Below are 115,343 nucleotides of genomic sequence, written 5' to 3'. Positions count from 1 at the left end.
CAGCGTCGCCCAGGTGGCGGGCCATCTTTTCGATACTGACCAGCGGGTCGGGCGAATTGAGCGGCACCTCGATCAGGCGGAAGCCCGCCTCGACCAGCGCCTCGCCCGCAGCTTCGACCTCATCGGGGCGAATGCCGCGTAGGATGGCGATCAGGGGTAATGCCGCGAGGGCGGAAGCGAAATCGGTCATGGGAGGAGGTTCCTGATACGAGTGATACCGGCAACGAACGAGGCCTTGCTGTCAACGACAACGGCCTGCCCCCCGGCGATGGTGATGGCGGCGGAATAGAGATCGGCGAGCAGTCCGTCGGCAAGCAGATGAACCTGCTGCCCCGGCTGCGTAATCCGTGCGCGGCAATCGCTGCCGATAAGCAGGCCGCTGACATAAGCCGCCGCCGCGCCGGGCGCCCGGTGGCCAAGGACCGAGGCGGCGCGCACCCCGAACAGCGCGGCGAGCAGGTCGGCATCGGCGCAGGCTTCGACGCCCTGCCGGAAATCGTCCCCGGCATCGACTTCGCCGGCCATCTCGCTACCGATCAGGGCATGGGCTTTGAGCAGCGCGAACATCTCGCCGGTCATGGCGGTGGTGAAGTCGGCGATGGCGCCGTGCTTCATCACGGCCCACTTGTTATGCGTGCCCGGCTGGCACAGCAGCGCATCGGCAGGCGCAAGCCCCGCCGCGACCGCGCCCAGAAGCTGCACTTCCTCACCGCGCATCACATCTGCGCGGCTTTTGGTATCGACGCAGACGCCCGGCACGATGGAGACGCCCTCTTCCGGCGTGACGACGCCAGCCGCCAGCGCCTCGATCGTGGCGGGGCAGGCGATGTAGCCGGCATCGTGCCAGCCCCGGTTCGAACCGACCATGCCCGCCATGACAACCGGCAGTCCGTCGAACCGGGCGCGAAGTTCGGCGACCAGCGCGGGGAAGCCACCGGCGGGAACGGCAAGGATACCCCGGTCGTCACGTTCGGTCGCAACGACTTCGCCGTTCTCGATCCGGTAGGCCCGCCGGTTGGTCGTGCCCCAGTCGACAGCGATGAAGGGGGCGGCGCTCACCAGAACACCGCGTAGAGGACACATAGGACGAGAAACACGGCAATCGCTCCTGCATTGAAGCCGGTCGACGTCGCATACTTCACGTCGCCGGTCGAGATGGTGTGCTTGTCAGGCCGCGCCGGGGTGAGCAGCGAGACCGCCACCGCCAGCACAAGCGCCGCAAGGAAGACGATCCCCATGCGGTCCATGAACGGGACGCCCGGCGCCCAGACCTTCAACCCCCAGGACAGCAGCACCGAAGCCACCGCCGCACTGATCGCGCCCGGCTCATTGGCCCGGCGCCAGAAAAGGCCGAGCAGGAAGATCACGGTGATGCCCGGCGTGAAGAAGCCGGTGAATTCCTGGATGAACTGGAAGGCCTGTTCGCTGGATCCCACCAGCGGACGCGCGGTAAGAATGGCGATGATGATGGCGACGACCGCCACGATCCGCCCCACCCGCACCAGCTTCCGGTCGGCTGCGACGGCATCATCATCGGCCGGAACACCCCGGAATTTCGCCCAGACGTCGAGGGTGAAAATAGTGGCGATGGAATTGATCTTCGATGCGGTGGAAGCGATGATCGCCGCCACCAGAGCGGCAAAGACCAGCCCCAGCAGGCCCGGCGGCAACAGGCGCATCATCGTCGGATAAGCCTCGTCCGCCTTGGTGAGGTCCGGCGCGAGAATGACGGCGGCGATGCCCGGCAGCACGATGATGATCGGCATGATAAGCTTGATGAACGCCGCGAACAGCATGCCGCGCTGCGCCTCGTCGATGGACTTGGCAGCCAGCGCGCGCTGAATGATGTACTGGTTGAAGCCCCAGTAGGACAGGTTCGCGATCCACATGCCGCCGATCAGGACCGAAAGGCCCGGCAGGTCCATGTAATGCGGATTATCGGGGTGCAGGATCATCTGGAAGTGATCCGGCGCAACTTCGAGAAGGCGCGAGAAACCGCCGATAACGCCTTCAGCGCCGCCGATTTTTCCCAGCGTCAGATAGGCGATGATGAGGCCGCCCATCACCAGCAGGGTAACCTGCACGATGTCGGTCAGCGCCACAGCCTTCAGTCCTCCGCGCAGCTGGTAGAGCAGCGCGAAGACGCCCAGCACTACCAGCGCCACATCCTGATTGACCCCCGCCACCTGCGTCACCGCGATGGAGCCCAGCCAGATGATGCTGGTCAGGTTCACGAAGACGTAGAGGACCAGCCAGAATACCGCCATCAGCGTGCGGATGCCGGGGCCGTACCGCCGCTCGAGGAACTGCGGCATCGTGTAGATTTCATTGCGCAGGAAGATCGGCAGGAAGAACTTGCCGACGATCAGCAGGGTCGCCGCCGCCATCCACTCGTAGGAGGCGATGGCAAGGCCGATCGCATAGCCCGAACCGGACATGCCGACGATCTGCTCCGCCGAGATGTTCGCCGCGATCAGCGAGGCGCCGATGGCCCACCAGGGCAGGTTCTTGGAGGCAAGGAAGTAGTCGGCGGAACCCTTCGGCCCTGCTCCCGGCTTGTCGCGGCTGACCCACTGGGCCAGCCCGAATATGCCGATCGCGTAGATCACCACTACGGTGATATCGATCGTTGCCAGTCCCATCTCGTCTCCCCGGATTATCTTGCTTCGCAATGATAGGTCTTCCGGCCATCGACCCGCCGCGCTCGGTGGGAACCCAGCGAGCATGTCGAATCAGCCGGTCAAGCCAGAACACCTTCCATAACGACTAAAACCGTATTTATAAGATGAATCTTGACAATGCACGATGGAGGCGGCTTTTTGACGCCACGAACAAACATGGGAGAGACAATTTGGAACGGGGCAATCCGCGCATAGCCACGCGTCTGAGCCTGACGGCGGGCCTGGCGGCGATCACCATCCTGACGGTCCAGACGCCTCTGGCCGCGCAAAGTGCGATGCCGGCGACCACCGAAGTGAAGCCTTCCGCCGAAGTCATTCCCGGCGCGCCCGAGACGCCTTACGTCAACCCGGACAAGGCCTATCTTTTCGCGCATATGACCAAGGAGCGCTACGGCGTGCTCTATTACACGGTCAGCCGCGATGGCCTGCACTGGCAGCAGATCAATGGCGGCAAGCCGGTTTCCGAAGATTATCACGGCCACCCATCCATCGCGCGCGGCGCCGACGGACGCTATTTCCTTGTCGGCAACAAGAGCGACGAGGACCCCTATATCCGCTTTTGGGTTTCCGACGATCTCGTTAGCTGGAAGCCCTATGGCACCTACAAGCCTGATGTGAAGAACGTGCCCGGCCTGCCCCACGCGCTGCAGCGGATCGGGGCGCCCAAGCTGTTCTTCGACAAGGCATCCAGCCAGTTCCTGCTGACCTGGCACACCGCCACCGTCCCCGGCGTGCCCGAGGACCCGGAGCGCTATTGGGCCAGCCAGCGCACGCTCTACGTCCAGTCACCCGATCTCAAAAAGTTCGCCAAAGCCCCCAGGCGCCTGTTCGACTGGGACATGGCCACGATCGACACCTTCATCCAGCCCGAGGCAGACGGCAGCGGGTACTGCGCGGTCATCAAGGATGAGCGGTATCCGAGCTACAACTGGACGACCGGCAAGACGGTGCGCATCTCCTGCGCCAAGGAATTGCTCGGCCCCTACCCGCAGCCGGGCGCGCCGGTCAGCCCCAACTTCCGCGAGGCGCCCACGCTGATCCGCGCCCCCGGCGGCGAGGACTGGCTGATGTATTACGAACAGTATGCCGGAACCAGCTACGGCCTGTCCAAGGCGCCGCGCCTGTCAGGCCCGTGGTTTCAGGTATCGGGCAATTCCGGCGTGCCTGAATGGAACCGCTTCGAAATGCCCGCTGGTCTGCGCCATGGCTCGATGATCGAGATCAGCAAAATGCAATACGACGCCCTCGTCAGGGCTTTCCCCGTAGCCAAGTGACGGCGAGGCTGTTTGCAGAACCGATGAGCCGCAGAGCAGGAGCGTGGCCGGCCCTAAGAAGCCGCCGCGCTCCGGTCTACGGCCGTCAAGGGATAGCGCGCGGTCAGGGCCTCTAGACGGCAACGGATGTCTTCGGGCAGCGGGAAATCATCCTTATGGTAGTCCCGGTGCCCGGCCGATGCCTGTTCGACCAGCTCGTCGTGCAGGCTGCCCATCAGCCCGTTTATCGCGCTGAGAAAGCGCGACATCCGGTAAACCTGATCGTCAGGCTCCAGCGTGCGCATGGTGTCGTAGAACGAGACCTGCCGGCTGATGACCTTGCGCATCGCGTGGAAACGGTGGCCGGTCAATGCCTTGCCCAGAACCCATGACTTCAGGCGGGCAAATTCCGCCCGGCGAAAGGCAAGGAACCCCGCCGCGTTGTCCAGACGCACGGCATCCACCTCCCGCTGAACAGCAGCCCAGACCGGCCAGATCAGCAATCCCCTCAGCAGCAGGGCATAGCCCAGCACCGCCGCGCGCTGTCTATTGCGGAATGCATCCTGAAGGTGGCCCATCACCGCAACGGTCGAACGAAACAGCAGCGGTGCCTTATGCGGCTTGCCGTAGAGCACCAGCGCAAAGCGCAAGTGCTTGTAGCGAGCGCGAATGTGCTTGTAGCGTATGCGGGCATCCGGCGGCAGGTCGCCGGTGTGCAGCAGCGTTGTCGCTAACTTTCGCAAGTCGGCGCGAATGGCGCCGGCGCGCCAGAACTGTATGCACAGATCGAGGCAGCGGCGCATCTCCTCCTGCGTACAGGCGACCGGGATCGAGGCCGGCAGGCTGACCACGGGATCGACGACATCGTCCATCTCCACCGCCTCGAACATCGCATCGAGAACGGCTGCCGGATATGTGCTGCGGGTGGTCATGCGCGCGCTCCCTGCGTCATGACGTGCGAAAGACTGCTCCGGTCACGATAGGCCCAAAGTGTGGGCAGCAGCATGAACACCGCCTTCAGGCACACCCCCGCGACATAGGCCAGCCCTGCTCCTTCGATGCCGAACACATGGATCAGCATGAAGATCAGGCCCGCATAGCCCAGCGCCGCCGCGCCTTCGGCGACCAGCGCCGCCCGCTGCCGCCCGGCCATGTAGAGCAGGGATTCGAGCGGGAAGCTTGCCATCGTCACGATCAGCGATGCGGTCATGAGTTGCAGCAGATCGTAAGCCTCGACGTAGCGTTTGCCGAAGACCATGCCAATGACCGGCTCGCCGCCCAGCATCACCAGAAGCAGGATCACGAAGCCGATAGCGCCGGAGATCAACGCGCTGCGGATCGCCAGTTGCCATGGGTGCCGGCTGGTGGGGTCTAGCCGCATGATCTCGGGATAGAAACTGCGCGACAGCAGATCGGCGGGCTTGCTGGCGGAATCGAAGAAAGTCGACGCGATCTTGAACAGGCCCGCGCTGGTCGGGCCCAGCAGGGCGCCGACGATCAGGTTGCTGATCGGACCCCAGGCGGCCCAGATCGAATGGGCGATGTTGGTGGTCCACACGAAGTCCCAGGCATTCTCCAGTCGCCGCCCCGGACCCAAAAGACCGGGCCGCAGCGCGCCGTCGATGCCTTTGCGGCGCAGTTCGATGGCGGCCATGATCCACAGGCACAAGTCACCGGCAAGGTCGGCTACGAACCAGGTAACGACGAAACCGGTGAAGCCGAAGTTGCCGAAATACGAAACCGCCCCGCCGACCGCGCGCAGCAGCGGGGTGACGAGCTGCTGCACGGCAAGCTGGTCAAACCGGTCCAGCACGCGCAGGATGCCGGTAGGGGTTGCAGCGGTCATGGTGGGGATCAGGGTGCAATAGAGCATCGCGATGCTGACGTCCTGCGCTGCGATGCCGAACCTTTCGGCCAGGAACGGCAGCAATATCAGCCCCCCGGCCAGCCCGACCAGTCCGCTGGCAAGGTCGAGTCCGAAGGCGAAGCCGGTCACGTCGCGCAGTTCGTCAAGGTCTCCGCGCCCCAGTGCCGGCGCGCCGTAGCGCACGATGAACTGCCAGGTCTGGAACTTGACCACTGCCCCCACGCCATTGGCATAGGAATGGATGAGCACGAGCGTGCCGAACAGCGCCGGCGTCATCCCGCGCCCGGCGCAGGCGAGCGCAATCAGGCCCAGCAGGGCGCCAAGGAGCTTGCTTGAACCCAGATACGAGGCATTGCGCAGGATCGTGCGGAATACCCCGTCGGCAAACCAGTGCTTTACGTTCAGAGCCTTCACCGCGCGGCACTCCGCGGACGGGCGGCTGCAAACAGCGCCACGCGCTCGTCAATGGCGGCCCTTGCCTGCGCCAGCACCTGTTCGAGCGGCTGCTCCGCGTCGATCTCGACGATCGGGGCGCCTCCGAAGGTCAAACGCGGCACGTCCGCGATCTTGCGGGCGAGCGAGGACAAGCGGTGATCCGGCTTCCGGGCCACGGCAACATCCAGCGAAACATTAAGCCTCAGCACGAGGTCCGGGGCATTAGCCACCATGCCCTCGTACTGCCGCCGCTCCGCCCGCGCGAGCAGGCCGACCATGCCGGAACGGCGCGCCTGAGCCAGTCCCAAGCCGTCCATCGGGCCAGGCGCACCAAGCTGCGGGAAACGGTCGGCTATAATGGCGTTGCCGCCGCGGCGCAGGCGCATCATCCGGCGAAACCGGCGCACCCGCCGCATCGAGAATACGAATATGACCAGCGCTGCGAGCAGGCCAGGCCCCTTGTCGGCTTGCGCGCGCTGGGCCTTGGCATGGATCGACTTGTCCAGCCTGCCGCCCAGCAGTGGCAACCGCGCGATCCAGCGGCCGATATTGCCCGATTGCTTGCCCAGATGGCAGATTTTCGTCGGTACACGCGCATCCATCCATTGCTGGAGCGCCTCGGTGACGGTCGATTTACCGGACCCGTCGCAGCCGATGACCGCGATCAGGGGAGGAAGAGAAGCAGTGTTCATCGTGGTGGCAGAAGCAGTTCAGTAAATTGAGGGGAACACATCAGGCGTTCAGACCATGGCGGCGCAGCACGGCAAGCACGGTTTCGAGCACTTCGCGGTAGGGCCGGGTCGCGTCGACATCGACGATATAGGCGCCTGCGAAATCAAGCGTCGGCACCACCGCGATCTTCTTTTCGAGCATGTCGCGCTGGTGGTCGGACTTGCGGGCCAAAGCCGTGTCGACATCCACGTTAAGGCGGATCACCACGGTCGGCCGCCAGGCCGACATCCCGGCGTAAAGCGCACGCTCGCGCGAGGCGAGCCGTTCGACCAGCGCCGAACCCTTTCGGGTCCACGAGAGGCCCGGTCCGTCGAAACTGCCCGACACTTCTGCCTGCGGATAGCGGTCGGTAATCACCTGAACGCCGTGGCGGCGGTAATCGAGGACCTTGCGGAAGCGGCGTAGGCGCGCGAGCGACAAGCCGTACATCGCCAGCGCCGTGACCAGCCCAGGCAGGCGCTTTGCCGGCCCGTCATGCGCCTTGCGCGCCTTGCCCGAAAGATAGCGTTCGGCGAGCGCCCCAATCAGCGGCAGTTCGCCGATGCGTCGCCCGAGGTCTCCCGTGCCGAGGCCCAAATACATCGACTTTGTTGGCGCCTGCCGGTCAAGCAGGCTAACAAGATCGCGCGCCAGGGTGGATTTGCCCGACCCATCGCAGCCGACCAGCGCCACGCAAGGGGCCAGCCCGGGCCGCGAACGCGCCGGGGCGGAAAGGAATGGGGAAGCGCCGCGGAATGAAGAGAAAAGCTCTCCCGGCGGGTTGTGAATCGTCATGTTTCGTTAGCCATTTTTTCAAATCCCTTCACAGCGGCCATGCTGCCGAAGGGAGCCTGGGTTCAGGTCCGAATGCAGGCTCTAGACCGCGAAGCTGATGCGAAGCTGATGGACGAGAAACATTTTCGCGCGGTTTGACGGCCGCCCATAAGGTGGCGTACTCCCGCGACTTACGTGGCCCTTCAACCACGCCTGGAGCCATGCCTTGCCCCGCCTGCTGGTTGCGGAAGACGACGCCGACCTTGGCCCCGCGATGAAGCGGGCGCTTGAACTGGACGGTTACGTCGCCGACCTTTTCACTCGCGGCGACGACGTGCTCGCCGCTGCCCGCGTCGCCAGCTACGACGTGATTCTGCTCGACCTTGGCTTGCCCCATATGTCCGGCCTCGAAGTGCTGCGCGAACTGCGCTCCGCAAAGGACGCGACGCCAGTGATCATCATCACTGCGTTCGACCGCACGCCCCACCGCGTGGCCGGGCTCGATGCCGGCGCAGACGATTATGTCGTCAAGCCGGTGGACCTGGAGGAGCTGGCCGCACGCATCCGTTCGCAGCTACGCCGCAAGGACCGCCGCCAGGACGACAGCGTGAGCGTGGGCGGCGTAACGCTGGATTTCACCGGCCACATCGCGGCGCTGGACGGCGAACCCGTTGCGCTGACCGCCAAGGAGTTTCGCGTGCTGGCATTGCTTATGCGGCGCAGCCGACGGTTCGTTTCCAAGGCGGATCTCGAAGGCGAACTTTACGATCAGGACCATTGGGTGGAATCCAACACCGTTGAAGTCGCCATCTCGGCTTTGCGGCGCAAGTTCGGGCGTGACTTCATCCGCACCGCGCGCGGTCTGGGCTATATGGTGGGATGCCAGGAGGTATGAGACGGTCCTCGCTTTCGACGCGGCTCTATCGGCGGCTGCTGATCCTGCTGGCGCTGACCGGACTGGCCATGGGCGCCATTCTCTACACGGTCGCCAGCCGGGAGATCGGGCGCGCCTCCGATGCACAGCTCGTCAATGCTTCGCGCCTGCTTTACATGATGATGCAGGACGAACTGACGCCCACGGTGCTGAAATCGCGGGGCGTGGGCCTTGGCAGCGCCGACGATCCCCTGCTCACCGCCGAGGAAAAGAAGGCGTTCCACGCATCCTACGACTGGTGCATGTTCGCGGTATTCTGGGAAGGCCAGCCCGTCGCCCAGTCGGGATGGGGCGCACCGGTAAGCCTTGTCCCCCGCCAGCCCGGACTGCACGATTTCACCGCCGTAAGCGACCGCTGGCGGAGTTACGGCCTGCCGGGCCGCGACCCCCGCCTGCTGATCGTGGTGGCCGAGCGGGATGCGATGCGCGAATTCACGATCCTGCCCGTCCTGCGCAAGCTGGCGCTGCCGATGCTGCTCCTGCTTGCGGCCGGAATGGCGGTGCTGTGGCTGACGCTGCGCACCAGCCTGTCGGAAGTCGAACGGCTGGCATCCACGCTCAACGCCCGCTCGCTGGCCGATCTCACGCATCTGGAGCCGGGCGAATGGTCCCGTGATCTGGGCCCGCTGATCGTCGCCCTGAACAAACTGTTCGCGCGTCTGGGGCAAGCTTACGAGCTGGAACAGGCCTTCACCGACGATGTCGCGCACGAACTGCGCACCCCCCTCGCCGCTATACGCACGCAGGCGCAATTGCTGCGCAAGACCGGCCCTTCACAAATTTCCGACGATGTGAACAGGCTGATCGGTATGGTCGACCGGGCCAACGGGTTGATCGACGGCATGCTCACCCTCGCCCGGCTCAATGCCACGCCAGTATCCAACCGCTCTGCCGACATCCATGCGTTGGTAGGCGATGTGGTGGCACAGGCAGCGGGGCAGCTTGCTGCGGACGCGATGGAGTTCACCGTCACCCCCGATCATGTTGTGCGCTGGCGGTGCGACCCCTCTGCGCTGCAGATCGCGCTGTCGGCGGTGATCGAAAATGCCACGCGCCATGCCCTTTCCGGCGGACGGATCGACATCGCGATCGTGCGCAGTTCCGCCCATCTCGCAATCTCCATCGGCGACCGGGGAGCCGGCGTGGAGATGACTGACCGCGAGCGACTGCTGCGCCGTTTCGAGCGCGGCCCGTCAAAGGCATCGGGCAGCGGCCTGGGCCTGTCGATCGCCACGAAGGCCATGACGCTGTCCGGCGGCACGATCCGGCTTGAGAACAGGCAGGATGGCCCCGGCCTGCTCGTTGTCCTCACGCTTCCGGCAACCACCGAATAGCGCGGCTGGCGCAAAAACAGGGGCACGCATCAATAGTGTTGTCTTGTTTCTCTTATGGTGTGACAATCCTCCTAATATAGCCGCACAATAGATCTTTCCGGCAACTGTCCGGCGAGTCGATTCAAACGGCGCATGGACCGGGAGGGCACTATGACAGGGACCGTCGTTTCGCAGTGGCTCAAGATGTCGCAGGCAGATCTGGATGCGCTGTTCTCGTCCCATGAGGCAGGACCGATCCCCGATGGAGAAGCCAAGGGCACCGCGATCATCGCCCCGGGAACCAGCTTTTCCGACGAGATCGCAGCGATCATCAACTTCTTCGCCTGGCAGGGCAAAGTATTCGACGCCAGGCACGGCTTCCTGCGCAACCATATCCTGCCGCTGGGACTGAAGGCCATAGTCGCCAAGGTCTACAAGGGGGAAAGCTGGCTGGACACCAAGGAGTGCATCGTCCTCGACTATTCGGACACCTCACTCCTGGCCTCGCGGGTGCGCGATGAAATTCGCATGATCGAACCCGGGATCTACCTCGGCAAGGTGTACTGGGGCGAAAGGCGGCTGATAGATTTCGCCCTGGAGTTCGGCAGCCAGCAGTGATGGGGCAGGGTCAGCTGTTCGTGGCCGGTGTGCTGCGACACGGCGTCATGCCCGAACTTTCCGCGCTGCTTGCAACCATGAACGCCGCGCCGGGTCAGGCTGACCCCGTCAATCCGCTGGTCCCGTTCGGCCGGATCGCCTCGCTGCACGTAGCGCGTTTCATCGTGCTGGAGGACCCGTCGCTACCCGACCGGCTGATCGCCCCCACCCTTCCCGTCCACGAGCCGACAAGGCTGGCTTTCATCGCCGACTTCGACGGTACGCCGGATGGCTTGATCGCCGATCTCGTGGCAATCGCGGCGCCCGGACTGCGGCGGATTTTCGGCCATTGCGCTGATTTCCGCGATGACACCGACCTGCTGCGATGGTTGCACGCCCATCGCATCCGCTCCGCCGCCACTTACGTCAACTGGCGGGGCAGAAGCGCGGCGCAGGTGCGCGAGGAGGCCGCGCTCCACGACGTGCTACGCACGGCAAGGCTGGCCCATCCCCGCGCCTCGCCAGAACAATTGATGCCCATCCTGCGCGCGGCGGGCGCGGCCGTGACGCTCAACCCGGTTGCTGCGCCGCCGGTAGCCTGGCGCATCGGCGAGACCGCTCACTTCCTGCTGCTCCCCGTCGCAGCGATTGCTCTTGCTCCCCTGCTGCTGCCGTCACTTCCGTTTCTGGCGATCCTCCTGCGCTGGCGCGAAACCCGCGATCCGGTGATTGCGCCCACGCCGTCAAGGGAGCGCAACCGCACTCTATCGGCGCTGGAAGACCACGACATCACCAACCAGTACAGCGCCATCGGATCGCTCAAACCGGGCCTGTTCCGGCGCTGGCTGACCATCGCCATTCTATGGGTCATCGACTGGGGCGCGCGGCACATCTTCGGCAAGGGGCGCCTGGCGCGCGTGAACACGATCCATTTCGCCTCGTGGACTTTCCTCGACGAAGGACGACGGGTGCTCTTCGCCAGCAACTACGACGGCAGCCGCGAGGCCTATAACGACGATTTCATCAATAAGGTCGCTTTCGGGCTGAACCTTTCGTTCTCCAACGGGCTTGGCTATCCGCGCACGCGCTGGCTGATCCTGGACGGCGCCCGGCATGAGCAGGATTTCAAGCGCTACTTGTTCCACCACCAGATACCCACGCAGGTCTGGTACAAGGCGATGCCCGGCCTCAGTACATACGACATGGCGCGCAACACCCGCATCAGACGCGGTTTCGAAAACCCGCCTTCCGGGGCAGCCCTGCGCCGCTGGATCGCCGAGATATGAGCGCCGCCGCCGCCGAAAGCGGCGACATCCAGGCCATCGTCGATCGCGGCTTCGGTTCGCTGCGGGCGGCACGTTACCTGCTGCTGCGCGTAATCAACCCCGCCGCTGCGCGCGCATGGCTGCGGGGCCTGACCGTGACATCTCTGGCAAATGCAAGATCGCACCGGGTTTCGCGTGTCGATCAGATCGCATTCACCGCAGCGGGTCTGCGCACGCTGGGCTTCGCACCGGACTCCGTCCCCGGTTTCGCCCCGGAATTTCTGGACGGCATGGCCGGAGACGAACGCCGCTCGCACCGTCTGGGTGACGCAGGAGAAAACGCGCCGCAGTACTGGGACTGGGGCGCGGGTGAAAAAGAGCCCCACGTCCTGCTGATCCTGCTATCCACCGAAGAGGCGATCGAGGCACTGGAAACGCAGATCGTAAGCGCCCTACCCGCTGCCGGCTGCACTTTGCTCGCCCTCAATCGCAGCAATACCCGTGTCGGCCACGAGCCTTTCGGTTTCGCCGATGGGGTATCGCAGCCCGCACTGGACTGGGAGGGCACGCTGCACCCCGGAGGGGTGCGTGACAGGATCTACCGCAATCGCCTTGCCATGGGGGAGGTATTGCTCGGCTATCCCAACGAATATGGTTTTGTCGCCGACCACACCGCAAAGGGGATAGGCCGCAACGGCAGCTACCTCGTCTATCGCCAACTCGAACAGGACGTTCGCGGGTTCTGGCAGTGGCTGGCACAGGCCGCCGGCCCTGACGGGGCGGGCGTTCTGGCGGAGCGCATGGTCGGGCGCACGATGGATGGCGCGCCGCTGGACGGCCTGCCTGAAACGCCGGTCGAAGGAACGCAGGACCGCGACAACAGCTTCACCTTCGCCGCAGATCCCGACGGCATCGCCTGCCCCATCGGCGCGCACGTCCGCCGCGCGAACCCACGCAGCAGCGACGATCCTCAGGGCCGGCGCGGCTTCTTTCGCGATCTGCTGTCGTCGGCCGGCCTCAAGGGAACCGCGATCCACGATGCCGTCGCCGCCGCTCGCTTTCACCGCATCGTGCGGCGGGGGCGGTCCTACGGCCCCGCAATGTCGCCCGGCGAGGCTATGGCGGCAGGTGAAGATGCACCCCTGGAACCAAGCGGCATCCACTTCATCTGTCTCAACGCCAACCTCGCGCGGCAATTCGAATTCGTGCAGGGCGCATGGATTTCCAGCCACAATTTCGCGGGGTTGAGCGGGGAATCCGACCCCCTGCTCGGCCACCGAAAACCGGTCAACGGTGGCATGGCGACAGATGCTTTCAGCCATGTGGACAGGCAAGGATGCCCGCGCCTGATCGGCGGCTTGCCCCGGTTCGTCACGGTCAAGGGCGGGGCGTATTTCTTCCTTCCGGGGTTGAAGGGGCTTGCCGCCATACTTGCAGACTAAGGAGCGAAAGCGGCTAGAACCTCTCCGCCCCGGTCGGCTCTACGTGGGTTTCGCCGTTCCTGGCGTGCCGATAGCGCGACATCTCGTAGTACATGCGTTTGCGGGCGCGGTTCTGGTTTCCCAGCGGGCGATGATCGGCGAGGCAGTGCCACGGGTTGATGGTCAAGCGGCGCGCAAAAGCGAATTGCTCTGGCGACTGGAATTCCTGCTTTGGAATAGTGAGCGTCGCTACGGGAATACGCGGTGAGCGGCGCGGGTCCCACAGCACGCCGTTCTGCTCGATCGGCATCAGGAACGGATCGTTCTGCAGGATGACGCGCATCTCGAAACGGGCTTCGCCAGCACGCAGACTTTCGGCCAGATTGTCGCGAATGTAGTTGTCGGGCGGGCGCAATGGCAGACGGGGGATATGCGTCGACACCGGCGTCAGCGGGTGAAAACTGTACTGCATCGCCTGCCCCGGGCCCAGCAGATAAGGTACACAACTAAAGTATTCGTTCGCCAGCGGATTGGCGAGCGTGCGGTTCCACAGCGCCTGCATCAGGAAATCTCGGATATGCGTGCGCTTCGGGTTCAGGAAATACCAGATGGGGAGGTGCCGCCTGCTCCAGTACTGAAGAAATGCGTTCTCCCGCGATGTCGGCGTGACGAAGGTAATGGTGGTAACGGCGGTAAAATCCTGCGTGTGCCGTTCGTCGTCCATCAGTTTAGGCCCGGGCACGTCCATCAGCTTAATGCCGATGCTGCCGAAACCGACGTCGTCGATGTCAGGCTCGACATGCGGGCCGGGGTTGGAAAAGCGGACCCATGCGGGATAGCTCCGCTCGGCGGCGAAGATACCACAGCGCAAATGTTCGGGCAGGTTCGGGAGCACGGTCAGCTCGCCATGGACGAGGCCGTGCGTCTTGGTATTTCCGGCACGTTCATAATTGCCGGGCGTGAAGTCTATGTCGAGCTGGCGCTGCATTTCCGCCACCATCGTGTCCAGGCTCTGTTCCTCGTCCGGCCAGATGCGCTCCATGGCGAGCGGCGGCACATCGCGGCTGCGGGTGAGGTTGATGGTCCAGTTGAAGAAGCGCGTAAGCGGCCAGCGCAGCACCTTATCCAACGCCGGGCGGACGAACGGATCGATACGCCGCTCGGCATGAAGCCCGGCTTCGAGCAAGCGGTGAAGCGGCGTGAGCATCGTTCAGCCTTTCCTCTGCCCGGCATCCGCAAGGATATCCGCAGCCAGCTTTTCCGCGGCGAGATAGATCGCAGCTACCAGGAACAGCCCCGGTATGCGCGGGAAGATCGAGGCATCGACCACGCGCAGGCAGTTGGTGCCGTGGACCTTTCCGCGCGGGTCCAGCACCGGGCCGATGGCTGCCGTGCCGCAGGCATGATGGCCCCAGGCGCGGGTCCGCACCCATTGCCGAAGGGCCCCGCCTTCGACATGCCGGCCGGGGACCTCCTCCTCGGCGATGGCGCCGCAATCCTCCAGCGGGCGAGTCAATTCGCGCGCCATCTCCAGCCCTTCGACCAGCGCATCTAGGTCGGCATCTCCGTGATCGGCGAAGTTGCGAAACCTGACCAAGGGCGGATCGCGCGGGTCGGCGGAGGCCAGATCGACCGACCCGGCCCGGTTGCCCGTCTGTCCCTTGAGTACCGCCCATGAAAAGCCGTCGCGGCCGGCCCAGGTATCCTGCGCATAGCCGGTGTAATAGCCCCGGAAACGGCCGATAAGACCCATCAGCGCAAGGTCGGGATCATGGCCCCGTGCCCGCGACGAGCGGCGCAGGGCCGTGAGGGCGGCGCCGTTTGAAACGTACATGCCAAGGCGCCAGTACCGCCAGCGCCAGTAGGGCCTGTCGCCGATTGAAAAGTCCGCGCCCCGCATCGACTTCCAGGGACGGGCCAGGCGATTGACGATGGATATCTCGTAGCGATCCTGCAGGTTGCGTCCTACCTCGGGCAAGCTGATCCGGGGGGCAATGCCATGCGCGGCCATCCGCTCGGGGTCGCCGATGCCCGAAAGCATCAGCAGTTGCGGCGTTGCGAACGCCCCCGCCGCAATGATGACCTCACGCGAGGCGTAGGCCGTCATCATCCTGCCTTCCTCCTCGGATGGTTGGGGGCAGGCACGATAAAGATGGCGCCCCTTGGTCCAATCCACACCCAAGGCCCTGCCTTTGTCATCAAGAATGATCCGCGTCGCCAGCGCGTCGGTCTGGATATCGAGACGCTCGGGATGACGCGCGGCAACGCTATGCAGGCGTTCGCGAGCGCCGGTTCGAGCATGGCGGTCGGTCGATAGCGGCAGGTAGCACAGTTGTTCGCTGCCGCCCCGGCGAATGTCGTTGGGATCACCCCAGTTCTGCCAGACAGCGCGCAGTTTGGCCCTCAGCCCCTTCCCCCGGCCCAGTTCGACAAGGGCGGCGAAGAAGATCGCGCGGATCATGCCGGCGTCGACAATCGCCCGCAGCGGCAATGCCTTTTCAACCGGCAGCCAACCGCGCCAGCCGTGCCCGGTCGAGTCGATACCCAGCAGGGCAAGAAGGCGCCACATGGGGCGATGGCGGCATTGTTCGACGCTGCGGCGATGGCCCCGCATCGCGGCGGCGGACCAGCCTTCATCGCCGGTCTGGCGGGCCAGCCAGTCCCAATCTTCATCGGGCGGCGGCAGGAAAATCATCGCGTTGTGCGCGCTGCATCCACCCAGTGCCCCCGCGCGCGGATAAAGGACATTGCCATCCGCATCAGCCTTTTCGTCGAGGCATGCCTCTTGCGGAGCCTCAAAATGCGAGACCTTCTGAGCCCAGGAGAACTGCGGGTCCTCGCTCGCCAGCGGATGGAAGGCGGGGACCTCGTAATTCGCCTCGCCCCCCGGATCGGGTCCCGCCTCCAGGACCAGTACACGCATGCCCGCTTCCGCCAGCCGGGCCGCGACCGTGCCGCCGCCCGCGCCGGACCCAACCACTACATAATCGTAAGTGGCCTCCACCAGGCGCGGCCTAAAGCGATTTCAGATAGGAGATCAAAGCCCGCTTGTCCTCGTCCCTCAAGACCGGCTCAGTGCCGAAAGCGCGCTCGTCGGCGGTAAGGCCCTCCTGGTCGTTGAAGGCTGCCGTGCCGAAATAATGCCCCCGGTTAACGACGAAGTCAGGGCACTTGTTCAGCGCCATCAGACTACCGCGCAGGTTGGAGAAATGAACCCGCAAAGCCGCATCGTCCGCCCCTTTCGGCACAGAAAGGATTGCGGCCTTAAGCTTTGCAAGCAGGATAAGGACCCGCCCGTAGTGCCGGGTGATATCGGCCGGAGACCGGCTTTCCGCCAGCGGCTGGAGCGAGGCAAGCAGGTTCACCGGCATCCCGGCGGGAATCGGCCCCACCTCAATATCGCCGTTGCTGTTCGTCAGTTGCGCCAGTGCCTTTTGCGCCTCGTCGTCGAGCTTGCCCGGCAGCTTGGGCAGGAGGCTGGACGGCACGAACAGATAGCTGCGCGTGGTCGTCCGGTCGATGACACCGCCGGCATTGGGCACCTCCTCGTCCCGCGGCCGCTTCTCTGGCCAGAGCATCGCCTTGATCGACGCATCGAATACAGCCATCCGACCGCTCACCGAAGGATCTCCGTTGAACGGCCCCACCGAATTGTTGAGCAGGAACGGCGCCGTGGACCATAGCGAAACCAGCGACGGCACCCGCGTATAGCCCCGCCCGCCTGCCGGCATCGCATAGGCCAACGCCGCCCCGGTGAAGGGATCGCGGTAGCTGGAGCGGCCAACGGAGGGCAGCGCCTTGTACGAACTCGACGAGAAATTGTCCCAGATGTTGCCAGCCAACGCATTGGTCGCCAACGGACTGCACAAGTTCGTGCGCAGCAACGTGACCGGGATACGCACGTCGGTGCTGAAGTAATTACCGTTCGCAAAGTCGGGCCGCGCCGCCAGCGCCTTCATCTTCTGCTGGAAGTCGGGTCCCTGCGTCCATTTCCACCACGCCTTGAAGCGGCTCATGTAGCCCGGCCCGGCACTATCCGCGAGGCTGACGCCCGCCGGTGCCTGAGGCTGCTTGCTGGAATGGCAGCGCGCGCAGGTAACCGCAAAAACGTCGCGCCCGTGCGCAACCGCCTCTGGCGTGCCAAGATGGGCCGCGCCTCCCGGCGCATCGGCCAGTCGATCCGGCCGCGCCGCCTTCAGGAAAAACAGCGCGGTGTCGAGCGTACCCTTTTCCGTCGCGCGCCAATAGGCGGAGTTCTTACGGGCAACCGCGATGCGGATCGGCGTGATCGGTTTACCGCCGACTACCGGGTTGAAATGAGTCAGCCATTCCTCGCTGTAGAGGCCGATATTGAGATATACGCGGTTCAGCGCCCCCAGCGCCCCCACCGCATCCGAGCCGTCCTTGAGGACGTGCGGTGTCCAGACCTGATCCGGCGCCTCGAAGTAGCGGGTCAGCGCAGCGCTGTTCGTGAACATGTTGAACTGCATGTTATCCCGCTCACCGCTCTTGAGCGCCTCATGGCCGAGTTGGCGAGCGGCAGTCAGCCTGTCTCCCAGACTGTAGACCGCGTTCATCGTCCGGGGGTTGTTGATGTTGTCGGTCGATACCAGCGAAGTATCCATCGCACCGGGGCGATAGGTTTTCACCAGCTGGTACATGTAGTTGCGCTCGTTCGGGTTCCAGAAGAACAGCCGGTCCACCCACATGTACTGCGCGCCGACAGTGGAATTGAGATCGGCGAACGTCGGGTTCTCGGGATCCCTGGGTGGATGCACCGGGCTCGGGCCGACATGGCAGAAGCCGCAGCTCATGCCCACGCGGTATGGCCTGACCAGCTTGGGATCGTTGTAATAGCGCGGATCGGCGTAATAACGCGCAGCGCTCCACCGGGCTTTCGCCTTCTCGTCGAAGTCGGGGTTGGGAAACAGCCGCAGACCAAGAATGCCGCTCGGCTCGCCGTAATAGGAGCCCACCGGCACGGTCTTGCCCCGCGCGCCTATGGCCACACCCGGATAACGCGCGGCATCGGCGAAAGGATCGGGCGGGCAGGCCGGGTCGCGCTCATCGCGCCACAGGCCATAGCTGTCGACTTTCGCCGGGGCCTTGAAGCAGGGTTCGTTCACCAATCCGAGCTGATACCAGCGGTTGCCCCGGCGGTTGGGCGAACGTGGATCGGGCGCCACGATCTTGAGCAGGTCGAAGCCGCCTAGTGTCGGCTTCGTCATCCCGTCCCAGAATCGGTCGTTGCCCCCGCTCCAGACGAGCCACATGTTGCGGCCGCGCGCTTCGGCAGGGGTCAGCCGCACGCCGTTATCCATGTCCCTGAAATAATCCTCACCCGCCTGGACAAAGTGATCGTCAGACAGGCCGGCCTGGACAGCCTCGTCCTTTTTGCCGCTGGCACCATTGCAGCCGCCCAGCGCGAGGAGCGCGAGCCCCGCCAAAATGCCTTTCCCAACCGCCATGACATCCTCCCTCGACCGGCCGGCCCGGTCAGATCCTCGCGGAAACAATCTGTTATGGTTTTGGCGACGCCGCCACGGCCACCGCTATCGCGTGCCGTGGCGGCGATACGAATAGAACGAAATTTCAAACCAAACGTCAAGCAAGATCGAAAATTATTGACATTCAATACCGACAGATGTCTTTGTTCGCCAAAATTAAAGTCAATTTCTTATTTGATGGTTTGTTTACCTTGTCATTAAACAAGGGGGAGAGATCCTATGACTATATTTGTCATGGAATCCATATCGGGCAATTACCAAAGAAATTACAGCTATCGCTTTCTTTTCAAAGCCAGATTCGTGCGAACCCTGGTCAGGTCGAAAGCAGCGACGATATCCGTGCGTGGCGGGTTATTTATCGCCATGGCGCTGCTGCTGGCGGTGCTGTCCGGCTGTGCCCAGGATGCGATATTCACGCCGCAGGCACACATGTGCGGCTTCTTGCGGCATCCGCTGGCGGTGGACCTTCCCGGACCGCGAGAGGATGCGGCGCTCGCTTCCACCATCGCCAATCCGCGGCCCCCCGGCGCGCGCGGCCCTGCAGAGCCTTTGACCAGCACTCTGGCCGCTAGCAGCTTCGGGGCGCAGGTGGACGAGTCGATCAACCGCCTCCCCGGCGGCGGGCGCGGCCCTGCCGGAGAACCACCGGCATTCCTGTTCCTCTCCGGCGGCAGCCTGCACGGAGCCTTTGGGGCGGGCTTCCTAGATGCATGGCGCCAGGCGCGTGAACGCAGCAACAAGGGTTTTCCGCGGTTCACGATGGTGACCGGGATCAGTACCGGCTCCATTCTCGCCACTTTTGCATTTACCGGACAGACCGAGGATGCGGTAGCCGGATACAGCATCGTCGACGAAAGCACCTTGCTGCGGCCTTATCTCAAGCCATCCGCGTCAGGCGGGCTTGGCCTCGACGCGGGCATCGCGCTGGCCAAGCACGGCGCCGTTGCCGATCTTGAGCCGCTTCGGGAGCACCTCGGCAAATACCTGACCTACCGCACCTTGGCTACCGTGGCCGATGGGCGGCGGCAGGGCCGTACATTATGGGTCGGCGCTGTCGACGTCGACACGGGCGATGCCGTCGCCTTCGACATGGTCGATATGGCGAGCCGCTACATTGCCGCCCAGCCTCTGCCGCCCACGCCGCAGCAGCCGGAATCGAAGGACGCGGCCTTCCTGAAGGACTGCTACATTTCCGCGATCCTGGCCTCATCTTCGGCACCGATCGCAGCGGCGCCGGTGTTCCTCGACAACCGCATGTATGTGGATGGCGGGGCGCGCTTCGGCCTGTTCGGTGCTGAAATCGGCGCCGTGATCGACGACCGCCGCAAGCGCTCGGATTTGACCGGCGGCGCCGTCTCGGTGCCTGTCACTTACGCAATCATCAACGGCACGCTGGAGGTATCAAAGCCTGACACCTGCCCGAAAACCGATGACAGCCTGTGCAGCGCCGAGCAACCGACCGGCGGCCTCGAAGGGGCGCACGATCCCTGGACCTTCATAGCACTGGCCCTGCGGTCCGAGGAAATCCTGGCCAATCAGGTCTATCGCTTTTCCGCCCAGCGCATCGGGACGAAAGCGGGCGACTGCGAAGGCTGCTTCAACCTCGTGCGCATCCTCCCCGATGCCCAGACCCACGAATTCACCCTGGACGAGGCGGCCCTGGGCAAGGGCACGATGACCTGCGCCGACTGGCGGCGCGAAGACCAGCGGCTGCTCAACCCGGTGCAGTTCTTCCCGCGCTACATGCGCTGCATCATCGACTACGGGCGGGGCCGCAAGGAAGCGCAGCAATGGGCGGGCGCCGGTCCGTAAACCGCGCGTAGTTCCCAAGAATAAACGGGTCGCACCGAATGAACTGTCCTCCAACCGGCAGGTAGACATGTCAGTGCAACCCTTTGCGATCCAGATGAAATCCCCCCGGTTCGCCATCATCGAACTGTTCGGGGGGGACAACAACCTGTCGAGCTATGTCGACACCGATCTCAACGAAATGCTGGACGGCCTGCCCGGCGACGGTCTGGTAATCGCCCTGACCGACCATTTCGGCAGCGCGGCCAAAGTACTCGAACTCTCGCGAGGGCGGCTGCGCACGCTTGAGGACTGGGGCGAGATCGACACCGGCGACCCCGCCGTCCTCACCGCGTTCCTCACCCGCGCGCTCGCCAGTGTCCCTGCCGAAGTACCGGTGGCGATCGGTTTCTGGGACCACGGCTCTGGTGTCTTCGACGAAGCCGATCCCGCTGCCGATATCGTCGCACGCGGCCGCGCGGTAACGCCGCGCCGCCGCGCCCTGCGTCAGCGTCCCCGGCGCCGCCTGTTCTGGGGGAGCCGCCCTGCCGACCAGCAGATTCGCGCCATGCTGCACGACGATACCAACGGCGGCCTCCTCACCACGCTGGAGGCGGGCAAGGTGCTGACAGGCAGCCTCGCCGCCGCCGGCCGGACCAAAGTGGAGATGGTCTTCTCCGACACCTGCCTCAACGGCATGGTCGAGGTGCTGGCGGAATTCGACACGGTGGCCCGGGTCATCACCGCATCTGAAGACCTGGAGCCGGGTGACGGCTGGGACTATCATCGCTGGCTGGGCGGATTGGCGGCCGGCCCGGTGGACGGGCTGCGACTGGGCCAAAGCGCTGTCGCTGCCTTCGAGCAATCCTATTTTTCGCGGCCCGAACTGTTTCCCTGCACGCTGGGCGCCTTCACCGCCTCGGGCGCGATAGTCTCCGCCTTCAAGTCGCTGGTCGCCGCCGCGCAGCCGTTGAGCGAAGCCGGGTTCATCGCCCTTGATACCGCGCGCCGCCGCAGCCAGTCCTTCGACATCAAGGACAGCTACGACCTCATCGACTTCGCGCAGAACCTGGCTTCCATCGCCCAGGACATGGCCCTGCGCAGCGCGGCAGGTTTGCTGGAACAGGCCACCACCGCCGCACGCGTCGCCCACTGCGCACTGGGGCCAAGCGTCGCCCGGTCGCGGGGGCTGGCCTTCTGGTTTCCCTCGTCGCGGGGCGAATGGTTCAACACCTCAGCGACCTATTCCGCGCTCCACTTCGACCGCACGACCGGCTGGGCCCGCTACTTGCGACAGTTCCTGTGATGTGCGTCGGGGGCTGACACGATGCTGGAGAAGATATCCTCCGCACCCGCGACCCGGACGGCCGCTCTGCTGGTCTCGACCTGCCTCATCGTCGTCCTGCTGTTCGGACTGCTATTCGTGCAGGCCCGCTCCGATCTGACGCTGCGGCGCCAGCAGGCGGATTTCGGCGCGGTGCAGCGGATCGCGCACCAGCTTCACGATCTTGGCGATGTCGTCACCGAAAGAGTTTCGCCAGAAGGCAGGCAGGATATCGGCGAAAGCCGGACCGAGCGGTTCCAGATCGAAGTCGCCAAGCCCACCGATCCCGCCGCCGACTGGTGCGCGGGCGCGATGGCGACAGCATCCCAGCTGCGCCTTGGCGCCGAGGGGACACAGGCGCGCGACCGCAAGCTGCGGATCATCGCCGTAAGCAAAGGCCCGCCGCTTTGCGCCCGCGCCTCCTTCGACACGATCCTTGGAGACAAGTCCCACGACGACGGCCCACGCGATCTGGCCATCGAGGGGCCGGACGGCACGGTCCTGATGGTTCTGCGCGGTGATGGCGACTGGCCAGACAAGCCGCTGGCTTCAGCCCTGGTCACGTCCAGAAGCACTGGTACGAACGACGACGGCGCGGTGAAACTGGCCGATGCGGCCAAGCGGGACGGCGCGATCCCGATCGTGTTCGCGGGCATCGAACGGTTGCTCTACGCATGGCCGCTGGACCTGGGCCGGCCCGTTACCATTACCCGCGAAGGCCAGCCGGATGTCATCTGCCTGCCCCGTCAATGCCGCATCGACGCACTGGGCGAGCCGCCCAGCGTGAATGCGGCGCTAGGCAGTCTCAGCCCCTTCACCAAGGCCGTGTTCGGCTTTGCGGTCGTCCTGTTGCTTTTGCTGGTGCCGCTCATCAAGCTGGCTTCGATCGACCCCAATGGCTCGTTGAGCTGGGTCGACGTCATCGGCATCATGGCTGCCGTGCCGCTCATCGTCGCGACGCTGGTGACCGCCTGCATGGTGGTGCTGGCATGGACCGACCTGCGGCGCGACAGCGACGTGATGGCCCGGACGCTTTCGGCAGCGATGGCCCGCGACCTTAACCGCGAAATAGACGACAGCCTGAAGGCCCTGCAAAGCCATGCCGGAGAACTGGGGGCCGGACACGGTGCCCCATATCCTCCGCCCTCGCCGCTGCTGGATGCCAAAGCCGGCAAGCCTCCAACCACCGGAAAGGAGCAGGCTGCGCTGAGCGACCCCAGCCCGCTTCCGCTACTGGTCGTGCAACTGCGCCGGGCGGAGGACGGGCAAGTCCTCAATGCCGCGGGGGCCAGCAACCATCCTCCCCAGGCCGACATCACCAAACGGCGATATTTCGTCCGGCTGCGTAGCGGCGATACGCTGCCCTGCGACCCCAAGGCTCCAGCACAGTCGACAGCGCCTCCAGCCATAATCAGGAAGCCCCACTGCAATTCGGGCTGGACGTACGTCATTGACCAGGTCCCGGCCGCCAACAACGGCAACTCACGCATGGTCGCGCTGCTGGCGGACCCGCTTTCACGCGGCGGGTTCCTCATGGCAGGCAAGCCTCTTGCCTCAGCGATGGACGTACCGATGCCCGCCGATTTCGGCTTTGCCGTGATCGACCCCGTCAGTCTCGAAGTCCTGCACCACTCCGACCCCACCCGCGAACACAGCGAGAATTTCGACCAGCAACTCGATACCACGACGGAGTTGAAACGTGCCGCGCAGGCATTGCGCGCGCGCTGCGACGCCGCCGCGATGGGGGCACCGTCACCGGCACCGACCCTTGCCTTCACCGGGCTTTATGGCGGCCGAAAAGTGCGGATGACTTTCGGCGCCGCCTGCTCGCCGCGCTGGCTGGTCGCTGTGTGGTACGACAAGACCAGGCTTGAGAACCTCGCCCTGGCACCAGCCTATCTGGCCGGAACGATGATGCTCGCGGTTGGAATACTGCTGGCCATCGCCATGACACTGGCGGCGATGGTGGACCGCGCGGCGCTTGTCCGGCGGCTTTGGCCCGATCCCGATCCCGCGCTTGATGCGGCCCGCAAGCAGTGGCTGGACCGAACCATCGTTCCGCATATCCTCCTTGGCGTGCTCATGCTGGCGGGACTGTTCACGGCGTCGGGCGATGCGATGCTGCTGCACGGTTTGCTCGGCAGCTTCGTGCTGACCATGCTGTTCGCCAAGCCGCAGGCCAATGGACAGTGGCATCGCGGGATGCAGCGTCTGGCCGGTGCGGCTCTGGCTGGGTTCGCTTGCATCGCGCTGTTTGCCGCCGCCTGCATGGTCACGGCAGGGCAACCGCCGTGGCGGATCGTGCTCCACGGTCTGCTGCTGGTCGCCATCGCCTTGCTCGCCACCGATGGCTGGCGCGGGCGCTACACCGTTCAGGCGCTGCTCGAAGCGGTTGTAAACCGGCACGCGGCGCGGCCCCGGCACCGCAAGGGCGACCGGTTGGCATCCGTCGCGCACAGGCTGCGCCGCGTGCTGCGCCTGCAGGCGATCGCACTATACCTTCTGGCGGTGATCCCCCCGATAGCCGCCTACTGCGCTGGTGCCGGAGTGGTGCGCGCCGACCGGGCCCCGCAGAACATGCTGCGTCTGGAGGATGCCAGAGAGGCAGGCAGCAAAGCGATAAGCGCGCTTCAGCGCAGCCTCTACCCATGCGCGCCGCGTGAAAACGCCGCCTCCGCGCCATGTGGCCCGGCCCCTGCGCGCTTCACTCCGCACCTGTTCGTCGAAGCGACGCTGCTGGAACGCTATCGGCATGATCTTGGCGCCCGGTCGCCTTTGGCGGCGCCGGTCCTCTATCTGTGGAGCCCGCGCCAGCAAGACAGCGCGGGTTCAGTCGCAAACCCCGGAGCCGCCGCCGCAGCCTTGCTGAGCAACGTGCGCGACGCCGCGCAGGAGACCGGCGAGGCCTTCCCGCCCGACCTGCCAGGAAAGCTGGCTATCCTTGTCGGCGACATCCTCTTCGTGGTGGCTGCCGCGATTGCGGCGATCTATGCGGTTTACCGGCTGCTGCTCCTGCTCGCCAACAGCCTGTTCGGATTGCAGCATTTCGCCTTTCGCGCCTTGCACCCACCGCATTCGCCCAGCCAGATCCGCGAGATGTGGACGAGCAACAGCGCCACCGAACCGGTCAAGGCGGTCTTCATCGATTACCCCTATCGCCAGTTTACGGACCTTCAGATCGAGCTATCCCATGGCCGGGGGTTCGAACTGTTCGACCTCGCCATCGAACGCGACCGACTGGGAGACAAGACCATGGCCTTGCTCACCGTCAAGTCCTGGGTCGTCACCGGGTTCGAGAGCATCGTCGCCAATCGCCAGCTACGCCTGAAGACGCTGAGCCTGCTGGAACAGCTCACCGCGCGGCCGGAGGCAAACATCTTCTTCTTCGCCCAGACCCTGCCGTTGGTCCGCCTTCGCCAGACCCGCGAACGCGAAAAACGTGAGGCGGATGCCGCAGGGGTGGCAGGCGTGATGAACGAGAGCGAGTCGTATCGCTGGGCAGAACTGTTCTCCGAATTCATCACCTATACCTGGAACGAGAATACGGCCGCCCCGGTGCAAAGCCGGAGCGAAGCCGACAGCAACCTCGACCGCCTGCTCGCGCAGATTGGTTCGGGCGACGTGGCGGCCAACGTAAGAAAGTGGGCCGGCGCCAATCCCGGCGTCGCCCAGGTAATCGCGGACGAGATGATCCGCATCCCGTCCGATCGCATCCAGGACCAGATCAAATCGTTCAGCTTCACCGCAAACCAGACTGCCAGCAGTCTGTCATGCGTCTATGTCGAGCAGATCCATGAATACATGGCGAACTTCCTGGGCGACTATTATCAGGGCCAGTGGGTGCGATGTTCCAAGCAGGAGCACCTGGTGATGTACCACCTGGCCCACGACAAGTTCATCAACACCAGCAACTTCTCCGTCATCAACGGATTGCTCGCCCGCCGTCTGGTGCGGACCGACCCGAACTTCCAGCTCATGAACGAAAGTTTCGGTCACTGGGTTCGCACGCTGGAGCACCCGGACTGGTTCGACCAGTTCCGCCGAGAGGCAGAGACGGGCGGCACGTGGAGCCTGCTGCGCCTGCCGCTGCTGCTGCTGGTCGCAGCGGGGTCGCTGCTGATTACGTACCTCAATCACGACACTTCCGCATCGATCCTCACCCTGATCCCCGGCGCGGCCGCCACCATGCCCCTGCTCTTGTCACGCCTCAACCGGCAGCAGCCGGCTATTGCATAGGAGAATGCCATGTCCATGAAAGCCACCGATGGCGCGAAGTGGATCACCGTGAAGAAGGTCAAAGGCAACATCCCGGCCGCCGAATTCATCGACCTTTATCGCGGGCACAACGCCATATCCCAAGCCGGCCCGGATGCAACTGCAGCAGCGGATGCGGGCCACTCGCTCAGCCATTACCTGCTGACCGCCGATGGTACATTGATCGCCAGCCGGCGCGCGATCACCGGCAAGGAGCCCGTCGAATTGCTGGCGCTGCTGGATGCCGACGCAGCAGAAGAACTGAACTCGGGGCAGCACAAGCTCCTCGGGGATCTCGACAGCTTCCTGGGCGCCTGGAACAAGGACGCCGCCGCCCCGCTGCCCCCCTTTCTGGAAGCGGTGGAAGGCACCCCTAGCCGCTATCGACCCGGCGAGGCCCGCGGCGCCGTGCCGCGGCAGGCCCCGCCGATGCCCCCGGCGCCGTCATGGCCACCCTACCTGGATCCCGGCCCGTTCAGCGGCTCACCCGAGCAACTGCGCGCGCTGGCGCCCCATATGATCAACCTGCGCAAGGGGCGCCTGTCTGATGACGGCATTGCGGCCACATCCCCGGCCGATCTCGACCGCATCGTCGCCGGCATCGCCGAGAAGTGCAAGGCCGGGGGCTACAAGCTGATGCTATATGCCCACGGCGGGCTGACCAACGAGCGCTATGGCCTTGCCATGGCATGGGCTTATCACCGTTGGTGGCTGGCACACGGCATCTATCCACTGTTCTTCGTATGGGAAACGGGCGGGCTGGAAACCTTCTGGCAGATCCTCGACAGCAACCAAAGGCATGACCGGGCGGTCTCGCGCGATATCTGGGATCACACCACCGACCTCGTCGTCGAACGGCTGGGCGCCAAAATCGGCAGCGTGCTGTGGCGCGCGATGAAGGACAGTGCCGCACGGGCAAGCGATGCAAACGGCGGCGCCCATATCTTCGTCGAGAAGCTGGCCGCAAAGTGGACCCAGCCGGGGGAGATATTCGCCATCGGCCACAGCGCCGGCTCGATCTTCCACGCCCATCTCCTTCCGTTGCTTTGCGCGAGCAAATTCCGGGTAAAACAGGTCCATTTCCTTGCCCCGGCGGTGACCAATGCCTTGTTCGACGCTCAGTTGGCGCCGCTGATCGGCAGCAGGATCGAGGAAGCCCTGCTGTTCGGCCTCTCGCGCGAGGCCGAACGCGCCGATAACTGCGCTGGAGCCTACCGCAAGTCGCTGCTCTACCTCGTCTCGCGCGCTTTCGAGGAAAAGCGCGACACGCCGATCCTGGGGATGGAGGATTTCCACCGCGGCGATGCAAAACTGGAGAAAGCATTCGGCAGGAATATATTCCTTTCCCCTACGGAGCCCTCTACGCCGCTCGACAGCGCTTCCACATCGCGCACGCACGGCGGCTTCGACAACGACGCGCCGACCATGGAAAGCGTACTCAGGCGGATGCTTGGGATACCAGCGACCATACAGGTGGCCCCGCCGTTTCCTGCCGGCGAGCCGCGTCTCGCCCGGGCGATCTCCGAACCCAACTACTATGGTGTACCGCAGGAGCTTTTCCGCGCAGGCTTCGCCGCGCCCCTGCCTGTGGCCGATCCCGTGACCGGCGGGGACGCCGCGCCCACACCAATCCCTCAGGCCAACCCCGGCTCAGTCCGCGTCGGGGCGCAGAAAATCGCGCTGTGCATTGGTAATAACGCCTTCCCCGACGGCATGGCACTGTTCGGCTGCATCAACGATGCGAACACCTGGGCGCAAACCTTCAGGGGCCAGGGTTTCGAATCGAAAGTCCTCGTCGATCTCCATGCCGGGGAAATCCGCGATGCGATCAGGAGCACCCTCCTGCGCAGCCGGGCTGGGGACACCGTATTCATCCACATATCCTCGCACGGATCGCAAGTGCTGGACGTCGACGGCGACGAACTCGCCGACAACCAGTTCACCGATACGCTGGACGAAGCGCTGGTCGCCATCGACTGGCGCGACGGCGGGTTAATCGTCGACGATGAATGGCCTGCCCTGCTCGCCGTTCCGCAAGGCGTGAAGCTCGTGCGGTTCCATGATTTCTGCCACTCCGGTCGGTCCAGCCGCATGGCGCTGGCCGACACATCCCGCCGGCGCAAGCGCAGCGTCTCGCTGCCGGACGAGATCGCCCGCAAGGCCTATGCCGCAGCGCCCAAGCGCGCGAAGGGCAGTGCGCGGGTAGCGGCCTACGGCGCGGAACTGCCCTACCTGACTTTCTGCGCCTGCCTCCCGCACGAATCCGCGATCGAGGAAAATGGCTCAGGCCTGTTCACCCGCGCCGCCGCCCGCGTCCTTCAGGGGCAGGGTGCATCCTTGAGCGCGCAGGCCGCATTCGAAGCCATCGCCCGCGAGATGCGGGGCGATCCCCAGAAACCGCTGCTGGAAGGCTCCGATGTCCTTGCCGCCTCGGCGCTGTTCGGCGGCCTCTCATGAACACCCCGGCCGGGCAAGTGGGGGGCAAGGTCACGGTATCGGCGCGGGTGCTGCACGAAGTACGAAGCCCGCGTCCGGCCTGCTCGTCGAGCCAAGCGCCAGCGCGCCCCAGCGCAGACCCGCGCGACTATCCAATCATGCGCGCGGTGCGGGTGTATGCCGCTGATACCTCGATACGCAGCCAGCGCGGCGGCATCGTCACTATCGCGCTCCCTTTCGAGCCGCTGACCGTGACGGCGGCCCCCGCCGCTGCCGTGCGCGGCGAGCGTTTCGCTATCGTCCTCCCCCACGGCGATGCCTGGATCAAGCTGCAGGGCATGTTCGACATGAAGCCGGACAGCGCCGCCATCCTTGCCGATAGCGGCTATGCGCCGTCGTTGTCGGACCCACGCTTCATCGTCCAGATGGTCTATGCCGTCGCCTCCGATCTTTACATCACCTTCCGGCGCGCGCTTGGCCGGGAGATCGCGCTCGGGCTGCGCCCTGTCGACACGAGCGAAGACGGCACCGAACTGTGGGAGCGCAGCGGCTGCTTCGAACTCCATCCCTGGGCCATGGAAGAAGCACAGGCCTGGTACGACCGCAAGGAAGCCCGGATATCCTTCGGGTACTACAAGGCCAAGCAGGACGCGGTAGGCTATGCACCGGGCAGCCGGGTGTTCACCGCATTGTCCCACGACGTGATCGTGCACGAGATGACCCACGCCCTTCTGGATGCGGTAAAGCCCCATTTCGTCACCCCTACCAACCGCGACGTGCTGGCCTTTCACGAGGCGTTCGCCGACCTGATCGCGATCTTCCAGCGCTTTCGCTACGCAGACCTCGTCGCCGAGCAGATCAGGAACGCTCGCGCCAATATCGATGCATTGGACATCCTCAATTCGCTGGCCCGCACCTTCGCCAAGACATCCGGGCTGGGCAATACCCTGCGCCCGCTCTCAGGCGACCTGATGTACGATACCGTCGGCGAGGAACCGCACGATCTTGGCAACGTGCTGGTTCAGGCCGTGTATCAGGCGTTCCGGGTGGTCGCCAACCGGCGCATCGACCGCCTTGTGGACATTGCGACGAACGGCACCGGGATACTCCCGCCCGGCGCGCTGTCTCCTTCGCTGGCGGACGAGATCGCGCACCGAGTGAGCAAGACCGCCCGCATATTCCAGACCATGCTGATCCGCGCGCTCGACTACTGCCCCCCCTTCGACATCAGCTTCTTCACCTTCCTGCGCGCGGTGATCTCAGCCGACATCCGGCTGGTCCCCGTCGACGGGGACGGCATCCGCGATGCCTGGATGGAGGCGTTTCGCTATCACCGCATCTTCCCCACCGACGGCCTCCACTATGCCGAGGAACAGATCGCCTGGGACCGCATCGCGGAAGACATGAAGCTGCGGATACCCGCGCTCAGTTTTTCGCAGATCGCCTTCGCCGGCAACCCGGGTGACCTGCTCCCCATGGAAACCGCCGTGACCCAGGCAAGCGAAGTCGCGGCGACGATCAACCAGTCCCCGCAATGGCGGGCTCATCTCGGCCTGGAGACGGCGCCGGATAGTGGTACGCATATCACGACCGAAATCCTCGGTATCCGAAGTTTCGCGCGCCCCGGCCCCAACGGCATGACCGAATTCGGTACCGTGGTGGAGATCGTCAGCCGCACGTTTGGAGGGCGCGACCGCAGCGGGTTCATGTCGAGCCAGGGCGCCTGCCTGATCTTCGAAAGCGAAGGCAAGCTCTCGTCCTGCGCACCACTGAGCCCGAACCGGGAAGCCCGCCGACAGGATATCGAACAATATTCCGTAAGCGCCCAAGGCGCACGCAGCTGGTCGCGCGACAGCGGCAACGTGTGGAAACTGGGAAGCGACATCTTTGCGGGCCTTTGCATCCGGTAAGTGCGCCAGAAGCCTCACCATTTCACGGCGGTCGGAATGCGCCCTTGAACGGGCGTTCAGCTATTGATGGCGAGCGCTACGCTCCCCATCAACGTAGCGCAGCATGTCCGCGCGGCCTTCTTTCCGGGCCACGGCGCATTCGCCGAAAGGTTCACATGAAGAAGATCGGTTTCCTCTCGTTCGGGCACTGGTCCGATAGCCCGCAGTCGGCCACACGCAGCGCGGGCGACGTTCTGCTGCAATCGATCGACCTCGCTGTGGCGGCAGAGGAACTGGGCGCGGACGGCGCCTATTTCCGCGTCCATCACTTCGCGCAGCAACTTGGCTCGCCGTTCCCGCTTTTGGCCGCCGTGGGCGCGAAGACCAGCCGTATCGAGATCGGCACCGGCGTGATCGACATGCGCTACGAAAACCCGCTCTACATGGTGGAGGATGCAGGGGCCGCCGATCTCATCGGCGGCGGCCGCCTGCAACTGGGCATCAGCCGCGGTTCGCCCGAGCAGGTGATCGACGGATGGCGCCACTTCGGTTACGCCCCCACCGAAGGACAGAGTGATGCCGACATGGGCCGCCACCATGCCGAAGTCTTCCTGCGCCTGCTCAAGGGCGAAGGCTTTGCCCGCCCCAGTCCCCAACCAATGTTCCCCAACCCGCCGGGCCTGCTGCGGCTTGAACCGCATTCGCCGGGCCTGCGCGACCGTATCTGGTGGGGTTCCGGCGCCAACGCCACCGCCGTATGGGCAGCGCAGATGGGCATGAACCTGCAAAGCTCTACCCTCAAGGCAGACGAAAGCGGCGAGCCGTTCCATGTCCAGCAGGCCCGCCAGATCCGCGCCTACCGCGCGGCATGGAAGGAGGCAGGGCATCCCCGCGAGCCGCGCGTATCCGTTTCCCGTTCGATCTTCGCGCTGATGGACGACCGCGACCGTGCCTATTTCGGACGCGGCGAGGGCAGCGATCAGGTCGGCATCATCGACAACATGCGCGCGGTTTTCGGCCGTTCCTACGCTGCCGAACCGGACCGCCTGATCGAGCAGCTGCGCGCGGACGAAGGCATCGCCGAGGCCGACACCCTCCTTCTGACCGTGCCCAACCAGTTGGGCGTCGACTACAATGTCCACGTTCTCGAAGCGATTCTAACGCACGTGGCTCCGGCGCTGGGCTGGCGCTGATGCGCCCGCTGGCGGCCTGCGATTGACCGGACTGGCTCCTTTTCCTAGACCCCCTCGGCCAATTTCAGCGGCAACACCGGGCGCCAGATCCAGCCCCAGCGCAGCATCCCGCCTCCAACGAAGGACCAGCCCCCATGAGCTTCTGCGACACGATCTGGGAAGAGGTTGCCCCGCTGCGCCAGTCTATCCTGGCTCACCCCTTTCTTGCCGAACTGGCAGATGGCACCCTGAGCCCGGAGGCTTTCCGGCACTACATCGTGCAGGATAGCCTTTATCTGGCCGAATACGCCCGCGTTCTGGCCATAGCCGCCGCCCGCGCGCCGACGGCGGCAGGCCGGATGGAGTTCTCGGACGGCGCCAAGGTCGCAGTGCAGGTCGAAGAGGTCCTGCACCAGGCTTTCTTCGCGCAGTTCGGCGTCACGGCCGACATGGCGCGCACCGCCGAAGCCACGCCCGAGTGTCTGGGCTACACCAGCTACCTCGCCAGCCTCGCCGCAACGCGCAGCTACGAGGAACTGATCGCCGGCATTCTCCCCTGCTTCTGGGTCTATTGGGAAGTGGGCTGCGCCATCAAGCCGCGCGCCTCATCGCCCAACCCTTATGGCGCATGGATCGATACATATGCCGACCCCTCGTTCGGCGCGGCAACCGACCGCGTGCGCGCCCTGGTCGACGAAGCGGCCGCCAATGGAACTCCCGCCACCCGCGCCGCGATGAAGACCGCCTTTTGCAACGCCACGCGCTACGAATGGATGTTCTGGGATTCCGCCCACCGCTGCGCGGGTTGGCCGATCTGAGACCGCGATCATTTGGGAGCGGTCAATGGAATTGGAGATTTTACGCATTTCTGTCATGGTTCAGTAACAAGCGGCCCTGATAGCGCCGCCACCATGTCCTTGTCCGACCTCCCGCCCCCGCCCCTCGTTTTCCAATTCTCGCGCCGTACCGTGATCGGCGGTGCCGCCGCCGCAGGGGCGCTGATCTCGATCGGGGCGCGCGGGGCAACGCCGTTGCCGGCAGGTCTTTTCTCGCTGGGCGTGGCGTCAGGCGATCCCGATGCGGACAGCGTGATCTTGTGGACCCGGCTTGCCCCCGAGCCGCTGGCGGGAGACGGCGGGATGCCGCCCGTCGCCGTTCCCGTGCGCTGGGAAGTGGCGGAAGACGAGCGCTTCGCCCGCATTGTGCGCACCGGAACTGCCCGCGCGGAACCGCACTGGGGCCACGCCGTCCATGTCGAGGCCAAGGGCCTGAGGCCCGGCCGCTGGTACTTCTACCGCTTCATCGCGGCGGGCGAATCCAGCCCGGTCGGCCGCACCAGAACCGCTCCCGCAGTCGGCGCCTCCGTGGACCGCCTGCGCCTGTGCTTCGCATCCTGCCAGAAGTACGAAGCCGGCTTCTACGCGGCTTGGCGCCATGTCGTAGCCGAAGACCCCGACCTCGTGCTCTTCCTGGGCGACTACATCTACGAAGGCGCGCCCAGCCACAAAGATGCGGTCCGCCAGCACCGCAACCCCGAACCGATGGACCTTGCCGGTTACCGGGTGCGCTATGCGACCTACAAGCTGGACCCACTGCTGCAAAGTGCGCACCATGCCGCGCCCTGGGCGCTGACCTGGGACGATCACGAAGTCGCCAACGATTATGCCGGTGCGCTCGACCAGGGCAACGGCGATCCGGTCGCCTTCCTGCGCCGCCGCGCCGCCGCCTATCAGGCCTATTACGAACATCAGCCCCTGCGCGTGCGCCCCCCGCGCGGCGCCGACATGCGCATCTACCGGACGCTGGACTGGGGCTCTCTCGCCCAGTTGCAGATCGTCGACGACCGCCAGTATCGCGGCCCCCACGCCTGCCAGCCCCCCGGCCTCGTCGAAGCCCACAAGCCTTACCGCAGTGTCATCGGTGACTGCGCTGATCTCAACGACCCCGGCCGCTCGATGCTGGGCGCAAAGCAGGAGCGTTGGCTGGACCAACGATTGGCCAGCAGCCCGGCGCAGTGGAATGTCCTCGCCCAGCAGACACTGATGCGCCAGGCTGTCGTCGTCGATCCCAAGGACCCCTCGGGCGGCCCGCATTACTCGGCTGACAACTGGTCTGGCTATCCGGCGGCGCGCGATCACATCTTCCGCCGCTGGGTTCAGGCCGGGACCAGCAATCCGCTGGCGCTGGGCGGTGACATCCACGCCTTCGCCGCCGCCGACATCCGTGACCCGGACCGCCCGGACGCTGCGCCGATTGCCGCCGAATTCGTCGGCGGGTCGATCACCTCACTGCGCCCCGACCCGGACTTCAAAAGGCTGGCCGCTACCAACGGCCTCGCCTTCGCCGAGAGCTACGTGCGCGGTTATGGCCGGCTGGATATCGACGCCAAGGGCGGCAGCGTGACCTATCGCGGCCTTGCCGATGCCCTGCGGGAAGATTCGGGGATCGCGGACATCGCCCGCTTCTCGCTCGAAGCAGGGCGCCCGGGCCTTCACGTCGAAACGGTCTGAACACCCGGCGCCGGTTCTGCGGGAGCGGCGCTGTCCAGCAGCAGGAATTCGCTGCGTGCCATCGTTTGCCCGTTGACCAGCAATTCCAAAGCATGAACACCGGGATAGTGTCGGCGGGTGCTGAAATCCCGGATCGTCTGCCGGATGCCAAGGCTGACTACCTCGCCAGCGGCCAGTTCGAAGGTCTTCAGCTTGAACACCTTGGCAGCGGTCTTGCCGCCCGTTCTGGCATAGTGAATGCGGTAATCGACCACCAGCTTTTGCGCCTGCGCGGACCTTGACGCCACTTGCGCCCCGATCGTGACCTCCCCGCCAAGCGCCACGCTGGCAGGCGTTACCGCGAACAGGCGCACGTCCACGTCGGCGCCGTGGGCCACTCCGATCAAGGCAAGCGCGCCGGGATCGCCCTTTTTGATGAGCGTGCGCAAGGCATGGCGCACGATCCACTTCGTGTTGGCATCGTCCTGCGGCCAGGTGCCCAACCGGTCCAGGACCCACGCGGGACGGTCCTTGGCGATATCGTTGAGATGATTGGCCACCGATTTGCGGACATAGACGCTGCCATCCGCCCTGAGCGCCTCAAGGATGGACGCAGCAAGGGTTGGCTCGGCCTTGATCGCCGGCACCCGCGCGGCCCAGGGAAGCCGGGGCCGACTGCCTTCGCTGGCAAGACGGCGGACATGTTCGTCCGCGCTCCGGGTCCATTCCTGCATGACGGCCAGCGTCCGCGCCGGGTCGTCCGCCAGAAACGGCCGGATCGCGAACTCCGCAGTCCCAAGCCCGGTAAGCCGGGCCAGCGCCGCCATCGACAAGTCGAAATGGCCCAGCCCCCGGCGTGCGACGAATTCGCTCACCGCCACCGCCTGAAAGCCGTGACTGAGCCGGGGCGCCACCGCGAGGATGATCTCCCGCGCCGCCGGATAGTCTTGCGGCAGCGCGGGCACCAGGGCATCGGCGATATGCCGGACCCGTTCCATGATCGAAAGGCCGTCCAGCCCGTCCAGGGCAGCGTCCAGAAACGCCGCCCGGTCGAAGCGCGGCGAGGCGGCGGCCCCGGCCTTGGCGATCACCGCCACGGCGGCAGGCCCAAGAATATCCTTCAGAAGCGCTGGCCCTGCCGTCTCGTTTGTCATCTGGTTCCGTCTCAGCCCAGCGTGGGGTCGATAAGAAACTTCTCGCCAGTCGCCTTGCGTTCGTAGGTCCGCAGGATGTCCGGCTCCAGCGCCTGCGCAAGACCAATGACCTTCGTGTAGCGGCTGGCGAAAGTCGTGGTGAGTTCATCGACCACGCGCGCCCGCATCCGGGCGACCACGTCCTGCCCGGCCTTGCGCAGGAACGGGAACAACAGCCACCCGCCGGTGCCCCACTGGAACCCGAAGGAAACCCGGTCCAGCACTGTCGGCGCGGTGTCCAGGGCGCCGTATATATACAACTGCTTGAAGGTATCCGATCCATAGCGGCTATATTCGGACATGGTGCGGGTGGCCGCGCGTTCCATCGCCTGAAGAATGTCGTTGCCCAGTGTGCCGCCCCCGACGGCATCGAACGCGATCGTCGCCCCCGTCTGTTCCAGCGCATCGGTCAGCTGCGCGATGAAATCGTGCTCCTTGCTGTTGACGATGTGCGTGGCACCGATTTCGCGCAGAATCTGGGCCTGCTCCTCCGAGCGTACGATGTTTACCAGCGGCACCCCGTCGGCAAGGCAGATCTTCTGCAGCATCTGCCCCAGATTGGATGCGGCAGCGGTATGCACGATCGCCTTGTGTCCCTCGCTGCGCGCGGTTTCCACGAAGCCCAGCGCGGTAAGCGGGTTTACGAACATCGACGCCCCGTCCGCTGCGCTCGCGCCTTCGGGCAGCGGGATCACGTCGCGCGCGGCGATGCGGCGATAGTCGGCATACATTGCGCCGCCGATCATGCCGACTCGCTCACCTTCCAGATGGCTGACGTTTCGCCCTGCGGCGACCACCGTGCCGGCACCCTCGTTGCCGACCGCCATTGACTGGCCCAGCCGCCCTATCGCGCCTGCCAGCCGACCCTGCGGAACAGTGAAGGCAATTCCGCCCCCTGCCCCGCTCGTCAGCGAAGATATGTCCGCCGGACCAAGCAGCAGCCCAAGATCGCTGGGGTTGATGGGCGCGGCCTCGACACGCACGACGACTTCGTCATCGCCCGGATCGCCGACGACCACATTTTCCAGCGAGATCGTGAGGATGCCGTCTTCGGCAAGGGTCGATCGCAGTTCGCGTCCGGTGAGCGTCATATTCGTCTCCTTCATCCGGCAGCCGCCAGCGGCTGCCCTGATCGGGATTGGCTACCCGTCGCCGGACCATATAGTACGTTTTCAGCCAAATGCTTCCGAACGGTAACGCAATGCGCGTCCGCTCCTTTCAGTGCGTCCGGTCAGCGTGATTCGCGTCTCAATCACGGTCGGGAGGCTCAAATCTTCGGGAAAACCGCTCTACAGGCACTGTTTTCAGCCAGTTTGATGCTCAGACGGGCTGGACCAGCCCGGAAAGAGCGTTATGCCTGAGCGCGGAAGTACTTTGGTGAGCGGTAATGGCCTGACAGTGACGGTGCCTGCGCAAGCCGCCAGGGTGATTTCCCATAAACTCAATTCGACAGGAAGAACGATCATGAACAACAGCGATCTCGCCGACGTCATCGCCACCGACACCGGCATCACCAAGACCGACGCCCGCAAGATCGTCGATGCCGTTTTCGACGCAATCGGCAACGCAGCGGCGAAGGGCGAGGAAATCTCGCTCAACGGTTTCGGCAAGTTCAAGATCAAGGACAGCCCGGAGCGTGAAGGCCGCAATCCCGCCACCGGCGAGACCATGACCATCAAGGCTTCGAAGAAGCTGGCGTTCGCGCCCGCCAAGGCGATCAAGGACAAGCTGAACGGCTGATCGTTCAGGTGACCTGGCGCTCCGCAGCCTGCGGGGCGCCAATCACCGTCCCTCGGCTACCGGGCACTGAACGACGATAAGCACTGGCCTATAGCCGCATCATCGGTCATCCTCCCGCCTTTCCCAACCCGGCAGGAGAATATGTGTACCGCCCTATGATGCTCGCGATGAGCGCAATGGTCGCTGTCGCCCCGGCTACCGCGATGGCCGAGACCCCGCGCGAACTTCTGACAGCCGCCGCCTTTCAGGCCCCAAACAAACCGAAGGCTCTGGCCCTGATCGGCCAGGCAATCGCTGCGTCCGAAAAGATATTGGCGGCGCGTCCCGGCGACCGTGAAGCCGCACTCCAGCGCGGCGTTGCCATCGGTTACCGCGCCAAACTCACCCGCAGCCGCTCCGATGCACGTACGTCTCTCGGCATATTCGAACGACTGGCAGCCCAGAACCCTCGCGATCCCGAAGCACAAATGGGCATCGCCGGCTGGCACCTCGACGCCATCGACCAGCTGGGCGCCTTCATGGCCCGCACCGCGCTTGGCGCAAAAGCTCAGGTCGGCGAGGCCGCGTTGGCCCGCGCCGTGGCACTGGGCGGCGAGCGCGCCTTTTACCCCGGCCTTGCCGCCATGATGCGCATCCGCAGGGATGAAACCGACCTAACCCAGGCTCGACGCTGGGCTGAAGCTGCCGCCACCGGACAGACACCCACGCAGCTCGATACATTGATGAAGCGCGCAGGGTTGGCCATTTTGCCTGCGCTGCGGGCCAATGATGGCAAGGCAGCAGCGGCCCTGTCCCGCAAGCTGCTGCCGTTCGGCAAGATCGCGGACTAGCGCCGCGGCTGAGGGGGGGCAACCCACCGAACGAATTCACCAGACTGTTTTGAGCAACAAATTGAACGCTGTGCAATTATATAATTGAACGACGTCTATTTATGTGCGATCTCACGCTTGTCTTCGAATCGAAGGACCGGCGCGAAAGCCGTCACGGCTGAGGCGTTTCCTTGGTGACTGATTTCTAGGTCTTCGCTTAACCATTGCCTGCTAACCGTCGGCGCAATTGGGGAATCTATTCGTGTCTGCACCTGACCTTTCGCTGCTGGGCAAACGCCGTTTCGCGCCGATGTTCGTCGTCCAGTTTCTAGGCGCCTTCAACGACAACCTGCTGAAATTCGCCATGCTGTTCCTCGCGAACTTCGGCATCTTCGCAGCAGAACCGGCCAAGGCGGAGATGTTGGCAGCCCTGGCCACTGGCTTGTTCATCGCGCCATACTTCCTGTTTTCGGCGCTGGCGGGGCAACTGGCGGATCGCATCGACAAGGCAAGGCTGGTACGCTGGATCAAGCTGGCGGAAGTCGGCATCATGGGCATCGGCCTTGCCGGGTTCTGGTTCCAGTCGATCCCGGCGCTGATGACGGCGCTGTTCCTGATGGGCCTGCACTCAACGATCTTCGGCCCGGTCAAGTATTCCATCCTGCCGCAGCATCTTGGCGAACACGAAATCATGGGCGGCACCGGCTTGATCGAGGCCGGCACCTTCCTCGCGATCCTCGGCGGACAGCTTCTGGCAGGGGTGATCCCGGCCTGGGAGGCGGGCCTTGCCGCCATGGGGGTCGCGCTGCTCGGCTATATTGCCGCGCTTGCCATTCCCTCTGCTCCTCCGCTCAAAGGCGGTCACCCGGTGGACTGGAACGTCTGGCGCGGTACGATGAGCATTCTGAAGACCGCGCGCCATGGCCGGGGGGTGTGGCTTTCGATACTGGGCATCAGCTGGTTCTTCGCCGCCGGCGCAGTGCTGGTATCGGAATTCGCGCCGCTCGTCAGCGGTACGCTGGCGGCCCGGCAGGAAGTGGCAACGCTGTTCCTGGTGATCTTCTCGGTGACGATCGCATTCGGCTCGATCGCGGTGAACAAGCTGCTCGGCGGCCAGGTTTCCGCCCGCTACGTGCCTGTTTCCGCACTGGCGCTGGCGCTGGGACTGATCGACCTGTGGCTGTCCACCAGCGGCTTTTCCGTCCGCACAGCAGGCGCTTCGGTGCAACAGTTCATCGCCACACCGGGCGCTATCCGCATCCTGATCGATCTGGCCGTCATTGCCTTTGCCGGCGGCATGTTCATCGTCCCCCTTTATGCCATCCTCCAGATCGAGAGCCTTCCCGAGGAACGTTCCCGCATCATCGCCGCGAACAACATCGTCAACGCCGCCGTAACTGTGGTCGCGGTGCTGACGATCACTGGCCTGCTGGCATCCGGCATGGACGTGCCCGGCCTGATCGGCGCGCTGGGCTTCGCCTCGCTTGTCGTCGCGTTTGTCAGCATCTGGCTGCTGCCCGAAACCCTGTTCAAATGGGTGATCCGCACCATCCTGAAAGCCCTCTACCGCGTCGAGGTGTCGGGCTTCGAAAACTTGCCTCGCCCGGGTGAGAGCGCGGTGGTCGTGGTCAATCACCTCAGCCTGCTCGACGGCGTGCTGCTGGGCGCGTTCCTGCCCGGCAAGCCGACATTCGCAATCAACACCCACATCGCCAAAGCATGGTGGGTGAAACCCTTCCTCGGCCTGTTCGAAGCCTTCCCCGTCGACCCGACCAACCCGATGGCGGCCAAGGCCATGGTCAAGGCCGTGCGCGAGGGGCGGACCCTGGTGATCTTCCCCGAAGGACGCATCACCGTCACCGGCGCGCTGATGAAGGTATTCGACGGCCCCGGCATGGTGGCCGACAAGGCCAACGCCCCGATCATCCCCCTGCGTCTCGACGGACCGCAGCGCACGCCTTTTTCGTATCTCAAGGGCAAAGTGCGCCAGCGCTGGTTCCCGAAGATCACCCTGACTGCGCTGCCGCAGCGCCGCTTTTCCATCGCCGGCGAACACGCCGTTGAGATGAGCGCCCGCCAACGCCGGGCAGTCGCAGGTCGCCGGCTCTACGACGAGATGAGCGCGATGATCTTCGACACCACCGACACGCATCGCACTCTGTTCGAAGCCTTATGCGAGGCACGCGACATCCATGGCGGCAAAGTGGGCATCGTCGAGGACGTGAAACGCCTGCCGCTTACATACAACCGCCTGCTGATCGCTGCGCACCTGCTGGGCGGCAAGCTGTCCCGCACCACTGTGCAAGGCGAAAACGTAGGCGTGCTGCTGCCCAATGTGAACGGGGTGGCCATAGCCTTCTTCGCGCTGCAGGCACAGGGCCGGGTCGCGGCGATGCTGAACTTCACCGCTGGCCTCGCCAACCTGAAATCCGCCTGTGCGACCGCGCAGATCCGCACCGTCGTCACCGCCCGCGCCTTCGTGGAACAGGCGAAGCTGGACGATGTGATCGGTGCGCTGGGCGACGAAGGCCTGAGCATCGTCTATCTTGAAGATGTCGCCGCTACCATCACGCCAGGCGCCAAGCTGCGCACCGCACTGCTGCGAAGCCGGATCGCCGGGCGCCACCGCCGCCTGCGCATTTCTCCCGATGCGCCGGCAGTGATCCTCTTCACCAGCGGCTCGGAGGGCACGCCCAAGGGCGTCGTCCTCACCCACCGCAACCTGCTGTCGAACTGCGCGCAGCTTGCCGCCCGGATCGACTTCAACGCCAGCGATGTAGTGCTCAACGCCTTGCCGGTGTTCCACAGCTTCGGCCTGACCGGGGGCACCCTGCTGCCGCTTCTGAACGGCATCCGCACGGTGCTTTACCCCAGCCCTCTGCATTACCGGATCGTTCCCGCGCTCGCCTACGATGCCAATGCCACGATCATGTTCGGCACCGACACGTTCCTCGCCGGCTATGCGCGGATGGCCCATGGCTACGACTTCTATTCGCTACGCTACATCTTCGCGGGCGCCGAGCGGGTCCGTGACGAAACGCGCAACGTCTATGCCGAAAAGTTCGGCCTGCGCATTCTCGAAGGCTACGGTGCCACCGAAGCGGCGCCGGTGATCGCGGTTAATACGCCGATGCATTTCAAGGCCGGAACCGTGGGCCGCGTGCTGCCGGCAATCGAGGCACGCCTCGATACCGTGCCCGGCATCACCGAAGGCGGGCGCCTGCATATCCGGGGCCCCAACGTCATGGCCGGCTATCTGCTGGCAAGCGATCCTGGGCGCCTCCAGCCTCCCGAAGGCGGCTGGCATGATACGGGGGACATCGTCACCGTGGACGATGACGGTTTCGTCACCATCCGGGGCCGCGCCAAGCGCTTTGCCAAGATCGGCGGCGAAATGGTCTCGCTGCCGGCGGTGGAAGGCTATGCAGCGGCCATATGGCCGGGCGCGGAACATGCCGTCGTCACGCGGCCCGATGCCAGGAAGGGTGAGCAGTTGATCCTTTTCACCACCGCCCCCTCGCCCGATCCGAAGGCCCTCCAGGAATGGGCGCGCAGCAACGGCGTGACCGAACTGATGGTCCCGCGCGACATCCGCAGCATTGAAGCGCTGCCGGTTCTGGGCACGGGCAAGGTCGACTATGTCACGCTGGGGCAATGGGCTCTAACTTGAGGCCAGGGCGCCAGTGATGATGTTGCCCCGCGGGTCGCCGCATGCGACTTCGCCGGGCGATCAGCAATCAAAGTACCGAGGCAGCTAAGCCACACCCCTTCCTGGTGCCGACATGGCGAAGCTCAGCGTGCGGAGGCGAACTGAACCTTTGGAACGCCGGAAGCATCCGCCATACGGGCCTCGATCCGAGCCTTGATATCCGCCTTCACGGCCGTACGGCACTCGCTCGCGCGCTGTTCGAGAGCAAGGTGCACGCTCGACAGACGTTCTCCGCAAACGGCACGGGCAGCCTGGTCCATACGGATGGACAGACGCTGCTGGCCGTCAACGGTAGCGAGGTCGAGTCCCTGAAGCTGGACGACAGCACGGTCTTGGGCGAAAGGATTTTCGTTGGGGGCGGCCACCGCTCCGGTGGCGAAGGCGAACGGCAACAGGGCCACGAGACCAATCTTCATCATCTTCTCCTGAACACATATCGAGGGCCGCTCTAGCGGCGACCGGCCCCTCATAGCGCTAGGCTGAGAAGTTGACAATCAGATGATCGGATGACCGGCATCCGAATATTAAATCGCTTAAGCGGAGAACCTACCGGGTGCCGATGACCAGCGCTGCAAAATCCGTGACATGACCCAACAAACCGATCGGGAGACCGGCCCGACTAACTGTTTCATTACCCGTATCCGGGTTGAGAACCGATACCTGGATCGTCCTCGCGCTGGGCGGGGACCATTCGCGCACCGTTTCTACCGGCAGACTTACCCGCCAGACCTGCGCCCCTTTGACCGAAACCGCATGACCATTGATGCTCACCTGCGATTCTGGATGCTCACGGCGACCGGATACGAGGAGGCAGCTTGCCTTGCCGCACGAAACCAGCTTCGACGCGGCATCCGGGGCAGCCATCGCACCGGGCGCAAAAGCCATGATAAAAGCCGCACCGCTTGCTGGCAACGCCCTCGCAATGAAACGCATCGGCCGCATCAGCGATCACGCCTTTGACGCGACGCACCGCCGATGGCCTGCGCCCGGGCTTCGATGCCCCCAAGAATGGTCCTCAACCCGACGGCGCCGATCACCGCCGCGCCAGTGACGAGGCTTTTCTTGTTGATGGACTGGAAAATCGCTCTCGGGCTCATTTGCGGCCTTCCCCTCGTTCGGCATTTCCGAGACTGGGCAAGGAACGGTCATCAAGGCAGAGGCAAATTCACAATGGCATGCATAGATGAGACCTATGACCTGCGCTGCGCACGAATGCGCCGAAACACTTCGTCTATAAAAAGCTGTGTTGCAGTATCGCGTGCCGGCTCGGATCGAGCGAGGAGGAAAATATCGTAGGAGGGTTCGAAATCCGCGTGAAGCAGCGGCCATAGCGCACCTCTTGCCACTTCGGCCTGCACGGCGGGCACGGGCAGAAAGCCGATGCCGACCCCGCAGACGATCAGACGCCGGGCCTCATTTATATCCTCGGCCAGGCCGGTGACCTGCGCGCCAAGTCCGTAACGGCGACGTAAATGCGTTATAGCCTCGATCTCGTCCCCGCCGGTGAGCACGAAACCTTCGCCTTTCAACTCCTTGGGCTGGCTTATGCGATAGCCGAAAAGAGGATGACTGCGGGCACAGTAAAGTTGCTGACGCTCCATGAACAGTGGCTCATAGGCCAGGCTTCCCCGCACGCCGCTGTCATAGCCGATGCCTATCTCAACTTCGCCATGTTCCAGCGCATCGAGCACCTGCCGCCAGGGCGAAACGCGAATTTCGATATGAATGTTCGGATTGCGCCTGTGGAAGCTAGCCAGCGCCTGGTCGAATTCGTCGGAGACGATGCCCGACACGATCTGAATGCGAACTATCCCCTCGACGCGCCTCGTTGCCTGGGCGACCTGGTGCGGAACCATCCGGGCCGCCTCGAGCATGTCCTCGCAAAGTGCCATAAGCGCCTTGCCGGCGGCCGTCATTTCAACGCCGTTGACAGACCTGTGCAGCAAAGTGGCACCGACATGATCCTCCAACCGCTTGAGCGCGGCACTTATGCTGGGCTGTTGCTTGCTAAGCTGCCTTGCCGCCGCGCCGATACCGCCGGCCCTGACGATATCGACAAAGGTGCGCAGCAGGTTCCAATCGACACGCTTTGCGAATTTCTCGTCGATCAACGGCGTTCGTTCGCTCATGCATGCGTTATCCCAACAAGGCGAATTCCCGCTTTCGTAAAAGCCGGCCGCCAACCTTCGCCGAGAGTAATCCGACCTTACCGTTCAGTCATAGGTCAAATTGATGGAAATGCACAAATCAGCGGTATTTACACTATGCCCGCACATTTCAGGCTTGCCGGGCGCGCGGCAGCCGGCGTTAACGCCCCGGCTTGGCCTTCAACATGGATTTTGGCCACCAGGACAGGGTATGCTCGTCATGGGCCGATGTCCAAAGGCCCGGCCGGGTGTAACGCAGCGCACCGCTTCCGGCTGCTTTGCCCATACGCTGCTCGATCGCATGCGTCCTGGCATCGATCACGACAAAGACCTGATCATCGGTAGTGCGCAACCAGACCTTGCCGCCGCCGGTGTCAATATCCCCCCACTTCAGATTGTCGCCGACCTTGATACGGCCGGTCAGCTCGCCGCTCGCGGGATCAATCCGGGCGACGGTGCCATCGCCCTGTTCCTGCACCCACACCGCGCCTTCACCGGCCGCGAGAAAGCCCGGCTCCTTCCCCAACCCTGTCTTTCCGACCACGGTGTTCGTCCTGGGATCGATACGCTGCAAGGACTGCTGCGAGGCGCTGACGGCCCAGAGATATTCGTGTCCGAATGCAAGATACCAGGTGCCCGGGTCCACGGTAACAGAGGCGGTGACGCTGTTACTGTCAGGGTCCACCCGCGCGATCACGCCCTTGTCTTCGCTGGCGACCCATATCGCCCCGGCGCCGGCCACGACGTTCAGTTCACCCTTGGGATTGGCGATCCCGGTGTGGATCGTGGCGGTCAGTTTCGCCGTTCGTATGTCGATCCGGTTGAGCGTGCCCTTCTCGCAATCGGCGACCCAGAGCGCTCCGTGCGCGATGGTCATGGCGCCGCAGGGGTGATCCATGGCAACTTCGGCGATCTTGCCCTGACGGGACCAATGTTCGACACGCCCCTTGTTGGTGGCCCAGACCGTCTTGCCATCAACCGCAAGGAAATCCGCGAAGCCCGGCACCGTGATGACCTGCTCACCCTCAGCATGAGCGGCAGTTGAAATGGCGGCGATCCCGGCAGTCGCTGCCAGAACCATCAGCTCGAACTTGCGCATGTTTCCCCCTTCTGGTTTTCCTGAACTACGCTGCCTGTATCAAGCCCCGCGCGCGATATACGCGCGCCATCCTCCAAGGCTGGTAATATCCTCGGCGCCGGTCAGCGCGCGCGGTTCGGACACGAAGCCCTTCACGCTGCTGCCGTCAGCCAGCGTTACGGTGCCGATCGCGAGCGGTGCGGGAACGTCCACCACGAAGCTGCCGAATTCGGCGACGCCCATTTCATAGACCTCCACCTTGATCGAGGCGCCATCCTCGCTGTGCACCAGCGCGGGTTTGGCGGGAACGCTGTCCGCCATCGCATAGAGCCGATAGCTGGGCGCGGTATCGAAGGCCCCCACGAACGTCGCCTCGCGCGAGGTGAGCTGCCAGTGGAGCGGCATGTCCTTCAGATGGGCGCCGACGACGGCGAGTTTCACTGTTTGCATCTTTCCCTCAAGATCAAGTGGTGGTGGAGACGGAAGGTCTGCGGCGCCAAGATAGGTATCTGCCGCTTCGAGCAGGGCGCGGTCGCTGTCGGCCGGGCCGATCAGCGTGATCCCGAAGCCGGTGCCGTTCGCGCGTATCCCGGCAGGCAGAGCCAGCGCGGCCATGTCCAGAAGGTTGACGAAGTTGGTATAGGCCCCAAGATTGCTGTTGAGCGCGACCGGCGCGGCTAGCATTTCCACAACCCGGTAGGTCGCGCCGGTCGTCGGGAATGCCATCATGTCGATGCTCTTCCAAAGCTCGTCCGCGTGGCGCTTGATCTCTGCAAGCCGATAGATGCCGGCGAACAAGTCGATCGCGCTCACCTCGGCCCCCGGCTCGACGACGCTGCGGACCACGGGATCGATGGCATCGGGATCGCTTGCCAGAATGCCGGCCATGGCGGCGGTCCGCTCCGCCACCCAAGGGCCGCCGTAGAGAAGCTGCGCGGCCTCCTGCAGCGGGGCATAGTCGATCTCCACCAGTTCGGCCCGCGCCGCCAGGTTTTCCAGCGCGCGGTCGTAGAGATATTCGGATTCGGGATCGCCGAACCAGTTGCGCTGGCTGCGGCGCGGTACGCCGATGCGGGTTTGCCCCAGAGGAATATCGGCCAGCGGTTTCGAGTAAGGATCGGCAGGATCGAAACCCGCCACGACCTGATCGACAAGGCGCGCGTCGACGGTGTCGTCAGTGAAGACAGTGATGCAATCCAGCGTTCGGCAGGCCGGGACCAGACCGCGCGTGCTCCACCGGCCCTTGGTCGGCTTGAGGCCGATCAGATGGTTGAAAGCGGCAGGAACGCGGCCCGAACCCGCGGTATCCGTGCCCAGCGCGAAAGCGACCAACCCGGCGGCGACCGATACGGACGATCCCGAACTGGACCCCCCGCTGACATAGGCAAGGTTGGAGGCATTGCGGGGAATGCCGTATGGACTGCGCGAACCGTTGAGCCCGGTGGCGAACTGGTCAAGGTTGGTCTTGCCAATGCAAAGCGCGCCTGCGGCTAAAAGACGTTCGATCACCTCGGCGGAACCCTTGGGCCGATAGGCGAAGGCGGGGCACGCAGCCGTCGTCTCGAAACCCGCTACGTCGATATTGTCCTTCACCGCGAAGGGTACGCCCGCCAGCGGCAGGGTTTCGCCGGCAGCAACACGAACATCGATCGCGCGGGCAGCGGCGAGAAGGTCTTCGCGCGCAGCCCGGCTGATCCATATCTGCGGCTGGACAGCGTCATAGGCGGCGGCGCGGGCCAGAGTGTCCTCAGCTACGGCGACGGCGCTGGTCCGTCCCGCATTGACGGCGGCGGCGATCCCGGCCGCGCTGCGGCGGTCCAGCATGGGGGCCGACGCGGTCATGCGTGCCGCCTCAGCGCCAGCATCGGCGCGCCGGGTTGCAACGACTGCCCCTCTCGCATGTAGAGTGCCGAGACCGTGCCCCTACCGGGGCTTTCAACTGAAGTTTCCATCTTCATCGCCTCAATGACTGCGATCTTGTCGCCCACCTCGACCTCGTCACCGGCGGCGACGAGCAGCCGCGTGACACTGCCTCCGTAAGGGGCTTCGACCAGGTCCGAACCATCGGGAAGGTCGATCGCGGCCTCCTCGGGCACATCGACCTCGCCCAGATCGGCCGCATGGTCGAACTCGCCGCGCCGCTGCCATTCGGCACGCTCATCGTCGAAGGCGGCCTGTCGTCGCTTTTGGAATTCACTGATGCCTTCCGCGTTCTCGGCCAGGAAGGCGCGGTAGTCGGCAAGGCGAAATTCGGACGGTTCGATGCGGAGCGAACGGCGCCCGGCCGGAAACTCACGGCGCCAGTCCGCCAGTTCCTCGGGGCTCACCGCATAGAAGCGGATCTGGTCGAAGAAACGCAGCAGCCACGGCTTGCCTTCAGTGAAGGCATCAGTCTGTCGGTGCGTATTCCAGACCTGGATGGTCCGGCCGAACAACTGATAACCGCCCGGCCCTTCCATGCCGTAGATGCACATATAAGCGCCGCCGATGCCCACGACGTTAGGCGGCGTCCAGGTACGGGCCGGGTTGTACTTGGTGGTAACAAGGCGATGTCTGGGATCAACTGGGGTCGCCACCGGCGCGCCGAGGTAGACGTCGCCCAGACCGAGGACGAGATAGTTCGCCTCGAAGATCAGGTTCTCCACGGCGGCGGCATCGTCCAGTCCGTTGATGCGGCGGATGAACTCGATATTGTCCGGGCACCACGGCGCATCATCGCGCACGGTCGCCATGTATTTCTCGATCGTCTCGATCGTCGCCGGATCGCGCCAGCTGAGCGGCAAATGCACGATGCGCGAGGGGATCGTGAAGTCCTCAAGATCGCCCAGGCGCTCCTCGGCGTCCATGAGCGTTGCCAGGGCAGATTGCGGGTCCATCGCTGCGCCATCGAAATGCAACTGCAGTGAGCGGATACCGGGCACGATGTCGATGATGCCGGGCAACGCCAGCCGCTCCAGCTCCGTCATCAGGGCCTGAACCCGGATGCGCAGTTCGATGTCCAGCACGATCGGCCCGTATTCGACCAGGATGTTCCGGTCGCCCTGCTGGCGATAGACGGTGCGCGGCCGCCCCGGCCCCTCCGCTATCTCGGCCAGAATGGGCGACAATGTCTCCACCGCGCGGACCTGGGTCGGCCCGGGCACGGCGCCGGTGCTGACCAGCGTTCGCTGCGCCGCATCCGCTTCGGTCGCATCCGCTATGTTCACCGGCGCGAAGCGCAGCCTATCGCCGGGGGTCAGTTGTCCGATCTTCCAGCGGTCAGCAGCGATCACCACGAAGGGACAGACGAAACCGCCCAGCGAGGGACCATCGGGCCCCAGGATGATCGGCATGTCGCCCGTGAAATCGACTGCCCCGATGGCATAGGGATTGTCGTGAATGTTGGACGGGTGCAGGCCCGCCTCTCCGCCATCCGTGCGGGCCCAGCGCGGCTTGGGACCGATCAGGCGCACGCCTGTGCGGTTGCTGTTGTAGTGAACGCGCCATTCGGCGGCGAGGAACGATTGGACGTCATCGCCCGTGAAGAAATCCGGCGCGCCATGCGGGCCGTAAAGGACGCGCAAGGTCCAGTCAGTCGAGATTTCCGGCAAGGCCGCAGACGACAGGACGTCATCGGTGCCCTCCCCGCCCAGATGCAGCGTATCGCCTGCCAGCAGCCGGCGCGCGGCGTGACCGCCGAACTGGCCGAGTTCGAAGGTGCTGCGGCTACCCAGATAAGGCGCGATATCAAGACCGCCGGCGAACAGCACGTATCCGCGCATCCCCCCTTTCGACGCGCGGCCCATGGCCAGCGTCTGCCCGGCGCCGACATCGATCGGAACGCCGCGCGACACCGGTGTGCCGTCGAGCGTCGCGCCGAAATCGGCACCCATGATGCAGATCCGCGCAGGAGCCACGAAGGCCAGGGTCGGTCCCGTCACGGTCGCTTCCAGCCCTACCGTGCCTTCGGGGTTGCCGAGCAGCCGGTTGCCCAGCCGGAAAGACTGGTCGTCCATTGGCCCCGATGGCGGCACCCCGACGGCCCAGAGTTTCTGGCGGCCAGGCCAGTCCTGCACGGTGGTCGCCGTACCTCCGCTCACCACCCGGATCGAGCGGGGTTCGTAGACGATGGCGTCAAGCACGCGGGTCGAAACCTCGCCGCTGACGAATGCCGGAGAGCGCACCACGTCGCGCAGCCAGCGCAGGTTCGTCTCGATGCCGTCCGCCCGGCTCCGGTCGAGCGCCGCCTGAGCAGCCTCGACCGCTTCGGCGCGGGTAGGCGCATGGACGATCAGCTTCGCCAGCATGGGATCATACCAGGCGCTGACCGTGCTGCCCGAAGTGCACCATGTCTCGACGCGAATGTCGGGCGGAAACTCCAGTGCCGTCAGCGTGCCCGAAGTCGGCCGATAGTCGAGCGACGGGTCTTCGGCGTAAAGGCGCATCTGCACCGAATGGCCTTGCGGGGCAGGCGCCTCACCGTCGAGGAAGGCGAAGTCGCCGGCAGCGCCGCGCACCATCCATTCGACCAGATCGATGCCCATCACCGCCTCGGTGACGCCGTGCTCCACCTGCAAACGGGTGTTCATTTCCAGGAAGAAGAACTGCTCCCGGTCGGCATCGTAGAGGAACTCGACCGTTCCCGCCGACCGGTAGTGCGCCGCCTCGCCAAGCCGGATCGCAGCGCCGATAAGCTGCGCCCGCACGCTTTCGGGCAAGTGCGGCGCGGGTGCTTCCTCAACTACCTTCTGGTTGCGCCGCTGCAGCGAGCAGTCGCGTTCGCCAAGCGCCATGACCCGGCCCTCGCCGTCACCGAACAGCTGGACCTCGATATGACGGGCGCGCCTGATGTAGCTTTCAAGGAAAACGCTGGCATCGCCGAAATTGCTCTGACCCTGCCGGGCGACAGCGGCGAACCCTTCGCGCAGGGCTTCCTCGTCCTCGCACACGCGCATGCCGATGCCGCCGCCGCCCGCCGTCGCCTTCAGCATCACGGGGAAGCCGATCTGCCGCGCGGCCAGCACCGCTTCATCTTCATCGGTAAGCAAACCGGTGCCCGGGGCGAGCGGAACATCGTGGGCAGCGGCCAGCGCGCGGGCGCTGTGCTTCAAACCGAATGTGCGAATGTTCTGCGTAGTGGGGCCAATGAAGACAATGCCCGCCGCCGCGCAGGCCTCGGCGAATTCTACGTTTTCGGCCAGAAAGCCGTAGCCCGGATGGATTGCCCCCGCGCCCGTCTTGCGAGCAGCCTCCAGGATTGCCGAGATGTTCAGGTAGCTGTCGGATGCCCGCGCACCGCCAATACAGACAGCCTCATCCGCCTCGGAAACGTGGTTTGAGTCCTCGTCGGCCTCGGAATAGACGGCAACGGATTTGAGGCCCATGCGCCGCAGGGTGCGGATGATGCGTGTGGCAATCGCGCCCCGGTTTGCGATCAGAACCGTGTCGAAGCTCATGCCGCAGTGACGATCATGCGCACAGGCGTGGGATTGAAACCGTTGCAGGGATTGTTGACCTGCGGGCAGTTGGAGACAACGACGATGACGTCCATTTCCGCACGCAGGTCAACAGTCAGGCCCGGCGCGGAAATACCGTCGACGATGCCCAGCGACCCGTCCGGCTCCACCGGTACGTTCATAAAGAAGTTGATGTTGGAGACAATATCCCGCTTGCCCCGGCCTTCGGTGAGATTGGCTTCGAGAAAGTTCTCCACACAGGCATGTTCGGCCTTGGTGTGATGGCCATAACGCAAGGTGTTGGACTCGCACGAACAGGCGCCGCCGATCGTGTCGTGATAATCGACCGAGGTCGCCGCAATCGTCATCATCGGCCGCCCCTCGTTGGACAGCAGCGCCGTGCCGGCCCGCAGGAACAGGTTGCCCTGCGCGGAAACGGTGTCTTGCGCACTATAGCGCTCCTCGTCGTTTTCGGCGGAATAGAGCAGGAAATCGACGGCCTGGTTGCCTTCGAGGTCGACGATGCGAAGTGTCTGGCCAGCGGCGATGTGGTGCAGCCACGGCGCGCGCGCGGGTACGACTACGTCGTGGATCACGGCGCCCGCAAGGCTGGATAGATGGGGATCGGCGGTCATTGAAGCCTGTCCTTATTCAGCGACGGAAGTAGTCTTCAGCATTCTGGAAGGCACGAAGCCCTTCCGGCGTGGCGGTACGCACCGGATCGTCGTACGGCGTCACCGCACCGCGCCATGCCGAGGCCCGCAGCGGAGTAACTGTCCAGTCCTCGCGCGGGTCGAGGACGTGCGGGCAGTTCGCGACCACTACGACGACATCCATTTCAGCGCGCAGCACCACGCTGCGTCCGGGCGCGAACGGTCCGATCTGCGGTGTTATCGTGCCGTCAGCCTCGATCCGGGCGCCCTTGAACAAAGTCACGCACGGATGAACGTCGCGGCGGCCCAGGCCGTGCTTGGCGGCCCCCAGCAGGAAGCGATCGCGCCCGCTGGGGTAGGCGCCGCTATTGCTGCCATCGCCGTACTTTGCCGCATTGGTCGCGGCGTTGGATGTTCCGCAGAACGTGTCATGCGTGCCCGCGTTGTCCTCCAGGATGCTGAGCATAACGCGTCCCATGTCCGACAGCAGCAGCTTGCCGGCGCCAAGATAAGCATTCCACTGCACCTTGACGGTATCCGCCAAGTTGAGCCTTTCGGCGGGCATTTCCGCATTGAAGACAAGCAGCGAAGCGCAGGCATCGCCTTTCACGTCGATCAGCCGCAGGCGTGCGCCGCGCGATAGTCGGCGCGTGGCATAACCGCCGGCGGCAATCGTTTCTTCCCAAAGCAGGTCGGCCGCCGCCACTTCGGGCGGCAGGTCATGCGCCACCGGAGGCAGGATTGGCATGCTCTCGGTGACGGTGCCTTCCATGCCCCGCGCGTGATCGCGGGCCGCAAGCGGGTTAGCCAGAGTTTCGGTCATCAAATCACTCCGATCGGTTTGGAGGTGCCGGCTTCCTGTTCGTGCAGAGGCGGCAGGAGCGAAGTCGTGGTGACAAGCTCAAGCTGCTGAACCCCGCGCACCCGCCTGATTGCGTCGCAAAGCTCTTTCAGCCTTACGGCCGGCCCCTGCACGAGCAGGACTTCGAGGGACTGGTCATCCTCCAGCACCACATGCTGCGAGGAGATGACCTCCTTGAGATACGTGGCCTGCGTCTGCGACAGCAGGTGCCGCACGCGGCCGCGCTCGCTGCGGTAAACCAGGGTAATCGTACCGGCGAGCATCTCGTCCGGACGGGTGAGCGATTCATGCTCGGCAAGAGCATGGCGGATCAGCTCGGCGATAAGCTGCGAACGAGAAGGCAGGCCGCGTTCCGCCACCATCGTGTCGAGTTGTCGGAAGAGGTCTGCCGGGAGACTCATGCTGAGCCTGGCAAGGCTTGCGGATTCGGAGCTCATGGAGAGAGTCTCTCAATTATTACCTATTCAGTCAATGGTAATACTTCTTCGCTGCCAAGAGAATTTTCGGCTCGATCGCGCATGGGCAGATCGTAGACTGCGGTGGCGCCGAAACGGTGGGGTGCGTGCGGGTCGTGACGGCGCTTGTCGAGGGCCAGAACACGGGTTCCCAGGGTAAAGGCTTCGCGAATGTCGTGCGTCACCATGATGATCGTCAGTGAATAGTCACGCCACAACCCGCGGATAAGCGCATGCATATCCGCCCGGATGCCGGGATCGAGCGCGCCGAATGGCTCGTCCAGCAGCAGGATACGGGGCCGCTTCACCAGCGCCTGGGCAATCGCCAGTCGTTGCTGCATGCCGCCGGACATCTGCGCGGGAAAAAGGTGCATGCTGTCCCCCAGCCCCACCGCCGTCAGCATCGCGGCTGCTTCGTCCTTGGCGGCGCGGCGCGCGGCGCCGAACAGGCGCCCGGTCAGCGGGGCCTGCGCGCATTCCATCCCGAGGATCGTGTTCCGCAGCGCCGACAGGTGCGGAAACACCGAGTAGCGCTGAAAAACGACCCCTCGATCGGGCCCGCATTCCGGTATCAACGGCGCCCCGTCGAGCAGGATGGTGCCGCGTGTCGGCGCTTCCTGCCCGAGGATCAGGCGCAGGAAGCTGCTCTTGCCTGCACCCGACGGCCCGATGATCGAGACGAAAGCGCCGGCCTGGATATCGAGATCGAGTTTCTCGATGATGATCCTGTCGCCATATTCGACCCAGACGTCGCGAAGGCTGAGTAGCGTGCTCAATGACGTTCTCCGTGCGCCCAGGGAAACAGCCGCTGGCTCATGACATTCAGCGTCACGTCCATGACGATCGCCAGGATCGCAATCCAGGCGACGTAAGGCAGGATCACGTCCATCGAGAGGTAGCGCCGAACGAGGAAGATCCGGTATCCGAGGCCGACATCGGACGCGATCGCCTCCGCCGAGATCAGGAACACCCATGCCGGGCCCAGCGACAGACGCATCGCCTGAAGAAGTCGCGGCATGGCCTGAGGCAGCGCTACGCGGATGATAACCTGCCAACTGCTCGCCCCCAGGGTCTGCGCCTTGATGATCTGCTCCCTTGGCAGGGCCGCCACGTGGGCCGCGATGTCGCGGACCATGACCGGCGCGATACCCACAACGATCAGGGCGACCTTGGCGGTCTCACCCAGTCCCAGCGCGATGAACAAAATGGGCAGCAAGGCGATTGGCGGGACGACCGCAATGCCCGTCACCAGCGGCCCCAGAATAGCGCGCACCGGCGGCAAGGCGCCCAGCGCAAGGCCAATCACGATCGCCAGGACCGTGGATATGCCAAGGCCAATGCCCAGTCGCTGCAGGCTCGCCAGCGTGTCCGCCCAGAACAGCAATTGCCCGGTAAGCTGGTCCGGCTGGAAGATCAGCGCGGCCATGCTCTGTGCCATACTGCCCGGCAGCGGCAGGATCTTGTCTGCCGGGTTCGCGGCGTGGCGACTTGCGGCCATGACGATGTAAAGCACCGCCAGGACCAGGATCGGCAACGCGCCGAGCATAACACGGTCGCCTCGCCCGATTTGACGATTCACCCAATGCATGTCGTCATTCCATTTTCTAGGAAGCGGACCACTCTCGAAAAGCGGGACCTGAGCTGTCAGAGCTTTCCGTCGGCCGCCAGCTTCATGTAGCTTTCGTCGAAGCGCAGGGTCACATGCTGCGCATCGCCGAGCGTCTTGCCGCCCGGGAACGACATGCCCACCGCGTCAGCCGAACCAGCGCCCTTGAACAGACCCTTGGAAAAGCTGAAGTCACGCACACGGGTCATCGTCGTCACCAGCGCCGGGGCGGAAGTGGCCGCCACCGCCGCCTTGGGATCGGCGTAGAGGTACGTGGTGGTGAGCTGGCTGTCGAAAGCCTCAGGCGTCGCACCTGCCAGCTTGGCCATTCCCGCGCGGGCAGCCTTGCCTTCGGCATCCTGACGCTTCATCAGCGCCACGGTATCGTACCAGATGCCGGCGAGCGCCTTGCCCAGATTGGGGTTGGCCTTGAGCGTGGTGGTATCGACTACCAGCAGGTCGAGAATTTCGCCCGGAATGTCGGCAGAGCTGAACACTTCCTTCGCGCCGGCCTGCGCTTTCATTGTGGAAAGCTGGGGGTTCCAGGCAACCGCTGCGGTAACGTCCGGGCTGGCAAAAGCGCCGACAATATCGGCATCGCCGGTGTTCATCGTCTTCACGTCGCTCATCGAAAGACCGACCGAACTCAAGCCGCGAGCGAGGAGATAGTGGGACACCGAAAGCTCGACGAGATTCACCTGCTTGCCCTTGATGGCCTTCAGGTCGCCCGCGCCCTTCATCAGGATACCGTCGTTGCCGTTCGAATAATCACCGACGATGATGGCGCTGGTATCCTTGCCGCCAGCGGCAGGGATCGTGAGGGCATCCATGTTGGCAACGGTTACACCGTCCAGCTTGCCAGCGGTGTACTGGTTGACCGATTCGACGTAGTCGTTGACCTGGACGATGTTGATCTTGATGCCGTACTTATCGGCCCACTTCTTCACGATGCCGGACTGCTGGGCATAGGGCCAGGGCATCCACCCGGCATAGATCGACCATCCGATATTGAATTCAGTGCGCTTTGCCGACGCATCGCCTGACGTCTGCGAGCAACCGGCGGTGAGAAGCGCTCCGGTCAACATTGCGACCTTGGCTATTCTACGGATCGATACGATCATGACTCGGGTCCCCTTTCGCAATGCAGCATCGCCGCGATTCGAAAGGTTGTCCATCACAAAATATTACGCTCTTGAGAGTCTGTAATACTCAACCGATATCATGCGTGGCAAAGGCGATGCAGGTCGGGACAAAGCGCGGCGATGATATCTCTGCCATCACATCGGTAAGAGCGGTCCCGGCCCCGCGAGAAGCCGGCGTCCGATCAGGCAGCGATTTCGTTCTTCGGTTGCTGCCTACGGGGGCGGACGGCATCTTCGTGCTCACGGCCTTCCTGCTCGTGGAGCGGCGGCAGCAGCGCGGTCGTGGTGACCAGCTGAAGCTGATGCACGCCGCGAATGCTGCGCAGTGCGTCGCACAGGTCTTTCAACCTGGTCGCCGGCCCCTGCACCAGCAAAACCTCCAGCGACTGATCATCCTCGAGAAAGACGTGCTGGGACGAGATGACTTCCTTCAGATACTCGGCCTGGCTCTCGGCGAGCTGCTGGCGCACCCTGCCCCGATCTCCCCGGTAGACGAGCGTGATTGTCCCCGCGAGCATCTCTTCGGGACGGGTCTTAGCCTCGTGCTCTGCAAGGGCATGGCGGATCAGTTCCGCGATGAGCTGCGAACGGGAAGGCAGGCCGCGTTCTTCGACCATGACGTCCAACTGGCGAAACAGCTCGGCTGGAAGGCTCATGCTGAGCCGGGCAAGACTGCCGGGGTCGGTGCTCAAGCCAGGTCCTTCTCAACCATCATCACTATCCTCAAACTCAAAAATTTCGTTCGCCCAGGTTAACCGATCGGACGCGGACAAATCCTGCAACGCTACGCCAGCCGCACAAACCGGTATCGCACCATCCCCTATATCATGTGCGACGACTATGACAGCCGGCATGGGATGAGCGGAATGCCGTGGTTCGCACGGCCCCTGTCGATTTCAAGACCAATGTCCCGGCGCCTGGCAGCTTCCCCAGGCGGTGGATCTGCGGTTCTTCGTCATGCATGAACAACACCGATCCGGGAGCACAGGTCCATTGATACAACCCGCATACGGCGATGCTGCGCCAGAACAAGGCGTACCCCTATGGTGCACTTCTTGCGCCGCTCTATTTCGTCAACGACCGCGCGCTTTTACTCGACGAGGGCTTCGTGCAACTGCGTAGCGATTGGGACCTGCGCCGCGCCGTTGCGCCACTGCATCGCGGTATGGTGCGCCCGCAATGGACGCGATCCTGCCAGCGTGGAACTGCTGGCGGCATTCAGCCACCTCCATACCGATCATTAGGCCGCGACCAATCAGTTCGATGATTGCCCGAACACGATAGACAAGAGCCCCTATCGCTTCACGTGAAGCGGCGAAGGATCAAAGCGCGACAATGCCATGTCCCGCGCCTGCGACGAGTCGGCGGCGAGAGTCCGCCAAATTTATTACCATCCCCCGATATCGATTGCTGAAGCGAATAACGCACGCCGTAAAAAACGGACCCGCTGGGGCGAATGCATGGCGGTTTTCCCACACCTTCAGCACTGCAAGGGCAAAAGGCGTTTCCGTGACAATAATACTCTTGACGAGAAAGGTAATATCCATACCGTATGTCATGTCGCCGGCCAGAGCGATGAAGACAGGAGGAGAGAATCTGTAGTGGCCAACCGGTCCACCGGTTTGGATGAGGGATTTTCGATGGAACAACTGACGGTCGACAAGGCGGTTCTTTCGAGTGACGAGCAATCGGCCACCGATGCTGCTCATTCCATCGCAAAACGCGCCTCTGCCTACGGCTTCTCACGCCTGCCCATCACGGACGCTCAGAGCAGCGCCTCCCTGAAGAACCGTCTGTTCAACCTGGCCCCACCTGCCTTCGTGGCGGTCGTCGTCCTGTTTTGGGCCTATTTACCGAAGTCGTGGGTCGACAATGGATGGTCCATCATCCTCGCCTCATCACTTACCACCCTGATCGTCCTCGGGCTCGAATTGGTTCATGAACGACATTCGGTCTGGCGCATGAACAAGAGTGAATTTGCCACGGATCTGTTCTACGTGGTCTTGAGCTCCACCGTTATTTCCTGGGTTTCTACCACGCTGGCGGAAGATCCCCTGCTCGCTTTCAAGACATCGCTGGGCATCACCACGCAATGGGCGATGCAGCTGCCGTTTATCGTGCAGGTCGCGCTCGTGATCTTCATCATCGAGTTCGGCCAGTACTGGATGCACCGGCTGATGCATAACTGGACCCCGTTCTGGCTGACGCACGCTCCGCATCATCACATCACGCAGCTCAATGCAGCGAAGGGCGCTGTGGGCAATCCGATAGAGTTGTTCCTTATCAGCCTCAGCGTACTGGCGCTTTTCGATCTTCCTATTTCGGCAAAATTCTGCGCGTTCAACGTCTTGAGCGTGGTGTCGACCTTTGCGCACGCCAATGTTCGCGCCGATCCACCCAAATTCTATTCGTTCTTTTTCACAACGATCAGACACCACAGCCTGCACCATTCGACGGACTACGAAAGCACCCGTTGCAACTACGCCAATTCGTTAATCGTCATCGACCGCGTTTTCGGCACCTACCGCGAAGGCGAAGCAATCGTCGTCGGCCAGGACGAGTGCAAGAGACTGTCGATCCCGGAACAGTTCATGTTCCCGTTCCAACCCCTGATCGCAAGGATCAGGCGAATGCATAACGTGTCCGCCGCCCACTGATCCGCAGCGGACAATCGAAATCAACAATGGAGTAACCATCTCGACGAGTTCCCGAGAACCTCGAGAGCAAGAAGTGCGCCTGCAAGACATCCGTCAAGCGATGGCCGGCGCATCGATAAAAGCCAAAACGCCCTGCGGCTTCTGGCAGGAGCAGTCCAAGGCGCGGCAAAAACCTTAACCATGAACGGGGAAACATATGTCATATCGCGCAAAACTGAGAGCGGGGCTGTTATCGGCGACCGTGTTTACGGGCACAGCATTCGTAACGCCGGCAATGGCGCAGGACGCCGCAGTCTCCGATGACGGCAACGCCATCGTCGTGACCGGAACCCGCCGCACCACGACGATCATGGATGCACCGATCAACATCCAGGCAATCGGTTCCGAGGAACTGGCTCGCCAGCGGATAGACGACGTGCGCGATCTCGCCGATTTCACCCCCGGCATGACGATTTCGGACACAGGGCCGGGTTCAACCGGATCAATCGTGCTGCGTGGTCTAAACGCTTCCGACGTGGGCTCCAATGGCGCCAGCTACGACGACTCGCTTGGCGTTTATCTGGGTGAAGTTCCGCTCTACTACGATTTCAAGCTGCTCGACATCGCGCGCGTGGAAACGCTGCTCGGTCCGCAAGGTACGCTCTACGGCCTCGGTACGCTGGCAGGCGCGATCCGTTATATCCCGAACCGCCCGAACGTGGATGAATACGAAGGCGAAATGCATGGCCGCTTCTATAGCAAGGACCATGGCAGCAAACCCGGCTATCAGGTCGACGGGATGATCAACATTCCGATCGTGAAGGATCACATCGCCTTCCGTTCGGCGACCGGCTATTACTACGACCCCGGCTTCATCGACTATCCGCTGCTCATCAACCAGCCCGGCGTTTCATCGCCCCAACCCAGCGGCACCGATCGTCCGATCGGCGCGGACTACACCGCCAACCTGCACAAGCGCGAGGATCTCAACTTCGAGAAGACCTTCACCACGCGCAACCAACTGCTCGTCCAGACCACCGAAGACCTCAAGGTAATCTTCACTTACGCCTTCCAGCGGACCAAGACCGATGGAGCCCAGTCCAACAGCGCCGGCGTACTGGGGACGGGCAAGTACGAAAACGCCAGCCGCTATGCCGAGCCGGTCAACCGCCGCGCTCACCTTGCCAGCATGGAAATCAACGCGAACATCGCGGATATCGCAGACCTCGTCTCGACAAGCGCCTATACCAATGTCCGGGGGCGTTCGCAGACGGACAACACCGACCTGCTGCTAGACCTGGACTACGACTACGAACTGTTCCCGGCGTTTTCGAGCTGGAACGAAACTGACAACCGTCGCAAGCAGTTCAACCAGGAAATTCGCCTGGTTTCACGCCACGGCGGCCCATTCAGCTGGGTTCTGGGCGGCTTCTACAACGAACAGAAATACCACAACGACTACGCCGAGCACGTCCCGGGCCTTTCGGACTTTTACGGTGTTCCAAACAACCCTGATGACCTCGAATACGTCAGCTATACCAAGTCCAAGGTGACGGAGAAGGCCATCTTCGGCGAAGGCACCTTCCGCGTCACGCCGCAGTGGCAGGTCACCGGCGGCGCGCGCTATTTCAAGTATTCGTCCAATATCCAGGGCGGAATCGTCCTGCCTCTGCTTGGCGATCCGCTGAGCCCCTACGATGTCGATGCCGCCGGCGGATCGGCCAAGCAGGACGGCTGGGTCTGGAAATTCAATACGTCCTACAATTTCACCCCGGACCTTATGGTCTACGGCACTTACAGCAAAGGTTATCGTATCGGCGGTCCAAACCGCGTCGGCCCCTGCCCGGCAGACCTTAGTACAGTGCAGAATGCCTGCGCGCTGCCGAACGAACTCATGTACGGCCCGGACAAGACGAAGAACGCCGAAATCGGCATGCGAATGCAGTTGTTCGACCGCAAGCTGTCCTTCAATTTCGACGTCTACCAGATCAAATGGCAGGGCATTCAGGTAGACTCCGCAACCATCAACGGCGCCACCGGCATTACCGTGAATGGCGGCTCCGCCAAATCGCAGGGTTTTGAAGCCTCATTCCAGTTCAAGCCGGTCCCCCAGTTGTCGATTCAGGGCACCTATTCCTACACCGATGCCAAGTTGACGGAGGACGTACCGGGTATCATCACCATCCGCACGATCCCGGGATATTATGGCCCATACAGGTCGAACGCTAATCCCAACCTGCCGCGTAAGTTCACCCAGCTCGACGCCTTGGACGGTGACCGCCTCCCCGGCTCACCGAAGAACTCCGGCAGTCTTGGCGTCACTTACACCATGCCGATGACGGAAGGAAACCTGATCGCCAACTGGACCACAACCTACCGCGGCAACGTCGTGTCGCGGGTCGGCTGGGACCGGGGCTATGGCGACAAGATTCCAAGCTACGTGCTGCACCGCGCAACGCTTGCCTATGAAACCGACAAGTACAGCATCAGCCTGTTCGCGAACAATATCTTCGACAAATACGCCGTGGCCTCGGTCGGACAGGATCGTTCACGCATCGGCGTGAATGACGGTGTTGCCGTGCGTTACTACCGCCAGACGATCGTGAACCCGCGTACGTTCGGCGTCGAAGCCCGCTTCAAGTACTGATACCTGCGATCAAAGAAGAGAGGCGCTCTCCCGACAAGGGGAAAGCGCTTCTCTTCCGTTATGGAAGACGCTGCTAGTCAGTCTGGATGTTCTGTGCCTGCAACCAAGCCCGCACCGGCTCCAGTGCCTCCTGATAAGATCGCCATTTCCCCACGCCATCGGCATTGATCGGCCGGCGGACCTGCGCCGCGCTGGGCGTTGCCACAGCCGCGCTGTTTTCATGAAACGACAGGCACGCCTCGTCCCACTCCAACCCGCAATGCTCCAGCAGACCCCGCGTCTGGCCCTCCTGGTCGGCGACCAATGCTTCATAAGACAGTTGCAACACCCGGCCGGGTAAAATCTCTTCCCACAAAGCCATCAGCCGGTCGAAGCGGGCATAGTAGCGCGCCGTATCCATGAGGTCGTAGGAATAGGAGTAATAGGCAGACTGGCTGGCGAAGAGGTTCTTGTAGTTGCTCCAGATTGTATCCACCGGGTTCCGGCGCAGGCAGACGATCCGGGCATCGGGCAACGCCCGGGCAATGTGGCCGATGTACAGGAAGTTGGCCGGCAACTTATCCGTGAACCGCACCTTGTGGCAGCGCTGGTAGTGGGCCGCGCGCGCCAGATAGGCCTCCCCGATCATGGCAGGATCGACATCTGCGCTCGCCGCGATCGTAGCCGGGTCGATGACGCTGCGTGATGGCGTCCCCGCCAGTTGCTTGACCGCCAGTGGCATGGCCTGAAGCTCCCCCGCCGCCTCTACATCCCGGTGTGAGGACAATATGCGATCGACCAAAGTGGTGCCGGTGCGCGGCATGCCCACTACGAAAATGGGCGCAGCGCCTAGCTGTCCGACCCCTGTAACAAGGGCATTGCCCGGGTTACCGAATATTGCCTCAACTCCGTCGAAAATCGCGGCGTCCTGCGCGAAATCATAACTGATCGCCTGCTTATGCGCGGTATTTGCGGCAGAAAGGTGCCGAAAAGCATCGGCGGTATTGCCGACGTCCTCCAACTCCTTCGCAAGGGCATAGCGGATGCGCAGCACATCCTCGGGCCTCCGCGCACCGGCCAAAGCCGTTTCAAGTCGCGACACATGGTTAGCCCGTGCCGTCTGCCGAGATAGAATGGCGAGCGCATAGTGCACGCGCGCATCCCCGGGCTCTGCTGCCAGGATGGTCTCATAATGCGCACGCGCATCCGCCACCCGTCCGGTAAAGCCGCTGGCAGCAGCCAGATTGTAGCGATAATCCAGATTGTCCGGCTCGGCCGCCACTGCTGCGCCAAACGGAATAACGGACATTTCATGATTGCCCAGTCGGGCCAGGACACACCCGATGGTATCCAGCGTCAGCGCGTCACTGGGCGAAAGTTCCATGGCCCGGCGCGCGGCATCGGCAGCCTCGCCATCCCGCCGCAGGAGAATAAGCAGCCTCGCAAGCTGGGCCAGATGTTCTGCCTCTGGACCGCGTTCCACGGCGGCTTCGATCAAAGGGACTGCTTTCGCGATTTGCCCGGCCTCTGCAGCCACAACGCCAAGCAGAAAGAAGCCTGCCGGCTGCTCCGGGCTGTTTAAGACAAGCGCCTTCGCAGCAGCCGCGGCAGCCGGCAGGTCGCCGCGTTTGAGCGCCGCTCTTGCCTGTGCTTCCAGCGTCATTCGCCGACCCCGGTGCCCATGGTCATATGCCAGTTGTCTGTGTGAAATACGCTAGAAGCAGCGCACGCAATGTATCTCGACCAATCGCCATCAATGCCCTCACATCTTTCGAAACCGAGCTTAGGCACGCATGAAGCCCATGACAATCGCCACTACGCCCGGGCAGATGGAGGCCGCTTGACGTCTCCCTCCCACCTCGCGATCAGGCGGCGATGATACCAACGCCTGAGCAGCAAGCCATTCTCGACCGGTCGCCCACCGATACGATCAAAGTCACCGCCGGCGCCGGATGCGGCAAGACCTCCACGCTCGTCCATTACGGCAAGCGCTGGCCGGCACGCGCGCTCTACCTTGCCTTCAACCGCGCCATCGCCAACGAGGCGGGCCGGAAATTCGCACCTATCATCGAGACGCGCACCGCGCACAGCTTCGCGCACCGGGCGCTCGATGTAAGCAATCGCAAAGGGGAACTGGTCCCCCGCTACCGACAGGAGCATCTGCGTGCCTTCACTTCCGTGATCGATCCGGTTCCGGGCCTGAGCGACTGGCAGGTGCGCGCCGCGATCCTGCGCACGATCGACAATTTTCTGATCGATGCCGGCTCGAAAATTCGCCCCGACCACTGCGACCTCACCGTCAAGTCGCAAAGGATGGCCGTGCGCGGGATGACTCGCGAGATCGTCAAGAAGCTGCTCAAATTCGATAAGCACGACCTGCCGATCACCCACGACACCTATCTCAAGGCTTTCGAACTGTGGCACCAGATTGAGGGCGGGTTCAAATACCTGCTGCTTGACGAAGCCCAGGACCTGAACCCGGTGCTCATCTCGATCGCAAAAAAGGCCGCGCTGCCGACGATCGTGGTCGGCGATCCATACCAGTCGATCTACCGCTTTCGCGGCGCGGTAGACGCCATGGACGAATTCGACGCCGCCGAAATGCCATTGACGCAAAGCTGGCGCTTTGGCCCCGAGGTCGCTGCACTGGCCAACGGCATCCTGCGCCGCAGTTCTAGACCGCCGCGCCATAAGCTGCACGGCAACCCCGACCGCGAAACACAGGTCCTGCGCTACGCTGGCAAGCTACAACCGCGTCCGGGCACCGCCATCCTCGCCCGTACCAATGCCCGCCTGTTCGAGAGCCTTGCAGCCATCGAGCAGCCCTTTCACCTGATCGGCGGCGTCACCGACCTGCAACGTCAGCTTTCGTCCGCCCTCGCGCTACGCCAGCGCCGGCATCATCAGGTTGTTGACCCCGGCGTCGCGCGGTTCACCTCGTGGGCGCTGTTCGACCATGCCGCCGACCGCGGAGATGGCGAAGCACGCCGCCTGCGCGACATCGTCGACCGTCACGGCGAGCGCCTGCCCGGCATCTTGGCACGCCTGGGCACGCTGCACCGCGAGCGTGAGAGCGATGCCGCACTAATCGTTTCCACCGCGCACAAGGCCAAGGGGCGCGAATTCGACACCGTCGTCGTCCTTGACGATTTCGAGGATCCGGCCGACCTCGCGGCACGCCGCCTCAAGGATGCAACCAAGGCCATCGAGGCTGACCAGCAGGTCAACCTTCTCTATGTGGCCTGTACACGGGCCACGCACCGCCTCTACCTTGCCCCGAAACTGTACGATGCGCTTTGCTGAGGCGCTGGACCGATGATCTCGGTGCCACTGCCGCCCCCCATCAGCCAAACGGGTGATCTCCCCACGGTTGCGCAGGCTCGCATACAGATACCGCGACGGGCACCCGCCACTGGGCCGATACTTTGTGACGGCGCCCACTTACCCCCCCTGCTGTCCCCGCCCAAGGTGCTGACGACCTACAAATACACTCTGGTGCCAGGCTATCCCGCCTGCTTGCGCTTGATCACCCACAGTATGCTCGTCGCCTCGGTAGGTGCAGTCGTAGTCACCCTTGGCATCGCGGCGGTCCGCTTGGCGCGAAGCGGCCCTCCTTCCACTTCGTCCGCCAGCGTAAGAAGCTGGCCTTGCACGGCACGACAGCTGCGACCTTGCCGTCGAGGACGCCCGCATGAAAGATGTGGCCCGGCGTTGCGATCTCGATCCGCATCAAGGGGGCAAGGCCGTGTGCTCATCCTTGAGGGCGGTACCGGTGAGGCGGCGGCGGCGGGCCTGGGTCATCAGCCAGGCAAGCTTGTCTGCCGCCTGATCCGGGGTCAGGCCGTGCGGCGGGCGGATGTTGGACACGCAGTTTCGCTCTGCATCGCAGCGGGCGGGGCCCGGGGCCCAGGTTAGATAGGCGCCGAGGCTGTCGGAAGAACTGAGGCCGGGCCGCTCGCCGATCAGCACCAGCACCAGGTCTGCCGATAACAACGCGCCGATCTCGTCCCCCACTGCGACGCGGCCCTGCCGAACGATACTGACGCGCGCCCAGTTCCAGTTCGCCAGCCGCGTCTGCAACGCGCGCAGGAGAGGTGGCGCGTGGCTTTCCACGGCGGGGGCGGAAAGTCCGTCGGCGATCACCACCGCGACATCGCACGGCGGCGCGGGGGTATCTTCCAGCAGCTGGCGTGAAGCGTGGTCGAGGCGGCGGCCAAGGTCTGGCCGAGCAAGATAAGTGGTGCGGTCTCCTGCGCCAGTCGCCAGGATAAGCGGTGGCGGCAAGCCGGCCCGCACCAGCGTTGCCGCCAGCGCATCGGCGTCCAGCGGGGTCTGCACGGCGTCCCGGGCGAGGGCATGGGCCAGCTGGAATTCCAGCAGCGGCGCGGTCGGTATGCCCGACCCGGCGCGGCCTAGGCCGATGCGGGCAGGCGTTGCGCGCCGCAGCCGCAACGAGGGGACATCGGGCACGTCGCTCATCGGATCGCCTCGGGCAGCGCGAGCAAAGCTGGGGCACGATCGAAATCGACGGGGCGGATGCGGCCGGCGTCGTCGAGAAGGCCTACTGCGTCCAGCCATGTTTCGAATTCGGGCGCGGGGCGCAGGCCCAGCGTGTCACGGGCGTAGAGCGCGTCATGGAAGCTGGTGGACTGGTAGCCCAGCATCACGTCGTCGGCGCCGGGTACGCCCATTACGAAGTTGACACCGGCCACGCCCAGCAGTGTCAGCAGGATGTCCATGTCGTCCTGATCGGCTTCGGCGTGGTTGGTGTAGCAAACGTCGCAACCCATCGGCAGGCCCATCAGCTTGCCGCAGAAGTGGTCCTCCAACCCGGCGCGGATGATCTGCTTGCCGTCGTAGAGGTATTCCGGGCCGATAAAGCCGACCACGGTGTTGACCAGCAGCGGCGCGAATTCGCGCGCAACGGCATAGGCACGCACTTCCATCGTCTGCTGGTCGACGCCGTGGTGGGCATTGGCCGACAGCGCCGAGCCTTGCCCGGTTTCGAAGTACATGACGTTCTGTCCCACGGTACCGCGCTTCAGCGACAGGGCTGCCTCGTGCGCCTCGCGCAGCATGGCCAGATCGATGCCGAAGCTGCGGTTGGCCGCCTCGCTGCCGGCGATCGACTGGAACACGAGGTCGACCGGCGCGCCGCGCTGGATCGCGGCGAGAGTGTTGGTGACGTGGGTTAGCACGCAGGTCTGCGCCGGGATGGCGTGGGCAAGGCGCACCTGATCGAGCATGTGCAGCAAGGTGCAGGCGGCATCCACGCTGTCGCTGGCGGGGTTGATGCCGATCACGGCGTCTCCGCAGCCCATCAGCAGGCCGTCGAGCACGGCGGCGGCGATGCCCAGCGGGTCGTCGGTCGGGTGGTTAGGCTGGAGCCGCACCGCCAGTCGTCCCTTGAGGCCCAGCGTGTTGCGAAAGCGCGTGACCACCTCGATCTTGCGCGCCACCGCGATGAGATCCTGGTTGCGCATGAGCTTGGAGACGGCAGCCACCATCTCGGGCGTCAGGCCGGGGCTAACGGCGGCGATAGATGCGCCGCTGGTGGTATCCGTCAGCAGCCATTCTCGAAATTCCCCCACGGTGAGGTGCGATAGTGCGGCGAAGGCGGCAGCGTCATGGCCGTCGAGAATCAGCCGCGTCACTTCGTCCGTTTCATAGGGGACGAGAGCGTCGGTAAGCAGGTCTGCGAGCGGCAGGTCCGCCAGCACCATGCGCGCAGCGACGCGTTCGAGGTTGCTGCGCGCCGCCAGCCCGGCAAGCGCATCACCGGACCGCGCGGGACTGGCCGCAGCAAGCAGTGCGGCGAGGCTGGCGAACGTGTGTCGGGCGGCGCCAAGGTCGATCCTATACATCGTTTCAGCTATCCAACGGCAGCGTGTCCTCGGGTTCAACACCAGCGTGACCGGCCCGGTTTCACACCAGTCCTCGGTGTCGGCGCTGGTGAGGTAGTCGCCGACGCGGATGGTATAGGCGCCGCGCACGCCCAGCAAGGCCCTCTCCTCGATGTTGCCTTCAAACCGCCTGGCTAAGGCCGCGGCGGCGGTGGCGCCATAGGCGGTGGCGATCCGGTGCACCGATGGCATTGGAGCGGGATGCGATATCTAAGGAAGTACTGTTAGCCTCCGCTTCGATCAACGGCGCGGTTCTGCAGTCCGGGCGCTCTGGCGCGCCTTTTGAACGGTGCCGCGCAAGGTGGCCGCATCGACCGCGCCGGGGATCAGGTAGTCTCCGATGACCAGCCCTGGCGTTCCGGTAAGGCCGATCATCTCGGCCAACTGGTTCGTCTTGCGCAGCGCACCGTCAACGACGGCGGCGTTGCGCGCCAGATCCGCCTGAAGGCGCGGCCAGTTGACACCGGCCCGCACCGCGGCTTGACGAATGTCGGCCTGGTCCAGCTTAACCGGCCCGTTCATCAACGCATCATTGAACGCGGCATACTTGCCCTGGTAGCGGGACGCCATCCCGGCCCGTGCCGCATCAAGCGAGGCACCACCGAAGATCGGCCAGTCACGATATACCACACGCACCTTGCGGTCCGTGGCCAGCAGCTGTTTCAGGTCCGCGTGCAGCTTGCGGCAATAGGGGCACTGGTAATCCGAAAAGACGACGATGGTCACGTCATAGCCCTGCGGGGCAATACTGGGGAGTGCTGGATCGTTGGCGAGCGCATCCTTCATGCGCGTGCGCTCCTGCGCTGATGCCATCGTACTTGCCGGCGCCTTCGTCGACAGGGCTCCCGGCATGCAAAACGCGCCAACGAGAATTGCGCCGCACATGCGGGCGATGTGCCAGACAGAAAACTTCCTCACGCGTTTCAACACCTTCCGTTGGTCAGTGCGGGCGCCGTGGCAGATCGGCAGCCCGAGCACCAGCACAACGCGAGCCGGCGGACCGGCCGTGCCCTGACCGCAGCAGTGCAAGATAGGCAGTTTGGCAGCGACTGACGTGGTCTTGGTTTCCGGGACAGGATGCCAAGCTAGGGCGTAGGCTCGTCGTACGTTGCATCAGAGACGTGCGCAAATGAGCTTGATGGCCGCGAGACAGTTGGCAGCGTCCTTGTCATATCCGGTGGCGATGCCCCGGAACTGCTTGATCCGATTGCAAAAGCGCCCGACGAATTCGCTGGCGAACAAACCAAACGCGCACGCCTGATGGTCAAACACGAAGCCCGAAACCGGGCAATTGTGTGCTTGAGATGCAATACTTTTTGCTGTGCAGTGACAGCTTGCGGCGAACGAGATAGCCGCCGAGAAATGCCTTTCGAGGCCGCATTGGCCGTATGGGACCACGGTGAGCGTGCCCGAGCAAGGATCATAGACCTGGCTGACCAGTGTTGCGCCTTTCTTGTCCACTATCTGCGCAATGGCGACGGGGAGGGAATACAGTCCGCTCGGCGTAACTGCTGATTGTCGACATATGGCCTGGGATAACCCCTATATCTCAGGCGTCGACAAGGTGCCTTGCCCGCATCAACGCGCCCGCATCCGGCGCACGACCGAGGAACGCCTGGAAAGAGGCCATCGGATCACGGGTATTTCCCACTCCGAGGATTTCCGTGCGGAAACGATCTGCCAACGCCGGATCAAAGATATCGCCCGATGCGACGAACGCTTCGAAAGCATCCGCGTCCAGCGCTTCGGACCAAGCATAGCTATAGTACGCGCTGGCGTAGCCGCCGTCGAAGATATGGGTGAAGTAGGGGAAGCGGTGACGCAGACCGATTTCCTGCGGCATCCCGAGCGCTTGCAATTCCGCTTCGACGAAGGTCCGGGGATCATCTGCGGCACCAGATGCGCGGTGTATGGCAAGGTCGATCAGCGAACAGCCGATCAGTTCCACCGTCGCGAAACCCTGCCCATAGGCTTCTGCGTTGCGGATGGCGGTGATCAGCGCATCGGGCACGCCAAACCCGGACAGGACCTCGCGGCTGACAATCCAGTTTTCCATGAACTTGCTCGGAAATTCGACGAAGTCCCGCGCGACCGCAGTGCCCGATTGGCTGGGATAGGTCACGCGTGAGAGCAGGCCGTGCAAGGCATGGCCGAATTCATGGAACAGAGTGCGCGCCTCGTCGATCGACAGGCGGGTGGAGGCGGTATCCGGCGGCGGCGCGGCGGCGAAATTGGCGACTAGGTAGACAACCGGGAGAACCTGCCCATCCATAGTCTCCTGTACGCGCAGGCTGCCCATCCATGCACCGCCGCGTTTCTCGGGCCGCGCAAGATAATCGGTGAAGAGCAAGCCAATGGCCGCCCCGCCAGAATCGCAAACTTCCCATGCGCAGACATCGGCCTGATAGCCGGGAATGTCGGTCCGACACGTGAAGGACAAGCCGTAAAGGCGGCCGGCTGTGTCGAACGCGGCCTGCCGGACGGCATCGAGCCGCAGATGCTGCGCCACCGCAGCTCCGTCCAGCGCATAGCGCGCACGGCGTACTTTCTCGGCGTAGAAACGCCAGTCCCAAGGGGCAATAGTGAAACCGCCATCTTCAGCGTTGATCAGGGCCTGCAGTTCGACCGCCTCTTCCGCGGCGCGGCGCTTGCCAGGCTCCCATAACTGGGTGAGCATGTCGGCGGCGGCGTCGGGGGTATGCGCCATACTGTCTTCCAACGCATACTGCGCATGGTCCGCATAGCCCAGCATGACTGCGCGTTCCTCCCGAAGCGCCAGCGTTTCGGCAATAACCGGCCAATTGTCATGCGGCCCGCCGTCACAGCGGTCGGTAAAGGCGCGCCACAGGATTTCGCGCAGGTCCCGGCGCTCTGAAAAGCTCAGAAAGCTTTCGTAATCCGTCCTGTCCAGCGTGAGATGATAGCGCCCGGAAATGCCCTTGGCCGCCGCGCGCCCTTGCGCTGCGTTGCACAGCCCAGCAGGAAGCCCGGCCAGATCCTCCGCGCCCAGATCCATAACCCAGTCTGATGTGGCAGCCAGAACATTGTGGCCGAACTGTACAGACAGCGCGGACAATCGCGCATCGATCTCGGCGAACCGATGCTTCTGCGGCGGTGTCAGGCCCGCACCCCCGCGAAGAAAACCCGCCTGACTTGTTTCGACCAGGCGAACCTGCTGCGCATAGAGCCCCGCTTCATGGCGAGTGGAATGGACGTCGGCAACGCGCTGCGCGAGGGCAGGATCATGGCTAATAGCAGTCGAATGGCCGCTGAGCAGCGCGGAAACCTGTGTTTCGATGGCGCGGATCGCAGGCGTACCCTGCGCTGACGACAGGGTCCAGAACAGACGCCGTACCCGCCCCAGCGCTTCCCCGCATCGTTCGAGCGCGGCAATTGTATTCTCGAACGTCGGCGGCTCGGCCTGCGCGGAAATGGCGGCCAGTTCCTCCCGATGCCACGCCATCGCGGTTTCAAAGGCGGGCAGGAAATCCTCAGGACGCACCTCCGCGAACGGTGGTGCGCCAAGTGGCCCGTCCCAAGGGCGCAGCAGCACGTTGGCGAATGCATCAGTCAATGGATTCGACCTCATCCGTCACCACTTCGAAACGCACCAGATTTGCTGGGCCAAAGGCCGTGGTCAAGGCGACATCGGTGGCATCGCGCCCACGCGCCATCAAAATGCGGCCAATGCGTGGCTTATTATGGCGTGCGTCATGAGTGTACCACTCCCCATTGATGTAGACATCGAACCAGGCGCTGAAATCCATCGGCGCATCGACCGGCGGCACGCCGATATCGCCCAAGTATCCGGTGCAGTAACGTGCAGGAATATTCATGCAGCGGCACAGGGTGATGGCAAGGTGGGCAAAATCGCGGCAGACACCCTGCTTTTCCTGATAGCCGTTCCAGGCGGTCTTGTCCGGCCGGGCATAGTGATACCCGAACTCGATGTGGTTATGCACAAAAGTGACAATTGCATCCACCCGGTCGCGGGCGGAAGGCAAGTGTCCGAAATTGCTCCAGGCTACGTCCATCAGGCGATCCGTCTCGCAGTACCGGCTGCCCAACAGAAAGGGCATGACCGCATCGGGCAAGTCCTCGACAGGCGTTTGCGGCCCGTCCGGTGCGCGGGCGTCGGGTTCGCCATTGTCCTCGATCACGAAATCGCACGACAAGGTCACACCGCCGGGCGGGATCGCCAACCGCGTCGCTACGTTCCCGAAGCCGTCCTCGAAATGATAAAGCGGGATGTCCGGGTCGGCGAACAGGCGCTGCGGTGTCTGCAAATCCTGATGGCGCGAGGGATGAAGGCTGAGCATAGCCATCATCGCGGTTTTCGTGTCGCTTTCAAATCGAATATCGTATCCGCAGCGAATCAGCATGACGATTACTTTCCTGAGCCGCGGGGAGACCGGCTGTTTATGGCACCATGATCGGTAAGGGGGAACTGGGCAGGATCGGCGCGGTGAACGTCGACCGTCACGTCCATTCCCAGAAAGCTGGCGGGCAAACCGTACCAGGTGCCCGAAAGCGGCAGCGCCTGATACGGATCGCGCGCGACAGCAACGCGGATGAGGCCGCGATTTCCGATGATTCCGTTGGTTGGATCGAATTCGACCCAGCCCGAGCCGGGCAGGAAGATCCGCACCCACGCGTGAGTATTGCCGCCGCCGACCACGCCTTCCGACCGCGACGGGTTGTAGACGTAGCCCGAGACAAAACGCGCCGCGAAGCCCAGGGCGCGCACTGCCTCGATCATCAGTACGGCAAAGTCGCGGCAGGTGCCCTGCCGCTTCTTCAAGGTCTCGATCGGAGTCTGCGTGCCCTTTTCGTGACGCGGGACGTATGTGAAATCGCGCTGAATGCTGGTCGCGATCTGGGTCAGCAGGCCAATCGTGGCGGTGTTGCCATCATTGCTAACGAAAGCGCGCGCCCAGTTGTCGACCACTCTGCCCGGGTCCAGATGCTGACGCTCGATCGAGCGCAGCAGGTCAGGCATATCCTCCGACGAATAGGTGAACGGGAAAAGCCGGGCATAGGCTTCGACGTCCACCTGCTTCTGGGCCAGCGGCGCGTGCTCGAGCGTGACTTCGCTGCTGACGACCAATTGCGAAGCGCGGCGCTCGAACAAAGCGATCGCCACCGAATTGCCCAGCACGTCATGCACCCACCGCAGTTCGCTGGGCTCGGGGGCGATGCTGAGGCGCGCGGAAAGCAAGCGCTGGTCAAAGGCTTCGCGCGGGCGCATCATGATCCGATGTTCACCCAGGGATACAGGCTGCTTGTAGCGATAGGCCGTGACATGATGGATCGTCAGCAAGGGCATGGGGGCAGGTCCTGATGGCCGGGCGCACGGCGGATGGCTTGTTGTGTCCGGGAGATCCGGCGCCGGTTGGTCTCTTCAACGCAGAAGGCACCTCCCCGTTCCTGCTGATTGGCGACCATGCCGGCTCTGCCCTTCCCCGCGCGCTGGGCAACCTGGGCCTGGAGCCCGGCGAGATGGGGCGGCATATCGCGATCGACATAGGTGTGTACGGCCTGGGCCACGCGCTGGCCAAGATGCTAGATGCGCCCTTCGTGCATCAGACGTATTCGCGCCTCGTCATCGACTGCAATCGCGATCCAGACCGCGTCGATGCCATCCCTGAGGTGTCGGACGGAACCCGCATCCATGGAAACGAAGGTCTGCCGGTCGACGCGCGGATGGCCAGGATCGGCGCCATCCACCGGGCCTATCATGCCCAGATCGCTGCGATAATCGATGCGCGCAAAGCGACAGGCCTCGAAACCGTCATCGTATCGCTACACAGCTTCACACCGACCATGGATGGTACACCGCGCCCTTGGCATGTCGGCATCCTGCATGGCGCAGGAAGAGCAGATTTTGCCTATGCGCTGTTACAGGAACTGCGGCGCGAAGACGGTCTGAACGTCGGCGACAATGTTCCATATGCGATGGACGATACGGACTACACGGTGCCGCTACACGCTTTCACGCGCAGCCTTCGCTATACTGAAATCGAAATACGGCAAGATCTTCTTGCCAATGGTGATGCACAGCAACTCTGGGCGGCCCGCTTCAACCGGACACTGGTGGACGCGCTGGCATTGGTGACCCCCTAAGGCCGACGAGCCGCGAAAAACTGTTGAACGGCTTAGGAATGTTGCCATAATCTCGGACAGAGCGGAACATTGCCCGGCTCCGGAACTTACACGAGGCGCAGCCCTGATTATTGCTGGAGTGTAAACGATGGATGCTTCCCGCCCGACCCGCAGTGCGTGGCCGCTTCCGCCATTGATCCTGGGCGCGGTGATCGCATTGATCGGCCTTGTCCTGACCATCGGCGGGGCCTGGCTGGCGATCCTGGGCGGCTCGGCCTATTACCTGCTAGCCGGTTTGGGCATGATCGTATCCGGCGCGCTGCTGTTCCGCCGGCGCATTATTGGCGGATGGCTCTACTGCGCAATTTTCGTCCTGACCATCATCTGGGCGTTTGCCGAAGTGGGCCCCAATAACTGGGCTTTGGTGCCTCGCGTGATCGCGCCGCTGGTCCTGCTCATCGCGGTGCTGCTGGTGATGCCAACGCTTTCGGCCCGGCGCGGAAGATGGAAGCTGGGGCTAGGAGCAAGCGGCGGCGTCCTCGCGCTCACGGCGGTGACCGCGCTGGCCTTTGCACAGATGGCGGACACGCCTCCCGCCTTCGATCTCCCTGCACTGGGCGCCGAAATGGGCGATCCGTCACTGGCCGCTACCGGGGACGACTGGCCTGCCTACGGCGGTTCCGACAGCGCACGGCGCTTTTCGCCTCTCGGCCAGATCACGGCGGCCAACGTCAAGGACCTCAAGCGCGCATGGCTGGTCCATACCGGTGATATGCCGTCCTCGCCCAAGATCGCCAAGACGTACGGCGGTGAAAACACCCCGCTCAAGGTCGGCAACATGCTTTATGTCTGCACGCCCAAGAACATCGTGCTGGCTCTCAATCCGGCGAGCGGCAAGCAGATCTGGCGCTTCGATCCCAAGGTTTCGGACGATGCCATTCCCTACACCGCCGCATGCCGGGGTGTGAGTTACTACGCCGTGCCGAACGCACCGGCTGGCCAGCCCTGTGCCGCGCGCCTGATCTTCGGCACACTGGACGCACGGCTGTTCGCCATCGACGCCCGCACCGGCGCGCGCTGCACCGCTTTCGGCGCCAATGGCGAAGTCGATACCAAGATCGGCATGGGCAATACGCCTCCGGGCTATGTTTCGATCAATTCGCCCCCCACCATCGTGCGCGGCGTGGCGGTCACCGGGCATCAGGTACTCGACGGGCAGGACCGCTGGGCGCCCTCGGGCGTGATCCGTGGATATGATGCGGTCACCGGCAAGCTGCGCTGGGCTTGGGATATGATGCACCCGGAATGGAACGGCTACCCGCCGACCGGCCAGATTTGGGAGCGCGGCACCCCCAACATGTGGACCATCGCCAGCGGCGACGAACAGCTTGGCCTTGTCTACCTGCCCATGGGCAATGCAGCGGCGGACTATTATTCCAGCCTGCGCCGTCCGCTGGAGAAGGAATTCGCCACTTCGCTGGTGGCGCTGGACGTCACCACCGGCAAGCCGCGCTGGAAGTTCCAGGCCGTGCGCAACGACGTGTGGGACTATGATTTCGGAGCCCAGGCCAGCCTAGTCGACTATCGCGGTACGCCGGCGCTGGTGCTGCCTTCGAAGCAGGGCGACATCTATGTCCTCGACCGCAGGACAGGCAAGCCGCTGACCCCGATCGGCGAACTGAAGGCACCTGGTGGCGGTGTCGAGCCGGACCAACGCGCAAAGACCCAGCGCGTGTCCTTGTGGCATACCCTGCGCAAGCCCGCCCTGACCGAGCGTGACATGTGGGGCATGTCGCCGATCGACCAGATGGTCTGTCGCATCCAGTTCAGGAAGGCGAGCTATAAGGGCTTCTTCACGCCGCCCGAAAGCGAGCGCCGCTCTATCGAATATCCGGGCTATAACGGCGGAACCGATTGGGGCGGCGTGGCAATCGACCCGCGCCGGGGCGTAATCGTCGCCAACTATAACGACATGCCCAACTACGTGCGGCTTGTCCCCCGTGCGGAAGCCAACAAGAAGGGCTGGGCCCCGCGCGATCAGGCACGCGGAAACATTGGCGGGGCCGAAGGAGCGGGCGATCCACAGGCGCACACGCCCTACGCCATCGACGTAAACGCCGGTTGGCGCCTGCCCTTTACCGGAATGCTGTGCAAGCAGCCGCCCTATGGCGGTATCCGGGCCATCGACATGAAGAGCGGCCGTACGATCTGGGACCGCCCGCTCGGCACAGCGCGCACCAACGGGCCCTTCGGCATTCCCTCGATGCTGCCTTTCAACATCGGCACCCCCAACAACGGGGGCTCGGTAGTGACGGCGGGCGGAGTGATCTTCGTTGCGGCGGCGACCGACAACCTGATCCGCGCTATCGACCTCAAGACCGGCAAGACGCTGTGGAGCGACGTGTTGCCCGCCGGAGGACAGGCCACGCCGATGACCTATTCAGTTAACGGCAAGCAGTACCTCGTCATCGTGCCGGGCGGCCATCACTTTATGGAGACGCCCATCGGCGACGAAGTTATCGCCTACGCCCTGCCTTAATGGCGGGGCGGTCGCGACTTCGGAACCTTGCGCGGATCGCAAGCCCAGCAGACGCTCAGAATGTGCGGGCCAGTGCCAAGGACACAATTGCGCCGTGTTGCTGGTTGCGCCACTCGCTCCCCGTTAAGGTGCCTGCCCGGCTGGGCGCGAAGAAGCGGCGCCGGCGAGCATCGTCCTGCCCATTGATCGCCTTTGCCGTCAGCGTCGTCTTGAAGCCGGCGAAAGCCGTAGTCTCGACGTAAGCGCCCCATAACGCGTGGTCGCGCCAGCGCAGGACCTCGCTAGTGTAGAAGACGTCGGCCTGCTCCGCTGCGGTCCAGTTTATACCCCATGAGGACTTGAGTGCGGGCACGTCATGGCGAAACTCGGCCGTGAGGCTTAGAGCGGGGATATCGTCCATCGCGCGGCTGCGCCCGGTTACCGGATCGCGCAGCCGCGAACCGCGCCAGGTGCCGTCTACCGTCAGGCGCGCGCCTTTGAGCGCCTTGTCGAGAGGCACAGTGCCCTGTGCGATAATTCCCCATTGCCGGGCATAGCCGACCGTGCCCAGCGCCTCGTCGCCCGAGGGGAGTACGAGGTAGCCTAAAAGCCCCTTATGCCACTGGCGATAGGCCTCCACGGCAATGGCGCCGCCCTTGCCCCATCGATGGTCAAGGCGCAGTAATGCGCGAGTTACGCGGGCGGGGCGCAAGCCCGAATTGCCGCCGAGGGGACGCCCGTCTGCCTGGTTGACCGAGGCAGCGAAGTCCCCGAAATTAAGCTGGTCGACCGTTTTACGCGCACCTAATCGTACCTGAGTGCTACCTGAAGGCGACCATACGAGCGCCGCCGAGGGTTTGAGGTAGGACAGGCTCTGCTCTTGCGCCGCCTCACCCATCACCCGGATGCGCGAGAATTCCACCGCCATGCCTGCTTCCAGATTGAGCCGCGCGGCTAGCTTTACGGTGAGGTTCGCGAATGCCTCGCCGCGCATCTCCGATACGCGCGTATCGGCATTGGCGAGCGGAGTGGGGATGAGGCCGCCTCCGGTGTCTTGGGCGTAGTCCAGCTGGCTCGACAGACTGTTATAGGCCACTTCGCCGCCGAACTCGGGACGCACCGGATGATCGCCTTCCCGGGTGACGGTGGCGCGCGCAACCAGTTCCACCGGCTTTTCCAACTGGGACGAGAGGCCACGATAAGGCGCCTCGACGTAATCCTCGTCGGTGACGTATCGCTCCAGCCGGCCGAGGCCGACGACCTTGGCTGTCCAGCCGGCGCCGAGGCGGCGGGTCCAGTCCAGACCCAGCTCGCCGCTGCGGCCCGTCTCGTCATAGGCAATATCGCGGCGGCCGTGGGAAGAACCGTCCGCCGCGCCGTCGAAGATGTCTATGCCGCGCCGGGAGGAATAGCCGTCCTTGTTGAGCCGCAGGTTCGCGGTCAGGGTGCCGCCTGCGACCGGGCCCGAGGTGCTGAGCGCCAGTCCGTATTCGGGTGCCTTGGCTGACGTTTGTTCTCGCCGCGTCGAGGTCAGCGTGCCGTCCGCGTCCCGGTCAAGGTAGGTGCCGTCGCCAGGGTAGCGGGTAAGTTCGCCAGAAAGCTCCACGCTGGTCTGCCAGCCTGCGATACGGCGCGCGTGGCTGATCCGGCCCGCAGGTGAGAGAAAGCCATCCGCAGTATGGGTGAGCGTGAGCGAAGCATTGCCCGATCCCCCCGCATCGGCGCGCAGCACGACATTGGCAACAAGGGTCTGCCCCTGCGCCTCGGCCGCATCGCTGCCGCGCAGCAGAACCACCCGCTCTACCCGCGAAGCAGCGATCCGGCGCAGCACTTCGGTGATACCCCCGCCTTTAACGGTGGGGCGCTGCCCGTCGATAAGGACATTGCCTGCGCCGCCCCCGAAGCCGCGCACGGAAGTACCCTCGCTAAGGAGGAAGCCCGGCGTGCGCTCCAGCATGTCGAGCGCGGTCTGAGGTTGGAACGGCTTGTAGAAATCGGCCGGATAGACCGGATCCGGCCCGGCCGGGACGATCGCGGGCGGGGCTTCCTGCCGCTGGGCCGGGCGTTCCTCGTCCAACGGAGAAGTGGCCGCAGCCAACCCGGCAAGCATAAGCGAAAATGCATTCATCGTACCGGCCCCAAACCCCAATCCAGTGGCGCAAGCGGCGGCGCCGTTATCGTCAGCCACAGCCATGCCCGCGCCGCGCTGCGGGTATGGAATGCCGCCATCGAGATGCCTGCGAAAATCGCAAAGCTGGCAAGCGTCGCCGCCGTCACCGCCTCCACCCGCGCCATGCCTGCGCGGGCAACGAGGAACGAGAGTACCACGGTGAGCTGGACGGTCAGCCCATAGGCACCCAGCGTTCCCGCCAAGATGCGCGCCGCCATCTCAACCCGGTGACGATGCGCGTCTCCAGCAGCAGCCCGAGGCGGAGAGGCTGCCTGAGCCGCCGCGGAAGTGTCCCTCGGCATCAAACGGTCTTTCCTGAAATCAGGCGCAGGATGCGCTCGCGGTTGGTTTTGGCAGCCAGGACCAGTACGGCGGACAGGCTGAGCCATCCAAACCAGCTGACGGCATCGCGCCGGTGACGGCGCGCCGCCAGTCCGGTGCCGGAATGCAGCCGCACGGGCGCGTCGCGCGGCGCGAAGCTGCCACGCAGCCCCAATGTACGATGCCCTTGAGTCAGCGCCGCCTCATAGGTCATCTGCAGACCGCTCTGCTCGGCGAGCCGGTTCGGCACGTCGGCCAGCCAACCGGGCGGAATGTCATAACCGCGCTGTGCGCCCTGATCCTGCGCCGCCGCGATACCGGCCCCCGCAACCATGCCGCCCAGCGCCGTGCCGGCCAGCAAGGCGAATGCCAATAACCGGCTGCGGCTGCGCTCAAAACTGACCCTCATCGATATTCCCCACTTGGTCACCCGCTTGCGCGTAGCGCCCAGCGCCACCATGCGCATTTCACGTCCGTCGACGCGATAGGCACTGCGGCAGCGCTTCGGCGCACCATCAAGGTATTCGAGGCGGACATAGCGCCCCCGTAAGCTATTGCGAGTGACTTGCAATAGCTTATTCAACGTAGTCTGGTTGGTGGCATGCCTGCTTGGTTGCGAGGTGTTTAACAGCAGTCGGTCACCTTCATAGACCGCCTCGCGAAGCCGGAATTTTAATAAATTGTCGCCGTCAGTGTTGCTCAGGAGCTACAGTAATCTCCATTCTTTCGGCGATATTGCTAATCCGTCGCAATATCGGTAGTTGCGCGCCTTATTGAGATTTGATCGCAATTAAGAAGGAAAACGTATGGTCTCCGTTCGCACTTTCGCCCTTTGCGGCGCCGCGTTCTTCGCCATATCGACGGCGGCTTCCGCACATGTGGAAGAACAGCCGGCCAGCGCCAATGACGGGGCGGCCGCAGAAGGGGACAGTATCGTCGTCACCGCCGGCAGTTCGGGTACAAAGACGCAAACTCCGCTTATACAGGTGCCGCAGCCGCTCACGGTCATCACCTCGGAACAGTATCTTTCACAAGGTGCGATCAGCATCAGCGACACCGTGAAATACGCCGCTGGCGTCCTCGCCAATCCTTACGGGCGCGATACCCGCGTCGACGGCTTCAACATCCGTGGCATCGATGCCCTCCAGTTCCGCGACGGCATGCGCGACATCTTCAGCTATTATGCCACCATCACCTCCGACCCCTACAACTTCTCCCGCGTGGAGATCGTACGCGGCCCGGCATCGGTGCTGTTCGGCCAAGGTTCGATCGGCGGCCTCGTCAACCTCGTCTCCAAAACCCCCGAATTCACGACCGGCGGGGAAATGAACGTCGTCTACGGCAGCTATGACCGCAAGGAGGCCATGGGCGACATCAACCTCGCGCTGGCGGACAACCTGGCGATTCGCGCCGTGGGCCGCGTCCGCGATGCCGATACTTATGTCGATCACGTGCCGGACGACCGCGTGATGTTCGCGCCGTCGATCCGCTGGCAGCCGACCCCCGACACCGACGTGGTATTGAACGGCGTCTACCAGAAGGACAAGACCGGCTCGACCTCGCAGTTCCTGCCGATCGTGGGCACCTTCAGCCCGAACACCGCCTATCCAGAAGGCCGGCTCGGCCAGTACACCTTCGTCGGCAAACCCGGCTGGGATCGCTACAACGGCCGCTCGCTGCAAGGTGGCGGGGCCGTCACCCACAAGTTCTCGGACAACATCCGCCTGAGCGTCAAGGCGCGCTACATCGACAGCAAGGTCGACTACAGAACACACTACGCCGACAGCTACACCTATCCGACCGATCCGTTCTCTGTCTACGGCACCGATGGGCGGACCATCGGTCTGTCCGGCAGTGCGACCGATGCGCGGATGAAGGTCTTCACGACCGACAACAACCTGCAGATCGATTTCAACACCGGCGCCAACATCGAGCATAAGCTGCTCGTCGGCATCGACTATAGCTGGAATAAGGTCGGCAAGCGTGCCGCCTATAGCCCTGGCGAGACCGTCGACCTGTACGATATCGATTACGATGCGCTGCTCACCTATGAGGCAACCGGCCCCTTCTCCAATGACAGCCAGAAGCAGTTGGGCATCTACGCCCAGGACCAGATACGCTTCTTCGACCGCGTCTCGGTGGTGCTGGGCACCCGTCGCGACCGGGTGACGTCCTCCGCTGGAGCCAAGGACAACGCCACCACGTTCCGCGCCGGCATCATCGGCGACGTGGGCGCGGGCTTCTCGCCCTTCTTCAGCTATACCGAAAGCTTCTTGCCGATCGCCGGTGCCGACAGCAACGGCGATGCCTTCAAGCCGCAGACCGGCACCCAGTTCGAAGCCGGCGTGAAATGGCAACCGGAACGCAACACGCTGGTCACTGCCACCGCGTTCCACATCAAGGAACGCAACCGCGTTCTTTACCTGCCCAACGACGTCGTCGCCCAGTCCGGCGAGCTGACCACCAAGGGCTTCGAAGTGGAAGCCAGCCATACCCTGCCCGGCAATTTCGAACTGCTGGTCAATTACGGCTATAACCAGCTCAAATCCGAAACGAACAGCAGCCTGGACTATATGCCGCGCCACACGGCGTCGATTTGGTCGAGCAAGACCTTCGGCGTTTCAGACGATGCGCAGCTGCGTCTGGGCGCAGGCGTCGTATATAGCGGCAAGAGCAAGTCGACCGGCCAGATCGATCCCTACGGCATTAACCCGGCCATTCCCGATGACCAGCTTTACACGGTGGTGACGCCCTCGCGCACAACGGTCGATGCTCTGGCTGAGATCAACTGGGCCAACTGGCGGTTCGCGCTCAACGCCACGAACCTGCTCAACAACAAGTACTACGCCTCGTGCCTTGCCCGCGGCGACTGCTTCATGGGCGCGCCGCGCAATGTCATGGCCACGGTCGGCTACCGCTTCTGATCCTTTGCCTTGCGAACGCCCCTGCCCCTGCGTCACTAGGAGCAAGGGCGTTCATGATTGGCTGGAAAACTTCACCTAGCCGGCACTAACAAGGCAAAGGCAGCGCGCGTCGCTTCATCGATCCCGACGCCCAGCACCGTACAGCGGCCATCACCCAGCGGGTGCGCGCGATGCCCCTGCCCTTCGGTGTCCAGCATCAGCAATACCGACCCGGTTTCCAGATGGCGCCGGTCGCCGCTGCCCGCCTCGATCTCCCAACCGCCCGACACCACGATCGACAGGCCGGCCATGCCCGCGCGGTGCCAGTCCTCGCCGGTGCGGCCGGTGCCGACGACGAATCCCATTACCGTCGCGCCGGTGCTGCCGACGAAACGAACCATCCCATCCTCGTCAGTGACCTGTGCCAATGCGGGCAGCTCAACATCGGCGAGATGCGAAAGACCATCCTTGCCTGCGTATACGCAAACAGCGGGAACGGTCGGTAGCGACTCTTTCATCCATGGCTCCTCAGTCGTCGCTGCTCGGGATGGTGTAGCCACCCGACCATCCTTGTGAACGCGAGACAATATTCCGGTTCGCAAACCCGGCACGCGTGTCAATCATGGCTTACCATCAGCCCCTACCGCTTCGAGAGCACGCATCCTTTCTGTCTGTTCGACGATCGGATAAGCGGCGAAGACCATGCCGTAGGCTTTATTTCTGACCTGCCGGAAATTCAGGAGAAGGGTCTCCAGGCCTTGTGCAAAGTATGGCACAAGACAAACCGCTTGCTCAGCTACCGGACGGTGAGATGTGACTTGTCCTGCCAGCTCAGCCGGTAGGTAACGAGAAACCCATCGTGGTCCGACAGTTCCGGCCCGTTGGGACCGCCGTCGAACAGGGCCTCCACCCGGATCGGGGCGATGTCGACGTTTTCGCCGGCCTCGAAGAACTGGAGGTCCTGAGTATCCACCCATGGCGCGTCACCGTCCCACGACATGCGCACGTCGCACGCCGAGCCGGGCGCTATGCAGGCGCGATGGACCAACTCCATCGGCTGGTAACGGGTGAAGTTATCCCACCGCCCCTGCGAATGGCGCATGTTGAAATCGCCGCCAAAAACGATCGGGAAGCGGTCATCGTGGCTCCGGTCGATGAAGGCGGATGCCTCGTTCGCTTGCCGCGTATGGGCTTCCAGGTTGCGGAAGAGCGGCGCTTTTGAAGCCAGGCGCGAATTCATGTGGGTGTCATAGAGGTCGACCGGCACCGGTACGCCGGGGACCGCGATACGGGCCAGCATGACGCCCTTGTTGGCGAGGCAGTCGATACCGGCGCAGGACCGGCGTCCATAGGCCTGCCCCCGCGTGAGCTGGACCGGATAGGACGACGCGATCACTAATCCGCTGCCGGTCAGCCGAATTCCCAATTCACCCCGCCCCATCTTGGCGCGGCCAGGCAGCTTGTCGCTGAACATCCTGACATGCGGAGCTGTGCGCCGGGGGCCGGAAACGATCGCCGGATATCCCGTGGCGAGCACAGCCTTCTTGGCCGCGCCGCTGAACACTTCCTGAAACATGACAACGTCGGGCGCTTTGCCCGCTGCACGCAGCGCGGCCAGATGCTCGCCGATCCGGCGCAGGTCATCCGCGCGGCCGGACCGCGCCGGCCAGCCAAGGCCCTCGACATTGTATGTAAGCACCGACAGCGTGGTCGTCCGGGTCACCCCGTCGGCGGCTGTTTCGATGCGTGCCGGGGGAGCCTGCCCGGGCGCCATATGGCGCAGGGGCGGCGGTGTACCGCAACCGGCGACAAGCAGGCAGAATGCCGCCAGCGCAGGTCTGATGATTCCGAGATTGATCACGGGCTGTGCTTAGCGCGCAATCGAAAGCAGGAACAGACCGCGCGTCGATCCCGCTTCCTCCCCGCCGCCATGAGCGAGGAGGAGCCGGAATGGCGAAGGCGGGTCCTTGCCTTAGAACGCGAAGCCGATAGTTCCAAAGACCTGCCGCGGCGCGGACGAGTGAAACACCACGATGCTACCCGCAGCATCGTCCGGCGCGAAAACGCTGTTGTCGAAGTTCGACGCATAGCGCTTGTTGGTCAGGTTGGTGACGTTCAGCGACAGCTTCGCTCCCTTCAGAACGCCGATCGTGCCGAAGTCGTAACCGAGGCCCAGATCGAAAGTAGTGTACCCGCCGAAGCTCTGGTCATTGGTGTAAGTGTAGTATCGGCGACCGGTATATTTGCCCTGCAGCGAGGCCGAGAACCCGGCTTGCTTGAGCGTTATCACGCTGGCAAACATTTCCTTGGGCGTATCCACCTGCTGCTTGCCTGCCGTGGCTTTGAGCACGCAGGTAGTGGTGCACCAGTTGAGGTCCTCATCATAGGTGGACTTGTTGTACGATGCCGAATTGTACCAGTTCAGCCACGGCAGCGGCTTCCACAGTACGCCCAGTTCGACGCCCTTGCTGGTGACGCTGCCGGCGTTGTGGAAGGAATTGCCACACCCCGGGTTCTGCTGCTGGTTCGTCGGACACGGATTATACTGAAGGAGGCGATTGCGGAAATCCACCCAGTAACCGCTCAACGCGACCTGCAGCGGACCGCTGACAAAGCGATAGCCGCCTTCGAAGCTGCGCGACGTCTCGGGCTTCAGCGTCTTGCCCTGCGCGTCCCATACCGTCTGCGATACCGACTGCGGGCCAAGCTTGAACCCGCCCTGGAACATCGCGATGTTCTCGGCATAGCTGGCGAACAGTTCATGCTGGGGCGCCACCTGCCAGTGCACGCCCACTTCCGGCAGGAAGTAGTCCTTGGCGGTCAGCGAACCCGTCGCGAACTGGCTCGACGCCGGCGGCGGCGCCTTGGCGATACCGGGCAGAGCCTCGGCGTCCGAGCGTGAATACGTGCCCTTGAAACCGAAATCGATGGTCAGCGCATCGCCGAACAGCTTCACGGTGTCCTGAACGTAGAACTGGCGCGTCTTCCACTTGGTTTCCTGCACCCACTGGGCCGTATCCGGCTGCCCCTTCAGGTATTGCGCCAGATCGAACGGCCCCGTGACATTGCTCCAGATATAACGCGCGGCGCTGCTGGTGTTGTCCTCCAGCCAGAAGCCGGCCTGGAACTGGTTGAAACCGACATCCCAGGTCAGGCTACCCAGCCCGCCGGTGCGGTTGATTGTGTAGCGCGTGTCGCGGATCTGCACCGGCACGTCGTCGGCTGTGGACGCCGTACCCTGCTTGGACCAGCCCACGATCCAGTTGTTGCCCGCGCCCTTGTTGGTGTGATGGTATACTTGCAGGTGTGCGCTGAGGGACTTGGCAATCTCGAAATCACCGGCAAGGTAGAACAGGTTATCCTTGCGCAGGATCTGACCGTTCGTGAAGGTAACATCGGAGCGCTTTTCCGGCGCGGTCGAGTCAACGCACTTGGTCGGCGCGGTGGGACCCGTTACCGAGCAATAGGCCCGGTCGAGGTAGGACTGCCAATCCGGTGCATAGCCCGCCCAGTCCCAGCCGAGACGGCCCAGCATGTCCTTCGACAGATAGGCATCGTCGGCTTGGTTAGTGCGCGAAAGGTCGGCGAAGGCCGTAATCGTGCCGCCGGCGAAGGCGTACTTGAGCTTGCCGTTGAACTGCTTGCCGGTGGACCTGTTGTAGGCACGCTGGTTCACGAACAGATCCTGTTCGCTGTACTGGCCCGAAAGATAGGCCGAGAAACCGGCGTGTTCGCCGGTATCGAAGCGAACAAAAGTCCGCAGAGTATCCTCACTGCCAAAGCTCTGGCTAGCCGCCAGGCCCATTTCTTGCTTGGGATCGCTGCTGGTATAGATCAGCGCCCCGCCCAGATTGCTGGTCGATGCGATGGCAAGGCCGGCGATGCCGGTCGCCAAATCGGCACGCCCCAGGTTTTCCGAGATAAGGGCGCGGCTGATGGAGAGGCCGTTGTAATTGTTGTAGGCGCCGTCGCCCAGTGGCATGCCGTCGAGCGTATAGCCGAGGTGCGTGGTGCTGAAACCACGCACCTGGAGGGACAGCGACTGCTCGTTGACGCCCAGCGCGTCGATCGATTGTGCGCTTACACCGGGAAGGAAGTTCAGTGCTTTCTGCACGCTGGTACCGGGCGGCAGCACATCTAGATTCGACGGAACAAGCGTCGAAACCGAGCGGGTCTGGCCGCTGCCGATGACGACGATATCGCCAAATTCACCGTGATCCGTCTCGCCGGGCGCGGCATCCTGCGCCTTCGCATGCGCAGATACTGTAAAACTGGCTGCAATCGCCAACGCGACAACGGATTTCTGCAAAACTCACGCCCCCATATACCTGAAAAGAACCGCATGGACTTTGAGCCCGCGGCGCCGGCCCGCGCCTATTCCACCCGTTGATGACTCTTTCGCTACAGTTCAGAAATATAAGAGCAAAGTTTCCGAAGCCTGCTTCGAAAGCCGCCCAACTCAACGGAACGCCCGCACGCACCTGTTGCCGCAAAGCCACGTGACCTGTCAGCGTTCAACCTGCCCGGCCGCCGGTCATCGAAATGCCATAGGCCATTCGTACCCGGCCCTCAGACTTTGCAACAAACTGGAAATATTCCGTGCTAATTACAGCGCTCGCCAAGAAGACCCTTCACCTCACCTGCGGCCTTGCCGCCATGAGCGTGTCGACTGCCGCCTTGGCACAGGAAACGGCCCCCGCCGATACCGGCCTTGGCGATATCGTGGTAACGGCTGAGCGCCGTACCGAAAATCTCCAGCAGGTTCCGGTTTCGGTCGGCGTGGTCGCGGGTGACCAGCTCCGCAATTTGCAGGCTGGCGGCGACGATATCCTCGCGCTCTCGGGCCGCGTCCCGGGACTCTATGCCGAAACCACTACGGGTCGCATCTTCCCGCGCTTCTACATCCGGGGCCTGGGCAACATCGACTTCTACCTCGGCGCCTCTCAGCCGGTTTCGATCATCCAGGACGACGTCGTGCTGGAACACGTCGTCCTGAAATCCAACCCAGTCTACGATATGGACCAGGTGGAAGTGCTGCGCGGCCCGCAGGGGTCCCTGTTTGGCCGCAACACCACCGCGGGCATCATCAAGTTCGATTCCATCAAGCCCTCCACCGATCGCTGGACCGGCCGTTTCAATGCCAGCTACGGCGAATACGGCTCGGCCTCGGTCGACGCGGGCGTGGGCGGGCCGATCGTCGCGGACACTCTGGCCGTGCGCGTTTCGGGTCTCTACCAGCGCCGTGACGACTGGATAGACAACGTCTACACCGGCCCCAGCGCCGATGGCACGGTGTCGCCCAGGAAAAACGCCATGGGTGGCTTCGAGGAACGCGATGCCCGCGTCCAGTTACTGCTTGCACCTCAGGGCAGCCCTTTCTCGATGCTCACCAGCTTCCATGCCCGCAAGTACGACGGCACTTCGACGATCTTCCACCGCGCCGCGCTGAAAAAGGGTTCAAACGACGCCAGCGCCGAACCGCGCGACGAAATCGCGCTCGACGAAGCGGATAACAACCCGCAGGCGTATGACACCTACGGCGCCTCCAATCGCATCGCGCTCGATTTCGGCGGCGTCACGCTCACCTCGATCACTGCCTGGGAAACCACTTCGGGTTATAGCCGAGGCGATACCGACGGCGGCGCGGCTGCGGACTATCCCGTTGCCGGCGTGCCCAACGGCTACGGCGAATCCCAAGGCAACCTTCGCGATCTCGACCAACTGACCCAGGAACTGCGCCTGTCCAGCAACGGCGACACCCGCTTTAAGTGGCAGGTCGGCGCAATGTACTTTGACGAGCGCAACATCACCGACTTTTACCAACGCGCCTTCTTCCTCACTCCACCCGCTAATAATCCGAACAACTGGGTTCGCCTGCGCAACCAGAACACCAGCTGGGGTCTGTTCGGGCAGCTGAGCTACGAACTCGCGCCGGGCCTGACGGTTACTGCGGGAGGACGCTACACCAACGACACCAAAAAGACCCGCCTGCTCAAGACCGCCGACCGCGTCGACGGCTCGGTCAGCTACACCGGCCGCCGTTATGTGCGCCTTTCCGACGAACAGCCCAGCTGGGACGTCAGCGTGCTCTATGAGGCCAGCCCGGAAGTCAGCCTTTATGCCCGCGTAGCGCGCGGCTTTCGTGGCCCGACCATCCAGGGTCGCTCGGCCGTGTTCAACTCGGACTTCACCACCGCGGATTCGGAGACGATCCTTTCCGGCGAGGCCGGCATCAAGACCAGCCTCCTTGGCAACCGCGTGCGCTTCAACCTATCGGGCTTCGCGTATCGGGTGAAGGACATCCAGCTCAACGGCAACGACAGCGACGGCAACGGCGTGCTGTTCAATGCCGACAAGGCCCAGGCTTACGGCCTGGAAGCCGAACTGGAAGCACGGCCGATCCCCAACCTCTCGCTCACCGCAGGGCTCAGCCTGCTGCACACCGAGATTAAAGACAAGAACGTCTACGCACAGGTCTGCGCGCTCAATGGCGTAGTCGTTTGCACGGTTCAGGACCCCACCGTCACAGTGCCGGGTCGCGGCGTTTTTGCGCAGATCGACGGCAATCCCTTGCCCAACGCCCCCAAGTACACCGCCAACATCACGGCGCGTTACGATGTTCCCCTCGGCAACGGCGGCTCGCTCTTCGCCTCGACCGACTGGACCTGGCAGGGGTATACCAACTTCGTGCTCTACAAGACCGCCGAGTTCTACTCGCGCGGGGATTTCGAGGGCGGCCTGAAGATCGGCTACACGGCTCCCGGCGGCCGCTACGAGATCGCCGCTTTCGCACGCAACATCACCAATGAGAAGAACCTCAAGGGTGTGATCGAGAACTATATGGCGGCCGTGTTCAACGAACCGCGCATCATCGGCGGATCGCTTTCGGGCAAGTTCTGAACGCGAACGCACGTTCGTGATATCGCTTGGGCTGTCGGCCCAAGCGATACGCTGGAGACACTGAGCGAACGCCGAACCAGGAAAGTCGCTATCTTGGGGACAGATGGTTGATGCCAGGTTGGATCTCGAAGCCGTCGACAATAGTCTCGTGCTTTGGCAGGCGCCGCGACACCTGCGTTGTCGACCAGAATATTGATAGATCGCCCGGCCGCCATCACCCGCTCGGCAAGTGCCGCCGCTAGTGAAAAACCACGTCAGGCTAACGGAATTGCTCCAGGTCTGCTCCGTTCAGGGCATGCCCCTCCCTGAGCTAGCCGGGTTGCGCCAGATCAACCTTTCAAACATTGGTGTTTGCTTCTCGAGCGATGCGCCGCAGCCTTCGCCCCCGATCGGGGCGCGGTGCAATTCCGCAGATGGCACACTCGCGCGGCTCAGTTGTGATATCTGGGGCAACCTTTCGAATTGAAGGCATAGAAGTTTTGCCGCTCAAAAAAAGCCGTTCTTCAGCCTCGCTGTGTTACAGCTGTGGACGATTACAATTTTCATCATGTAATTGAAGTTGCTTGATTCTGCGTAAGCCTACTTCCTGGCCATTCGAATAAGTTGCATGAGTTGCTTGCGGATCGAGGACCCATCAAGATGCTCACGCACATGTGAAAAATGCTCCTTCGCAAGCTGGTCACGAATTTTTTGGACACTTTCGAAATCGCCAGTCCTGGCAAGCTCGAATGCCCGTTCAATCGTACTCAATGCAGACCCCCGCTATTATTCCTGGGCAAAATTACCTTACCTCGCGATCGCCCGCTGATACCGCCGATCAAATGCTTTTCGCCATGTTGAGGTGCGCTGCTACGGTCGGGATCATCTTCGTAGCGAACGCCTTCAGCGAGGCAACCTCGCCTCCTGCTGCATAGCCCTTTAACGCATCGAGTGCCTCTGCATGTGCAGAAGTCTGAGAGGCCACATAGGCACGGTCGAAATCAGCGCCGGACTTGGCGACCAATTGGTCAAGCGTGGCCTTCTGCGCCGCGGTAAGCGCCGCGTCCGGTGTGATTGCCGGCGATGTTGCGCCCGCAGCCGCCTTAAGTTCTACTGTCGATTCAGTATGCGCCTCGATCATATTGTTGGCATAAGACTTTATTTTCGACGTCGTCGCTTTGGTGATCGCGAGCTTGGAACTTTCGATCTCGAAGGCATCGCTGGCAGCAGCTATGTTTGCGAAAGCCTGGCCTTCTCCGGCCTTGACCGCGCTTGCCTCAGGAGAAGTACTCGGCGATGCCACATTTGCAGCCGGCTCGCTTGGCGCGTCCGACTGTTTATTGCAGCCCGCCAGGCCGAGCACTGCCAATGACACTGCGAGCAGTAGAGACTGCTTCATGATCGTCGCTCCAAGTTGAAAAGTTCCAGATATCGGTTCAACGGCCAGGCGCCCCCAAACGTTCCGCAACACCTTTCTCGCCGGAGCGTTGTACTATCGAAAACATCGAAGGCGCGCCGCCGAACCCCGCCGGCGCCCGACAGGAGCATGGCATGAGCATCTTCGGAAACATCATGAAAAAGATATTTCATCACGATGTAGCTAAGGCAGCACCCGCCGCGGCAGCGGCACCGCCCGCGCCTACAGCCAGCCCGGTGCCGCAGCCCGCCCCCGTTACAGCGCCCGCCCCGGCCACTGCCCCCCAGACCGTTGAAGTCGGCGCAGTGCTGGAGGCTATGGCCCAGATGAATGACGATCACGGGGGCAACTACAGGACTTCGATAGTCGATCTTCTGAAGCTGTTGGGCCTTGATTCAAGCATCACTGCCCGCAAGGAACTCGGCGCTGAGTTGAACGTCCACGCCGGCGCCGATGGATCTGCCGAGCAGAACATTGCCCTTCATCGCGCCGTTATGGACAAGCTGGCAGAGAATGGTGGGGTAGTACCCGACAACTTACGCGGTTGACGGCTGACTGGCTGCAAGGACTTGAGGCGGTCCATCGTCACTCGATTTTGCCGATCTGTCCTGCAGTCAGGCTCCGGCGAGAAAGCCGTCGTCGCGCTCCATGGGCATTGAACTACCGACTGCCTTGCAGATCGCGCGAAAAGCAGGTTTCAGCCCCTCCTCGTATGTCGGATGGTAGTATGGCAGAGCCAGCATCTGACTCGCTGTCATGCCATGCTGGATCGACCACGCGAGAAGATGTGCAGTGTGTTCGGCGGCGGGCGCAGCAATGACAGCACCGATGAGCTTACCGTCGAGCGGATCGGCCAGAATGTGCGCCAGACCATGGTTTGTTGCGAAGACCTTCGCCCTTCCCTGATCCTCGAAGGACGCGGCTCCAAGAATTGTGGCCGAGCGTCGGGAAATGTCGCCGACCACCGCCATCGCGGGATCCGTGAACATGATCGACAGCGGAACCATCCGCTTTCCCGGAAGCACATCAGGATAGCGCGCCGCGTTATGGCCGGCGATAGCGCCTTCTGCCTGCGCCTCGTGCAATACCGGGCGGCCGTTCGCGGCGTCACCTGCGAGGAAAATCGGCGCAGCACCGCATTGCAAGCTGCATGGGTCTGCTTTGGGCGCGCCGTGTTCGTCGAGTACCAGCCCCGTACTCTCAAGGCCCAGATCCTTCAGCCGCGGTGGCCGGCCACTGGCGGCAAGTACGTAGTCGAAGCTGGCCGAGCCTTCACTTCTACCGGTCCAGGACAAGAGAGCCTTGCCCGCATCTAACCTCGCCGAAAGCTGCACTTCCAGGTGAATGGGAAACTCATTGCCAAGGATATGCGCCAGCTGCCCGCTCACTTCCTTATCGTCCAAGGACGCTAGCCTATCCCCTTGATCGAAGACGCGCGTCTCAACGCCAAGCCGTGACAAGGCCTGTGCAAGTTCAAGCCCTAATGGCCCCGCTCCGATGACTGCGACGGAAATCGGTAGCGTCTCCAGGTCGAACAGCGTCTCGTTGGTCAGTACCGCCGCCTGTACCGGGTCGAGGAACGCGGGTATCGAGGGCGCAGCTCCCACCGCAATGACCACAGCCTTGGCTTCAACCACGGTACCGTCATCGATTTCCAGAGTGGTCAATCCGGTGAACCGGGCGCGCCCCTTCCATTTCACCCCATCGGGGATCCTGCCAATCGATTTATCCACGCCTGCAATGAAGCGGTCGCGTTCAAGGCGCAGGCGTTTCAGGACCGCTACGCCGTCGACCACCGGCTCGGCGGCGATACCGAACGTGCGGGCATGCCGGGCCCCATGTGCTGCCGCCGCTGCGGCAATGAGCAGTTTGGAAGGCATGCAGCCCACGTTCGTGCAGGTTGTGCCACTGAAGCTTTCGTCGATCAGCAGTGTGCTGGCGCCGTGACGGCGCGCACTAAGTTCGGCGGCCAGCCCGGCCGTGCCGGCACCGATGATTGCAACGTCACATATCTTTGTGGTCATTCGATTTTTCCGAAATCTTTGGCCGCCCCGTCCATCAACGGCCGAACGGAGACGGCGTTCCGCGCGGCTTTCTCGCCTATATGGACCTGCCCCTGGAACGCTTCTTGAGCCAGGATGACGCGCAGCCGCTCAGATGTTGCCCTGATCTTCCAACGGAACATCGTCGTCCGGTCGGAAATACAGCCTGCAGCACTCCTCGGTCAGGCATCCGCCTTCGAGGGTCAGGTCGTCGCGCCAGGCGTCGCGAATGAAGTCCATCGTGTCGAGGTGCCGGTCCTCGAAATACATGGAGTGGACGTCCTCACGGCCGGCACCGTAGACGATGCGGCCGACCTTTGCCCAGATCGAGGCCATCGTGCACATGCCGCAGGGCTGCAGCGTCGAGTAAAGCGTTGCCCCTCGCAGATCCATATCACCATGGGCAGCGCCGCCCTTGCGAAAAGCAACCATCTCTGCATGGGCAGTCGCATCGTTGGTTTCTTCCGTTTCGTTGACCGCACTGGCAAGCAAGCGGCCCTCCATGACGACGACTGCTGCAATCGGGGTGTCCCGGGGGCTTGTGCCCTTTTGCCGTGCAAGCTCGATCGCCAGACGCATCCATGAATGGTCTGCCTCGTCTATCATCCGGCGGCCTCCTGTTGCGAAATCTCGTTTCTCTACCGAACTGACGTTTTGCAGCGCCTGCGGTTCCGATGGGGCTGACTAACACGGGAACATTCCTGCGCACCGCTGGTCCGCTAAGGATGCACCTTTTGCTTTCTCATCGCGCCCGAGGTTCCCGGAACACAAGATCGACCGGCGCGCTCTTCAAGGTGGTAAGTCAGGCGACCGCCAGAAAGAACGGGCCATCTGCCTCGAACGGCAATTGCGACACCTTCACGAGAGAGGCTGTGGGAAAATGACCAGACGATCCGGCGGTTCGGCACCGCATGACAGCGGCAAGCCGCAACAGGACGATCACGAACCTGATGCGAGCCTTGATGCCCAGGAAACCAGAGATGTGGAGGATCGACGCGCCAGTTCCAGCAAGATCGTCCACGAGGTCGTGCGTCTGCAGGGCGAGGAAGAACTCGCCAGGCCTGCCCTCGCACTGTGCCTGTCCGGCCTTGCCGCCGGCCTTGCGATCGCTCTTTCCCTGATGTGCGAGCTGTTCCTGCGCAGCCATCTACCTGATACCGACTGGGCGCCGCTGATCTATTTTTTGGGGTATCCTGTCGGCTATATCATAGTCATCATGGGCAGGTTGCAGCTTTTCACAGAAAGCACGGTCACTGCGGTGCTGCCAGTTGCGACTTCCCCGACATTTCGCAATCTTGGCCGCCTTTCGCGGCTTTGGACATGCGTACTTGCCGGTAATCTCGTCGGAGTGACCTTGGTCAGCGCATTGATGGCGGGCGAAATTATCATAACCCACGAGCAGAGGCTGATCGCGCTCGACATTCTGGGCAAGCTGGAACTTCAGCACTGGACGCGGACATTGACGCTGGGCATTCCCGCAGGTTTCATCATGGCTGCGATAGCGTGGGTCCTACCCAATTCTCGCGGCAGTGAGTTCTGGGTGATTTTCTCGCTCACCTATGTAATCGCACTGGGAGGATTCGCGCACGTCGTCACCGGGTCTTCCCAAGCGACCTTCCTGTGGCTGAACGGAAGTATCGAGTTTTCAGAGGCTTGGTTGGAATTCACTCTGCCAGCTCTGCTGGGCAATATCATCGGCGGAACGGGGCTTTTCGCCGTTCTGGCCCATGGGCAGATGCGCAGCGATCTGAGCGCAGATCCATAACCCGGCCTTACTTCCCCGGACTTGCCAAAGTCTCAAGGAAGTTCCCAGCAATAAGGGCTGCAACCTAGCCTGCATGTTCAGCGTTGCCCCTGCTTCATAAGGAGTGATCTCATGAAGCCTTCTTTTTTCCTCCTCATCGCCTTCGCGGGCGTTGCCGCCTGTGGCGGACCAAAAGAACAGGCCGGCGAAAAGCAGGACGAGGCCGCTGCCACAGCAGCCGGTGTCGAATACACCGGTTCAGGTCCGGCCGAACGAGCTGGTAAAGTTCAGGACGAAGCGGATGCTGCGTCCCGCAAAGCCAAGAACGCATCGGCCGATGCGCTTAAGGCACAAGCTGGTAGCGTCAAAAAACAGGCGGATGTGGCAGCAGAGAAACTCGAAGAAGAAGCCGACCGCGTTCGGGCCGCAGCTGAAAAGCGCGCTGATGATCTGAAAAGGCAAGCCGAGGCCGTCAAGCAAAGCGCCCCTTGAAGGATCAGCGTACAAGCATTGGCTCTTCGCAACTACCGACGGGCCTTGCGTTTTCGATTAAAAGGAAATTTCATATGATTGGCAACATTATCGGAGCAGTCGCCGGCAACCAGGCGGCCAAGCACATACAGGGTGTAGATGGAACCGGCGGTGCGGTGCTGGGCGTTGTCGCGACGACAGTGCTGAGGCGTCTGGGCCCGGCTGGGCTCTTGGCAGCGGCAGTCGGCGGCTATGCCCTTAAGCGGTACTCCGAACGCCGTAAGGCCAAGCAGCCCGCTTATGCAGATTCAGAGAGCATTCCCGATACCATCGCTCCCACGGCCTAATACCAGCCGGGGTCGAGGCTCATCCCAAAGCGGCCTGGCTTGCTCCTCCAACATCAAGCGTTCCGCTATTGATGGTAGATCCCAACCTGCCCGTCCGGCTCAAGGCTATGTTAGCCCCGAGTGCCTCGGCCGGGTGAAGACGCGATACTTGCGACAGGACTGGCGACCTGGGAACTAGGGGTCAGTCCACACCAATCCGGACGTGCAAGCCCATCGTTTCTTATAAAATACGAGCAATGGATTTGGTATGTCCAACGGACGGGGCAACCAGTGTGTAGTCTGCCACAGCCCCGCCATATGGCCCCAGTTCGCCGTGCTCAGCCGACGTCTTGGAAGCCCAGGCGATCTACGCCATCCAGTGGGCATCCCCATATAAGGACGATCGCCTTGTTGACATCATCGGCCGGGCAAGGCTGGTCATCACCGACCGTACGTCCGCTCGACAGAGATGCGGAAAGGAAAGCGCCGTTCCACGCACGCGGTCCCTTGAGCAAGGCCCGCCCTTGCCAACGCATCCGGCCATTCGCCCGGCCGCAGCGACCGCGCGATGGAAAGCTGCCCATCTTCGCGCACGATGCGGTGCACCCCCATGGCGCGGGCAAGCAAGGGAAACCCGTGATATGCAAACCTGTGCCGATGTAGGTCACCGATCATCCAGCCTCGCCGCGCCGTATGCTCCATGTGTTGGACGAAACGGTCCAATTGCGCATCGCTCATATGATGGGCAACCTGGCTGCTGACGATGAAGTCGAAGGGTCCGTCTTGGTCGGCGTAATCCCCGGTGGCATACGATATGTCCATCCCCTCGGGCGTTGCCCCTCGCGCCAGATCCTCGCTCGCCGGGTTGAGATCGACGCCCGCCAGTCTTGCTGCGATGCCTCGCCGCGTCGCCCAGCGCGCCACCGCGCGCAAGGTATCTCCGTGGCCGAATCCCACGTCCAGCATGCTGAATCCACCTGCATCCCCGACCGCACGCGCAAGAAACGCTAGTACCGGACGCGCCGTGAAGGTCCAGCGATTGACACGCGCCAGATCGTGCAGGACCTGACCATAGACAGCAACGTCGAGATTGGCAGCGTCCATCTGCTCTTCTCGATGCGACCTGACCGAAAGATCCATCACAGCGCGGTTACCGCGCGGACGCTGGCTAAATGGCAGGTGTTTATGGCCAGCCTCCTTTTACTCGTCGGCGGATGTGATCGCGTTTCGTCGGCACGTATCCACCTTGGCACCATCCAGCTTTGGGAAGAAGCGAATACAGCACGCTTGCGGATACCACGCAAAGCGCGCAAGCCCGTAAGGCACACAGAAAGCGGAGTACCCCGATGAAGTGCGTTCGCATTGCTGTGGCTTTCATTCCGGCACCCTTGGCCGCTTCCTGCGCATTACTGACGGCAGGCCGGATTTAACGGGCCGCAGTGCCCCATTCTGCCGCATCTGCCCGTAAATGCCCGTGCATGGAGAAGCACTAATGACCAACGAGGACCTGATCGCATTGATAGCGAAAGAGACCGGTCTGCCGGTAGAACGCCTGGTTCCGCAGGCCACCCTGGAGACACTCGACATTTCCTCAATCGACCTCGTCAGCATGCTTTTTGAGCTGGAGGACCAGTACGGCATCGAAGTCCAGCCCGAGGAACTGACCCCCGACATGACGCTACAGCAGTTGTTCGACCGCATCGGAGTGACCCCGTCGCAATGACGGCGCCCCGTGTGCTGGTGACTGGCATGGGCTGCGTCAGCGGGCTCGGCCGCGGCGTTGCCGAGAACTGGCGGCGCGCACGCGGCGGTGACGGCGCTATACGCGCGTTGCTATCTCCAGAAGCGCCGGGCGTCGCGGCATGGGCTCAAGACCCGCCCGGCGACGAGGCGCGCTTTCCCGGCGTGGACGCGGACCGGCTGCGCCGTCTTGGCCGGCTCGACCCGCTATCTGCCTTTGCGCTGGAAGCGGCGATCGAAGCCGTGGCCGATGCCGGCCTTGACGGACATACCTCGCTGGCCCACCGGACCGCGATCCTGCTCGGCTGCGGTAGCGGCGGCAATGCGACGATAGAAACCGCCTACGAACGGCTGTTTGGTCAACGCCAGGCGAAAGTGCATCCCCAGACCATCCCCAGTTCGATGATCGCCGCGCCCGCCGCGCACCTTTCCATGTTGCTGGGCGTTCACGGCCCGGCCTTCACGCTATCGAGCGCCTGTGCGTCCTCTGCCCATGCACTGGGCGAAGCGATGCACATGATCCGGGCGGGCCGCAGCGACGTGGTTATCGCCGGAGGTGCCGAGGCCTGCCTCACGCTCGGATCGCTGACCGGCTGGCGGTCGCTGGGCGTGCTGGCGCCGGATACCTGCCGCCCCTTCTCGCAAGACCGCAAGGGCATGGTCCTGGGGGAAGGCGCGGCGGTGTTGGTGCTGGAAAGCGAAAGCCACGCCCTGGCTCGCGGCGCGGCTGTATACGGCGAACTGGCGGGCTACGGCCTGTCAAGCGACGCCGGTCACATGACAGCCCCGGATGTAGCAGGCATCGCGGCCGCCATAAGCGCCGCGCATGAAGACGCAGGCTTGGCGCTCGATGCTCCCGCGCTCTATTCGTCTCACGGCACGGGAACGGCGCTTAACGATCCTGCCGAAACCGCCGCCCTGCAGCGCCTTTATGGCGCCTCGCTTGCCCGGCACCGCGTGATAGCCACCAAGTCCGCGCATGGCCACATGATCGGCGCAACCGCAGCGATGGAGTTCATGCTCGGCCTTCTGGCCCTGCGCGAAAACACCCCGCCACCCGTGCTCAACCACCTTGGCCCCGCCCCCGATTGCGACCTGCCGCTGGTGCTGAAACCCCAGCCATTCGAGGCCGAAGCGCTCGTCTCCGCCAGTATCGCCTTTGGCGGTCTCAACGCCGTACTGATAGGACGCCGCGCATGACCCAGATCACCGCCTGCATCAATCGGATCGGTACGGCAAACCCACCTTTCGAGGTGCATGATGCCTTCGTTCGTTTCGTCGCATCCAGCCTGCCCGACGCCCGTTCCCGCCATGTTTTTCAACGCATGGCCGCACGGTCGGGGATCACCCGGCGCTACTCCTTTCTCGAACCCGTGAAGCTGGGTGACGGCACCGTCACCGACGTCGAAGGCTTCTACGGCGCCGGCCCCTGGCCCTCCACGGGACAACGCATGGCCCGGTACGAACGGGACGCGCCGCGCCTTGCACTCGATGCCATCGCGGCGCTGGGAGACGATATTGCGCTCCAGGACATCACTCACCTGATCGTCGCCTCGTGCACCGGATTTATGGCGCCCGGCCTCGATCAGGCGATTGTCGCTGGTGCCGGGCTAAACCCCGGGGTGGAGCGCACTGTGGTGGGCTTCATGGGCTGTTATGCCGCCGTCAACTCGCTCCGTCTGGCCCATCACATCGTCCGGTCCGAGCCGCAAGCGCGGGTCCTGGTGGTAACGGTGGAGCTATGCACCATCCACTTCCAGCGCAGCGGCGACCTCGCCAGCCTGCTTGCGATGCTGCTGTTCGGCGACGGCGCTGCGGCCGCGCTGGTGACGGCCGACCGCGGCGGCATTGCCCTGCGCGACTTTCGCTCGGCGACGATCCCGGGCAGCGCCGATGCGATAACCTGGGCCATTCGCGATCAAGGGTTCGACATGCACCTGGGCGGCGAAGTGCCTGCCCGGATCGCCCGGGCACTCAGCGCCGAAACCGGGCGCAACGACGATGGCGGCCTGCTGCGTGGATCGGCGGTGGACGATTTCTCGCTCTTCGCCGTTCACGCTGGCGGGCGCACCGTTCTCGATGCCGTCGAGCAAGGACTGGGCCTTGGCGCTGATGCGCTGGCACCGTCGCGGGCGGTGCTGCACGATACCGGCAACATGTCCTCGTCCACGCTGATGTTCATCCTGGCGCGGATGCTTGCGGGGCAGGAGCGCGGCCCCGGCCTGGCGCTGGCCTTCGGACCGGGCATGGCTGCGGAAAGCTTCCGCTTCGCGATGGAGGACTGACATCGCAGACGCCCTCGTCCTTGGCGCTGGCCTTGCGGGAAGCGCTGCTGCGTGCCTACTGGCGCGCGGCGGGGCCAATGTCCTCCTGCTGGAGCGGGAAAGCCGTGCCCACCACAAGGTCTGCGGCGAGTTCCTGTCGGTCGAGGCGGTGGCGCATCTGCGACAACTCGGCATCGATCCTGCTGCCCTGGGCGCTGCACCGATCAAGCGCATCCGACTGCTAGACGGCAAGATGGAAGTGGAAGCCCCGCTGCCGTTCGAAGCGCTCGGCCTCAGTCGCCATGCGCTGGACGAAGTGCTGCTCAGCCGCGCCGAGGCTGCGGGCGTAAAGGTCGAACGCGGCGTTCGGGTGTTGGAACTCGGCGGCGGCGGCGTGCGTACCAGTCATGGCTCCCGAACCGGCCACCATGTTCTGCTTGCAACGGGCAAACTTCCGATCCGGGAGGGCAACAATTCGCCGCCGAGACGCGCGGCTAACGGCTTCGTCGGTTTCAAGATGCACTACAGGCTCGCACCGCCCGCTACCCGCCGTCTGGCCGGAACGATCGTGCTGGCCTTGTTCGAAGATGGCTATGCCGGTTTGCAGATGGTCGAGGACGGCCGGGCAAACCTGTGCCTCGTCTTGCGCCGTAGCCGACTGCCCTTCATCGGCGGCGACTGGAACGGGGTACGTCGCTGGCTCGGCGAAAATCCCGCTTTGCGCAACCTTCTGGCCGATGCCGAACCCCTGTTCGAGCGCCCGGTGACAATCGCCAACCTAGCGTACGGCGTGCCTGCGCATCATGGGGAGGACGGTGCGGTCCTGCGGCTTGGCGATCAGTGGGGAATGACCGCCTCCCTAACCGGAGACGGCATGGCGATAGCACTAAGAAGTGCCTTTCTCGCAGCGCGCTGCGTGCTGGCAGGCGATGCGGGCAGTTATCCCGCTCTCATCGCCGATGAGGCACGGCGGCAGGTCGGGCGCGCGATGCTGCTACAGAACGCGCTGCAGCGCCCGTGGATGCGGCTGGGTGGACTGCGGCTGGCACAGCTTTGCCCGCCACTTCTCACCTTCATGGCAGGTATGACGCGGCTGCCCGAATGGGAGCTTTCCGATGAAGGGTCTGGCGTCATCGCCTGATTGCGCCGAGGGCAGCGGGCCTACATCAACTCCTGATTGCAGGCTTGATAGGCAAACTTTGCTCTACTACCATTTACCCAACCGAATTGGTTGAGTATTCCTGTTTCCAGCCTTAAGTTTGTGGCGCCTCCAGTCGGCTGACGCAGCGATGCGCGGGCTGATCGGTCGATGGCCGTCATCGGCTTGAAGATTACGGACAGGATATGATGATGCTGAAATCCCGCGCTCTGGTTCCTCTCGGCCTGTGCTTCGCAATCGCCCTCCCAGGGTGCTCGGGCGGGGGCGGTGGGCAATCCGACAAAGTGCAGATAACCAACGTCAGCTACGATCCGACACGCGAACTGTACGAGGCGATCAACCCCGCCTTCGCCGCCTACTGGAAGAAAAAAACCGGCAAGGATGTGACCTTCCGCATGAGCCACGGCGGCTCGGGCAAGCAGAGCCGCGCCATTATCGACGGCCTTGATGCCGATGTCGCCACCCTGGCCCTGGCCTACGATATCGACGCGATCGCGGACAGGGCCAAGCTCCTTCCGACCGACTGGCAGAAGGCCCTGCCGGACAATTCCTCGCCCTATACGTCGACGATTGTTTTTCTGGTCCGCAAGGGCAATCCCAAAGGTATCCGGGATTGGGCCGATCTGGTGAAGCCAGGCGTCGAAGTCATCACTCCCAATCCCAAGACCAGCGGCGGCGCGCGCTGGAACTTTCTCGCCGCTTGGGCTTATGGCCGCAAGGCGGGCGGATCGGACAAGGCGGCCGAAGACTATGTGCGCAGCCTGTTCACTCACGTCCCGGTTCTTGACAGCGGTGCCCGAGGCGCGACGACCACGTTTGTTGAACGCGGCATCGGCGACGTGCTGATCGCCTGGGAGAACGAGGCGCTGCTGGCCGAAAAGAAGCTGGGCGCGGGCAAGTTCGAGGTCGTGGCCCCTTCCATCTCGATCCTCGCCGAGCCGCCGGTCGCCGTTGTCGCGAAAAACGCGCAGAAGCACCGCACCGAAGACGTTTCGAAGGCTTACCTCGAATATCTCTACTCCCCCGAGGCTCAGGTCGCCATTGCCCGCAACTTCTATCGCCCGAGTGACCCCACGATCGCCGAACAGTTCAAGGCGACATTCCCCCAGATCCCGATGGTGACCATTGACAAGGACTTCGGCGGTTGGCGCGCCGCGCAGAAGACCTTCTTCGACGACGGGGGCGTATTCGACCGCATTTCCGCGAAGAAGTGAGCCTTAACCAGTCCTTTCAAGAATCGAGCAGGCCCCTGCAGATGACCGCTTCTTCCGCCGCCGGCGCGCGGCGCCGATGGCGCCAGCCTTCCGTGTTACCCGGCTTCGGGCTGACATTCGGGCTCAGCCTGGGCTGGCTGACGCTTATCGTGCTCATCCCGCTGGCGACGATCTTTCTCAAATCCGCCGGCATGGGATGGGACCAGTTCGTCGCCGTCGGCCTTTCGGACCGCGCCCTGGCCGCCTACCGCCTGAGCTTCGGCACGGCCGCTGCGGCGGGTCTGGTCAATGCCCTTTTCGGGCTATTAGTCGCCTGGGTGTTGGTTCGCTACACCTTCCCCGGCCAGAAGATCATCGGCGCAATCGTCGACTTGCCCTTCGCGCTGCCTACCGCCGTCGCCGGTATCGCTCTCACGGCGCTCTATTCACCAAACGGCTGGGTCGGTCGGTTCCTCGATCCGCTGGGGATCAAGGTCGCCTTCACCCCTATCGGCATAACCGTGGCCCTCGTCTTCATCGGCCTGCCTTTTGTTGTGCGGTCGGTCGAGCCGGTGCTGGCCGACCTTGGCAACGACGTTGAAGAAGCCGCCGCCACGCTGGGCGCCACCCGCCTGCAAACTTTTTCCCGCGTCATCTTCCCCGCTATTGCCCCGGCCCTACTCACCGGCTTCGCGCTCGCCTTCGCGCGCGGGGTGGGAGAATACGGTTCGGTGATCTTCATTTCCGGCAACATGCCCGGCCGCACCGAAATCGCCCCGCTGCTGATCGTCACCCAGCTCGAACAGTACAATTACGACGGCGCCACCGCCATCGCGACCGTCATGATGCTCGTCTCCTTCGCGATCCTGCTTGCGCTCAACGTGGTGCAGGCTGCCGGTCGCCACAGGTACGGAGCATGACCATGCGGCGCTCGACTACGGAAAGCCGCGCGCTGCAGATCATTCTGATCGCCGTAGCGCTGCTGTTCCTCGCCTTCTTCCTCGCCCTGCCGCTGGTCGCGGTATTCGGCGAGGCGCTCAAGGCGGGCTTCGGCCCATTCCTCGATGCCGTGACCGCGCCCGACGCACTGTCGGCCATCAAGCTGACGCTACTGATCGCGGCGATCAGCGTCCCCCTCAATGTGGTGTTCGGGGTTGCGGCCAGTTGGGCGATCACCAAATTCAAGTTCCCGGGAAAAAGCCTGCTAATCTCCTTGATTGACCTGCCTTTCTCGGTCTCACCGGTCGTTTCGGGCCTCATCTTCGTATTGCTGTTCGGGGCCAACGGCTGGTTCGGTACGTGGCTTGCAGAGCATGACCTGAAGATCATCTTCGCGGTGCCGGGCATCGTTCTTGCCACCGTGTTCATCACCTTCCCCTTCGTCGCGCGCGAACTGATCCCGCTCATGATGGAACAGGGCAAGGATGAGGAGGAAGCCGCGATCTCTCTGGGGGCAACCGGATGGCAGACCTTTCGCCATGTGACGCTGCCCAACATCCGCTGGGGCCTGCTTTACGGCGTGCTGCTGTGCAACGCCCGCGCCATGGGTGAGTTCGGCGCCGTTTCGGTCGTCTCCGGCCACATACGGGGAGAAACCAACACGATGCCGCTGCACGTAGAGATCCTCTACAACGAATACGACTTCGTCGGCGCCTTCGCGGTCGCCTCGCTGCTCGCCGGTCTGGCGCTGGTGACGCTCGTCGCCAAGACCGTGCTGGAGTGGCGCTTTAACCTTCACGGGAGTGCGCGGCATTGATCCGGGTCCAAAATGTAACCAAAACCTTCGGCGACTTCGCCGCGCTTCATGGCATCGACCTGGAGATCAAGCCTGGTGAATTCGTCGCCCTGCTCGGCCCATCCGGCTCGGGCAAGACGACGCTGCTGCGCATCATTGCCGGTCTCGAATTCCAGGACGGCGGCGAAGTCCTGTTTGACGGCGAAGACGTCTCCAGCCGCTCGGTAGGGGAGCGCCAGGTAGGCTTCGTGTTCCAGCAATACGCCCTGTTCAAGCACATGACCGTCGCCGAAAACGTCGCCTTTGGCCTTTCCGTCCGCCGCAAGGGCCGCCCGCCCAAGGCCGACATCCGCGCCCGCGCCGAGGAGCTGCTGCGCCTCGTCCAGCTCGACGGGCTGGGAAAGCGTTATCCCGGGCAGTTGTCCGGCGGCCAGCGCCAGCGCGTTGCACTGGCGCGCGCGCTGGCTATCGAGCCGCGCCTGCTTCTCCTCGACGAGCCTTTCGGCGCGCTGGACGCCAAAGTCCGCAAAGACCTGCGCCGCTGGCTGCGCGGCCTCCACGAAACCATGGGCCTGACCTCGATTTTCGTCACCCACGACCAGGAAGAAGCGCTTGAACTGGCCGACCGCATAGTTGTCATGGATCATGGCCGGATCGAACAGGTCGGCACGCCCGAGCAGGTCTACATGGAGCCTGCCAGCCCCTTCGTCTCGAACTTCGTGGGTGAAACAAACCAGCTTCCCGGCGGCATCCATGTGCGCCCGCATGACATCGACCTTGTCGCCTCGGGCGGGATTCCGGTAGTGGTCGACAATGTTTTCCGGCGAGGTGGCAGCTGGCGGGTCGAGGGCCGGATCGAAGGGCACGACAGGGTCGTGGAATTCGATGTCAATGCCGCCAGCCCCGCGCCGACGCTGGGGGATACTGTTCGGATCCAACCCCTGCGCGAACGGCAATTTCACAAGCGCCGATTGTAATACGTAAGCGAGGAAATTGAAAAATGATCCTGCGCCCCAACGAACCTCGAACAGACGCCGAGACCGATCCTACTCTTGAGGAGAGCCTCGCCAATGTTCGAGATGCACTAGGCGGGATGAGATTCGGCCAGATCGTGCTGACCGTGCACGAAGGACGCGTCATGCAGATCGACATAACGCAAAAGCATCGTTTCGGTCAGAAAAAATAGTGGGTCTCTGGAACGGGTGGGTATGCTTTCGACAAACCCGCCCGTCCACTCAGTGCCCACTCACGCCTTCAAAAACTGGTCTTCAACGTCACGCCATAAGTGCGCGGATCGCCAAGGGTGCCGGTGACCGCGCCGGTCGTGCCCGCCGCCAGGCTGAGATAGTAAAGCTTGTTCGTCAGGTTACGCCCCCAAACCTGGATGTCGACGAGACCGTCGAGCGCCCGTACACCGAGCCGCGCGTTGACCAGCGAAAAAGCCGGGATCTGCGAATAGCGCGAGAGGCTAGCGGTAGTGTAGAAATTCGAACGGTACGAGTAGTCGCCTCCCGCATAGACCTCGCTGTCACGCCCGAGCACTGATCCCACCCCAGCATGCGCCTCGCCGCCTGCGGAAACCGCCCACTTGGACACGCCCGGCAGGCGCCGCCCGCTCATGTCGCAAGTGGTCTGGCCGGTGATTTCGATCGGGCAGGGCGCACCGGCATAGCTGACGTATTTGGCATCGGTATAAGCCCCCGAGGCGTAAAGCGAGAGCCACGGTGCCGGATTGGCGCGAAGGTCGCCCTCAAAGCCGCGCGTGCGCACTTTGCCGACATTGGTGAAGTAGGAAAGGTTGTTGCGGTCCACGTCGACCACCGTGGTCTGGTAATCGGCGTCGTCCGTCCAGAATGCGGCGAGGTTGGCGGTCAGCCTGTTGGCGAACCAGGCGGTTTTCAGACCCAGTTCGTAGCTGTCGATCGTTTCCGGCTTGATAACCGGGTCGGCCGCATAAGCGCCGGTGGTGGTGATGTTGGCCAAGTTCAGGCCGCCAAACTTATGGCCATGTGCATATGTCGCATAGATCAGCGAATCCGGCGTTACCTTCCACGATAGCGTCGCGCTGCCCGAGAGGCGCCCCTCACTGGTGCTTGCGCTGTAATAGTTCGCCACCCCGTAGCGCCCCCTAATGGTGTTGGCGGCCGTAATCTGCGCCGCGGTTAGGCCATCGAGACTGGCGCCTGTCGCGGTCTGGTCGAAATAGCCGGTCTTGGTTTCGTAAGTGTAGCGAAGCCCGCCGGTGAAATCGATCGTGTGGGTGACGTGCCAGATCGCCTGCCCGAAAGCCGCGTAGCTGTTCGTCACCGGCCTGGAGCGGCCGATGATAGTGTAGCCATTCAGCGCCGCTGCCGCTGCGGCGGGATTGACGCTGGGGGCGACGAACCACGCCGCTGCGTCCTGTCCATAGGCATTCACCGATTCCGCATCGATCGACTGCCACAGGTAATAGAGGCCCGCCACATAGTCGACCTTGCGCGTGCCTTCCGAGGCGATGCGCAGTTCCTGGCTGAACTGGCGCTGCTCATTGCTCTGGTGGAAATCGGTCCCGGCATCGAGGCTGGTGGAATCGCCGTCGTTGTGCGGATACCAGTTCCACGCGCGGTAGGCGGTGACGGAAGTGATCGTATTGCCCGGGATCGACAGCTCCGCGATCGAGTTCAGGCCCCATTGGTTCATCTTGTAGCGCGGATTGGCATTGGTATCGACAATGCGCGCGCCCGGATCGACGGCGACCGGCGTGTAGCCGGTGCGAGCCGCACGGTCGTAGTAATTGTTCGCGAAGACGGTGCCGTTGTCATACTGAGTCATCACCCCGGTCAATACCGCGGCGGAAGTCTTGGAGTGCTGGCGCCCGTAATCGCCGATGAGGCGCAGCTTGAAGTTGCTGGCGGGCGTAAACAGCAGCTGCCCGCGCAACCCGAAGTCGTGGTAATCCTGCGTATCATCGCCGTCATAGCGGTTGGTCATGTAGCCGTCGCGGTCGGTCTTGGAGACGTAGATGCGCGCGGCCAGCAGGTCGTCCACCAAGGCGCCGCTGGCATAGGCGTGGAGCTGCCGGAAGTTGTAGTTTCCGATCGTGATGTCGCCCCCAGCCTCGGGCTCGAAGGTGGGCGACTTTGTGGTGACAACCACGGCGCCAGCTGAAGTGTTCTTGCCGAAAAGCGTACCCTGTGGCCCTCTCAGAACCTCGATCCGCTCAACGTCGGAAAGATCGAACACCGCCTGTCCGGGCCGCGCGAGGTAGACCTGATCGACATAGACACCGACCGCCGGCTCCAGCCCGTCATTGTAGACCGATACATTGTTGCCCAGACCGCGAATGTTGATGCTGGTGTTGCGCGGGTTGGTCTGCGTGACGACAAGGCTGGGTGTCAGCTGCTGAAGATCGCGCAGGTTGTATGTGCGCGTCGCTGCAAGCTGTTCGCCGCCGAAAGCATTGGCCGCGACGGGGACGTCCTGAATGCGCTCGTTGCGGCGGCGGGCGGTGACGATGATGTCGGTGCCGCCCCCCCGCGTTCCGTTCGCCTCGGTCCCCACTGCCTCATCGGCTGCTGCGGCGCCGTCTTCGGCCAGCGCAGGCATGGCGGCCAGCGCGGTCGTCCCGATAAGGGCAAGCGTCGTGGCACGCAGAATTCTCTTCATCTTCAAACCTTTTTACGAATGCGACCATCGGCCTGGTGGTTATGAGTAATCTCAATCTTTTTGGTAGAGATACTCACGTGACCGGCAACAAAGATTCTCTACCATTGGAATAGAGAATCTTTGTTGGGCGCATGCTTCTTTGCCGCCAAGCTGGCCACTTCCCTTCCAGTCATAACGGAACGCCCGTGACCCGCCCTGCCAAACCCCGCCTTGTTCGCCCCATCAATCGCAGGACCGCCCTGATCGCCGCAGCGCTGATGAGCACCCTCCTCACCTCGCCGCTCGCCGCGCAGACGTCCGCTGTTCCGGCTGCTCCCGCCACTGCACCGCAGGAGGCAAAGCGCCCCAACTTCCTGGTGATTGTCGCCGACGACCTTGGCTGGTCGGATCTGGGCGCATTCGGCGGCGAGATTGCTACCCCCAACCTCGATGCACTGGCCACCAGCGGCGTGCGCTTCACCGGTTTCCACACCGCGCCCACCTGTTCCCCCACGCGCTCGATGCTCCTGAGCGGCGTCGACAATCACGAGGCGGGCATCGGCACCATGGCGGAATCGCTGGGCCCAGCGCAGATCGGCCGGCCGGGTTACGAAGGCTATCTCAACGACCGTGTCGCCTCGATCGCGGAACTGCTGCAGCAGGGCGGATATCGGACGGTGATGTCCGGCAAGTGGCACTTGGGCCTTACCCCGGAACGCGGTCCTGCGGCACGCGGGTTCGAACGCTCGTTCGCGCTGCTACAGGGCCTGGGAAATCACTTCGGTGGTGACCAGGACGGGGCGTGGAAGAAGGCTAAGGCAAATAGCGTCTACCGCGACGACGGGAAGGTCACCCGCTTTCCCATAGGGCGTTATTCTGCGGACTATTTCGCCGACCGCCTGATCGGCTTCCTCGATGAAGGTGCCTCGGACGCGCGCCCGTTCTTCGCCTACCTGCCCTTCACCACCCCACACTGGCCGATGCAGGCCCCCGCCGAGACGATCGCCAAATACAAGGGTCGTTACGACGCCGGCTATGAAGCCCTGCGCCAAAAGCGCCTCGCCCGGCAGAAGGAACTGGGCCTCGTAGCCCTCGACCAGCAGCCCCATGCGCCTGACGGCGTCAAGCCATGGGACAGCCTGAGCCCTGAAGAGAAGGCCCTCGAAGCGCGCAAGATGGAAGTCTACGCGGCGATGGTCGACCGGATGGACCAGAACGTCGGCAGGGTGATCGCGGAACTCAAGCGTACCGGCAAGTACGAGGACACCGTGATCGTCTTTCTCGCCGACAATGGCCCCGAAGGCAGCGAAATAGACGCGCCGTTCCAGGTGCGCGGCGTCGCCGGCGGTGCGAAGAAGCTGGGCATAGACAACCGGCTGGAAAACATCGGCAACGCCACTTCTTATGTCGGCTACGGCGCTGGCTGGGCGCAGGCGAACAGCTCGCCATCGTGGCTGGTAAAGGGCTACCCGACCGAAGGCGGAACCAGGGTCACAGCCTTCGCTTCCGGCAAGGGCGTGGTCGGCAACCGAATCGCGCGCGGTTACCTCAGCGTGACCGATGTCGCGCCGACGCTGCTCGCCCTTGCAGGCCTGTCGCAACCCGCCAGCTTCAACGGCCGGCCGATCCTACCGTTCGAAGGCAAGAGCCTTATCCCGGTGCTGGAAAACGAGACCGCCGAAGTGCGCGGCCCCGCAGAGCCCGTCGGCACGGAACTGTTCTACCGCCGCGCGCTGCGCAAGGGCGACTGGAAGGCGGTCTACATCCCCAAGACCGGCTCTGCCTACCCCCGCGATGGCGCGGGAGAAGGCAAGTGGCAGCTGTTCAACCTCGCCACCGACCCGGCAGAGAGTAAGGACCTGGCAGCAAGCCATGCCGACAAACTGGCCGAACTCGTCGCCGACTGGGATAGCTACGCCAACGCCAAGGGCGTGATCCTGCCCGCTGCGCCGGCGGGTGCGACTCCGAAGTAAATGCGTTGGTAGCCCTCGCCCATGCCGCATTACGGCGGGTGGGCGAGGGCACCTCTGCAGAGGCCCGCCGCCAGATAGCAAAAAATCGGTCTTGAACGGACCAACGGCGTCGCCGGGCTGATGGCCAACATGCTGGCATCCAGACCCGGCTCACCAAACTGACCAACCGCGACCGCAAGCTGCCGCCAGCAAGTCAATATTCTGGCGCAAGACATGCCCGGCCTGCGCGGATTGAACAATGGATATATCGAGATACCACCGCACCGCCATGTCAGGCGTAATGATCGCGTCCGTTAGTCCGCTCAATAGCCGACCGACGGAGGGCGCGCGGTCGTCGGGTTGGACCACACGCCCTTCGAGCTATCCTAGTCGCTCGCCTGGCACGTCACGCCGTAGCTCGCAACGGTGGGCCATTCTGCGTCGCCCACTGTGGTGACGGAGAGCCTGCCCGCCCGGCCAAGATAGCCGAAGCTGCAATATCCGAACCCCGTGCCGGAGCAGCTTTCTGCCTCCTTGATGCCCTTCTCGAACAACTCTGCGGCGCGGTCGTCCCGCTGTTCGTCGCCAGGAAGGCTCGGAGACGGAACCCAGCCTGCCTTTACCAGAACAGCATGGGCCTTGTTGATCGGCATGCTCTGAATATTGGGAAGAGTACCCTCGCCGCCGCAGACCTTGTCCGACTTTGGTAGAGCAGCCACGGTCACTGCCCCGTTGTCAGCGAAGCGAATGTCGGCAAGCGGCTGAGGAACGAAATCGCCGTCGAGGATACGGATCGCATTGCCTTCGATCCGCTTGAGACTCCCGATCGACGTGGTCGTGCCCGGGCCTTTGCCCATGTAAGCGATCGCCTTTAACACTCCGCCCTTGAACAGGCCGACGTTGCCCTCGGTCAGCAGGCACGAGCCGCTGGTGCCCTGCTCCGTCGTGCCGACGAAACTGACCACGTCATAGCCGCCGACCGCCGCCTCACCGGTCACGTTCCATCCCTTGGCCTGGACCGCTTTTGCCGCTGCGGAGCGCAGGCCATCGACCTGCGGCCCGCATTGATCGGCGCCGCTGTCGGGATGGCTGGGCACGGTGGATGCGGCAACGATGCGCAGGCCCTTCACTTCGGAACGCAGCACTGGCCCGGCCTCAGTCGTCGGCGCCTCCGACGCATCCGCGGCCTCGCTGGCCCCGGATGACGGAGCCTGCGCCGGGTCGGCGTCAGGCTCGGCGGAACAGCCGGCAGCCAGCAGCGCCGCAGCGACGATGGCATGAGATGCATAGCGGGGCGACAGGAATTTCATTGTCGTGTCTCCTTCTTCGGCGGGCCAACCCATGGCAGGCCCGGCACATTGTCCTTGAGTTTCAGCGGATGAGGGAACTGCAACTGTTGCCGCTGGTTGAGTAGTCCTTGATAATGCCGCTGCGGGTCTCGACCGTGACGTCGCACCAGTGATGATCCTCGCTGATAACTTGCCCGTAGACATTGCTGCCACGGTTCACGTAACCCTTCCGGAAATAAAGCGTGCGCACGCCGCCATAGCCGTCGACATAGCGATCGGGGGCGCCCCATACCTTTGCGAAGTCCTGCTCGGTCTTGCCGATCCACATTTCCAGCGTGTTGTTACGGCCGACGCGGTTGGTGTCGCGTTGATGGGCATCTATCACGCCGGTCGCCGTATTCAGGGCGCTGGTCATGCTTTCCTGAAGCCGTCGCTGGCTTTCGGCGATTTCCGCCGCGCTGGGGCGATAAGTGAAGGGGGGACGCTTGCTGTCGGTCCACAAGCGCTCCCAGATGAAGTCCGCAGGCGACAGGCCGGTATCGCCGATGAACAGGAAACCGAGATTCTTCGGCGCCTTGGCGGGGTCGCGCTCGCGTCCGTCCTTGCCCCGGTTGCAGACGAATTTCATAACCTGCATCTCGCCGAAGCTTGCAGGCGCATGGGCTGCTCTATTGGCGGCGATCTCGATCTTCTTGTGGCGCCATTGGACCTGGCTGAACGTGGTGCTTACCGCCATGCGCGTACAATTGACGAGATAGGTGGAGGAAATCCGGTTGGGCTTGGCAGCGCTTTCAAAGACCTGGTCGACGTGGATGTCGAACTGCTCGTCGGGGCCCACCCGAACTTCGCCTTTCTTCAGCTTGCCCTTGCGTTTGCTCTGCTTGAGATAAGCAGACTGCTCCTGCGGCGTGGCAGACTGCATGAAGCCAAGGAAATCGTCCTTGTCGCTGATGGACTGCGCATCGACCACGAACAGGTCGCGCTCCGGTTTGTCGCCACCGCCAGCTATGATCCAGCTTTCCGTCGCCTGCGCCGCGGCAGCCCAGCCGCCCGCCAGCGTGAGCGCCAGCACTCCAGATATCACGCGCATCACCGCTCCTTAAGTGGCCATTGTTCATCGCCGGGGTTTAACGATGGCAAAGTCATGAGCAGTGTTCAATATAATTCTCTACGGCGATCAATTTCTTTGTTCGGGAGACCGAGAAGCCTTGCGCAGATGGAAAAATCCCGACAATATCGCAAAAATATACAACGTAGAATTCTAATTGATCGCCGTCTAATTTTGCGGCATACCGACACACGCTGCCCAATTGCTCCGGAAGGACGCCGAATCGTGCTCCGTTTGGCCGTGATGCCGGAGCGGACGAACATGGAATGTCGCTGAGGCGATCGTCAAGTAACCCGAATAGGTCTGACAACAGGAGTACCTGTATGAAACCGCCTCTATTCATCATCCCAACACGTGCCGCCGCTGCGCTGGCAGGACCATTTCTGGCACAGGACAGGTCGGGGCCGAGCGACGCGGCGGGCCTTCCGCGCTTTGAAGGCGCGAAAATTCGCGGCTATCGCCAGCCTTCTCTGAACGAGATCGTGATCCCGACCGGCGCGATCGCCGACGAGAACCACCTGAAGGCCGCACTGCATCCGGGAGGCGAGGCAGAACATGTGGACTATGTGGTTCGGCCTGCCGTCGCCCCGATCGCGGTGGACCGCTACTACCGCGCGATGCTGGAAGGCGCCGGCTGCACCACCGTCTTGACCTGCACCGGTGAGGGCGCCTGCGGCCCCGATAGGGGCAGCCTGATCCTCAATAGCGGCAAGGTTGCGCCCACCGGCCTCGCTGATGGCATCTTCAGTGACAAAATGCGCGTGATCGTGGCGCGCAGGAGGGACCACTGGGTGCTCATGCATACGAACACCGGATCCGACGCTGCCCACATTTACGTCGCCAGCATTACCGGAGCCACCGAGGCATCCGCCCCCGACGCACCGAGGTGATTTATGAGCCCTTTCCTGATGATCGCCGCCGCTGCGGCCGCCGCTTCCGCCAATCCTTCCACTTTCGAAGCCCTGACCCAGGCGGGCAAGGACGCCCCGCTATGCACCGCCGATGGCGACCTTTGCGTCAGCGGCACGCGTGACGGTGCTTTTACCGTCGCGCGCAAGGACAAGACCGTGGCGCAGTGGACCGCCGCAAAGAGTGAAGACGACGACCGTTTCCGGCCCCTCCCCACGCTGCTGCGGCTCAAGGGCGGGGGCCTGCTGGTCGGCGTCGGCGTGCAGCGTACCCAGATGTATTCGGGGGGCAACGCCGAAGTGATCTTCCAACGTATCATGCTGGTGCGGCCCGGCAAGCCGGCGGTTACCGTGTTCGAGGCGCCCTACAGCAGCGAAATTTCGATCCGCGCCTGCTTCGATGAAAAAGACGCCAAGCAACGCCTCGATGCCTGCAGCGACGAGTACACGCTGCAAAGCGATCTGAAGGTGGAGCCAGGCGAGCAATCCGGCCTGCCCAACCTGTCGCTGAGCGTGCTGTCGAACCGGTTCCCGCGCGGCGTCAGCCGTAATGCGGATTCCCTGGCGATGCCGGCGCTGACGCAGGATGACCTCATCGATGAAACGGACGCGGCCTGCACTTACCGCCGGACGCTTGCCTTCGATGCCGCAGCGGGGGCTTACAAGCCCAGCGCACCGTTGCCCGCTTGCAGCGAATACACCGTTCCCTGACGGTTCACGACTTTCGGTTCAGGATGCGTTGGAGATACGGATCATGCGAAAATTCCTGCTACCTCTCGCCGCCGTCATGGCTGTTCCGCTGAGCGCGCAGGCAGCCCCGCCTCAGCCTTCCGCCACGCCGGTCCACGCGCGTCTGACACTGTGCCGTCCCGGCCCTTCGGTGCCGAGCCAGTTTCCCGACCTTCGCCCCGGCCGCACCGCCCAGTGCCCCTATGCTGCCAATGACCTCGCCCAGCGCATCGCCAACCTGCTGCAGCGCGGCTTAGGCGAAGGGTTCAACGTGGTATCGGTCTATTCAGCCTTCGGGCTTCCCGCGATGACGACCTCCTATGACAGCCCCCGCATCGCCGCCTATGCGATGACGGCGACCGGCGGAGACGGTTGGAAGATCCACCTGACAGTGAACGAAGCGGCCTATCCGCTCGACGATACACTGCCGGCCGCCTTCGTCCCAGGAGAAAATCCTACCCGCCTCGCCCCGCTGGAGGCGTTCGATGTCGATGCAAGCATCGCGATTTTTCCCAAGGAAGGTGCGGCAGGACCGGACGGATGCATCACCGCTGCATGGCTCGGCGCCTTTGCCACAGCGGCGGGGTGGAAAGACCAGACCGCAATGTCGGCCATGTTCGTCACCGATGCCGGCCCCGGCTATCCGCGCTACGCCGGCCCGGCCGGACGCCTGCTTACATTCCTGTTAAACCGGCAAGAAGGCCAGGTCCCAAGTAAACATGACATGGAAACGAGTTGCGTCACCTCCGTGCGCATCTCCATCCCTCCGAAGGACAAGCCCGCCGGGCAGTGAGATAGGCTCAGGGGTTCAAATAGTTTGCCTCCAGATCGCGCAGTTGCTGGTTGCGAGCGGTGTAATGCGCGATCAGGCATTCCTCGCCAGCCAGCCCTTGCGCCGTACCGTAGCCGAACACGTCACCCACGACCGCGCAGTCCTCGCCGATGAAGGCCGTCCAGTGCCGCTGTGCTTCGGCGAATCCGCTTTTTGCAGCCTTATAATCGGTTCCCTCTGGCCCCTTGCCCGCAAGGACCCTGCCGATCCGCCCAACCAATGCGGTTTGTGCAGCTTGCAACCTTTCGCGGTGTTCGACCATGCAGCGCGCGTACACCAGTGTGCCGGTGCCTTCGCCCTCCTGTTCGGCCTGCTTAACGCATTGCGCAGTCCAGCCTGGATCGTCCTTGCCCAGCTCTTCAGCGAAAGAAGGCACGGCCGGTAGAATACAAAGAGCCGCCAGAAACGAGAGAATACGAGTTTTCATCGCGAAACCTTCCTGGTCAGCTGGGCATAGGATGGATGGGCCAGTCCGAAGTCATCTGCTCCAGATCGGCAGCCTCATAAGGGCAAGGCGCGTAGAGCTGGAATGCTTCCACCCCCTCGCTGTACCACTGTGCGCCGGAAACATCGGGCACAGGATCGCCTTCGGCAACGCAGACGGCGGAGCTGGTCCCATCCTGCGCCATCAGCAGCGCCCAGTTGTAGCTGCCCGCAGACCTCGGATCGTCATATCGCATGTAGAGCCGCCCCCTCGAGCCGATGATAGGGCCCGTCCTGTCCTTTCCTGAAAGGATCAGCGCACGGATCTTGAGATCGGAAACCGCATCGTTCACAGCCTTCACGACTTGCGGGTGATGCAGGAAGTCGACGCCGTCGATCTTGTCGTCGGGATACTTTCCGAGATAGCGCGAAAGCGCGGGCGGGCCTGCCGGTTTAGGCTTCGACGCAGCAGGGGCAGACTTGTCCGGCTTTCCGGTCGCCACTTCGCTGGCATCATCACCGCCCTGTTTATCAGCTTGCTTGTCGGATGGCACGCAGGCGGTTAGCACCAGCGCAGCCATGATCGGGGCAAGGCATCTCTTTGTGATATTTCCGTCGCGCAGGCGCCGTATCATTTCTACTCCTCCCCTTTCATGCAGGACGATATGCGCGCGGCAACCGGGTTCCATTTCGCCGCCGAAGCTTTGTCGTAAATCAGCCGGAAGGTCACGAACCGAACCGAATTGGAAAGCCCGCGCTGGTAAAAGACCTTGCCGTCCTGCGTACCCGAAAGCGCGTACCAACCGGGCTTGTACGTCTTGTATGTAACGCGCCCGCCTTCGCGCGTAATCCGCGCTGTCTCGTGTGCCATCACCTGCGGCGGCGTCAGTTCCTCTGTATTGAAAGTGCCCCACACCAGCATCTTGGCCCCGTCGGCTGCCGAGAACGTGCGCCCGTCGCCATTGTCGGCCTCGGGCGCGGGGGTCATCAGGTCGGCGGGGTAGCAGATGGTATATTCGAAACGGCCATTGCCATAAGTCTGCCAGCGATGCTCCGGCGCGGCCAAGGCCATCGGCGCCCAGGCAAGCGAAGCGAGCGCAAACAATGCTGCGGGAAGCATTTTCATCATCGTTTTTCGTCCCTTTGCACAGCGACATCGCAGTTGAAGGGTCAGCGACATCGTAGATGACGTGTGGGGGGAAGCGGAGGCCGGGCGTAGCCCGGACGTAGCTTCCCCCCACACGGGCGCGGGTTTCCCCGTGCCGTTGGCGGCGACAGCGGTCAGGATGGTCCAATCTTCAACGCCAAGAAGAGGATCGGATGCCTGGCCGTCCCATCACCGACCAACAGCAGAGGTACTACATGTCCCTTCGTCAAAAACACCCGCAAAAAGCCGCCGCCGCCATGGCTGGCTTCTCCACCAGCACGGGCTACCGGATAGAGAAAGATCCCCGGTCGCCATCGGAGCGTCGCCGGGAGCGACGTCATGGCGGCGGTAGGCCAGATCCGCTCGCCGAACTGTGGGATAAAGAAATCGTGCCTTTGCTCGAGAGCACGCCGGGCCTGAAGCCCATCTCTATTCTTGGGGAGCTGGAGCAGCGCCACCCCGGGCTCGATCTGACGCCAGCCCGCAGAACCCTGGAACGCCGGATACGGCTATGGAAGGCCGAGCATGGACCAGAGCGTGAGGTCATCTTCCGGCAGAACCATCCGCCTGGCCGACAGGGCATGTCGGATTTCTTTGACGCCCGCGATCTGAAGGTCACCATCTCCGGCAATCCGACCCCGCACCTGATCTATCACTTCGCGCTGGTCTATTCCGGGTGGGAGCATGCCGAGGTCGTGCTGGGAGGAGAAAGCTTCACGGCGCTGGCCTGCGGCCTTCAGAATGCGCTGTGGCAGCTTGGCGGCGTGCCGCACGAGCATCGCACCGATAGCCTCTCCGCGGCGTTCGCCAACCTGGAGCAAGATGCCCAGGAAGATCTGCGGACCCGCTATGCCGCCCTGTGCGCCGATTACCAGATGGAGCCCACCCGCAACAATCGCGGGATCGCCCATGAGAATGGGTCCATCGAGAGCCGTCATGGCCACCTCAAGGATCGGCTCGATCAGGCACTCCAGTTGCGCGGGACACGTGACTTCGCCGCCATCGAGGACTGGCGCACGTTCCTCGCCCAGGTCGTGGGCCGGCACAACGCGCGGCGGCGCGATGCCTTGCGCATCGAAGCTGAGCACCTGCGGCCGTTACCTTCACGCCGTAGCTGCGATTATGATGAAGCTACGGTGCTCGTCACCTCATCGGGCGGCTTCGTGCTGCGCAAGGTCTTCTACACCGTGCCTTCCCGGCTCATCGGCCATAGCCTGCGAGCCAGGATCTTCGATGACCGGATCGACCTCTATCTGGCCGGGCAGCCCATCGAGACCCTGCCACGCGGGCGGGCGCCCGATCGCGGGCGGGGCGGTCATGACCACGTCGTCAATTATCGGCACGTGATCCACAGCCTGCGTACCAAGCCCCACGCGCTGGCAAACCTTGTCTATCGCAACAAGCTCTTCCCTCGCAGCGAATATCGCCGCTGCTGGGATGCTCTGGAGGGTGCGCTTCCCAAAGCCGCCGCATGCCGCATCATGGTGGGGCTGCTGTGGCTTGCGCATGACCAGGCCTGCGAGGCTGAGCTCGCCGCGACCCTGACCGGCATACTCGATGGCCAGGGCTTACCTGATCTGAAGGATCTGCAGGAGCGCTTCCAACGGCCCGGCAATGAACCGGTCGATGTGGTCGTCGATATTCCCCAGCCTGACACTTACGACGATTTGCTCACCGCCAGGGAGATGGCCGCATGAGCATCACTGTCGACACCGCCAAGCTGCCCATGTTGCTGGGCACGCTGCGTCTGCCCACCATTGCCCGTCTCTGGCCAGACTTTTGTTCACGAGCGGACAAGGAGGGATGGCCGGCTTCGCGCCTGCTGGCAGCCCTGGCCGAACTGGAACTCGCCGAACGCGAGCAACGCCGGATCCAGCGCCATCTTACAGAAGCACGGCTGCCGCCCGGCAAGACCCTGGATGCCTTCGACTTCAGCCTCGTTCCCACCTTGAGCAAGGCCCAGGTCTTGGCTCTGGCCCAAGGAGATACCTGGCTCAAGGCTGGCCACAATCTTCTGGCATTTGGTCCGCCTGGTGCCGGCAAGAGCCACGCCGCGGCCGCCATCGGCAACGAGCTTGTGGCGCGCGGATACCGGGTCTTCTTCACCCGGACCACCGATCTCGTCCAGCGTTTGCAGGCCGCACGTCAGGCCCTGACCTTGACCCAGGAGATCGCCAGGCTCGACCGCTTCGACCTGCTCATCCTCGATGACCTGTCCTACGTCCGCAAGGACCAGGCCGAGA

The 115,343-nt window shown here is 63.4% G+C and carries 94 protein-coding genes and 1 pseudogene (2 of these 95 cut by a window edge); 44 read left to right on the top strand and 51 right to left on the bottom strand.

Annotated features, from left to right (window positions below; genetic code table 11):
• The 3 genes in view from V474_RS08180 to V474_RS08170 are tightly spaced (each overlapping or abutting the next) and all read right to left on the bottom strand, a layout consistent with a single transcriptional unit that may run on beyond the window.
• On the bottom strand, nt 1-190 hold the start of the coding sequence (locus tag V474_RS08180; protein WP_059151033.1) for a 2-dehydro-3-deoxy-6-phosphogalactonate aldolase. The gene continues 446 nt to the left of window position 1, outside the view; only the first 190 of its 636 coding nucleotides appear in the window; it begins with the start codon at nt 188-190; its stop codon lies off the left edge, out of view.
• Nucleotides 187-1,083, bottom strand: a complete 897-nt coding sequence (locus V474_RS08175; protein ID WP_059151032.1) for a 2-dehydro-3-deoxygalactonokinase — start codon at nt 1,081-1,083, stop codon at nt 187-189. The genes V474_RS08180 and V474_RS08175 overlap by 4 nt, the downstream gene beginning before the upstream one ends.
• Nucleotides 1,056-2,642 (bottom strand): sodium:solute symporter family transporter, encoded by a 1,587-nt coding sequence (locus tag V474_RS08170; RefSeq protein WP_059151031.1) that lies wholly within the window; start codon nt 2,640-2,642, stop codon nt 1,056-1,058. The genes V474_RS08175 and V474_RS08170 overlap by 28 nt, the downstream gene beginning before the upstream one ends.
• Nucleotides 2,643-2,851: 209 nt before the next feature.
• Here V474_RS08170 and V474_RS08165 point away from each other — a divergent pair, with 209 nt between their 5' ends.
• Nucleotides 2,852-3,955, top strand: a complete 1,104-nt coding sequence (locus V474_RS08165) for a glycoside hydrolase family protein (protein WP_169795037.1) — start codon at nt 2,852-2,854, stop codon at nt 3,953-3,955.
• 53 nt (nt 3,956-4,008) lie between these two features.
• Here the strand turns inward: V474_RS08165 and V474_RS08160 are convergent, their stop codons facing one another.
• Genes V474_RS08160 through V474_RS08145 form a run of 4 tightly spaced genes read right to left on the bottom strand, consistent with a single transcriptional unit; the run spans nt 4,009 to nt 7,640 of the window.
• Nucleotides 4,009-4,866, bottom strand: a complete 858-nt coding sequence (locus tag V474_RS08160; protein WP_059151030.1) for a hypothetical protein — start codon at nt 4,864-4,866, stop codon at nt 4,009-4,011.
• Nucleotides 4,863-6,215, bottom strand: coding sequence for a lipopolysaccharide biosynthesis protein (locus V474_RS08155; protein WP_148649323.1), 1,353 nt, complete (start codon nt 6,213-6,215; stop codon nt 4,863-4,865). The genes V474_RS08160 and V474_RS08155 overlap by 4 nt, the downstream gene beginning before the upstream one ends.
• Nucleotides 6,212-6,928, bottom strand: coding sequence for a nucleoside/nucleotide kinase family protein (locus V474_RS08150; RefSeq protein ID WP_059151029.1), 717 nt, complete (start codon nt 6,926-6,928; stop codon nt 6,212-6,214). The genes V474_RS08155 and V474_RS08150 overlap by 4 nt, the downstream gene beginning before the upstream one ends.
• Before the next feature lie 40 nt (nt 6,929-6,968).
• On the bottom strand, nt 6,969-7,640 hold the full coding sequence (locus tag V474_RS08145; protein ID WP_236710942.1) for a nucleoside/nucleotide kinase family protein: 672 nt from the start codon (nt 7,638-7,640) through the stop codon (nt 6,969-6,971).
• A 307-nt stretch (nt 7,641-7,947) separates the two neighbouring features.
• Between V474_RS08145 and V474_RS08140 the strand changes: the two genes are divergently transcribed.
• From V474_RS08140 to V474_RS08120, 5 genes are all read left to right on the top strand, one after another.
• Nucleotides 7,948-8,616, top strand: coding sequence for a response regulator transcription factor (locus tag V474_RS08140; RefSeq protein ID WP_059151027.1), 669 nt, complete (start codon nt 7,948-7,950; stop codon nt 8,614-8,616).
• A complete protein-coding gene (locus tag V474_RS08135) occupies nt 8,613-9,989 on the top strand; it encodes a sensor histidine kinase (protein ID WP_059151026.1) in 1,377 nt (458 codons plus the stop codon). Before V474_RS08140 ends, V474_RS08135 begins: the two co-directional genes overlap by 4 nt.
• A gap of 150 nt (nt 9,990-10,139) precedes the next feature.
• Nucleotides 10,140-10,586 carry a hypothetical protein gene (locus tag V474_RS08130; RefSeq protein WP_059151025.1) on the top strand — a complete coding sequence of 149 codons (447 nt, stop codon included), beginning with the start codon at nt 10,140-10,142 and terminating at the stop codon, nt 10,584-10,586.
• Nucleotides 10,586-11,851, top strand: coding sequence for a hypothetical protein (locus tag V474_RS08125; protein ID WP_059151024.1), 1,266 nt, complete (start codon nt 10,586-10,588; stop codon nt 11,849-11,851). Before V474_RS08130 ends, V474_RS08125 begins: the two co-directional genes overlap by 1 nt.
• Nucleotides 11,848-13,272, top strand: coding sequence for a Dyp-type peroxidase (locus V474_RS08120; protein ID WP_059151023.1), 1,425 nt, complete (start codon nt 11,848-11,850; stop codon nt 13,270-13,272). Before V474_RS08125 ends, V474_RS08120 begins: the two co-directional genes overlap by 4 nt.
• Nucleotides 13,273-13,285: 13 nt before the next feature.
• On the opposite strand, the gene V474_RS08115 is transcribed toward V474_RS08120, so the two are convergent.
• The 3 genes from V474_RS08115 to V474_RS08105 are packed head-to-tail and all read right to left on the bottom strand — an operon-like array spanning nt 13,286 to nt 18,719.
• The gene (locus tag V474_RS08115) at nt 13,286-14,458 is read right to left on the bottom strand and encodes a catalase family protein (RefSeq protein ID WP_059151022.1); all 1,173 of its coding nucleotides are present in this window, start codon (nt 14,456-14,458) and stop codon (nt 13,286-13,288) included.
• Nucleotides 14,459-14,461: 3 nt separating this feature from the next.
• Nucleotides 14,462-16,255: a GMC family oxidoreductase gene (locus V474_RS08110; protein WP_148649322.1), complete on the bottom strand. Its 1,794-nt coding sequence runs from the start codon at nt 16,253-16,255 to the stop codon at nt 14,462-14,464.
• A gap of 10 nt (nt 16,256-16,265) precedes the next feature.
• A complete protein-coding gene (locus tag V474_RS08105; protein WP_059151020.1) occupies nt 16,266-18,719 on the bottom strand; it encodes a hypothetical protein in 2,454 nt (817 codons plus the stop codon).
• Nucleotides 18,720-19,121: 402 nt separating this feature from the next.
• On the opposite strand from V474_RS08105, the gene V474_RS08100 reads away from it, so the two are divergent.
• From V474_RS08100 to V474_RS08065, 8 genes are all read left to right on the top strand, one after another.
• Entirely contained in the window at nt 19,122-20,570 is a 1,449-nt protein-coding gene (locus tag V474_RS08100; protein ID WP_236710935.1) for a patatin-like phospholipase family protein, read from the top strand.
• Nucleotides 20,571-20,637: 67 nt separating this feature from the next.
• A complete protein-coding gene (locus V474_RS08095; RefSeq protein WP_059151018.1) occupies nt 20,638-21,852 on the top strand; it encodes a clostripain-related cysteine peptidase in 1,215 nt (404 codons plus the stop codon).
• 21 nt (nt 21,853-21,873) lie between these two features.
• Nucleotides 21,874-26,106, top strand: a complete 4,233-nt coding sequence (locus V474_RS08090; RefSeq protein ID WP_059151017.1) for a hypothetical protein — start codon at nt 21,874-21,876, stop codon at nt 26,104-26,106.
• Between the two features lie 9 nt (nt 26,107-26,115).
• Nucleotides 26,116-28,581, top strand: coding sequence for a caspase family protein (locus V474_RS08085; protein ID WP_059151016.1), 2,466 nt, complete (start codon nt 26,116-26,118; stop codon nt 28,579-28,581).
• Complete coding sequence (locus tag V474_RS08080) at nt 28,578-30,470, top strand: gluzincin family metallopeptidase (RefSeq protein ID WP_059151015.1); 1,893 nt, start codon at nt 28,578-28,580, stop codon at nt 30,468-30,470. Before V474_RS08085 ends, V474_RS08080 begins: the two co-directional genes overlap by 4 nt.
• A 155-nt stretch (nt 30,471-30,625) precedes the next feature.
• Nucleotides 30,626-31,642: an LLM class flavin-dependent oxidoreductase gene (locus V474_RS08075; protein ID WP_059151014.1), complete on the top strand. Its 1,017-nt coding sequence runs from the start codon at nt 30,626-30,628 to the stop codon at nt 31,640-31,642.
• A gap of 134 nt (nt 31,643-31,776) precedes the next feature.
• Complete coding sequence (gene tenA, locus V474_RS08070; protein WP_059151013.1) at nt 31,777-32,439, top strand: thiaminase II; 663 nt, start codon at nt 31,777-31,779, stop codon at nt 32,437-32,439.
• Between the two features lie 93 nt (nt 32,440-32,532).
• Nucleotides 32,533-34,131: an alkaline phosphatase D family protein gene (locus V474_RS08065; protein ID WP_059151012.1), complete on the top strand. Its 1,599-nt coding sequence runs from the start codon at nt 32,533-32,535 to the stop codon at nt 34,129-34,131.
• On the opposite strand, the gene V474_RS08060 is transcribed toward V474_RS08065, so the two are convergent.
• Nucleotides 34,113-35,264: a DNA alkylation repair protein gene (locus V474_RS08060; RefSeq protein ID WP_059151011.1), complete on the bottom strand. Its 1,152-nt coding sequence runs from the start codon at nt 35,262-35,264 to the stop codon at nt 34,113-34,115. The genes V474_RS08065 and V474_RS08060 overlap by 19 nt on opposite strands.
• An 11-nt stretch (nt 35,265-35,275) precedes the next feature.
• A complete protein-coding gene (locus V474_RS08055) occupies nt 35,276-36,394 on the bottom strand; it encodes a zinc-binding dehydrogenase (protein ID WP_059151010.1) in 1,119 nt (372 codons plus the stop codon).
• A gap of 373 nt (nt 36,395-36,767) precedes the next feature.
• Between V474_RS08055 and V474_RS08050 the strand changes: the two genes are divergently transcribed.
• The 3 genes from V474_RS08050 (at nt 36,768) to V474_RS08040 (ending at nt 41,522) form a co-directional block, all read left to right on the top strand.
• On the top strand, nt 36,768-37,043 hold the full coding sequence (locus V474_RS08050) for an HU family DNA-binding protein (protein ID WP_043974723.1): 276 nt from the start codon (nt 36,768-36,770) through the stop codon (nt 37,041-37,043).
• 155 nt (nt 37,044-37,198) lie between these two features.
• Nucleotides 37,199-37,873 carry a hypothetical protein gene (locus V474_RS08045; RefSeq protein ID WP_059151009.1) on the top strand — a complete coding sequence of 225 codons (675 nt, stop codon included), beginning with the start codon at nt 37,199-37,201 and terminating at the stop codon, nt 37,871-37,873.
• 241 nt (nt 37,874-38,114) lie between these two features.
• Complete coding sequence (locus tag V474_RS08040) at nt 38,115-41,522, top strand: acyl-[ACP]--phospholipid O-acyltransferase (RefSeq protein ID WP_236710933.1); 3,408 nt, start codon at nt 38,115-38,117, stop codon at nt 41,520-41,522.
• A 122-nt stretch (nt 41,523-41,644) separates the two neighbouring features.
• Here V474_RS08040 and V474_RS08035 read toward each other — a convergent pair whose 3' ends face one another.
• The 14 genes from V474_RS08035 to V474_RS07975 all read right to left on the bottom strand — a co-directional run bounded on the left by V474_RS08035 (nt 41,645) and on the right by V474_RS07975 (nt 55,631).
• Nucleotides 41,645-41,977, bottom strand: coding sequence for a UrcA family protein (locus V474_RS08035; RefSeq protein ID WP_059151008.1), 333 nt, complete (start codon nt 41,975-41,977; stop codon nt 41,645-41,647).
• A gap of 130 nt (nt 41,978-42,107) precedes the next feature.
• Nucleotides 42,108-42,446 carry a hypothetical protein gene (locus V474_RS08030; protein WP_148649321.1) on the bottom strand — a complete coding sequence of 113 codons (339 nt, stop codon included), beginning with the start codon at nt 42,444-42,446 and terminating at the stop codon, nt 42,108-42,110.
• Nucleotides 42,447-42,502: 56 nt separating this feature from the next.
• Nucleotides 42,503-42,658, bottom strand: a complete 156-nt coding sequence (locus tag V474_RS26165) for a hypothetical protein (protein WP_169795035.1) — start codon at nt 42,656-42,658, stop codon at nt 42,503-42,505.
• A 93-nt stretch (nt 42,659-42,751) separates the two neighbouring features.
• Nucleotides 42,752-43,690 (bottom strand): LysR family transcriptional regulator, encoded by a 939-nt coding sequence (locus V474_RS08025; protein WP_059151007.1) that lies wholly within the window; start codon nt 43,688-43,690, stop codon nt 42,752-42,754.
• 178 nt (nt 43,691-43,868) lie between these two features.
• On the bottom strand, nt 43,869-44,807 hold the full coding sequence (locus V474_RS08020; protein ID WP_059151006.1) for a Vgb family protein: 939 nt from the start codon (nt 44,805-44,807) through the stop codon (nt 43,869-43,871).
• A gap of 39 nt (nt 44,808-44,846) precedes the next feature.
• Nucleotides 44,847-46,628: an allophanate hydrolase gene (gene atzF, locus V474_RS08015; protein ID WP_059151005.1), complete on the bottom strand. Its 1,782-nt coding sequence runs from the start codon at nt 46,626-46,628 to the stop codon at nt 44,847-44,849.
• Complete coding sequence (gene uca, locus V474_RS08010; RefSeq protein WP_059151004.1) at nt 46,625-50,221, bottom strand: urea carboxylase; 3,597 nt, start codon at nt 50,219-50,221, stop codon at nt 46,625-46,627. The genes atzF and uca overlap by 4 nt, the downstream gene beginning before the upstream one ends.
• The gene (locus tag V474_RS08005) at nt 50,218-50,856 is read right to left on the bottom strand and encodes an urea amidolyase associated protein UAAP2 (protein ID WP_059151003.1); all 639 of its coding nucleotides are present in this window, start codon (nt 50,854-50,856) and stop codon (nt 50,218-50,220) included. The genes uca and V474_RS08005 overlap by 4 nt, the downstream gene beginning before the upstream one ends.
• A 16-nt stretch (nt 50,857-50,872) precedes the next feature.
• A complete protein-coding gene (locus V474_RS08000) occupies nt 50,873-51,697 on the bottom strand; it encodes an urea amidolyase associated protein UAAP1 (RefSeq protein WP_059151002.1) in 825 nt (274 codons plus the stop codon).
• Nucleotides 51,697-52,173 carry a CopG family ribbon-helix-helix protein gene (locus tag V474_RS07995; RefSeq protein ID WP_043974748.1) on the bottom strand — a complete coding sequence of 159 codons (477 nt, stop codon included), beginning with the start codon at nt 52,171-52,173 and terminating at the stop codon, nt 51,697-51,699. The genes V474_RS08000 and V474_RS07995 overlap by 1 nt, the downstream gene beginning before the upstream one ends.
• Before the next feature lie 23 nt (nt 52,174-52,196).
• Nucleotides 52,197-52,967 (bottom strand): ATP-binding cassette domain-containing protein, encoded by a 771-nt coding sequence (locus V474_RS07990; protein ID WP_059151001.1) that lies wholly within the window; start codon nt 52,965-52,967, stop codon nt 52,197-52,199.
• Nucleotides 52,964-53,779 carry an ABC transporter permease gene (locus V474_RS07985; protein ID WP_059151000.1) on the bottom strand — a complete coding sequence of 272 codons (816 nt, stop codon included), beginning with the start codon at nt 53,777-53,779 and terminating at the stop codon, nt 52,964-52,966. The genes V474_RS07990 and V474_RS07985 overlap by 4 nt, the downstream gene beginning before the upstream one ends.
• A gap of 56 nt (nt 53,780-53,835) precedes the next feature.
• Nucleotides 53,836-54,918, bottom strand: a complete 1,083-nt coding sequence (locus tag V474_RS07980) for a putative urea ABC transporter substrate-binding protein (RefSeq protein WP_059151454.1) — start codon at nt 54,916-54,918, stop codon at nt 53,836-53,838.
• A 203-nt stretch (nt 54,919-55,121) separates the two neighbouring features.
• Nucleotides 55,122-55,631 (bottom strand): CopG family ribbon-helix-helix protein, encoded by a 510-nt coding sequence (locus tag V474_RS07975; RefSeq protein ID WP_059150999.1) that lies wholly within the window; start codon nt 55,629-55,631, stop codon nt 55,122-55,124.
• Between the two features lie 323 nt (nt 55,632-55,954).
• Between V474_RS07975 and V474_RS26520 the strand changes: the two genes are divergently transcribed.
• From V474_RS26520 to V474_RS07965, 3 genes are all read left to right on the top strand, one after another.
• Nucleotides 55,955-56,206 carry a hypothetical protein gene (locus V474_RS26520; protein ID WP_236710931.1) on the top strand — a complete coding sequence of 84 codons (252 nt, stop codon included), beginning with the start codon at nt 55,955-55,957 and terminating at the stop codon, nt 56,204-56,206.
• Between the two features lie 514 nt (nt 56,207-56,720).
• Nucleotides 56,721-57,596 (top strand): sterol desaturase family protein, encoded by an 876-nt coding sequence (locus tag V474_RS07970; protein ID WP_236711146.1) that lies wholly within the window; start codon nt 56,721-56,723, stop codon nt 57,594-57,596.
• 196 nt (nt 57,597-57,792) lie between these two features.
• The gene (locus V474_RS07965; protein ID WP_059150998.1) at nt 57,793-60,222 is read left to right on the top strand and encodes a TonB-dependent receptor; all 2,430 of its coding nucleotides are present in this window, start codon (nt 57,793-57,795) and stop codon (nt 60,220-60,222) included.
• A gap of 73 nt (nt 60,223-60,295) precedes the next feature.
• Here V474_RS07965 and V474_RS07960 read toward each other — a convergent pair whose 3' ends face one another.
• The gene (locus V474_RS07960) at nt 60,296-61,864 is read right to left on the bottom strand and encodes a tetratricopeptide repeat-containing sulfotransferase family protein (RefSeq protein WP_059150997.1); all 1,569 of its coding nucleotides are present in this window, start codon (nt 61,862-61,864) and stop codon (nt 60,296-60,298) included.
• A 212-nt stretch (nt 61,865-62,076) separates the two neighbouring features.
• On the opposite strand from V474_RS07960, the gene V474_RS07955 reads away from it, so the two are divergent.
• Nucleotides 62,077-63,504, top strand: coding sequence for a UvrD-helicase domain-containing protein (locus V474_RS07955; protein WP_059150996.1), 1,428 nt, complete (start codon nt 62,077-62,079; stop codon nt 63,502-63,504).
• A gap of 426 nt (nt 63,505-63,930) precedes the next feature.
• Here V474_RS07955 and eutC read toward each other — a convergent pair whose 3' ends face one another.
• The 7 genes and pseudogenes from eutC to V474_RS07925 form a co-directional block, all read right to left on the bottom strand.
• A complete protein-coding gene (eutC, locus tag V474_RS07950; protein WP_059150995.1) occupies nt 63,931-64,680 on the bottom strand; it encodes an ethanolamine ammonia-lyase subunit EutC in 750 nt (249 codons plus the stop codon).
• On the bottom strand, nt 64,677-66,296 hold the full coding sequence (locus V474_RS07945) for an ethanolamine ammonia-lyase subunit EutB (RefSeq protein ID WP_236710928.1): 1,620 nt from the start codon (nt 66,294-66,296) through the stop codon (nt 64,677-64,679). The genes eutC and V474_RS07945 overlap by 4 nt, the downstream gene beginning before the upstream one ends.
• Nucleotides 66,297-66,344: 48 nt before the next feature.
• Nucleotides 66,345-66,890, bottom strand: coding sequence for a DsbA family protein (locus tag V474_RS07940; protein ID WP_169795034.1), 546 nt, complete (start codon nt 66,888-66,890; stop codon nt 66,345-66,347).
• A 327-nt stretch (nt 66,891-67,217) separates the two neighbouring features.
• Nucleotides 67,218-67,328, bottom strand: a pseudogene (locus V474_RS26515) (IS5-like element ISRhru5 family transposase); the annotation flags it as partial.
• 325 nt (nt 67,329-67,653) lie between these two features.
• Nucleotides 67,654-69,693, bottom strand: a complete 2,040-nt coding sequence (locus V474_RS07935) for a M3 family metallopeptidase (RefSeq protein WP_407938319.1) — start codon at nt 69,691-69,693, stop codon at nt 67,654-67,656.
• Nucleotides 69,671-70,486 carry a transglutaminase-like domain-containing protein gene (locus tag V474_RS07930; protein WP_059150993.1) on the bottom strand — a complete coding sequence of 272 codons (816 nt, stop codon included), beginning with the start codon at nt 70,484-70,486 and terminating at the stop codon, nt 69,671-69,673. Before V474_RS07930 ends, V474_RS07935 begins: the two co-directional genes overlap by 23 nt.
• A gap of 5 nt (nt 70,487-70,491) precedes the next feature.
• Entirely contained in the window at nt 70,492-71,430 is a 939-nt protein-coding gene (locus V474_RS07925) for a transglutaminase family protein (RefSeq protein WP_059150992.1), read from the bottom strand.
• 14 nt (nt 71,431-71,444) lie between these two features.
• On the opposite strand from V474_RS07925, the gene V474_RS07920 reads away from it, so the two are divergent.
• Together V474_RS07920 and V474_RS07915 are read left to right on the top strand one after the other, a co-directional pair.
• Nucleotides 71,445-72,227, top strand: coding sequence for an N-formylglutamate amidohydrolase (locus V474_RS07920; RefSeq protein ID WP_059150991.1), 783 nt, complete (start codon nt 71,445-71,447; stop codon nt 72,225-72,227).
• A 127-nt stretch (nt 72,228-72,354) separates the two neighbouring features.
• Nucleotides 72,355-74,745, top strand: a complete 2,391-nt coding sequence (locus tag V474_RS07915) for a membrane-bound PQQ-dependent dehydrogenase, glucose/quinate/shikimate family (protein WP_059150990.1) — start codon at nt 72,355-72,357, stop codon at nt 74,743-74,745.
• Between the two features lie 55 nt (nt 74,746-74,800).
• Here V474_RS07915 and V474_RS07910 read toward each other — a convergent pair whose 3' ends face one another.
• The 3 genes from V474_RS07910 to V474_RS07900 all read right to left on the bottom strand — a co-directional run bounded on the left by V474_RS07910 (nt 74,801) and on the right by V474_RS07900 (nt 77,681).
• Entirely contained in the window at nt 74,801-76,852 is a 2,052-nt protein-coding gene (locus V474_RS07910) for a TonB-dependent receptor plug domain-containing protein (RefSeq protein ID WP_059150989.1), read from the bottom strand.
• A complete protein-coding gene (locus V474_RS07905; protein WP_059150988.1) occupies nt 76,849-77,112 on the bottom strand; it encodes a hypothetical protein in 264 nt (87 codons plus the stop codon). Before V474_RS07905 ends, V474_RS07910 begins: the two co-directional genes overlap by 4 nt.
• Before the next feature lie 83 nt (nt 77,113-77,195).
• Nucleotides 77,196-77,681, bottom strand: a complete 486-nt coding sequence (locus V474_RS07900) for a hypothetical protein (RefSeq protein WP_148649319.1) — start codon at nt 77,679-77,681, stop codon at nt 77,196-77,198.
• Nucleotides 77,682-78,021: 340 nt separating this feature from the next.
• Here V474_RS07900 and V474_RS07895 point away from each other — a divergent pair, with 340 nt between their 5' ends.
• Entirely contained in the window at nt 78,022-80,139 is a 2,118-nt protein-coding gene (locus V474_RS07895) for a TonB-dependent siderophore receptor (RefSeq protein ID WP_059150986.1), read from the top strand.
• Nucleotides 80,140-80,210: 71 nt separating this feature from the next.
• Here V474_RS07895 and V474_RS07890 read toward each other — a convergent pair whose 3' ends face one another.
• From V474_RS07890 to V474_RS07880, 3 genes are all read right to left on the bottom strand, one after another.
• Nucleotides 80,211-80,636, bottom strand: coding sequence for a cupin domain-containing protein (locus V474_RS07890; protein ID WP_059150985.1), 426 nt, complete (start codon nt 80,634-80,636; stop codon nt 80,211-80,213).
• Between the two features lie 278 nt (nt 80,637-80,914).
• Nucleotides 80,915-81,892, bottom strand: coding sequence for an endonuclease/exonuclease/phosphatase family protein (locus V474_RS07885; protein WP_148649356.1), 978 nt, complete (start codon nt 81,890-81,892; stop codon nt 80,915-80,917).
• Nucleotides 81,893-82,090: 198 nt separating this feature from the next.
• Complete coding sequence (locus V474_RS07880; protein WP_059150984.1) at nt 82,091-84,427, bottom strand: TonB-dependent receptor; 2,337 nt, start codon at nt 84,425-84,427, stop codon at nt 82,091-82,093.
• Between the two features lie 347 nt (nt 84,428-84,774).
• On the opposite strand from V474_RS07880, the gene V474_RS07875 reads away from it, so the two are divergent.
• The gene (locus V474_RS07875; protein WP_059151449.1) at nt 84,775-87,018 is read left to right on the top strand and encodes a TonB-dependent receptor; all 2,244 of its coding nucleotides are present in this window, start codon (nt 84,775-84,777) and stop codon (nt 87,016-87,018) included.
• 817 nt (nt 87,019-87,835) lie between these two features.
• On the opposite strand, the gene V474_RS07870 is transcribed toward V474_RS07875, so the two are convergent.
• On the bottom strand, nt 87,836-88,396 hold the full coding sequence (locus tag V474_RS07870) for a DUF4142 domain-containing protein (RefSeq protein WP_059150983.1): 561 nt from the start codon (nt 88,394-88,396) through the stop codon (nt 87,836-87,838).
• 152 nt (nt 88,397-88,548) lie between these two features.
• Between V474_RS07870 and V474_RS07865 the strand changes: the two genes are divergently transcribed.
• On the top strand, nt 88,549-88,962 hold the full coding sequence (locus V474_RS07865; RefSeq protein ID WP_059150982.1) for a DUF3597 domain-containing protein: 414 nt from the start codon (nt 88,549-88,551) through the stop codon (nt 88,960-88,962).
• Nucleotides 88,963-89,028: 66 nt separating this feature from the next.
• Here the strand turns inward: V474_RS07865 and V474_RS07860 are convergent, their stop codons facing one another.
• From V474_RS07860 to V474_RS26510, 3 genes are all read right to left on the bottom strand, one after another.
• The gene (locus V474_RS07860) at nt 89,029-90,438 is read right to left on the bottom strand and encodes a dihydrolipoyl dehydrogenase (RefSeq protein ID WP_059150981.1); all 1,410 of its coding nucleotides are present in this window, start codon (nt 90,436-90,438) and stop codon (nt 89,029-89,031) included.
• Between the two features lie 129 nt (nt 90,439-90,567).
• Complete coding sequence (locus V474_RS07855) at nt 90,568-91,062, bottom strand: nucleoside deaminase (RefSeq protein WP_059150980.1); 495 nt, start codon at nt 91,060-91,062, stop codon at nt 90,568-90,570.
• Nucleotides 91,063-91,258: 196 nt separating this feature from the next.
• Nucleotides 91,259-91,477 carry a hypothetical protein gene (locus V474_RS26510; RefSeq protein WP_236710920.1) on the bottom strand — a complete coding sequence of 73 codons (219 nt, stop codon included), beginning with the start codon at nt 91,475-91,477 and terminating at the stop codon, nt 91,259-91,261.
• A 6-nt stretch (nt 91,478-91,483) separates the two neighbouring features.
• On the opposite strand from V474_RS26510, the gene V474_RS07850 reads away from it, so the two are divergent.
• The 3 genes from V474_RS07850 (at nt 91,484) to V474_RS07840 (ending at nt 93,018) form a co-directional block, all read left to right on the top strand.
• Nucleotides 91,484-92,221, top strand: coding sequence for a formate/nitrite transporter family protein (locus tag V474_RS07850; RefSeq protein ID WP_236710919.1), 738 nt, complete (start codon nt 91,484-91,486; stop codon nt 92,219-92,221).
• A 111-nt stretch (nt 92,222-92,332) separates the two neighbouring features.
• Complete coding sequence (locus V474_RS07845; RefSeq protein WP_059150978.1) at nt 92,333-92,692, top strand: hypothetical protein; 360 nt, start codon at nt 92,333-92,335, stop codon at nt 92,690-92,692.
• A gap of 74 nt (nt 92,693-92,766) precedes the next feature.
• The gene (locus V474_RS07840; RefSeq protein ID WP_059150977.1) at nt 92,767-93,018 is read left to right on the top strand and encodes a hypothetical protein; all 252 of its coding nucleotides are present in this window, start codon (nt 92,767-92,769) and stop codon (nt 93,016-93,018) included.
• Between the two features lie 420 nt (nt 93,019-93,438).
• Here the strand turns inward: V474_RS07840 and V474_RS07835 are convergent, their stop codons facing one another.
• Nucleotides 93,439-94,101, bottom strand: coding sequence for a methyltransferase domain-containing protein (locus V474_RS07835; RefSeq protein ID WP_082699662.1), 663 nt, complete (start codon nt 94,099-94,101; stop codon nt 93,439-93,441).
• Between the two features lie 388 nt (nt 94,102-94,489).
• Here V474_RS07835 and V474_RS07830 point away from each other — a divergent pair, with 388 nt between their 5' ends.
• The 9 genes from V474_RS07830 to V474_RS07790 all read left to right on the top strand — a co-directional run bounded on the left by V474_RS07830 (nt 94,490) and on the right by V474_RS07790 (nt 102,274).
• Nucleotides 94,490-94,720, top strand: coding sequence for an acyl carrier protein (locus tag V474_RS07830; protein ID WP_059150975.1), 231 nt, complete (start codon nt 94,490-94,492; stop codon nt 94,718-94,720).
• The gene (locus V474_RS07825) at nt 94,717-95,937 is read left to right on the top strand and encodes a beta-ketoacyl-[acyl-carrier-protein] synthase family protein (protein ID WP_059150974.1); all 1,221 of its coding nucleotides are present in this window, start codon (nt 94,717-94,719) and stop codon (nt 95,935-95,937) included. Before V474_RS07830 ends, V474_RS07825 begins: the two co-directional genes overlap by 4 nt.
• Nucleotides 95,934-97,022, top strand: coding sequence for a type III polyketide synthase (locus V474_RS07820; protein WP_059150973.1), 1,089 nt, complete (start codon nt 95,934-95,936; stop codon nt 97,020-97,022). The genes V474_RS07825 and V474_RS07820 overlap by 4 nt, the downstream gene beginning before the upstream one ends.
• A complete protein-coding gene (locus V474_RS07815; protein ID WP_236710916.1) occupies nt 96,934-98,142 on the top strand; it encodes an NAD(P)/FAD-dependent oxidoreductase in 1,209 nt (402 codons plus the stop codon). Before V474_RS07820 ends, V474_RS07815 begins: the two co-directional genes overlap by 89 nt.
• A 209-nt stretch (nt 98,143-98,351) precedes the next feature.
• Complete coding sequence (locus V474_RS07810; protein ID WP_059151447.1) at nt 98,352-99,374, top strand: sulfate ABC transporter substrate-binding protein; 1,023 nt, start codon at nt 98,352-98,354, stop codon at nt 99,372-99,374.
• Between the two features lie 41 nt (nt 99,375-99,415).
• Nucleotides 99,416-100,273, top strand: coding sequence for a sulfate ABC transporter permease subunit CysT (gene cysT / locus V474_RS07805; protein WP_059150972.1), 858 nt, complete (start codon nt 99,416-99,418; stop codon nt 100,271-100,273).
• Between the two features lie 2 nt (nt 100,274-100,275).
• On the top strand, nt 100,276-101,109 hold the full coding sequence (gene cysW, locus V474_RS07800) for a sulfate ABC transporter permease subunit CysW (RefSeq protein ID WP_059150971.1): 834 nt from the start codon (nt 100,276-100,278) through the stop codon (nt 101,107-101,109).
• Nucleotides 101,106-102,065, top strand: coding sequence for a sulfate/molybdate ABC transporter ATP-binding protein (locus V474_RS07795; protein WP_059150970.1), 960 nt, complete (start codon nt 101,106-101,108; stop codon nt 102,063-102,065). Before cysW ends, V474_RS07795 begins: the two co-directional genes overlap by 4 nt.
• Before the next feature lie 23 nt (nt 102,066-102,088).
• Nucleotides 102,089-102,274 carry a YezD family protein gene (locus V474_RS07790; protein ID WP_059150969.1) on the top strand — a complete coding sequence of 62 codons (186 nt, stop codon included), beginning with the start codon at nt 102,089-102,091 and terminating at the stop codon, nt 102,272-102,274.
• A 68-nt stretch (nt 102,275-102,342) separates the two neighbouring features.
• Here V474_RS07790 and V474_RS07785 read toward each other — a convergent pair whose 3' ends face one another.
• Nucleotides 102,343-104,733: a TonB-dependent receptor gene (locus V474_RS07785; RefSeq protein WP_059150968.1), complete on the bottom strand. Its 2,391-nt coding sequence runs from the start codon at nt 104,731-104,733 to the stop codon at nt 102,343-102,345.
• 257 nt (nt 104,734-104,990) lie between these two features.
• On the opposite strand from V474_RS07785, the gene V474_RS07780 reads away from it, so the two are divergent.
• Complete coding sequence (locus V474_RS07780; RefSeq protein ID WP_059151446.1) at nt 104,991-106,685, top strand: arylsulfatase; 1,695 nt, start codon at nt 104,991-104,993, stop codon at nt 106,683-106,685.
• A gap of 365 nt (nt 106,686-107,050) precedes the next feature.
• Here the strand turns inward: V474_RS07780 and V474_RS07775 are convergent, their stop codons facing one another.
• Entirely contained in the window at nt 107,051-107,974 is a 924-nt protein-coding gene (locus tag V474_RS07775; RefSeq protein WP_059150967.1) for a hypothetical protein, read from the bottom strand.
• A 61-nt stretch (nt 107,975-108,035) separates the two neighbouring features.
• Nucleotides 108,036-109,043, bottom strand: a complete 1,008-nt coding sequence (locus V474_RS07770) for a hypothetical protein (protein ID WP_059150966.1) — start codon at nt 109,041-109,043, stop codon at nt 108,036-108,038.
• A 341-nt stretch (nt 109,044-109,384) separates the two neighbouring features.
• Between V474_RS07770 and V474_RS07765 the strand changes: the two genes are divergently transcribed.
• The 3 genes from V474_RS07765 to V474_RS07755 are packed head-to-tail and all read left to right on the top strand — an operon-like array spanning nt 109,385 to nt 111,491.
• Complete coding sequence (locus V474_RS07765; RefSeq protein WP_059150965.1) at nt 109,385-109,951, top strand: hypothetical protein; 567 nt, start codon at nt 109,385-109,387, stop codon at nt 109,949-109,951.
• A 3-nt stretch (nt 109,952-109,954) separates the two neighbouring features.
• Nucleotides 109,955-110,680, top strand: a complete 726-nt coding sequence (locus tag V474_RS07760; protein WP_059150964.1) for a hypothetical protein — start codon at nt 109,955-109,957, stop codon at nt 110,678-110,680.
• 43 nt (nt 110,681-110,723) lie between these two features.
• Entirely contained in the window at nt 110,724-111,491 is a 768-nt protein-coding gene (locus V474_RS07755; RefSeq protein WP_059150963.1) for a hypothetical protein, read from the top strand.
• A gap of 7 nt (nt 111,492-111,498) precedes the next feature.
• Here the strand turns inward: V474_RS07755 and V474_RS07750 are convergent, their stop codons facing one another.
• The 3 genes from V474_RS07750 to V474_RS07740 are packed head-to-tail and all read right to left on the bottom strand — an operon-like array spanning nt 111,499 to nt 113,082.
• A complete protein-coding gene (locus V474_RS07750) occupies nt 111,499-111,957 on the bottom strand; it encodes a lysozyme inhibitor LprI family protein (RefSeq protein WP_082699661.1) in 459 nt (152 codons plus the stop codon).
• 16 nt (nt 111,958-111,973) lie between these two features.
• Nucleotides 111,974-112,534, bottom strand: coding sequence for a hypothetical protein (locus V474_RS07745; RefSeq protein WP_148649318.1), 561 nt, complete (start codon nt 112,532-112,534; stop codon nt 111,974-111,976).
• A 56-nt stretch (nt 112,535-112,590) separates the two neighbouring features.
• Nucleotides 112,591-113,082 carry a hypothetical protein gene (locus V474_RS07740; RefSeq protein WP_059150960.1) on the bottom strand — a complete coding sequence of 164 codons (492 nt, stop codon included), beginning with the start codon at nt 113,080-113,082 and terminating at the stop codon, nt 112,591-112,593.
• 191 nt (nt 113,083-113,273) lie between these two features.
• On the opposite strand from V474_RS07740, the gene istA reads away from it, so the two are divergent.
• Nucleotides 113,274-114,797: an IS21 family transposase gene (gene istA / locus V474_RS07735; RefSeq protein WP_082699660.1), complete on the top strand. Its 1,524-nt coding sequence runs from the start codon at nt 113,274-113,276 to the stop codon at nt 114,795-114,797.
• Nucleotides 114,794-115,343: the 5' portion of an IS21-like element helper ATPase IstB gene (istB, locus tag V474_RS07730; RefSeq protein ID WP_059150959.1), read on the top strand. Its footprint extends 296 nt past the window's final position; 550 of the gene's 846 nt are visible here — the first part of the coding sequence; the start codon lies at nt 114,794-114,796; its stop codon lies beyond the right edge, outside the window. Before istA ends, istB begins: the two co-directional genes overlap by 4 nt.

The sequence above is a fragment of the Novosphingobium barchaimii LL02 genome (assembly GCF_001046635.1).
Lineage (GTDB): Bacteria > Pseudomonadota > Alphaproteobacteria > Sphingomonadales > Sphingomonadaceae > Novosphingobium > Novosphingobium barchaimii.
This window is presented reverse-complemented; position numbering and strand designations above follow the sequence as displayed.

What these genes read in the sequence shown, in the direction of transcription:
- V474_RS07750 (WP_082699661.1), bottom strand. Translation starts at nt 111,957, where the DNA reads ATGAAAACTCGTATTCTCTCGTTTCTGGCGGCTCTTTGTATTCTACCG.
- V474_RS07835 (WP_082699662.1), bottom strand. Translation starts at nt 94,101, where the DNA reads ATGGACGCTGCCAATCTCGACGTTGCTGTCTATGGTCAGGTCCTGCAC.
- V474_RS08005 (WP_059151003.1), bottom strand. Translation starts at nt 50,856, where the DNA reads ATGACCGCCGATCCCCATCTATCCAGCCTTGCGGGCGCCGTGATCCAC.
- eutC (WP_059150995.1), bottom strand. Translation starts at nt 64,680, where the DNA reads ATGAGCGACGTGCCCGATGTCCCCTCGTTGCGGCTGCGGCGCGCAACG.
- V474_RS07980 (WP_059151454.1), bottom strand. Translation starts at nt 54,918, where the DNA reads ATGATCGTATCGATCCGTAGAATAGCCAAGGTCGCAATGTTGACCGGA.
- V474_RS07860 (WP_059150981.1), bottom strand. Translation starts at nt 90,438, where the DNA reads ATGACCACAAAGATATGTGACGTTGCAATCATCGGTGCCGGCACGGCC.
- V474_RS07885 (WP_148649356.1), bottom strand. Translation starts at nt 81,892, where the DNA reads ATGGCGCCCGGGCAGGCTCCCCCGGCACGCATCGAAACAGCCGCCGAC.
- V474_RS07890 (WP_059150985.1), bottom strand. Translation starts at nt 80,636, where the DNA reads ATGAAAGAGTCGCTACCGACCGTTCCCGCTGTTTGCGTATACGCAGGC.
- tenA (WP_059151013.1), top strand. Translation starts at nt 31,777, where the DNA reads ATGAGCTTCTGCGACACGATCTGGGAAGAGGTTGCCCCGCTGCGCCAG.
- V474_RS07905 (WP_059150988.1), bottom strand. Translation starts at nt 77,112, where the DNA reads ATGGCGGCGCGCATCTTGGCGGGAACGCTGGGTGCCTATGGGCTGACC.
- V474_RS07945 (WP_236710928.1), bottom strand. Translation starts at nt 66,296, where the DNA reads ATGCCATCGGTGCACCGGATCGCCACCGCCTATGGCGCCACCGCCGCC.
- V474_RS07960 (WP_059150997.1), bottom strand. Translation starts at nt 61,864, where the DNA reads ATGACGCTGGAAGCACAGGCAAGAGCGGCGCTCAAACGCGGCGACCTG.
- V474_RS07765 (WP_059150965.1), top strand. Translation starts at nt 109,385, where the DNA reads ATGAAACCGCCTCTATTCATCATCCCAACACGTGCCGCCGCTGCGCTG.
- V474_RS07865 (WP_059150982.1), top strand. Translation starts at nt 88,549, where the DNA reads ATGAGCATCTTCGGAAACATCATGAAAAAGATATTTCATCACGATGTA.
- V474_RS07985 (WP_059151000.1), bottom strand. Translation starts at nt 53,779, where the DNA reads ATGCATTGGGTGAATCGTCAAATCGGGCGAGGCGACCGTGTTATGCTC.
- V474_RS07825 (WP_059150974.1), top strand. Translation starts at nt 94,717, where the DNA reads ATGACGGCGCCCCGTGTGCTGGTGACTGGCATGGGCTGCGTCAGCGGG.
- V474_RS07995 (WP_043974748.1), bottom strand. Translation starts at nt 52,173, where the DNA reads ATGAGCTCCGAATCCGCAAGCCTTGCCAGGCTCAGCATGAGTCTCCCG.
- V474_RS08130 (WP_059151025.1), top strand. Translation starts at nt 10,140, where the DNA reads ATGACAGGGACCGTCGTTTCGCAGTGGCTCAAGATGTCGCAGGCAGAT.
- atzF (WP_059151005.1), bottom strand. Translation starts at nt 46,628, where the DNA reads ATGACCGCGTCGGCCCCCATGCTGGACCGCCGCAGCGCGGCCGGGATC.
- V474_RS07845 (WP_059150978.1), top strand. Translation starts at nt 92,333, where the DNA reads ATGAAGCCTTCTTTTTTCCTCCTCATCGCCTTCGCGGGCGTTGCCGCC.
- V474_RS07830 (WP_059150975.1), top strand. Translation starts at nt 94,490, where the DNA reads ATGACCAACGAGGACCTGATCGCATTGATAGCGAAAGAGACCGGTCTG.
- V474_RS08150 (WP_059151029.1), bottom strand. Translation starts at nt 6,928, where the DNA reads ATGAACACTGCTTCTCTTCCTCCCCTGATCGCGGTCATCGGCTGCGAC.
- V474_RS07875 (WP_059151449.1), top strand. Translation starts at nt 84,775, where the DNA reads ATGAGCGTGTCGACTGCCGCCTTGGCACAGGAAACGGCCCCCGCCGAT.
- istA (WP_082699660.1), top strand. Translation starts at nt 113,274, where the DNA reads ATGCCTGGCCGTCCCATCACCGACCAACAGCAGAGGTACTACATGTCC.
- V474_RS08125 (WP_059151024.1), top strand. Translation starts at nt 10,586, where the DNA reads ATGGGGCAGGGTCAGCTGTTCGTGGCCGGTGTGCTGCGACACGGCGTC.
- V474_RS07855 (WP_059150980.1), bottom strand. Translation starts at nt 91,062, where the DNA reads ATGATAGACGAGGCAGACCATTCATGGATGCGTCTGGCGATCGAGCTT.
- V474_RS07740 (WP_059150960.1), bottom strand. Translation starts at nt 113,082, where the DNA reads ATGATGAAAATGCTTCCCGCAGCATTGTTTGCGCTCGCTTCGCTTGCC.
- V474_RS08160 (WP_059151030.1), bottom strand. Translation starts at nt 4,866, where the DNA reads ATGACCACCCGCAGCACATATCCGGCAGCCGTTCTCGATGCGATGTTC.
- V474_RS07940 (WP_169795034.1), bottom strand. Translation starts at nt 66,890, where the DNA reads ATGAAGGATGCGCTCGCCAACGATCCAGCACTCCCCAGTATTGCCCCG.
- V474_RS07965 (WP_059150998.1), top strand. Translation starts at nt 57,793, where the DNA reads ATGTCATATCGCGCAAAACTGAGAGCGGGGCTGTTATCGGCGACCGTG.
- V474_RS08115 (WP_059151022.1), bottom strand. Translation starts at nt 14,458, where the DNA reads ATGCTCACGCCGCTTCACCGCTTGCTCGAAGCCGGGCTTCATGCCGAG.
- V474_RS08090 (WP_059151017.1), top strand. Translation starts at nt 21,874, where the DNA reads ATGCTGGAGAAGATATCCTCCGCACCCGCGACCCGGACGGCCGCTCTG.
- V474_RS08065 (WP_059151012.1), top strand. Translation starts at nt 32,533, where the DNA reads ATGTCCTTGTCCGACCTCCCGCCCCCGCCCCTCGTTTTCCAATTCTCG.
- V474_RS07775 (WP_059150967.1), bottom strand. Translation starts at nt 107,974, where the DNA reads ATGAAATTCCTGTCGCCCCGCTATGCATCTCATGCCATCGTCGCTGCG.
- cysW (WP_059150971.1), top strand. Translation starts at nt 100,276, where the DNA reads ATGCGGCGCTCGACTACGGAAAGCCGCGCGCTGCAGATCATTCTGATC.
- V474_RS07840 (WP_059150977.1), top strand. Translation starts at nt 92,767, where the DNA reads ATGATTGGCAACATTATCGGAGCAGTCGCCGGCAACCAGGCGGCCAAG.
- V474_RS08030 (WP_148649321.1), bottom strand. Translation starts at nt 42,446, where the DNA reads ATGGCTTTTGCGCCCGGTGCGATGGCTGCCCCGGATGCCGCGTCGAAG.
- V474_RS07930 (WP_059150993.1), bottom strand. Translation starts at nt 70,486, where the DNA reads ATGCTGATTCGCTGCGGATACGATATTCGATTTGAAAGCGACACGAAA.
- V474_RS07745 (WP_148649318.1), bottom strand. Translation starts at nt 112,534, where the DNA reads ATGGCTGCGCTGGTGCTAACCGCCTGCGTGCCATCCGACAAGCAAGCT.
- V474_RS07900 (WP_148649319.1), bottom strand. Translation starts at nt 77,681, where the DNA reads ATGCGCATGGTGGCGCTGGGCGCTACGCGCAAGCGGGTGACCAAGTGG.
- uca (WP_059151004.1), bottom strand. Translation starts at nt 50,221, where the DNA reads ATGAGCTTCGACACGGTTCTGATCGCAAACCGGGGCGCGATTGCCACA.
- V474_RS07755 (WP_059150963.1), top strand. Translation starts at nt 110,724, where the DNA reads ATGCGAAAATTCCTGCTACCTCTCGCCGCCGTCATGGCTGTTCCGCTG.
- V474_RS08060 (WP_059151011.1), bottom strand. Translation starts at nt 35,264, where the DNA reads ATGACAAACGAGACGGCAGGGCCAGCGCTTCTGAAGGATATTCTTGGG.
- V474_RS07780 (WP_059151446.1), top strand. Translation starts at nt 104,991, where the DNA reads ATGAGCACCCTCCTCACCTCGCCGCTCGCCGCGCAGACGTCCGCTGTT.
- V474_RS07895 (WP_059150986.1), top strand. Translation starts at nt 78,022, where the DNA reads ATGGTCTCCGTTCGCACTTTCGCCCTTTGCGGCGCCGCGTTCTTCGCC.
- V474_RS07760 (WP_059150964.1), top strand. Translation starts at nt 109,955, where the DNA reads ATGAGCCCTTTCCTGATGATCGCCGCCGCTGCGGCCGCCGCTTCCGCC.
- V474_RS08170 (WP_059151031.1), bottom strand. Translation starts at nt 2,642, where the DNA reads ATGGGACTGGCAACGATCGATATCACCGTAGTGGTGATCTACGCGATC.
- V474_RS07955 (WP_059150996.1), top strand. Translation starts at nt 62,077, where the DNA reads ATGATACCAACGCCTGAGCAGCAAGCCATTCTCGACCGGTCGCCCACC.
- V474_RS08045 (WP_059151009.1), top strand. Translation starts at nt 37,199, where the DNA reads ATGATGCTCGCGATGAGCGCAATGGTCGCTGTCGCCCCGGCTACCGCG.
- V474_RS08050 (WP_043974723.1), top strand. Translation starts at nt 36,768, where the DNA reads ATGAACAACAGCGATCTCGCCGACGTCATCGCCACCGACACCGGCATC.
- V474_RS07820 (WP_059150973.1), top strand. Translation starts at nt 95,934, where the DNA reads ATGACCCAGATCACCGCCTGCATCAATCGGATCGGTACGGCAAACCCA.
- V474_RS08175 (WP_059151032.1), bottom strand. Translation starts at nt 1,083, where the DNA reads ATGTGTCCTCTACGCGGTGTTCTGGTGAGCGCCGCCCCCTTCATCGCT.
- V474_RS07790 (WP_059150969.1), top strand. Translation starts at nt 102,089, where the DNA reads ATGATCCTGCGCCCCAACGAACCTCGAACAGACGCCGAGACCGATCCT.
- V474_RS08080 (WP_059151015.1), top strand. Translation starts at nt 28,578, where the DNA reads ATGAACACCCCGGCCGGGCAAGTGGGGGGCAAGGTCACGGTATCGGCG.
- V474_RS07770 (WP_059150966.1), bottom strand. Translation starts at nt 109,043, where the DNA reads ATGCGCGTGATATCTGGAGTGCTGGCGCTCACGCTGGCGGGCGGCTGG.
- V474_RS08055 (WP_059151010.1), bottom strand. Translation starts at nt 36,394, where the DNA reads ATGACGCTCACCGGACGCGAACTGCGATCGACCCTTGCCGAAGACGGC.
- V474_RS07935 (WP_407938319.1), bottom strand. Translation starts at nt 69,693, where the DNA reads ATGAGGTCGAATCCATTGACTGATGCATTCGCCAACGTGCTGCTGCGC.
- V474_RS07915 (WP_059150990.1), top strand. Translation starts at nt 72,355, where the DNA reads ATGGATGCTTCCCGCCCGACCCGCAGTGCGTGGCCGCTTCCGCCATTG.
- V474_RS08100 (WP_236710935.1), top strand. Translation starts at nt 19,122, where the DNA reads ATGGCGCTGCTGCTGGCGGTGCTGTCCGGCTGTGCCCAGGATGCGATA.
- V474_RS08095 (WP_059151018.1), top strand. Translation starts at nt 20,638, where the DNA reads ATGTCAGTGCAACCCTTTGCGATCCAGATGAAATCCCCCCGGTTCGCC.
- V474_RS07925 (WP_059150992.1), bottom strand. Translation starts at nt 71,430, where the DNA reads ATGCCCTTGCTGACGATCCATCATGTCACGGCCTATCGCTACAAGCAG.
- V474_RS08025 (WP_059151007.1), bottom strand. Translation starts at nt 43,690, where the DNA reads ATGAGCGAACGAACGCCGTTGATCGACGAGAAATTCGCAAAGCGTGTC.
- V474_RS08075 (WP_059151014.1), top strand. Translation starts at nt 30,626, where the DNA reads ATGAAGAAGATCGGTTTCCTCTCGTTCGGGCACTGGTCCGATAGCCCG.
- V474_RS08035 (WP_059151008.1), bottom strand. Translation starts at nt 41,977, where the DNA reads ATGAAGATTGGTCTCGTGGCCCTGTTGCCGTTCGCCTTCGCCACCGGA.
- V474_RS07810 (WP_059151447.1), top strand. Translation starts at nt 98,352, where the DNA reads ATGCTGAAATCCCGCGCTCTGGTTCCTCTCGGCCTGTGCTTCGCAATC.
- V474_RS08135 (WP_059151026.1), top strand. Translation starts at nt 8,613, where the DNA reads ATGAGACGGTCCTCGCTTTCGACGCGGCTCTATCGGCGGCTGCTGATC.
- V474_RS08105 (WP_059151020.1), bottom strand. Translation starts at nt 18,719, where the DNA reads ATGGCGGTTGGGAAAGGCATTTTGGCGGGGCTCGCGCTCCTCGCGCTG.
- V474_RS26165 (WP_169795035.1), bottom strand. Translation starts at nt 42,658, where the DNA reads ATGAGCCCGAGAGCGATTTTCCAGTCCATCAACAAGAAAAGCCTCGTC.
- V474_RS07910 (WP_059150989.1), bottom strand. Translation starts at nt 76,852, where the DNA reads ATGAATGCATTTTCGCTTATGCTTGCCGGGTTGGCTGCGGCCACTTCT.
- V474_RS08020 (WP_059151006.1), bottom strand. Translation starts at nt 44,807, where the DNA reads ATGCGCAAGTTCGAGCTGATGGTTCTGGCAGCGACTGCCGGGATCGCC.
- V474_RS08120 (WP_059151023.1), top strand. Translation starts at nt 11,848, where the DNA reads ATGAGCGCCGCCGCCGCCGAAAGCGGCGACATCCAGGCCATCGTCGAT.
- V474_RS08085 (WP_059151016.1), top strand. Translation starts at nt 26,116, where the DNA reads ATGTCCATGAAAGCCACCGATGGCGCGAAGTGGATCACCGTGAAGAAG.
- cysT (WP_059150972.1), top strand. Translation starts at nt 99,416, where the DNA reads ATGACCGCTTCTTCCGCCGCCGGCGCGCGGCGCCGATGGCGCCAGCCT.
- V474_RS26520 (WP_236710931.1), top strand. Translation starts at nt 55,955, where the DNA reads ATGCTGCGCCAGAACAAGGCGTACCCCTATGGTGCACTTCTTGCGCCG.
- V474_RS08000 (WP_059151002.1), bottom strand. Translation starts at nt 51,697, where the DNA reads ATGACCGAAACTCTGGCTAACCCGCTTGCGGCCCGCGATCACGCGCGG.
- V474_RS07785 (WP_059150968.1), bottom strand. Translation starts at nt 104,733, where the DNA reads ATGAAGAGAATTCTGCGTGCCACGACGCTTGCCCTTATCGGGACGACC.
- V474_RS07870 (WP_059150983.1), bottom strand. Translation starts at nt 88,396, where the DNA reads ATGAAGCAGTCTCTACTGCTCGCAGTGTCATTGGCAGTGCTCGGCCTG.
- V474_RS07920 (WP_059150991.1), top strand. Translation starts at nt 71,445, where the DNA reads ATGGCCGGGCGCACGGCGGATGGCTTGTTGTGTCCGGGAGATCCGGCG.